Consider the following 109,546-nt stretch of genomic DNA (forward strand, 5'->3'; position numbering starts at 1 on the left):
ATCCGAGGTGATTACGATCAACGTTGAATAGCGCGCATCAGAAGCTGGCCGCCAGCCGGGTCCCCTGATCGATTGCGCGTTTGGCGTCCAGCTCGGCGGCCACATCGGCTCCGCCAATCACATGGGGCGTTATCCCGTGTTCGATCAACGCATCGGCCAGAGACCGATCCGAGACCTGACCAGCGCACAGGACAATCGTATCCGCAGGGATCACGGTTGGGTTTTCGCGGGTTTCGCCAAAGCTGACATGCAGGCCGTCCCCGTCGATGCGTTCGTAATTCACGCCGCCTACGAAATTGACGTCCTTCATCTTCAGCGTGGCTCGGTGAATCCAGCCCGTTGTCTTACCCAACCCCTTGCCATGACGCTGCGCCTTGCGTTGCAGCAGCGTGACCTGACGTGCGGGAGCTTCGGGCTGCGGACCTTCGGGTGCCAGACCTGAGCGATGCTCGGCGGGATCGGTCACACCCCATTCTTTCATCCACAATGGAAGGTCCGTCGTCGGGCTGTGGCCGTCTTCCAGCAGGAACTCAGAAACATCGAAGCCGATGCCCCCGGCTCCGATCACGGCGACGGATTTGCCAACCTCGGCCTTGCCGCGCAGCACGTCGATATAGCTGAGCACGTTGTCCCGATCCTGCCCCGGTATCTGCGGATCGCGTGGGATGACACCAGTGGCAATGACAACCTCATCAAACGCGGTCAGATCCTCGGCGCTGACCTCGCGGTTCAGTTCGACCGTCACACCCAGATCATCCATCATGGTGCGGTACCAGTCGACCAGCCCCCAGAACTCCTCTTTCCCAGGCACCTGTTTGGCCATGTTCAATTGCCCACCAATCTCATGCGCCCGGTCGAACAAGGTGACGTCATGGCCGCGCTGGGCTGCTGTCATCGCGGTGGACAGACCAGCGGGCCCTGCGCCTACGATCGCAACCGTCTTGTGCGTCTCAGCCTTGTCGATCACCAGTTCGGTCTCATGACACGCACGCGGATTGACCAGGCATGAGGTTAGCTTGCCACTGAACGTGTGGTCCAGACAGGCCTGATTGCAGGCGATGCAGGGCGCGATCTTTGCGGCCTCACCGGCAATCGCCTTGTTCACGAAATCCGCATCGGCCAGCATCGGGCGGGCCATCGACACCATGTCGGCGCAGCCGGTCGCCAAAACCTCTTCGGCAACTTCGGGCGTATTGATCCGGTTCGAGGTGATCACCGGGATGCCGACCTTGCCCATCAGCTTCTTGGTGACCCACGCAAAGGCCGCGCGCGGCACCGATGTTGCAATCGTGGGAATCCGCGCCTCGTGCCAGCCGATCCCTGTATTGATGATTGTGGCCCCGGCCTGCTCGATCCGCTGTGCCAATTCCACAACCTCGTCGTGGGTCGAGCCATTGGGCACCAGATCGATCATCGACAGGCGGTAGATGATGATGAAATCACTGCCTACAGCCTCGCGCGTGCGACGCACCACCTCGATGGGCAGACGCATCCGGTTCTCGTATGAGCCGCCCCAACGGTCGGTGCGCTTGTTGGTGTGGGTCACCAGAAACTGGTTCAGGAAATACCCTTCGGACCCCATTATCTCGACCCCGTCATAGCCCGCCTTTTGGGCCAGGACGGCGGCATTCACGATATCTGCGATCTGCTTTTGGATGCCTTCCTCGTCCAATTCATGCGGCGGGAACGGAGAGATTGGTGACTTCACCGGGCTGGGGGCCACGCATTTCGGCCCATAGGCATAGCGCCCTGCATGCAGGATTTGCATCGCGATCTTGCCACCGGCCTCATGCACGCGCTGGGTAACAATGGAATGGTTCGTCACCTCGGTGTCATTGGTCATCATCGAGGCACCCGGCAGCACCGATCCCTCAAGGTTCGGGCCAATCCCACCCGTCACCATCAAGGCCACACCGCCGCGCGCGCGATCCGCATAGAACTCGGCCACGCGGTTCCAATCGCCGGTCTCTTCCAGCCCGGTATGCATCGAGCCCATCAACACGCGGTTCTTCAGCGTGGTGAATCCCAGATCCAGCGGGGCCAGCATGTTTGGGTACGCAGTCATGGCAAACTCTCCCTCCCGTCATTGCCCGTCAGATTGACCTTCGCGTCAGCGTTGTCACGCGAAACCTAACGTCATTCTCTTTGCCTTTGGCGCACCGCTTGCTAGAGACGCAGCAAAGCATGTTCACGAGGCCCGTATGACACCTGATGAGATCGCCAAATTGCCCTACCGCCCTTGTGTCGGGCTGATGCTGATGAATGCCGAGGGCCAGATTTTCGTGGGCCAGCGCAACGACCGGCACAAAGACGCCTGGCAGATGCCTCAAGGCGGTGTGGACAAGGGTGAAGACCCTCGCGATGCGGCGCTGCGCGAACTGTGGGAAGAAACCGGGGTGACCGCAGATCTGGTCGAAATCATCGCCGAATCCGACAGCTGGCTGCCCTATGATCTGCCGCACGATATCGTACCCAAAATCTGGAAGGGCCGGTATCGCGGGCAGGAGCAGAAATGGTACCTGATGCGCTTTCTGGGCCGGGATGAGCAGATCAATATTCAGACGGACCACCCGGAATTCACCCGCTGGAAATGGCAGGAGCCGGGGCAATTGGTGGCCGAGATCGTGCCCTTCAAACGGGAAGTCTATGAACAGGTGGTTGCGGCATTCGCCGATCATTTCAACGGATCACCATAATCTCCGCTTCCGACACATAGACGTGAGGGGCGTGGCTCACGTGCCCATGCCCATCTAGGTCTGGATGTATGAAAGATACATCCGACGCTATTCCATCGATCACCCCTGCCGGACGCAAGTTCACCGGCACTGACCGAAAAGCACCGCTGCGAAGCGGGTTGCAAAGATGTGGCGAATACGGCTCCGGGCAAACCGCGGGTCGGTTCTATCCCATCGCTTGTGTGGCCTTGGAAGTGACGCAAAAGTGCAATCTGGATTGCACCCTGTGTTATCTCTCGGACCGGGCAGAGATGACCTATGATCCGCCGTTATCGGTTCTGTTTGCGCGGCTTAGAACGGTCCACAGCCATTATGGCCCCGGTGTCTCGGTTCAGTTGACGGGCGGCGATCCGACACTGCGCAAGATTCAGGATCTTGAGGCATTGTGCCGCGAGATACGGCGCTTGGGCATGCGTTCCTGCCTGATGACAAACGGCATTCGCGCCAGCCGCGCTGCATTGACGCGATTGGCGGCGGCGGGATTGGATGATGTGGCCTTCCACGTCGACCTCACGCAAGAGCGCAAAGGTTTCGAGACTGAGATAGAACTGAACAAAGTGCGCCGTGCCTATATCCGGCGCGTTCAGGGACTGGGTCTGCGGATTCTGTTCAATACGACCGTGTATGGTGGAAACTTCCACGAAATCCCGGCGCTGGCGCGATTCTTTCGTGATCAGCCCGAGGTTCACTTTGTCTCGTTCCAGATGCAAGCTGATACCGGGCGCGGTGTTCTACGAGCCCGCCCCGACGAGATCACACAAGCCAGTGTGATGCAGGCCGTTGAGGCGGGGTATGAAACACCGCTGCATTTCGACACGGCTGCGGTTGGGCACTCGAAATGCAACCGCTATGGCAGCGTGGTCGCTGCGGGTGGGCGGGCTGTTTCGGTCTTGTCGAATACCAAGCTTGTGCACCGCGTCATCGACGCTTTGGCACAGCAGGATCGTTCAGAAGACGGGCATCTGGATATCCAAGACGCCGTGTCACGCTTGGCGTTGCGTCGTCCGATGCTATCGGCGCAGGCCGCGCTCCACCTTGCAGGTTGCGTTCTGCGGCTGGGGTCCGGGTTGCTGCGCGGGCGTGTTCGAAGGCAGTCGGTGTTCATCCACAACTTCATGGCAGCGGATGCGCTTGACGAAGATCGCTGCGCCTCATGCGTCTTCATGGTGGCGACTGCGAACGGCCCATTGTCGATGTGCGTTCATAACGCGCAGCGCGATCTCCATTTAGCGGAACCGGATCAGATCGATGGCCCCACCGGCCCCAGCTGGTGGAATGCGGCCTCGCCCAAATTGGCGGCCAGCCCCAACTTGCCTGACCTCAGCGATCCATCCCTTGCGCCGCTCAAACGCCTGAAGGGGCAGATGCGGGCAGAACGATTGAACAGGAAAGATGCATCATGAGAAAGCTGTTGATCGTTCTGATATTGCCCCTGTTGGCAGCCTGCGCAAGTGTCGAGCGTTTGGCGTTGCCCAAGGTTGCCCCGCTGCCGGACACATCGCTCACCCGCACTGCGCCTCCGCCGGGCGAGCGGGTGGATCATCGCGATTGGTCAGTATTTTTAGACAGGTACGTGATGCGCGACGCCAAAGGTGTAAATCGCGTGGCCTATGGGCAGGTAACGCAGGCGGACCGGGCGCGTTTGGATAGGTATCTGACCGAATTGCAGGCGGTTGATCCGGCCGGGCTGACGCGGGATCGGCAACTGGCCTACTGGATCAATCTCTATAACGCGCTGACGGTGGATTTGATACTTGAGAACTATCCGGTTGCCTCGATCCGTGACATCACCGATGGGGCGTTTTCCTTTGGTCCCTGGGATCGCCCGCTGGCAGTGGTCGCCGGGCAGAGCCTGACGCTGAACGATATCGAACATCGCATCATTCGCCCTGCTTTTGATGAGCCGCGCATTCACTATGCACTGAATTGTGCGGCAGTGGGCTGCCCGAACCTGATGGCGCGTGCCTGGCAAGCCGACACGTTGGAACGCGACCTCGCCGCTGCGGAACGCGCCTATGTCAACGACCCGCGCGGAGTGCGGTTTGACGGGCGCGAACGGTTGATCCTGTCAAAGATTTACGTCTGGTTCCGGGAAGATTTCGGCCCGAATGAGAAGGCGGTGATTGCCTATCTCGAAACGGCGGCAGAGCCGGAGCTAAGGGCGCGGTTGCAGGATGCGCCAAGGGTCAATGCCTATGAATACAACTGGGCACTTAATGACGCGGCTGGGGGCTCCTAACCGCGCATAGAAAAGGCCGCAGGCCGCCAGGCGATCGCCGGACCGCGATCTGGCAATCGCGCGGCTTAGCGCTCTACAGTAACCCTTCGGCGCGTAGCAATTCCTGCATATTCGCCTCGGGCCGCGGGCCGATATGGCTGATCACCTCGCGGGCGCAAACGTTGCCGATGCGGGCACAGGTCGCATAATCGCGGCCTGTTGCCATGCCATAAAGGAACCCGGCGGCGAATTGATCGCCCGCGCCGGTCGCGTCCACGGGAACGACCTTTTCGACCGGGACATCGATGCGCGCGTCGCCGTTCAGAACGGTCACCCCGTCACCCGACCGGGTGCAAACAACCAGAGGGCAAATCTCGGCTGTCTTTGCCAATGCCTCTTCCAGATCGTCGGTTTCGAACAGCGATTTGATCTCGGCCTCGTTGCCGATCACAAAATCCAGTTCGTTCTCGATCAGCAGCAGGAAATCCACCCGGTGCCGTTCTACGCAGAACGGGTCAGAAATGGCGATACCCGCCTTGCCGCCACCCTTGTGGCAGTTGCGCGCGGCCTCCAAGAACGCTGCCTTGCCCTTTTCCTTGTCGAACAGATAGCCTTCGAGGAACATGATCTGGCTATTGCCCGCCACCTCTTCCGCAACGTCCTGAGACGACAGTTCGGACGAGATACCCAGATAGGTGTTCATCGACCGCTCGCCATCGGGCGAGACAAAGATCATTGAACGCGAGGTCGGCAGCTCTCCGCCCGGCACTGGCGGGTTGACGAAATCCACGCCATCCTCGTTCATCGCGTCCGCATAGAACCGGCCCAGCGCGTCATCATGCACCCGCCCGATGAAAGCGGAATCCAATCCCAAAGCGCCCGCCCCGGCGATGGTATTGGCGACCGAGCCACCCGGCGTCTGAACCCTACCCTCCATCGAGGCATAGAGTACCTCGCCGCGTTCCTGCTCGATCAGCTGCATAATGCCTTTTTCGATGCCCATCAGCTCAAGGAAACTGTCATCGGCCTGGGAAATCACGTCCACAACGGCGTTTCCGATGCCGGTCAGTTGGTAGGTTTTCATTCGGTTTTGTCCTCAAATTCGCAGAGATCGCGGATGATACAGGTCGGGCACTGCGGTTTGCGTGCCTTGCAATGATAGCGGCCATGCAGGATCAGCCAGTGATGCGCATGCAGCTGGAAGTCAGTAGGGATGTTGTCTTCGATGGCGCGCTCAACCGCGTCCACGTTCTTGCCCGGGCAGATGCCAGTACGATTGCCAACGCGGAAGATATGCGTATCCACCGCCTGCGCCGGATATCGCCACCACATGTTCAGCACCACATTGGCGGTCTTGCGCCCCACACCCGGTAGCGATTGCAGCGCAGCGCGGGAATTGGGCACTTCGCCACCATAATCTTCGACCAGAATACGGCTCAGCTTGATCACATTCTTGGCCTTCTGGCGGAACAGGCCGATGGTCTTGATATGCTCGATCAGACCGGCTTCGCCCAGATCCAGCATTTTCTGCGGCGTATCGGCGATCTTGAACAGCTCGCGGGTGGCCTTGTTGACCCCGGCATCGGTCGCCTGCGCCGACAGCGCCACAGCGACCACCAGTGTATAGACGTTCACATGATCCAATTCGCCCTTTGGCTCGGGATCAGCCTCCTGAAACCGGGTAAAGATCTCGCGGATCCGGTGATATCCAAGCTGTTTTGCCATTCCGGCCTTAATGCCGCCCGCCGGGCCGCGATACAAGCCCAAAGCCATTGCGCATGTTCCGGGTCGCGGGGGCGTGACCTGCACGCTATGATTTACCCAAGCGAATGAGGTGAGACCCATGAACATCCAGAACCCGGAAAGCGGATATCACTACAACGTCATGCGGCGCGCGATTGAACTGATTGATCAGGGCGGGGAAAGCCTCAGCCTTGATGAGCTGGCGCGCCAGATGGACATGAGCACGGCGCATTTCCAGCGCCTGTTCTCACGCTGGACTGGGGTATCGCCCAAGCGGTATCAGCAATACTTGACGCTGGGCCATGCCAAGGCCTTGTTGCGGGAACGGTTCACCACCTTGGAGACCGCACATAACGTGGGTCTGTCCGGCAGCGGGCGTTTGCACGATCTGTTTCTGAAATGGGAATCCATGAGCCCCGGCGAATACGCCCGCAAAGGTGCGGGTCTGACAATCTATTGGGGCTGGTTCGAAAGCCCCTTTGGCCCCGCGCTGGTTATGGGAACCGATAAAGGCATATGTGGCATGGCCTTCGGCGCTGAAACCGGCGAAGAAGACGCGATGGAAGACATGCTGTCTCGCTGGCCGCTGGCCGCATTTGTCGAGGACCCGATGCGCCTGCGCCCGTGGGTGCTTAGCGCCTTCGGTGCGGCTAGTGACCGGTTGGAACCGACCCCTTTGTACCTGATCGGCTCACCGCTGCAGATCAAAGTGTGGGAAGCGCTAATGCACATCCCCTCGGGCCAGGTCACCACCTATTCTGAGATCGCTCAGCGCGTGGGCTCCCCCCAAGCGGTACGTGCCGTGGGTACCGCCGTCGGTCGCAACCCGGTCAGCTGGCTGATCCCGTGCCACCGAGCCCTGCGCAAATCAGGTGGCTTGGGCGGCTATCACTGGGGACTGCCGGTCAAACGCGCCATGCTGGCCTTTGAGGCAGCCCAAGCCGACGCCTGATTGACATTCTGGCGCGTCGTTGCCATATGGCACGGCAGGTTCGGGTCCCCTGCCGTTCGCGGCCTTTTGGCTTTGGTGAAACCCGGTTGAATCACATCTGTTGCCCTTTCCAGGCGCGCGGATGGCAATGCGAACCCCGTCCAGATTTCGCGCCCGTTTCAGGAAACGAGGCACCTTATGACACATACTCAAAACATCGCTCCGGTTGCTGAGCTGAAAGAGCAGGCAAAACGCTTGCGCAAACGTCTGCAGGACACCGGAGTGAAGCTATCACATAGCGAAGCGCTGGAACTGCTGGCGCATCAACACGGTGCGCGGGATTGGAACACACTGCATGCCATAGCCGGTAATCGAATGCAGTTGCGCGTCGGCGACCGGGTCGAGGGCCGTTACCTCGGGCAGCCGTTCACTGCTGCAATCCGCGGCCTGACACTGTTGGGTGATGGATCGCATCGCCGGGTGACCCTTCAGTTCGACGCGTCCGTGGATGTGGTCCGGTTTGACAGCTTTTCGTCCCTTCGCCAGCGTGTGACCGGAGAAATTGGCTGGGATGGACGCTCCACCCGCCACACCTCGGACGGAGAGCCGCAGCTTATCGTCCGACCTGCCTAAAAACAAAGCGAGGCACCCTTGTGGTGCCTCGCATTTTGATACCACAAAAACCGGGTTATTCGGTGGCCCAGCCCCCGACGGCCTTGACCTCAAGGAAATCCTCCAGGCCCCAAACCCCGCCTTCGCGGCCGTTTCCGGACTGTTTCATCCCGCCAAACGGGGAGCCCGCGCTGCGCGACTGGCCATTCATTTCAACCATGCCCGAACGCAAGGCCCGCGCCATGCGATTGGCGCGCGCACCGTCTTGGGTTTGGACATAGTTGGTCAGGCCATAGGGTGTGTCATTGGCAATCTCGATGGCCTCTTCCTCGGTGTCGAAGGGGATCATGGTCAGAACAGGGCCAAAGATTTCCTCGCGCGCGACGGTCATCTGGTTGTTGGCATCGGCAAAAACCGTTGGGCGCACATAATAGCCCTTGTTCAGCCCCTCTGGCCGACCCGTGCCGCCTGCAACCAGACGTGCACCCTCATCAATACCCTTCTGGATCAGGTCCTGAATCTTGGTCCACTGCACCTCATTCACCACAGGTCCGATATGACGGCCTTCCTCGGATGCGCTGGCAACAGTCACCTTGCCCGCCACCTCGGCGGCCGTCTCAACCGCCTTGTCATAGACCGGGCGCTGCACCAGCATCCGGCTGGGCGCGTTACAGCTTTGGCCGGTGTTGTTCATCATATGCAGCACACCGCGCTTGACGGCCTTTTCATCCGCATCCGCGAAAACGACGTTGGCCCCTTTGCCGCCCAGTTCCAGATGCACTTTCTTCAACGTATCCGCTGCGTTCTTCGAGATCGCGGTGCCCGCGCGGGTCGAACCTGTGAAGCTTACCATATCCACATCCGCATGCCCCGAGAGCTGAGAGCCTACGCCCACGCCATCGCCATTGACCAGATTGAACACGCCAGCGGGGAATCCAGCCTCATCCATCATCTCGGCAAAGATCATCGCGTTCAGCGGGCTTTGCTCGGACGGTTTCAGAACCATCGTGCAGCCTGCAATCGCGGCGGCCCCGACCTTGAGCGTCACCTGATTCATCGGCCAGTTCCATGGGGTGATCAGGGCGGCCACACCCACCGCTTCATAAATGATCCGGTCATTCGGCGCATGATCGCCCAACGGGCGCTCGAATTGGAATGCCTTCGCGGCGCGGACAAAGTTTTTCAGGTGAAAGATACCCGCGCCCGATTGCTGGCTGCGCGCCATATCGATCGGTGCACCCATCTCCATCGACATCGCCTGTGCCAGGTCCTCGGAACGCGTGGCATAGATATCGACCAGTTTCTCGACCAACGCGATACGCTCTTCGACCGGGGTTGCCATCCATCCGGGCAGGGCGGCTTTGGCCGCAGCAACCGCGGCGTTTGTGTCCGCCTCTGACCCCAGCGAGATCACCGCGCAGGGCTCTTCGGTCGATGGGTCGATCACCTCGAAATCATTCGGTGCTGAAGGGGTGACCCATTTGCCGTTGATATAGAAGTTTCGTTTTTCGATCATGGCTCATCCTCCGGAACAGGAATCAATCGACCGGTCGGTCGGTTTTCATGTGCACTCTGTCACCCAGCCGGGTGTCGGGCAAGGGTAAATCATAATTTGATCAAATTATCTATCCACCGAATCTTCTGACAGAGCAACATGAATGGTTTAACCTTTGCGCAAAGTGATTAGGTTGGCAGCAACCGACTCGCGATTGTTCACAGGAGAGGAGTTTTCCAATGGGTTTGCGCATCAATGACACGGTCCCGAATTTCACCGCAGAAACAGATCAGGGCACCGTCCAGTTCCATGACTGGATCGGCGACAGCTGGGCCATCCTGTTCTCGCACCCCAAGGACTTTACCCCTGTCTGCACGACCGAGTTTTCGGCAGTTGCGCAGCTGAACGACGAATGGGCGGCGCGGAACACCAAAGTGATCGGCGTGTCCGTGGACGGTGTCGAAGATCACAAGAAGTGGAAGAAAGACATCGAGGCCTATGGCAACGCCAATCCCGGTTTCCCGATCATCGCCGATGATGGTCTGGCCGTGTCCAAAGCCTTCGACATGCTGCCGGCCGAGGCTTATCTGCCCGATGGCCGCACCCCTGCCGACAGCGCAACCGTACGCTCGGTCTTTATCATCGGACCGGACAAGCAGCTGAAACTGTCGATGACCTACCCGATGACCGTGGGCCGGAACTTTGCTGAAATCCTGCGTGCGCTGGATGGTCTGCAGATGAGCGCCAAGGGCGTCGCAACCCCCGCCAACTGGGTGCCGGGTGAGGATGTGATCATTCCACCGGCGGTGTCTAACGACGAAGCCAAAGAGAAGTTCGGCGAGTTCGAAACGATCTTCCCCTATCTGCGCAAAACCAAAGCGCCATCGTGATTGGATAATGGGCAGGGGGCGTAAGCCCCCGCCTTCTTAGTGCGCAAACGCTGCAGTAGCTCCACAAGGGGCACATAATTCCGGGCGCAGCATCTGCACCTCGAACGGCTTCAGAACCGGCAGCACAGTATCCCCATAGCCGCCTGCGCCAGACTGCAGCTCTGGGAACAGCTCGAGCAGTTCCTTTTGCACCGCTTTGCTCATCGCATCCAGCGTACAGCCGCCGGGGTAAAACGATTCCGACCACAAGCCTTCGACATTCACCAACTCATGCTGGTCGAACAGAATGTGAATATATTCGACACCTCCCTCGGGTGGCACTTGAGTGATGGTCCTGCCATTGATCAGAGATTTGGCCGTTGCCAGCATCATCTGGTGACTGTGAAGCAGCTCCATCGCAGGAGAAGACACCACTACCCGATGCTGTGGCGACAGCAGCATATCCCGCGACGGTGTCTGCGGCCCAAGGCTGCTCGCACTGATCCGGATCGGACAGTGTTTTGGGCTACGCCTCAACTCGGCTTCGCTCAGACGCCGCCTGCCAACCCAACGTACGGCCCGGCTGGTGCCATCCGCCGTGATCACATGATCCCCGGCCTTGATCTTCTCAATTAGACGACGCCCCGATGGCGTCAGAATATAAGACCCCGAGGTAAAGCAGACAAAGCTCGGCAGGCTGTCATAAGCCACTGGCGGCGCGGTGCCTTGCACCAACGCATTGCCCGACAATGTGCTGCCGACAGTCACATCGCCCGAGGTCACAACGATATACTGCGTGCCTGAAAAGTGGATCAGTGTATATGTGACTGGCGCGCCTGCAACTGTGGCGCTGTAGCCTTCAAAAATCTGGAAATTGGCCGAGTTGTTCAGGTTGGGCAGCGAACTGGTATCAAACTGCGGGTTTGTATCCGGGTCTTGCAGAAAGTTGTCATCATCGGTGATTTCGACTTGATATCCTTGTGTGACCGTCACACTCGGATTACCGAACGGGTCTCCGTCGATTTCGAAAATTGTGATTGAGGCCACTGCAGAGCAATTTCCTGGATGGTTTCGAATTCCTTAACTTCCGGCTAACTCAACTTATAAGTGTTAATAATTGGTTTACCATCCCGCGCTCGGCGCAGAGACCTGCGCCATACAAAAAAGGCCCCGGCAGATCACCGGGGCCTTCGCTTTCATAAAAGAGGGCAGATTACTCTGCGCTTTCCTCTTTCTTTTCTTTCTTCTCGGGAACGATCTCTTCGCCGGTTTCCTGATCGACCACTTTCATCGACAGGCGCACCTTGCCGCGATCGTCAAAGCCCAGCAGCTTGACCTTTACTTCCTGACCTTCCTTCAGAACATCCGACGGATGGTTCAGGCGGCGGTTTTCGATCTGGGACACGTGGACCAGACCGTCGCGCTTGCCAAAGAAGTTCACGAAGGCACCGAAGTCGACGATCTTGACCACTTTACCGGTGTAAACCTGACCTTCTTCCGGCTCGGCAACGATCGAGTGGATCATCTCATAGGCCTTCTTGATCGATTCACCATCGGGCGAGGCGATCTTGATGACGCCGTCGTCGTTGATGTCGACCTTGGCACCCGAAACCTCGACGATCTCGCGGATGACCTTACCGCCCGAACCGATCACTTCACGGATCTTGTCGGTCGGGATGTTCATGGTTTCGATGCGTGGAGCGTGGACCGAGAATTCGTTGGTCTCGGACAGGGCTTTGCCCATCTCACCTAGGATGTGCATCCGGCCGTCCTTGGCTTGCGCCAGGGCTTTCTCCATGATTTCGGGCGTGATGCCCGCAACCTTGATGTCCATCTGCAGCGAGGTGATGCCGTTTTCGGTGCCAGCCACCTTGAAGTCCATGTCGCCAAGGTGGTCTTCGTCACCCAGAATGTCCGACAGGATGGCATAGTTGCCGTCATCTTCCAGGATCAGGCCCATGGCCACACCAGCAACCGGTGCTTTGAGCGGAACGCCCGCATCCATCATCGAAAGCGAACCACCGCAAACCGACGCCATCGAGGACGAGCCGTTGGATTCGGTGATCTCCGACACGATGCGGATCGTGTAGGGGAAGTCGGTCGCCGCAGGCAGAACCGCCTGCAGGGCACGCCATGCCAGCTTGCCGTGGCCGATCTCACGACGGCCGGGGCCACCGACGCGGCCAACTTCGCCAACCGAGTAGGGAGGGAAGTTGTAGTGCAGCAGGAAGTTGGATTTGAAGTTGCCGTGTAGCGCGTCGATGAACTGTTCGTCGTCACCGGTGCCCAGCGTGGTCACGGCCAATGCCTGAGTCTCACCACGGGTGAACAGGGCAGAACCGTGGGTCCGCGGCAGCATCGAGGTTTCTGCGACGATCGAACGGATATCGGTGGTCGAACGACCGTCGATACGCTTGCCGCCTTTGACGACGTCACCGCGCAGAATGCCGGCTTCCAGCTTTTTCATCGCGGAACTGAGGTTGCCGTCTTCCAGCTGCTCTTCGGTCAGTGCTTCCTTGATCGCTTCACGCGCAGCGGCAACAGCGGCGGTGCGCTCTTGCTTGTCGGTGATCGCGAACGCGGCGCGCATCTGCTCTTCACCGGCAGCCGAAACAGCGGCAGACAGCTCTGAATAGTCGGGGGCGACGAATTCGAACGGCTCTTTCGCGGCTTCTTCGGCCAGCGAGATGATCAGGTCGATCACGGGCTGAATTTGCTCATGCGCGAAGTTTACCGCGCCCAGCATTTCCGCCTCGGACAGTTCGTACGCTTCCGATTCCACCATCATCACGGCGTCTTTGGTACCGGCAACAACCAGGTCCAGACGCTGTTCAGGGTTCAGGCGCAGGTCCTGCATGTCGTCGACGGTCGGGTTCAGAACGTATTCGCCATCCTCGAAACCAACGCGGGCACCGGCGATCGGACCCATGAACGGTGCGCCGGAAATGGTCAGAGCGGCGGAGGCCGCGATCATCGCAACGATGTCGGGATCGTTGACCAGATCGTGGCTCAGCACGGTGCACATCACCAGAACTTCGTTTTTGAAGCCGTCAACGAACAGCGGGCGGATCGGGCGGTCGATCAGACGCGCGGTCAGCGTCTCTTTCTCGGTCGGGCGCGCCTCGCGCTTGAAGAAGCCGCCCGGAACTTTACCGGCGGCATAGTATTTTTCTTGATAGTGCACGGTCAGCGGGAAAAAATCCTGACCGGGTTTTTGAGCACGGGCAAAGGTCACGTTTGCCATGACGCTGGTTTCGCCCAGCGTGGCAATCACGCTGCCGTCCGCCTGACGAGCAACCTTGCCGGTTTCCAGTGTCAGCGTTTCTTCGCCCCACTGAATCGATTTCTTTGTTACATCAAACATATGCGTATCCTAGAACGGAGCACTCCCGCCCCTGCGGGTCTCCGGTTTGCATGGCGGCCCCATTGCCGCCGACCCCACTTTATCTTCCATTCGAGTGCCGGGGTCAGGGCACAACGTCTCAGATGACTGGCCCATACATGAGTTTGCAGGCTTTGGAAAGTCGGGAGTTTTTGGGGGGCAGGGGATTGCCTAACCCCTGCCCAAGCAGGGCAGGGGTCGACATGTCAAAGGATCGCGTGCGCCAATATCATCACCACGCCGCAGCCCAGCGCATAGCCGGTGTCGACCGCGATGGCGAAGCCGCTTTTCTGCGCCCATGCCCCGACCGATGCGGCCTGCGCAGCCACCGCTAGGATCGCCAGCACCGCAACGCCAAGGCTGTTGGTGGTCTCGGTCACCGCGATCACGGCGGCCAGCAGGATTAGGAACACGATCTGGGCCGCCATCTGCGGCAGAGGAGGGGATGCAGGCGGGGTAGGGTCGATCCGTGTTCCCTCGGCCCAGCGTTTCTGAAAGCCGACGGGTCCATAGACCAGCCAGCCCAGCAGAAAGGCCGCGATCACACCCACGCCAAGGGCGAGCCAGTTGATCACAGCGCATCCTCCAGTGTCTCAATGATACGGGTCCAACCACCTTCGTGGTTATTGCGGCTTTCTTCTGAAGGGAAGCGGATGTGGTGCAGGCGCAATTCCGTACCCTGGTCGGTGGGTGTGAAATCCAGCGTCACAGTGGAATCGTCCTGACTGTAGGGTGAATTCCACGTGAATTGCAGCCGGTTGGGCCTGTCGATCACCTTGTATTCGCCCTCATGCGGTAGGTCTCCGGCTTCGGGCGCGCGCATGATGATCTTGAAACGACCGCCAACTTTGGCGTCGGATTTCGCCTCGGGCACGGTCATGTTGGGACCGGGCAGCATGAACTTGGCCAGCATTTCCGGGTTGAGCCACGCATCAAACACCTTTTCAGGCGGATGCGGGATGGCGCGGGTGATTTCAAGGGACAGTTCCGTCATCTTCTGGGTCCTCCAAAGCAGTTTCCAAGGCGTCCAGCCGAAGCGCCCAGATCGAACGCAGCCCGGCGAACCAGTCATCCACGGCTGACAAGGGGGCCATCTGCACCTCGATCAGATGCTCGCGCCATTCCGTCCGGCGCTGCACCAGCCCGGCATTCTCAAGCACCTTGATGTGCTTGGACACCGAGTTGAGGCTCATATCGAATTGCCGCGCGATATCCGTCACCCGCAATGGCCCCTGCTGCGCAAGCATCGTCAGGATCACGCGGCGGGTCGGGTCGGATGCGGCCTTCAATATTGCATTGAGGTCATAGCGACTCACTCGTTCAACCATTTGGATGAATTACCTGCCTTTTCTGCTTCAGTCAACCTTTTGGGTGAATAACAATTTATCCACGGTACTGAAAGCTGAATCTAAAGCTTTCCCGGCATAAGTATTCGTAAAATCGAATATATTTGGTGAAAATTTAGTATCCGTATAGGCTGAAACCACCATACCTGCGGTCGAGACGACGGAAACGCGCCAAGGGACTACGAATACCACCTCCGTCCGCCGGTCGAATACCTTGGCGTTTGCATGTAGCGAACAGAAGGGCAGACGCATGGCACAAACCAAGAAAATGCTGGATCCGGATCCCCGGATTTACGATTTTGAGACCGAATATGAGCTCGGGCAAGACAATGTCCGGCCCTTCGGTCTGGATATCCATAACCCGGTCTTTTTGATCTCAAGCATCCTGATCTTTGCGTTCGTCCTGATCGCGCTGGCAAATCAGGAGGCAGCGGCAACCTTCTTCGGCTGGCTCCGGCCCTGGCTGACCAGCACGTTTGACTGGTTCCTGGTGCTGTCAGTTGACGCAATCACCCTGTTCTGTCTGGTGCTGATCATCCTGCCTGTCGGCAAAGTTCGCATCGGCGGCAAGGACGCCAAGCCTGACTATTCCTATGCCGGTTGGATCGCGATGATGTTCGCCGCCGGTATCGGCATCGGGCTGCTGTTCTTCGGTGTGATGGAGCCGGTCTATTACAACTTCGCCGAAGGCGGTAATGCACGACCCTTAGGCATCGATATCGCGGTGCCTGGCAATGAGTATATTGGCATCGTTGGCACGATCCACCACTGGGGTCTTGAAGGCTGGGCAGTTTATGCCGCAGTTGGTTTGGCACTGGCGATCTTCAGCTACAATCTCGGTCTGCCGCTAACCCTGCGCTCGGCCTTCTACCCGATCTTGGGCGAACGAGTCTGGGGCTGGTGGGGCCATCTCATCGACACGCTGGCCGTGTTTGCGACGCTCTTTGGCCTGACCACCTCACTGGGACTAGGCGCTCAGCAGGTGGCTGCTGGCTTGAACGAGGTCTTTGGCATCGAACCCAGCCCCACTGTCACCGTCCTGTTGATCATTGGCATCACCTTGATCGCATTGGGATCGGTCCTGATGGGCATGGATGCAGGTGTCAAACGGCTGAGTGAGATCAACATGATCATGGCCGTGGGCCTGTTCATCTTCGTCATCGTTGTCACCGGTGTTGGCACCGCCATCGCGCGGTATTTCAACGTAATGGTGGATTACGTGACGCACCTGCCTGCTCTGTCCAATCCGTTCGGTCGGGAAGACACCAGTTACTTCCACGGTTGGACAACCTTCTATTGGGCTTGGTGGATCGCATGGTCGCCTTTTGTGGGCATGTTCATCGCCCGCATCTCCAAAGGTCGCACAGTGCGTGAATTCGTGATCTGTGCCTTGCTGGCTCCCACTGCGGTATGCGCCTTGTGGATGTCGACCTTTGGCGGCGCAGCCATCGACATGCTGAACGCAGGCGGCGCAGAAGGTGTCCGCGCCACAGTGATCGACAGCTACGCCCCAGAAGGCGCTCTGTTTGGGTTCCTGAAAGAACTGCCACTCTACGGCATCATCGCGCCCATCGCACTGATCCTGATTGTGGTGTTCTTTGTAACCTCGTCGGATTCGGGCTCGCTGGTGATCGATACGATTACGGCAGGTGGCAAGATGGATGCACCGGTTGTGCAACGCGTGTTCTGGTGCACGCTTGAAGGCCTTGTCGCAATTGCACTGCTGCTGGGCGGAGGGCTCTCAGCCTTACAAGGGGCCGCGGTGTCGACCGGCATTCCGTTCACCTTGGTGGTCCTGATTATGTGCTACTGCCTGTGGCTGGCGCTCAAGTCAGAGAAGGCCAAGATGTAACCAAAGCAACCCTGAGAAAGTTGAAGCGCCCGCCAATTTGGCGGGCGTTTTTTGAAATCTGTAGAAGTCAATGATACACTGCGAGCCCAAAAATACAGACCTTATGAGCGAGCGCACAGCGCCCTATTCCGCACAGTCGGAGAGGCTTCGCATTTATTGCAGTAGTGGCAACGCAAATCGGGGTAACTAAAGTAGCGTGCAGCTAGCGTTCCATGAAATTTATCAGGTAAGTGCTTCGAATGCCCGTCGGATCAATACTTGCGAATCTAGGCCATTTTCAGTTGTCGGTTTTGACTCGGATGGCGAAAGAAGGGGTTCAGAGACAAAGTTGACGATTTTGTCTTTGTTCGTAAGTGCACTCAGCGTTCCAACTTTAATCAAATGAGAGAAATATTTGGCGCCCATGTCAGACCAAACTGCTGTCTTCAGTCCCAAGTCCATCGACCGATACACGATTGTGGATGCGTCAGTAAGCAACAAATCCATCGGTGCCATGGCCTGATATTCTGTGCAATCGCTGAATTTTAAGATTTCTTCGGCGCTGATATCTAATACTTGCAGGGCTTCAGCCATACGGTCGCGCCCAGCGGGGTGTAGCCGAAAATACCATGCCACACTTGATTTAGTCGCTTCGTAGGCCTCTTTCACATGTGCGGGGATCAGTTCATTCTTTCCATATTGAAGCGCGACAAGAACCCGTGGTCTGCCATCTTCTGATTTTGGCGGCAAATCTGGTGCCGATGCTGGGTCCTGCAGGACTTCTTCTATCGCGCTCTTCGGGTTTCCTCCGACAGTCGCGCGGTGATAAGTTGAAATCGTCGATGAAATCCATCGCGCGTTTTCTTCAGACCAGCACCAGAATACATCTGGCAAAAACTCATAGCCTCCTTTGGGCGCGTTTGACCAATTTGCCGACAGAGCATGGTCAGGATACATTCCGCCATGTTGAATATCTACGACTGTCACCCCAAGACGACGCGCAGCCGCGCATACATAGTTTGCACCAGAGTAGCTGCTAAGAAATACGGTTTTTGGGCGAACTCTGTAGAATAATGCCGTGTAGTAGACCATCTCAAAGGCAGTACGTTCGAGGCGATCAAGGACCGAGAACTCATTCAATTGCAGGGCCGGCGCCGTTTGCTCTAGTATGCTGTTGATTTCCTTAAGTTTCGCCAAGACCTTCTGGCGCGCTCTATAGTCCCGCCTGATCTTGGGCTTCACCAAGGCAAAAGGACGGATGCGCTTAGTCTCAGGTTGAATCTGTGTTGGCACTAGGAATTTTTCACGGTGTTCTCGCGGGTCTTGCCTTGACAAAGTCAGTTGAGATTTTTCCGATTGGGTAATCCATCTCAGGCCATCGGTGAGTGGTTGCAAGGCTGTATCGCCGAACCTGCGGTATTGGGTTTTACGATTCAGGTACAGAATATCAGACTGAGGAATATCATTGAAAATATCGCTGGGAAACGCGTCAAGCGTTTCATCTAGCCAGCGCATTTCATCAGAATAGATCCATAGCTGTGACAGCCAATCCGACCAGAAACCTTTGAGATTCTTGGACTTAGGTTTTTTTACCTCCGGTAGATCACGCTCACCTGCGATAAATCCATTTCTTCGCTTGGCGTTGATCTGGAAACGGAGAATTGGCCAGTAATTGAAGCCCATGATCCTGCAGGTTGAGGGCTGAATCTCTTTCTCAATCTCTTTCAGCAGTTCAACGAATTCGGCCCCTTCGGGGATAAAACCATTGCTTTCAGGCGGCGCTTCGTGTTGCAGCTGTATTGACGTCATTAACTAGTTTACTTTTCGAGCAAGAACCATGTGATATTGTCCTGCGGAACCAACAGATCACGTTTGTAGAAAAAACCGTAATCCACCAATTTCAAATCAAAACCATCAATCAATTCACCCGCAAAATCGCGCTTGAACAGTCGGTCCGTGTGACCCCGATAGGGAATTGCGACAGGATTTGGATCAAAGTACTCGGCTACAAGCACGTATCGATTGCTGTTTCGAACCAAGTTCTCATAAACGATCTGAAGTTTGTCGGGGTTGATATGAATAAGAACACCGGCTGTGAAGGTCAGATCTGAGGGTGACAATTCCAAGGGATCGGTGATTGTGCCCACACACACCTCCGCCCCTTGTATCTTCTGAGCTTCCGCCGCCGCCGCCTCATTGATCTCAACACCATGCAATTTAATCCCAGCTCTCAGCTTGCTGAGTGCCATAAGGTTCAGTCCAATATTACACCCCAACTCAGTTGCCGAATTTAGCTGCGCGCAAGTTCTAAGCATCTGCGACCATGCGGCTATCTTGGGAACGAGCAGACGTTCGGCTTGGTTGCGTTGAATGTACGCATTTCCGAATTCACCGGCCCAAAACGCTTCTTGCGGTGTCGAATACTTGCTGCTCTTCGTCACGCGACTCTCCTTAGGCAGTGGTAATCCTCAGTACGTGCAGGCGAGATTGGTATGAGGCGCTGCCGAACTTTGCCACCGCATAGCGCGTTGTAACGGGGCTTAGCAAGGCAGTTCATGCGTTTCACTCGGCGCATAGGTCGCGACTATGACCTGAGGATTGTGCTTTCAGCCACAGCCAAACTGATACCCACACGCAGCCTGCCACTTCATGTGTCCTGACGCATTGCCGAACTAGAAGCCTTAAGTCGAGCACCGTATCTGATCATGGACCTGCCCATTATAGAATGGGTGTTTTACACTGAGGGCTTCGCAAACTTGTCGATCGTCCGCAAAATCCACACCGGCGAAGGTCTTTTGGAAGGCCAACAACGACTCCTTTTCGTTAAGCAAAACAGCTTCGTCCTCGAGCGAACCTGAAACCGCGCCGACAACATTGAGTTCCAGACCGGTCGGGAAAAATGAACGAAATATGAAATCTGTTCTTTCGACGTGATAGTCTGATGTCACGACCACCAATTCGCGAATACGCATGGGAATGATGACATTCCTTCGTAAAAAGTATGCATCACCAACTGTGTCGCGCGAATTTGTATCCACGACAATTTGGCGCGAGTCGATTGCATAGACTGCCTGCAGTTCGTCGGCCATAACGGTTCCGATCATTCGAGGGCAATCTTTCCGATAGTTCCACCCGGTAGTGAGAAACAAATCGAAAGGGTTTTCACGATGCAATGCGACAGCCCGCTCAAGCCGCGCCCTGGACTCTGAACCCAAATTTGCGTGCGCATCCATGTGATGCGCCAGAATTGCAACTGCTCTCATGTTCGTAATCGCTTCGGCGTCTTATGATTTGGCCAGTACATCTTCGGTGACGCGGTCACCTCGCTTGACGGCTTGGGATACACGTTGCCCAATTATCTGTTCGAAGAATTTCGGAGGCATTCCAAATCCAGGCCGTATCCGCCTGATATGTTTGCTCGAGATCATCTCACCTGCAGCCAGATCTTCAACAAAATACAAAGAACGCCGGAATATTTTGTTTTGATGTTCTGCGGGCGATCTGGAGAAGTTGCCATCTCCCAGCGCAGAGAATGCCGACCGCGTATCTTCCATCAATGAACTCATCTCATCTGGTTCAAGAGAAAATGCGCTGTCCACACCACCGTCTGCACGTGAGAGCGTGAAATGTTTCTCGATTAGTGTCGCGCCGATCGAGGTCGCTACGACGCTCGCGAGGTTGCCCATTGTGTGATCTGATAGGCCCACTTCGACGTCAAACTCGCGTTTGAGCAATCTGATGGCACTCACGTTGGCTTGATCTAGCGGTGCTGGATAACTGCTTATGCAATGGAACAACGCAATTTCATTACAACCATTTTGTCTGGCCGTTTCGATGGCCTCACCAACTTCAGATAGGGACGCCATGCCGGTCGACATCAGCATTGGTTTCCTTTGTTTGGCAATGTAGGCAATCAGCGGCAGGTCAACCAACTCGAATGACGCAACCTTGTAAGCAGGCGCATCCAGGTTTGCGAGCAAATCTACGGCCGTCTCATCAAACGGAGAAGAGAACAGGGTTAGGTTCAAAGATCGGGCATACTCGAAAATACGTGCATGCCATTCAAATGGCGTATGTGCCTCAGCGTAAAGATCATAAAGCGTGCGACCTTTCCACAATCCATCTTCAATCATGAAGTCCTTCGCCGTCGAGTTGATCGTCATGGTATCAGGCGTATAGGTTTGGATCTTGACAGCATCGACACCGGCTCTCTTCGCGGCTTGGATGGTTTCCAAAGCACGATCAATCGACCCATTGTGGTTCGCAGAGACTTCAGCGATCACATAAGGTGGATGTTCTGCACTGATCTGTCGATCATTGATTGAGATAGTGTTAGGCATTTTGAATTCCGGTAATCTGGCGCAATCGCTTTATTTCATCAACAATGATGGAATTCCAGCCAGCGAAGTCAGCAGGCAGGTCAGATAATTTGTGCTGAGTGCCAACGCCAACCTGTTCTAGCAAAGTCCAGTCGCCTGCTAAGATCTCAGGAAGTTTCCGAACAAAGAGCGTCTCAATTTCTTTAGTGAGCCTGTCATAAGTCTGAACGAACGTAATCTCAGTCTCGGCGAACAAAACACGTTCTTGAAAAAGGATTGGGCCGGTATCGATACCCTCGTCAATCAGATGGATCGTCACTCCCGCAGGAGTCTCATCGAAGAAAGACCAGAAATTGGGATGCGCACCTCTGTTATAGGGCAAGTAAGAGATATGCAGGTTGATAATTGGGCATCCGACGCTCTCAATCTGCGATTTTCGGATCAGGTGCCGGTAACCGAAGCTTATCACAAGATCATATTGTGTATCTGGTATCCCGTCCTCTGAGTGATGGACTTCGCAACCGGCAGAAAGCAAGGTATCGATGAGCGTCGTGTGGTGCCTGCCATAGCCCAAAAAAAGAATGGTCCGCTCGACGGCGCCGTTGGGTTTAAAGACGTTTGGGCTGGATGTTGGCTTCATGGATAATTTCATTGTGCTAGATATCACAGTGCATCGATTGACCTCAGGCGCTGCTTTGCCGCAGAACTCGCAGTTGGGATACTGCAGATGAAGAAGCTGGTGTAGGATTTTTTTTTGTCCTATCACGTCTCAGGCACTGGACTAGTCGCTGAAATTATCAATATGGGGCGCTTCATTGTGAGAAAGCGAGCAAGTTCATGTCTTTCAGAACCGTGCGGACGACGCTAAGCGAAATCGTAGAACGTGCTCGGTGACATTGGGTTGGTGATTTACCAGCGCGGGAAATGCAAAAAACGAAGTGATGCAGATGGTTAAAGGAATTGATTTATGTTGAACCAGTTCGACGGCAGCACCATTCTGGTTACCGGTGGTACTGGTTCCTTTGGCAACGCCTTTGTGCCGATGACCTTGGCAAAGACAGACGTCGCAAAGATAATAGTTTTCTCAAGAGATGAGATGAAGCAATGGGAGATGGCACGTAAATTCCAGGGTGATCCCCGTGTACGGTTTTTCATTGGCGATGTTAGGGATCGCGAGCGTTTGTATCGGGCCTTCGACTCGGTTGACTATGTCGTACATGCAGCAGCCACAAAAATCGTCCCAACTGCGGAATACAACCCGTTTGAATGCATCAAGACAAACGTTAACGGTGCAATGAATGTCATCGACGCGGCAATCGATAAGCGGGTCAAAGGTGTTGTTGCGCTGTCCACAGACAAGGCGTCCAGTCCGATAAATCTATATGGAGCGTCAAAACTGGCATCCGACAAATTGTTTGTCGCTGGAAATTCCTATTCCGGTAGCCACGTGACTCGGTTCTCAGTCGTGCGATACGGCAACGTTATGGGGTCTCGCGGATCAGTCATTCCATTCTTCATGAAATTGCGTAACGAAAACTCTCTGCCAATCACCGATACAAGGATGACGCGGTTTATGATCACTCTGGATCAAGGTGTAGAGCTGGTTTGGCATGCGTTCGAGGACATGGTGGGTGGCGAGATATACGTCAAAAAGATCCCATCGATGAAAGTGACAGACATCGCGAATGTGATCGCACCGCACGCAGATACGGAAGTTGTTGGGATACGACCCGGCGAGAAAATTCACGAGCAAATGGTTGGCGCTGAAGACGCTCCCTTCACCTATGAATATGACGAACATTTCAAGATCCTGCCGTCACTGCACAACTGGTCACAGAGCGCGGACCGCATCAAAGACGGTGTTCGGGTCGCAGAGGATTTTGTGTATTCCAGCGATTTGAATACCGAATGGATGGAAAAGTCCGAACTTGCTAGCTGGATTGAACAAAACCGCGCCGAGTTAGAGAAACCCTTATGATCCCCTATGGGCGGCAGAATATAGACGAGGACGACATAGATGCTGTCGTCGAGGTTCTCAGGTCTGATTTTCTGACTCAAGGACCAGCCATTCCCGCCTTTGAAGCGGCAGTGGCCAAGAAGGTTGATGCGCAATATGTGTCTGCTGTGAATTCGGCAACATCGGCCTTGCACATTTCTGTTGCTGCACTAGGGCTTGGGGCCGGTGATATTCTGTGGACCTCGCCTGTCACGTTTGTCGCTTCGGCCAATTGCGCACGTTATTGTGGTGCCGATGTGGATTTTGTCGATATCAACCCCGACACCTTCAATATGTGCCCAGATGCGCTTGAGCAGAAGCTTATTGAGGCCGAGAAATCTGGATCGCTCCCAAAGATTATCGTGCCTGTACACATGTGCGGTCAATCACCGGACATGAAGCAGATAAGTAAGCTTGCACGGGCTTATGGTATCAAGATCGTTGAAGACGCAAGCCACGCAATAGGTGCTTCCTATGATGCTGCTCCGGTTGGATCTTGCGTTTATTCCGACATCACCGTGTTCAGCTTTCATCCGGTAAAGATTGTTACTTCTGGCGAAGGCGGCGTCGCGGTTACAAATGATCCTGAGATTGCATCCCGGATTGAGTTGTTGCGTAGCCATGGGATCACGCGCAACCCTGAGCTGATGACCGGCCCATCCGATGGTCCGTGGTACTATCAGCAGATAGAACTGGGCTGGAACTATCGTATTACGGACATTCAGGCCGCGCTCGGGCGCAGCCAACTGACTCGTTTGGAACAATTTGTAGAAAGACGCAACGCGTTGGCAACTGCCTATGATCAACTATTGGAGAACTCCGAAGTTGTCCTGCCTGGCCGTGATCCGCTAGCCCGATCATCGTTTCATCTATACGTAGTCCGGCTGCCAGAGGCTAACCCCAAGCGCCACAGATCAGTGTTCGAATCTCTGCGGGGGTCGGGCATAGGTGTGAACCTTCACTATATCCCGGTACACCTTCAGCCCTATTACAAACGACTTGGATTTGCTTCTGGCGATTTTCCGGCCTCGGAAGACTATTACCATCGCGCAATCAGCATACCGCTCTACCCGGACCTGACTGAAAATCAGCAAGAACATGTGGTGAAGTCGTTGGAAGTCGCGCTAGCGCTCTGATAGGAAGCACCGCAGATAAAGGAGATCAGCATGCCTTCAGTCAAGCTTGGAAGTCGCCTCATTGGAGACGCACAGCCCATCTATTTGATGGCGGACTTGGGATTGACCAATGGCGGCGACATGGGTCGCGCAAAAGAGTTGATTCACATCGCTGCCGATAGTGGCGTTGAGGCCGTAAAGTTCCAAATGCTTGAGGCGGAAAAGCTACTAGGTGATCATAGCATTGAATACACCTATCCGACGATGAAGGACGGTCCGCGAACAGAGAACATGCTGGAAATGTTCAAGGGCCTTGAGTATTCGGATGATCAATGGGCAGAACTCAAAGATACGGCTGATGGCCGAGGCCTAGATATGATTGTGACCTGCCACTATGAGGGTGGTGTCGAACGCACAAACCGACTTGAACTAATCACCAACAAAATCTGCACTTGGAGCCTTAGCCACCGGCGAATGATCGAGCAATTGGCGGCAAACGGCAAACCCCTAATTTTTGACACGGGCACCATAACGCGGGCTGATCTTATTGCGCTTGAAGATGTCTACAAAAAAGCGGGTGGCGGAGAATTGATCGTTCTTCACGATTTCCACACCGACGTTGAAGCGGAGATGAATTTTCGGGCGATGGAGGTTTATCGCCAACTTGGAATGGTTGCAGGTTACACTCCACAAGGGCGCAGCGATTGGTTGGATTTCATGAGCGTTGGTATGGGGGCAGCCATACTAGAGAAGCGACTTACAACCTCACGTGACATCCCTGCCAATGGACATTGGAAAGCACATGAGCCTGAAGAGTTTTCCGAGTGGGTCGAATGCATCCGGCGGTGTGAGCGAGCAATGGGCAATCCGGTTGTCGAACCCACAGCCCGAGATCAACAAGATGCGAAGAAATACTATAAGTCCGCCTACTTAATTCGGGACGTAAAACAAGGTGATCCGATTCGACAGAGTGACCTTGTTTTCAAACGGCCTGGAACTGGCGTAAGCTCTTGGGCGTTGAGTGAGAGTTACCTTGGCCGCCCTTACCACCGTGACTACAATTCGGGTGAGATGCTCGATCAGTTCTAGGCGCTGAACAGATGCTGAGTAAACGCAAACCAGTTGCAATTATTCCTGCTCGTGGTGGTTCAAAAAGAATACCGCGAAAAAACATAGCGGATGTAAACGGAAAGCCTTTGTTGGCCTATCCTGTAGAGACTTGCTTGGCTTCTGGTCTGTTTTCAGAAGTGGTCGTGTCGACAGAAGATGACGAGATTGCCGAAGTCGCGCGCAGGTGTGGCGCGAACATCGAAGTTCGCCCGGCTGAGTTCTCCGAGGACACCGCACCTGCGTCGCTTGCATGCAGGGATTTGTTGTTGAATCGCTATGAAGACGATACCCGACCCGACCATTTCTGCATGGTTTATGCGATGGCCATATTTCTTGAGCCTGCTGATCTGGTTGAAAGCTTAGATAAGTTGGATGGTTGCGACGGGGTGTTGGGGGTGTCGGACTTTTTGATCCATCCGTATAAGGCATTGGTTGAAAAGGATGGTTACCTTAAGGCTTTGTGGCCCGAGCTAAACCTAAAGCAATCGCAACACTACCCCCGGGCACTAGGGTCTAACGGGACCTTCTACTGGGGAAGAACAAGCAGTTTTATCGAGTTTCCGGGCTTCTATCCCACGCACCTGAAACCTCATGTTATTCCACCCTGGAAGGCGATCGACATTGATACACCAAGCGATTTGGAACATGCTCGTAGAGTGAAGCGACGAGAGATGGAACAGTATTAATAGTGAGGTGGCTACTGCAGGGGCAAAGGGTTGACATTACTAAGCGATCTGATTGATTCCACCGTGGAAAAGACGGCCGCTGTCAAATCGACGTTTTGACAACTATTTGCGCGCCGAAATCAGCTTCTCGGGGTTAACCGAGTAGCGTGATCAACGCGTCATCGAACAAGTTAAGTCAAAGGAATAATAATGGCGTTAAACATATTTCGAAAACGGCCTAAGCTTGATCAGCGTGAACCCGGCACGACCATAACTTCAAAGGAACCACATGGCGCCAGTTCCGTCAGTGATCCGCTCGCCGATCGCGTGGTATCCAACGACAAAAGCGTCAATGATCAACCCGAAAATGTTGATCACAAAGGGGCTTCGATCGCCAGCAACGATGTTGAGCTTATGGCGGATATTACGTCCCGTATCGAACGCGCCAAATTGCTCGGCATGGACGAAGACGCATGTCTCGAAGCATTTACATTCAACGAACCCGTTTCCCAGGCGAAAGTACTGGAAAGCTTGCGGACTTACGGGCTCGCTATTTTCCCATCTATTTATGATGCTGGCAGGCTTTCTCGAATTGCCAAAGAATATGATGATCTGATCGAGAACGGTGAAGCCATGGCGAGTACGGTATCGGCGCGTGAGGATACTCCAGCCAACAGTTATGCTCTGTCGTTGGTACGGGACAATCTTGACCGTTATCGTTTTCCAGAAACAATGGCACTATTTGGCTCACCAACGATCAAACAAATATCCGAAAAGTATTTTGCAGGTCAGGAGTTTGAGTTCAACTCAGACCTATTTGTTCAATGGACTGATCACACCGACGTGCCGGCGTCCGGTAAACTGCATTGGGACAAACAATTGACGCTCAAATCGTGGCTGTATGTCACCGACGGCACCGAAGGACATGGCGCCATGCGCGCCGGTGCCGGTACTGCCGCTTGGATGCGCTATATCCGTGAAGACGCGATGTTCGACGGCGTGCCTTATGGAAAAATCGTCAATCAAGTCGAAGAAGACGGGTTTCCCGTTGTGTCAACGGGTGGTCCAGCAGGTACATTTTTCCTGTTTGTGACTGATGTCGCTCATGGTGCTTCTCCGGTGGCACCGGGTAAACGGCGCAACATCATGCGATCACGCTCGCGGCCTGTGCGCGTACGACAGTGGGCGAGTTGGGCGAGCAAGCTTTGAGTAGCCAGCCAGGCTGCCTGAAGTACCGCAGGTCGATACGATCATTGCTTTTGCTCTGGCCACGAAGCGCGACAAACAACGGCCAGAACGCGCAAGATTCGCAGTTGGTTGTTAGCTCTATTCGTCTAGCAATGCATGTAGGTATCGATCAAAAAGTCATAGACCGGCTTAGGCACAGTCTTACGGATGCCGTCAAAGTCCTTTTCCTTTAGCAACTTGCGAACGTAAGACGCGCTCACAATCCTGTCGTCGATACTGATCCGCTCTATCACATCCAGCTTGATGCCATAGGATGGCAATATTTCTGCCATCTGATCGTTGTACTGCTTCGTGATCATGCAGTGAGGTTCATTGCCTAAGAAACAAGTTTTGATATCAAGAACCGGGGCGATATATTCGCAGAAATAACTTGCCTCTTCTGCGGCATCTGCTTTGGCGTCGTTTTCCGTTTCTTTGGTATAGTATTCAGGATAAGTCAGTTCGGTGCAGATGAACCGACCACCTTTCAGTACCTTAACATTTGCAAGATGCGCGACAGATTGCGTGACCAGTTCCAACCTGTCTTCGAAGCTGAAGAATGATTTGTCCTCTTCGATCACAAAGACATAGAGTTGATCCACGGACCGAGCTGCGTATTCCAGTAAATGAAGGTGACCTAACGTTATGGGATTGCAGTTCACCGCCACACTGCCGACAGTGCCGTCTCGATGGACAGCGTTTTCCCTTAGATACTCTTCATAATTCTTGAGGTTCCCACATTCTGTTTTTGTGGCGGTGCGGAAATAGTGCAGATATTTTATTAACTCGACCACACCCAGTGCAGCTTCTGTTCCTGCCTGATCGGATGGCTGTTTTGGCTGCTTTTCGATATCAAAGGCACCTAATGCACGGGCGCGCGTCAGGATTTCGTGTGCGGCGAACTTGGTGCCGCGCCAGTTGAAATGATTTTCGTCCATATATATTTCACCAAGGTCATGTGGCCTTGGAAAGCCAATGACCTGAGGGTGAAGTCCCGGCACTTCGTTATCTTCCAGCCGATGTGTCCCGACAAGAACCACCACATCACCATGCTCAATAGTAGTGGCAAGTAAATTGAGAATTATGTCAGTTGTTGACGCACCCCGTATGCCGCAGTTTTCAACTCGGAAAACTCTACCAAAATCATCTGTGCTAACCAACTCCTGAGCGCGGCTCGACAGTGTATGGGCGTCTTCTACTCCGGTGCAAAAGACATCTGATGTACCGAAAGTATACAACCGATTGTCGAACTCATCCGGAGCATTTGGCGTGACGCGTCGGCCATTCTTGACGTTTACATATTCGCTTGAATAATTCTTGAGTGAAATCCGCGAATTTTTGATTACGTTTGTGGGTCCGAACAGGATTTCATTCCAATAACGCTTGTCGAATTGCGGCAGCTCTGAATACATCTCGGCAATGTAATCAGGACATGACGTAAGCCACTCTTTGTAGTCGAGCTCACCGTTTAAAGCGCGAAGATGAACATCCGCAAATTGCTTTTCGATTTCAGATTTTTCACCACCTTGTGCAAGGCGATCAAAGTGAACAAGAACAAACTTACCACCTTGAGATTCAACATAGTTTTTGGACAGCTCAATAAGCTCTGCATAAAGATAGTCTTCAAGAAACTCGGTTACTTCTCGCGTCGTGGCAGCATTTGCAGACAAAGATGGTACCAAAAAGAACTTGTTCAATTGGCCCCTGGAAACCTGCGCAATCGCACCCGAGATCGCCAGTGCAGTCACCAAATCCTTGCGCCTGGAAGCGTCGCTTAGTAATGCTGGCAACGCCTGTTCAAACTCTTCAGCGGCCCGTTGGGCCTCGTCGAGATCTGCAGATAACAATAGGCAATGAAGCAACTCAAACACGAAATCCGGACTTTCGGGGAAGTGATTGAGCGCATTTCTGGCGGCTGCAATGGCATCACTATACCGGCCAAGCTGCTTATATACTTCTATTAACTTTGCATGAGCTTCGCTGTCTTGTGGATCATGGGCGATGGTACTCGACAGAACTTGAAGAGCAGCGCGAGTTCCGAGTGAATGAGTTCCGTTCGCGTTCGGCGTAAGACCATATCTTTCAAGAACCTTATGGGGAAATGTGATAGCGCTTTGTCGGCTTTCTTTCTCCAGCGTCTGCGGTTTCGGCGTGCTTGCTGATTGGTCTTGCGGGCGATCCATTCTAGCCTTGGATTCGAAACTCGAAGCAAGTTTGCTGCCAATCGTTCTGGTCAGAGTTTGAGATGTTTTCATCAGGCCCAACTTTTCTGGTTTCGCCAAAGGCACAAACGGACCCCTGATGGGTAATTCTACGTTGGAAAAAAAGCAACCAATTCAAGCTTTTAATTGTGCCCTGCTGGTCGAGTGGTGTTGGACACCTAAGCTACCCGAATTTTGTTCGCGAATAGTTCCAGCGGAACTGAACAGAAATGTTCAGTCTCCTGCTGACGGTTAGTCTTGGCTTGACGGTCGAGTTGGGAAATTAATTTGCTCTTCTTTGAGAATGACGCGCAGGACAGCTGCAGTTCGGGCTTGTGAAATTGATTTCCTTACTTCAACCGGTTGGGACATTCTTGCCGATTTGCTGAACGCAATGGAGCCTTCCAAAGCTTTGGCCGCGCGCAGTCGGTTCAGAATTATCTTAAATGGCATCACTCCCCTCCAGCAATTTGTCGTCGTCAAATCTTTGCCGCTGCGGGCCAAGTCCGAACCACGTTTGAAAAGGGCTCAAAGACCTACTTCCGTGAGTGTGAACCCGCAGCGACACCGCCCATGTAAGAAAAAGCAGAACCAGAAATAGGGGGAAGAAATCGGTGTTTCGCGTCATTTTTTGACCGCCTGATCAAAAGTGAAGAGATTGCTTACGCTTACGTTAACTTTCCAAATCAGGGCTGCGTTGTCGTGACGCCACGTCACAGCCCAGGGCCCGATGGTTGTACGCATGCTCGAGGTTCTTGGGCTAAAAGAAAAACGGGCGCGCCCACCACAGGCACGCCCAGTCAACAGGGAGGACTATTAAAAACCTGACGCTCGAAAAAAAAGAAGCGCCTACTCAGTAACAAATACAGAATGACGCATTCCTGTGCTTCGTTCAGTGAAGTGGTTCACATGAGTTTAAGAAAATTTTCAGTTTTTTGAGTAACCGAAAAATTGCCAGCCAAGGGCAAGCGCCTGGTGGCTTTCAAAGTAGCTCATGGTTTCTTGCCGCGCCGCGAATAAGGAACTGGATCGGTACGCCCAAAACAAATACGCCCACCAAATGGCGGGCGTAAATGATGTACAATTTGTACAACAGGGCTTTCAGAGCCTGTACAACACGAACAATTCGCGTTTAGCGGCGGATGCCCAGCTTTTTGATCAGGTCCTGGTAACGCGCTTCTTCTTTGCCCTTAAGATAGTCCAGCAGCTTACGGCGCTGGGCAACCATCTTCAGCAGACCACGACGACCGTGGTTGTCTTTCTTGTGGGTCTTGAAGTGCTCGGTCAGGGTGGTGATGCGCGAGGTCAGGATTGCAACCTGAACTTCAGGCGAACCGGTGTCGCCTTCTTTGGTTGCGAATTCTTTCATGACGCGTGCTTTTTCAGCGGCAGTGATCGACATCGGGGTCTCCTTCGAAGGTTAGAGTTGATGGCGCAGGCCGGGATGTCGTCCAGCACAGGCCCATGGAGAAAACCGCAGCGATTCCGATGCGGATGGGCGCGTATAGGCGCATTTGGGGCAAATGGCAAAGGGATTCTGCCGGGTCAACCCGCGAAGGCAAATTGCTCTAGTTGCGCCTCGGTTACGAACTGAATGTCTTCGGCGGTTAGCCCTTCGGTCCTATAAAGCTGCGCGACGTCTTCGCCATTGACCCGAACATGGGTCAAGTCATTGTTTTCGCGATCCTGTTCGATCGTCAGGTCTGGCTCGTCAGGGCTGTCCCAGGTGATCAGAAGTTTGTCTTGGCCGATCTGGAAATCCATGATTGTCGTGGGTTCTTGCGTGGGTGCGGAGTGCACAACGATCTCGTCGTCGCCTTCCCCACCGGTAACGACGTCGCCGCCCTCTGCCAGAATGACGTCATCCCCCGCGCCCCCGTTCAGAAAATCGGGTGACGTCTCATCTGGGCCGTCATCACCGCTTAGGACGTCATCGCCGTCGCCGCCGAACAGGGCGTCCTCACCCGCACCCCCGACGAGGCAGTCATCGCCATTGCCCCCCTGAAGCGCATCGTCTCCGTCATCGCCGCTGAGAACGTCATCGCCCTGACCACCAAAGAGCTCGTCATCTCCTTCGCCCCCGTCCAGTTCGTCCGCGCCGTAATGGCCATAGAGGGCGTCATCGCCCGACATTCCGTCCAGACTGTCATCGCCATATTCGCCATGCAGCACATCATTCCCCAGATTGCCGAACAGCTGGTCGTCTCCATCACTGCCATAAAGGACGTCATTGCCAGCCCCGCCGTCGATGACGTCGTCGCCATCATACCCGTTGATCTGATCGTTTCCGTCTTGCCCGGTCAGAATATCCGCACCCTCATCGCCTGCGATGACGAGATGGCCATTATGTTCGGAAATAACTTCACCAGAACTGCTGTCATCGGGCGAAACGGGGTCTTCTACATTCTCGTCCGCGTCCAGGAGGTTGCCTTGCGTTGCCTCGTCTTCGGCGCTTTCCTCTATTCGCTCTTCTTCTTCATCATCGCTCGAGTCTTCTGGCACAAGAACATCGCTGAGCGCATAAGCGGCGCCACCCATGGCTGCCATTCCGAACAAGCCGATCAGAAACATGATTACCCTCCGCAAGCACATTGGCTCCGAGTGTAAAACATCTCATGCAATCAAGAGGTTGGTCAAAGCCAAGTTGAGAGCGTGGTTAACCCTTTGTCACCATGGTTCAGGCTGCTGTGTATAGGCGATATAAAGCGGGTGTTTCGGATGCCCGCCCTTGGTCAGCCCAAGATGGAACAAAGGCTGACCGGTATCCCGCAGCAGGGATTCAACGGCGGGGCCACGATCCAGATGCGCGCCATGGGTACCCCAGGCAGCGATGATCTGATCGGCCCATTGTACGCCATCCAAGATCGCCTGGTCATTCTCAGAACCCACCGGATCAGCGGCAGCGCGCATCTTGCGGGGGTCGGTATCGCGCCAGGCAAAGATGTTGGTGACCTGAAAAGCCCCGAACCCCAGCGCCCGTGCGCGACGTTCGCAACGCTCCACCGTGGGGTCGTTCTGCACAACTATGCCCTATCCAAAAGTGTTTTGTTTAAGTGGTTTTCTATTGTGCCAGCAGTTCATTCCACCGATAGTTCCACCCATGGGTGGAACTATCGGTGGAATGAATGTCGTTTTGACGGATGTTAGGCTCCCTGTCGCAGTAGTCGCTGACATTTCTGTTTCGAAATACGGCGTTACGACGACCATTCCGGTAGTCTTTTGTGCGATGGACGATGGAGATGTTTCCCCAGTGTTAGACGCGTTTGCGTATGCCAGGGCTCGAAGCGTTACACATTCACCGGCTTCAGTTGACACCGAGGTCAGAACACTCGCCCGCCTCGCCAACTTTACTGCTGTGGCTCTCGCGAGGAGGCCATTTGATATTGGGCAGCAAGATTACTTAGTTTACGCCTATTTGGCGACGAGGGCATCTGGAACGGCAGTTTTCGATCATTCAGACCCAATATCCGAGCTCGGTTGGGAACCCATCGGATCGGCGACTTTACGGAGGGAATACGCGGCGATCCTTCGGTATTTTGAGTTTTGCTCTACCAATTTCGGCCGGGCTGAGTTGGGACGAACTTGGACTATGGCGGAGCATCCGCAAATGCTCAAGCGCATGGTTAAAATGCGCAAGCTGAGTAATAGAGACTTCTTTGCTCATCTCTCCGCAGCCAGGTTGAGATGGCAAGAAGTCCGTTCTCCAGAAGAAGCAAATCGGCCTTTTATCGTTAGGTATTCGAAAAGAGTGAATCGCATTCGGGCATTCCCTCCTACGGAAGAGGTTTGGGCAATCATAAATGCCGAAAAAAATCCAACTTATAAGGCTCTATGGGTTACAGCAGCTTTCGCTGGCCTCAGGATAAGCGAACAACTTAATACTTGGTCGTGTGACATCCTCCCTGACGTGTACCGTTCATATTTCTTTCCTGAGTTTCGTGAAAAGGAGTTGTTGGAGAGAGTGTTTCTGAGAGCCCACCCGATCACATCAACTTATACGGGGGTCGTTGGCGCGGATTCCGTCGAGCGCCGTATCTACCTTCAGAATACATATGGCATCGCACCCAGGTGCAACCTATCGGCTGGGAATCCACTTAGAGCTGGTTGGAAAGGAACAATTGTATCTGGTGCGCATGATACCCATCAAGTGTTTTGGGCAGACCATCGAGCATGCCAGATTTTTGAAGAATGCCACGATGAAATTTCGACGTTTCACGATATTGAACGGACGTCGAGCAAGCACCCCTATTTATACGTCAACATGAGCGATCGTTCTGGGTATTGGCGAGGTGACCCCGTAAAGATCTCTGCTGTCCAGTCTGCTTTTGAGAGAGCATGTAGGAGAGTGGGGTTGGAGCCTCGAAGGTTCGGGCGAAATCTGCACGGCATGCGGCATCATTACAAGTGGTTCTTGCGAAACGAGATTGGGCTAAGCGAAGAACACGTCCAAGTCTGCCTCGGTCACGCGTCAATCGAAAGCCAAGAAAGCTACGGACGGTCATCGCGTACAATTCATGATGCGTTGTCTGCCCGAAAGATATGAACATTCAACTCAGGAGGCCTTCTTGTCTTACAAAGTTCTTTCGATTGACGAAGCAGATCTAAGTATACAACCGGACGGTAGCGGAATTGTTTCCCGAGAGGCCAAATCATTCGTTCTTCGGCGCGATTTGAGCATCGAGGAATTCAAGGGAATTCTTGAATCATTTCTAAATGAGTTCCGTAACGAACTTCTTGGGATCTTATCAATGACGCCCGCCGAGTTTAGGCAGTTCAATCCTAACCGCCGGTTTGTCTTTGATAAACTTACCTGTCCGACCAATTCAGTTGTTGGATTCAAAAGAAGCGGTGCAGAACAGCCAAGCTTGAACTGGTTGCGAAAGAAACCGGTCTTAGCCGCTTGCCTGGCAACTGACGTAGTTCCGATATCTGATACAAGGCTTTCGCTTGGCAAAGCACTCGCCAGGGGGAGGGGAAATTTAGTCGATCGAATATTCGAACTCGACACTGGTTCGCAGAGACGGATCATGGAACAGCTTTTTGCAGATGCTGATGGGCTTGACGATATCTTTGACACGCGTTTCCCAGCCGTAGGTGTCCGGTTTGGTCTAAATGAACTGAAGCATAGGCTCTGCAAATTTAGCAGTGCTCGCGATGCCTTGTCTCAGGTGGCTTACGACATTGGTGAGTATCTCGAGGCAAGAAAGAAAAAGAAACCTCGCAGGTGCGCGGACCTTCTGTTCGCGATCTTCCTTTCGAGGCAAGGTATCATCTTTTGGCCACACATCAGCGCTTCAGAAGGCTCATGGATTCTGCCTCAAAGTTTGGAGCCGCTCTTTTGGAGTTTTGCAGTACCTGAGCAATGGCGATCAGTTTGTGCGGGGGTATTTAAAGGTGACAAGCAATCTGCCTCGATTTTGCCATTTCACCGAGAACTTCTCCTCAGAACAAATTTCTTTCAACTTCCTGAATTCAATAGTTGGATACTCCCTCGTATTAAGGAAGATATTGAAATACAAAGGCGTCTCAATCCCGCCTCAGAGAAAGGACGTTTCAGCAGCCACGCAAACCGCTACTTTCGGCTTTTGGTCTCTGCTGCGGGGTTGGACATGGAACATCCCAATGTTCGGGATGCCGTACGATATTTTGGCTATGGCGTAAAACTCGGGGTAGGTAACTCAACCGAAGTTTATGCGTGGGTGGAGGATCCCAGGCGGATGCGAGCTGAGCTTGGCAAACAACTGCTCACCCGTGATGGAAAGGTTCCACAATACGTATCGGATTGGGCAGAGGCAATGCGTGATGGCGTTGCTCTTTTACCGATCAAGGTCAAGTATACGCGAACACACGAAATGGCCAATTGGTTGTTTTACGTATGGGAGATTGGAGAAGCGAATTCACCTAAGACCTGGTCCGACATTGGCAGAAATGAACATATTCGCCTCGGCGGCAATCTTTCATTTCCCACCTTTTCGGACTTTCTCGCCGCAAACCGCACGCCATTCGTTAAAACCAGAACCCTGCGGACCCTTAACCAAATCATTCGACTGGTGGCCACTCGTGAAAGCTGGGCTGACTTTGTTTCGCCGATAGATGTCGTTCAGGACTGCCCAACAAAGAGGGGAAAGCCGCGTGTAGGTCGGACACACCGAAAGTCCCTGCACGAAGAGCTCCTTGAAGTGATTATTGAGGAAAATCGTAGGAAGACTTCTGAAGGGGCGCCGTTTGCTTTTGCTCGCGGTTTGCCTTCACAGTTCCGATCCATTCAGGTGCGAGGAAGCACAGAAACCCGAGAAGTTTTTTTTCCCGCAGCCCCCATTGTTTTGGACATGATCTTGAACACCGGGATGAGATCACGGAGTGCTTTGTGGATGGACAGCGGTGAGCGTGACGAATTCTGGGTTGACCGCGAGAGGATTTGCGAAGTTCCAAATCCACTCCCCATTGCTGAGAAAGGATCCCAAAACGGCTACTTACGAATTACGCAGATTGGACACAACGAAAATACCGTCGGCATGTACTTGGCAATCAACAAGACTGAACCGTACGAGGTGCCTTGGGTCGATGCGGTGAACGCGAGCTACTTCGAAATGATGCGAGATTGGCAGATTGAGCACAATCCACGTAGAACACCGGTTGTGGCGACCCGCCATCGTCTTGAAGAGGACCTATCCACACCGGAAGAGATTGGCGAGGTTTTTCCTGTGTTCCGGGACCCTCGCCGCCCGCATGGAACCCCTCTAACTCGGTCTGCATTGTATGATTATTGGAATGCGCTTCTTCGACACTGCGAGCCAATTTATAACGGGCGACGTCGAGCTAATTTGGCCAAATTGGGAGCGGAATTCCGTTGGGAACCTCTGCTTCGGCCGGATGGAAAGCCGCGTTGGGACCTGCATAGTCTCCGCGTCACAGTTGTCACAACATTGATAGATGCAGGCGTTTCTCCGGACGTCGTTGCAATCCTTGTTGGCCATAAGAGCGTTGTCATGACTTGGCACTACAATGCGGTGCGAAATGATGTGACTCACAAAGAAATCCAAGCAGGTTTGGAGGCGCGCCGTGAAAGTGCTCTCAGAAAACTTGAGGCGGCTTCAACCGACGAAGAGGTGGACGATGTGCTTCGCTATTACCTCGGGGGCACAGATAGCGCAGGATCAGAAGGTACTGATCTGTTGAAGAGTAGGATTATCGATGGCGAACCAAATCCCTACGAGGTCTTTTCCCACGGAATTTGCCCAAGTGCTTCCTGTGATGTCGGGCTTGATGACGGAAGCAGTCGGATAAAACCAGTATTTCGACCACAAGCATGTTCAAGATGTCGTTTCCGGATTACTGGACCGGCATTTCTCAATGGGCTCGTGCTCCGGTTGAATGCTATAATGGTAGAAATCACGAATTCTTTTTGTGTAGACAAAGAGTTAGCCGACGAAGTCGCTCGATTGGAAGATGCAGGTCGGTCAGCTTCAAGGATTGAGGCCCGGATCCGGCGTCATCGACGCTTCCGGGATGAACTTTGGGCCGAATGGGCGGCCGAACTCGTTACTATAAGGAAAGCAGAGGCCGGTTTAAGCAAAAAAGCGACCGCGAATACACTGGTGGCTGTGAACTACAAAGAGTTGTCCGGAAAATTCAATGAGGTTCACGCATTGGAGTTGTTTCATGAAGTTGTCTCAACTGCTTCTTTGACAACTGGAGGTGCGATGGATGTGCCGGGAGGAACACGTGAAAAGCGCGATGAAATTCTCATGGAGATCGCGCGTCGAAATGATGCGGTTGAGTTTTTCTATCGCTTGGACCCCGATAAAAGACGAGTGGCTATGGACGCGTTTGGTGACTTGATTACCCGTCACGCGAGAAGTTGCGCAGGTAAGCAACCCGATTTCATTGAAGAACTCTTAAGTGGTGCATCGAAACTTCCCGAACTCAGGAAGGATGTATCAAATTACTCAGAGAACGGAGGTGGTGACAATGATGAGAGCGACAAGATATTGAGGAGTAAGGATACCTGATATGGTTGAATATACTCCAAAGGCTTCTGAAATCATCCTGGCCCGCCTTCGCGACGAAGCCAAAGCCATGGACAGACCAGAGATACGGTTGAGAACTCTCAATCGCCTCACGCAAGCCTGCGAGGATATTGCCAGTGGTCGAGCGGCAAACACTGTAAAAGCGGCATATGGCAAGGATTTCGGACTTGGGCTGAATCCGAAGATTACGCCGTCGTCAATTGATCGCTACGTTCGCGCACGCCGAGCAAAGGATGATTCTTGGTCTGGACCAACAAGGGCTTTTATACACAACGACCCAGGTATTTTGAGTTTCGTTAAGGCCTGTGAAGACGAGCGGCAAAAGCCCTTACTCCCGAGGCGGCCGTCTCCCCCACGACGCCGTTTAGAAGAAGCAATTGAGACAATCCCGAGTGCTGACGACCGGCAGTTCGTTCGACTTGAGGTGGAAAGGCTTCGCAAAACTCGAAACGAACTCGAACTTCTTAGGAAGGGTCTTCGCAAGATTGCGCCCATCGACATCGACAAGATTTTGGAGGGCGGTGTGGCGGATGCTCTTGGAAACAATGGTCCTTTAATTGAGATTCTGGCACCGCTTGTTGCCCGTTTCCTTGATGAAGAAGAGATGAGCCGCATTGGGTTGGTTTTAGTTAATGGACGGCTGGCGTGTCGGACAACACATCAAACATTGGTAAAGAAAACGGAGATGGAAGCATTAAAGGTGGCAACCGGACAACAACGGTGATCGCCCCTCGTATTCAACAAATCCTTTCAACCGTTTTAACTGTCGTCGTTCGCCTAACTGTCTGCCAGTCAATATATCTGAACTAATAAGGACTGCTCCGGTAGAGGCCAGGGCAACACTGGACATTGAAAGGGATTTGCCGCGCGTGAGTAGCAAACTAAGAAGCAAGCTGTCGCAGGAAAGCATCCTCAAAGTGTTTTTCGCCAATTGGGTTCGAGGGCGCGTTTGATTTTATTTGGTATATATCAAGATCGAGTTTCTGAAATTTGATTGGATCGAAAGGAGCGTGGTCAATGGCACGACCTATTTGAGAAGTGTAGTGGCCGCGACACTCGAATTGCGGCCATCGAAAAACGCAAAGCGTTTTTTTTGAAGCTCTTATTCTTTGCCGCCACCAGAATCTTTGCACCATTCAATACCGCCATCCCTGACCCAATAGTGGCTCCTGCACCCGGATGTCTGCCTAACCGAGGGAGAGATCGTCGGACGGTTCAGCCGGTCAATTGTGATCTGCCATCGTGGCCTCCTGGCCCGATTCAACGACAGCTTGGTGGTCTCTCCACACCCGCACGGGCAAGGAAAACATGCCCATTTGTCCTTCGGATCGCGCACTACGACCACCTCGCCGAAAACGAGCTGGTCGGGGGAGGGATGACGGGAAAAAATCCGACACGACAAATTGCTGCGTGGGATAAGCCGGAGAGTCTCGAGGACCCTCCGGAGCATATTTCGCATCATGACCATCACCCCACCCTGTCAAGGAAGGGGATGACGTCACCACGACCCCAGTTGTCAAGGTCTCCGCAGATCGAGCAATCCTCGCGGTGCTTCACACCCTGCCGGCGCTCTTCCGCCGTACTGAGGCGCCTGTAGCGGTTGTAGGCCCATTTGCCTTCGCCACGGTAGTCAACGAGGCCCTGGAGCAGTTCGTTGACCGCCATCGTGGCTGCCTCGGTCGTGAAAGTTACCACGGCCGGGGCGGGATTGCCGGCGCCCACCACGTAGGCCTCGGCCTTCTGACGCTCGAACTCTTCCGGGTTGCGACGTTTGAGATCTTCGTCGCGCGCCCGGACCGGATCAGCAATCCCACGGCAAATCATGCACGGCGCTCCAGGAAATAGGACTGTTGCTCGTGCAGCCATCTCTTGTAGGCCAGGCTTTCCATCGGACCTCGGTATGAGTGCGAGACCGACATCAATCACCGGGATCAGGTAAAAGTGTGAAAGGCGGTTCAGGAAGATCCGCCCGGAGTGATCATCTGTGCAACCGAAGATCACGTCGCACGATCTCAGCGCGTCACGTGCATCCTTCAAGTCCACCCAGCCTTTGATCGGGTGAATTCCAACATCAAGGCCTGATCTGAGCACCTCGTCGGCAACGACACGGACCTTTGCCACTTTCTTGAGAGCATCCTGCACGGTGGCTCCATGCAGTCGGTTAAGGTTGGAAACCTCGACAACGTCATCGTCGATCACAACCATCCGCCCTACGCCGAGCCGGTTCAGTAGCTGGACCACGGCGCTTCCGGTTCCACCGCAACCCACCACGCCGATGGCGAGCTGCCTGAGCAACCCGTTAACCTCATCACCGAAAGCCAAGGCTTGGCGATTGAAAGCAGGATCGCCCGGAGGGAGACTGCCCCCTTGGATCGTAATGCCGTTTTGTCCGACCACGCTTACACGCTCACAATTGGGAGGTTTCGCACTTTCAACCCAAACGCGGCCGCGATAGAGTGTTCCTCCAACCTCGACCATGCTCACGAGCTCAACGCCCTCTCTGTTCCGATTTCGAAGCAGGTTGAAGAGTTCCAGCTCGTTCTTGTCGTCCTGCTTGGAGAAGCCATCAAAGCCTCCTGGATGGCTGTGCACGATCCCAGGAATGAGCTGTTCCTCCTTGGCCCGGCGACAGAGGTTGACGAACGACTTTGTCCTCCAGGTAACGTGCCGATCGCTGGCGGAAACCCGGTCCTCGTCCGGGATCGGGATAACCTCAAACGACGTGTAGCGGCTGCGCGGCTCGCAAGTCAGCGGGTCCCGGCCAATCACGCTCCGGCCAAAGAGGACATAGGCGGCGCCTTCTGCGCCGTTCTCATCTGCAATCAGTTTCCGAAGCTCATCGCGGTGTCGCTCTTGGAGAATGATATCTGTGCGTTTCATGCTGCCACCTCCAGCGCTACTTCGATGCGCTTGATCATGGTCCATAGCCCATCGGCGCCCGGGCGCCACTGGTTGTTGTGGCGGGACCACCGCTGCCAGTTCTGTCCGTCGAAGTTCAGCTGCACCTGGGTTGCCCGAGGAGCGCGCTTTCCGGAAACCAGGAGCAGGTGCGGAACTGCATAGAACATGTCAGGCGGCGCGTCTGGATACCCTGGCGGCAACACGATGAGGATGTTGGCCTGCGAGACCTGGAACTTACCGTCAGGCAACGGGAAGTCCGTCAGGATCACTCCCTTCTGACCTCCATGCTCGACTTCGCGGTAGGCGATGCCCCGTACACTGAGGTAGCGGCGATCCTTGGAAGGCAAGATACTCATCACGCACTCCCTTCCGTGGTCTCGCAGATCCCGGTGAAGAAATGCTCGAGCCCTTCATCGTCGAGCCGGACGAGCTCGTTATCGGCGATCGGGCGGTCTTCCTCACCGCGGACCTCGAGCCAAACACCGAACTTTGCAGGGTCGACACCCGCGAGGCGTTTCAAGACCCGTCCGCTGATGACCTTGTGGCCCCAATCGAGACGCTTTCCGTCGATGTCGAAGCGGTAAGACTCAGCGCTGGGGAAGATCAGGAAACGCTCAACCTGTCCTGGGCGGAGGTCCGTGGTTTCCTCAAGACGAAGCTCTTCCAGCTCACCGTTTCGCAGGACCTGAAACACCAAGTGCTCTTCAGCTTTGCGGAGACCAGCACCTTCGATGACCTGACGGCCGGTGGGCGTCGGGTCATCGAGATGAACCTCACTGAAGGCAAGGTTGGGATCCCCAACCATTACCTTGTAAGGTCCGTGGTCCCGAGGTTTGCGCCCGGCCTGGAGTACGGCGAGGAGGTCTTCGGCTTCAATCAAATTGGTAGTCATGGCAGCGGTCCTTTGCTCGATATTGCCGCAGCGGCTGGTTTCACTTGCATCAAAGACATTTTAGACAGATAGTCGTAAAGAGTCCCGATGTGGACCAGTATGCATTTGGACTAATATCGGCGTCAAGTCTATTTTAGGACTGGGAGGATCTAAGTTGATGACACATTCAGAGCCCGGACTGGCAGCGGTCGCGGGAAAGGATAAGATTCCGGCCGCAATGGAAGCATTTTCGAGTTTGTCCGACGCGTGGGGTCTTTCCACAGAGGAACAAATTACTTTGCTTGGAACCCCAGGTCGCTCGACATTCTTCAAATGGAAAAAATCGGGTGGAAACCTTCCAAACGACACCGTTGAGCGAATTTCACACCTGCTGAGTATTTATAAAGCTCTACAAATCCTTTTGCCCGATCCCAATGCAGCTGATGGGTGGGTGAGGAAAGAAAATCAATTTTTTGGAAACCAATCCGCTTTGGAAGTGATGCTCGGTGGATTGGTTGCTGATATCTACAAGGTTCGGGAGTATGTGAATGCCCAACGAGGTGGATAACTATCCAATTATAGACGTAGATGCGGCTTTCTTTACATTGATACCGTCTCGCTTTCCACCTGTGGGTCTTTTTGAGCGGATAGCAGCAGGCAGAGATGATGAGGTTGCAGAAGTTGAGAACCTGACCAATCCTCGCATCCGCGCCAAAGAAAGACTGTCAAAGAGTTCTCTAAATGTCGTGGATGAAGAACCAGCTCGATTTCACAGCTGGAACCTTGCCCCTTTCACTTACCCAAACCCCGAAGGGAGCGCTCTTTTTTCGAACTCAGTTCCTTGCCTCGAGATGTCTGGAGATGTTCAAACTGCACTTGCTGTGTCAGTTGAAAAAAGAGAACTTTTTCTAAAGCGAACCAAAGAAGGTCCGATCGGCCTCGACATGAGAATGCTCCGACGAAAGGTAAAGGGGCGCTTTCTGAATGCGAGAAGCCCAACCTCACCACGGAATAGATGGGAACTCAGAGAGTTGGGAGAAAAAGTCATCCAAATGAACACGAATGTTCAGTTTGATGGCGTGCTATTTCACTCTTCTGAAAGGCCTACAGGTACGCGCATTGTGGTTCTAAATGGTGATGCCCTGGAACGGCCGATCCAGTGCGAGCATTACCGATTTCATTGGAACGGTGAAAGGATCGCAGGCATCTACAATTTCGACAACTCAGTGCCGACCTTGCAGAACTCGATTGATCCAGCTGCACTCAAGGACGAACGAGACTTATTCGCCGCCTGAATCTGCTTTGAAGCCGTTTCTTGGTTCTAAGGTGTCAAACTCCTTTCGGTGAGACGTACGACAAAAAAGCTCTTTCCGCAGCGCCTGACCGAACCTTTTGGGGACGGATCTCGAAGCTGTGCAGTCGATATCTAACGATGCTAATTGTGCAGGCGACTGCGATCGCAAAGCGAGCACTCAATGTGCTTCAAAAAGTGGTGCATTTAGATCCGGCCCCGAAATTTTCATGAGGAAAATTTAGTACCTTCACCGTGATCGTTGAGGGCTAATGAATTGAAAGCCGTCAGCACCCAACCATTGTCCGGATCGAACTTGCACAATCGTTCCGGCGATAAGCGTTCTTGCAAAAGGCAGTTGATCATCTCCTCATACTCCTGTGACTCTTCGAACAGCTCCAAGTGGGTGGTCTGTGAATACTCGAAGTCGACCTGCTCGATCATCGACATAAGTCCAGGCCGTCCTTGAGTGTCACTCCAGTCCCAGCGCGGAATCAGCGCACCGTTTACCGAGCAGGTTTCGGAATAGAGTTCAAAACGAACACGCCGATTGACTTCATTGAGGAGCAAGTTGCCATTTACGACCGCATCAATCAGAGTTTTGTTTAAACGTACGTGTGTGTTCATCGCTTTCCCTTAAGTTTTTGTTGCTGGCTTGAGGGACGTGTGTTCAATACAAGAAAATGCAAAAAAGTTTGTTTGTCAGGTCAGGGGCTCGCCGGAGAATGCAAGTAACCTTTCCGATTAGCGAAACGCTTTCTCTCTCAGCCAAATCCTGTCATCTGGCAATACCCAACGTAACAATTTTGCCGCCAAGTGAGCATGTCCAAAGAAGTGCAGGCGCGAAAAGGCCGTACCGCCACTTTCATCCTGAGAACGCACATCTGCACCATGGTCAATAAGGGTCTTAAGAAGCCATGAATTCCCGATTTCCGCCGCACATAGAAACGGTGTCAGGCCGGAGGATCTGGTTGGTGCGTTTACATCCGCGCCTGCATCCAGCAGAAGCTGCACTATCTTGCGCATATCAGGTGTGTCGCCTTTGACGTAGTGTTGAGCGATGTCGGGAAGAATGGCCAACTCATCGGGCGAATAGCGGATCGTCGCCTGCGCCTGAGTTTCCTCGTCAATAAAGGGAGAGCTTGTTTTGCGTAAAACAGCCGGAGTAGCTGCAACTGAGCTGTACCATTGCATCCCTGTCTCAACGTCGGCAAAGTGGCAGACTGCGATGAACAGGGGTGTTTGATGATCTGGCCCCTCTGTTTCTACGTCGGCGCCTTTTTCAAGAAGAGTTCGCACATAATCGGGGCGACCCGTACAAATCGCCTCACTCAATGCAGACATTCCGTCGAGCGCTGTAGTGTTGATGGCGGGTTGAGAAGTTTTCTGCATCAAAACCTTGATGCAGGCGTCATTCCCACCTTGCAGCGCCCTTGCCAACACTGAGCGGTTTTTCTTGTCTAAAGCATTGGGGTTGGCGCCAGCACTCAACAACTGTTCGACTTTTCCCACCTGTCCAAGATGGGCAAATACGGCAATTTGCGGTGCTGGAGTCAGGCCATAACCCTTAACGATACGGTCGACATTTCGCATATCTGGCTTTCGATCTTTCCATTCAGACAAGTCCAGAATGTATTTTCTGTAAGGACCGTCGCGGTCAACTTCGGTCGCCTCTGGATACTTGTTTGGAAAGTCTCTGACACATGCCAAATCAGCGTCTGGAATTTCAACATTCAATTCCAAGCCTTCACACCAACCTTCCCATTTCGCGAAAACACTCTTTTTTTTCAGCTTCTGCGCGATGTTGAGTATGTAATGCAGGCAGCATTTCATCTGTTCGGCACTGCGAAACTCGAACCACATGGCGGCCTCTTCAAATGCTTGGAGAGCGTCGTTGTATCGACCGAGCTGAGCATAGTAGCGCCCATGGTAAAACTTCAGGCCCGCCAAACGGGGCTGACCTTTTAGTGACCTTTCCAACGCAGAAAAATTCAAACTGGCCCTGTCTGCATCTCCATCTGTCTTTGGCTTGCGAGGATCCGTGAACTGCACGATTTCGTCCACCTCACGAAGCTGGCGCTCACTAAGCTCGCAGGTTTTCAGGTATTCCTGAGATCTCGCTACATCCACAATGGCCCTCTGGATGGCATTTGCATCAAATTGCAGCTCATATCCGCTGATATGGTTGCTGGGATCTACCAAGCTAAGCTCGCAATATTTCTGGTACATCCGAGCTACCAGCAGGGCCCTCGCAAATTTCCGGTCCCAGTTCTTCATCAAGGAAAGAACCGTATGGACCTGTGGGAGGTTTTCTCCTCTGGACCAACGTTTGATCGAAACTTCCCAATTTTCTTGACCTCGGTGCAAGCCGAGTTTGCTTTCGATCTCGGTCGCAAGGCGTGCAAAACCATGATCTTTCGCCCGCCATTGCCACAATAGCGCGCTCGCATAATCCGGTTTTCCCAAAATATCTTTTGGTTTCAACCCGGTGACAGCGAGCACGATTTGCAGAATTTCCTGAAAAAATCCGTACGCTATACGATCAAAAACGCCACGTATCGCTGCAGCGGGCAATGCCGCGCAGTCAAGAGAACGGCATAGAACAGCATAACCTTGCAATGCGCCCAAAAAATCAGTCGCACCCCAAACGTCATTACCGTTCGCCGCATAAAAGTCCGCAAGATGCCGCTTAAGCATATCGTTCGCAGCTTCTGCAGAAAGCGGTTTGCCCTTGCGCAGGCGCTGAAGTTCTTTCTTGAGCGCAGGTTCGTTCGCATCATCGATATGCGACATTGCGCGGATCAGGAATGCAACGATCTCGGATGGCTGCGGTATAGGGGAAGCAACGTTGTTCATGCCAGTATCTCCTGGGTGCGGCGCAGCCTGGCAAGTTCTGCTTTAACATTGCGGATTGCGCGGACGTCACTGGGTGTCTTGGCGATCACAATCAGCCCGCCATTCGGGAAAAACAGTTTTCCATGCTTCTTGCCGTGCACAAAACGCGCGCCTGTTTTTACAGTTTCGGAAATGATCTTGTTCAAATCTTTATCTCTGGAGTAGGGCATGTGGCACCTCGATAACCGGATGGCGGCATTGCCACCATCCCAACCAGCTTATTTCTTGGAACTGGCCTGGTTAGCGTTTTTCGCGGCAGCGCTTTGCGCGCGCGCAACGAAACTACCTTTGGCCGTCTTCCCGCCGGTCTTGGCTGAATTTGCGGCTTGAATCCGTGCGACTGCTTTGGAACTCATGGCTTTGGTTTTTGGCATCCTGTTTTCCTTTCGAGTTTGAGGATGCCTTGGTTGTGGCAGTTTCGGGCCGATCCTTCATCGGACAAGCTGGGGACACCTTTTTGAGATTTTGCAAAAGCAGCATTATGCACATCTTTACAGCCCTTGCCTTGATCTGATCCGCTACCTAACAATCGCTGCCAAGCAAGCAGTACCCGAATTCTTCGAGGTTGCATTCGTTTGGATTCTGTTTGACGGCGCCATTTAGCATGACAACGTCAGTAAAAGGAGCCTTTCGGCGACCTTGACTGACATGTCTGACGACGGACACACTGCGGATGCGGACATTCCAATGAGTATGATAGCGCCTCTCTTTGGAGCGCCATCTACATTTGCTTGCCCAATCTGGATGTCATCTTAAGGTTGCGTACGATCAAGGTTGTCGCCATCGTCCACTCATTGGATTCAACGTGGTGATTTGAAGATGAAGGATTTGGGATCGGGGTTCCCCGAATGGACTGAACTCGGCCAAGATGGTGGCCTTGACCCCCTTGGGATGCAACGGCCAATAGAGGTGATTTATCAATCCCTTCTTCCAGGCATCAGCACGATCACGTTGCGATTCAGGTACTATGCGTTCTTTGTCTGGATGCTCGAAGCCTACGCCAAGGAGAATGGAAACACCGATCCTGCGGTTTTCAGGCGATTTCAGCGTCGTTGTGAAGCCCTTTTTGCCCTAATAGCCGCCCGGGGCAGCACTGAGTTGGGGGTTGCTGGGATCGATTGGGCGCATAGGCAACTTTCCGGCGTCCCCGATAATTCAGCCGCGAACATCGACTTCTCGGTGGGGGCTGATCCGGAAGCGGACCTCGCCCAGCGTTACTTGCGGAACAAAGGTGGTGCCTTTGGTGGCATCTATGCGACGCAGATGTATGAGATGGGGCTCATCACGTTAGGTGACGATCAGAACCCAATCTCGGTCTGTACAGACCGTGCGCTCCCACTGGCAAACGCCTTTGCTGAGGAAATCGGTGACTTGGCTGTTCTGTTCTTGGGGCGCGTGGAAGCCGGGACGGTGTCTCTCCCAGACCTCGATAGGTTGGCGCCGATGAAGCCGTCTTCGGTCATTGCCGGCAGTAAGGAGCATTCGCTGTTGGTCGAGGTTCTTCTGGGCCGAGTCTCGTCTGCATCTGTATCGGACCAATTGAGACGGTCTACTGCGCGGATGCTACTCCAGCTCATCGCAGTGGCGAACGATGTTCCCCACGCTGAGGCGGTGAAATGGGAGTGGTTTGGTGCTGGAAAGCAGGAGGCGCGATATGACTCCGATACCGATGACGTGCGCGATATGTGGGCCCTGTATCAAGCCTGCGATCTGATGCGCCTTGCCTACGAAAACACCCTTGATCTTGCGTTGGACATTTTGCAAGGCGCTGAGATGCGACGAATGACGTTGGGAGCGCTCGTTGCTGAGCTACTCGATTTGGCCGACGTGCCCAACGGGATGACTTGGGTAGAGTATTCCACTGGCCTCGTGGAGAAGGGCGAGCCTGCCGCCTCCGCGAGATTTGCTGTTGATACTATGATGGAAGCGCGTGCGTCCGGTGATCGTTCTGAACGGATGCAAGCTGTCCTGGCGCTCATAGCGGCCCTCGCGAAAAAGGCGGCAACCTTCGGTGAGTTGTTAGATAATGCGTTGGATGCACCTGATCACTTCCATTCCCTGAGGACAGAAGTTCGCTTTCTGGAAGCAAGAGCACACGACGATGCCCAAAGCGTCGTGGATGCAATGATCCGCGAACGTGTCCTGAAACGCCACCTATGGGTGGCGTCACGCAAATTCCGCAACCAGAAAGCTTATACCTTCCTGATTGAGCCCGAAGAGGGATTATTGCGATACAGGGATAGATTTCGGGTTTCACCAAGCAGCCCCCGCCTGGAGCAGGCGATGAAGTTCCTCCGGGACGTGAAGCTGATCGATGACACTGGCCTGACTGCTCTTGGCCGCGCGGAACTGATGTCGAATGAAGTACTTTGACGTTTTTGCCGAAAGCGGATTTCACTCGGCATTCCTTACGACCTATGCCTTCGGCGCGCAGGCGTTCGAGGACGTGCCCTTTTCGAGACTACGGGGGGCGAAATGTCGGAACATCGTAATCCTCGCCGACCGGCAGATGGCCAATCAGAGCTTCGCGGAACTCGGGCCGCCGAAGTTCGCAGGTAGCAGCTACCACCTTATCAAGGCAGATGCCCCGGGCGCTTTCCACCCCAAGATCACGCTTCTCATCGGAGCAAAAAAGGGCAGACTTTTGGTCGGGTCCGCAAACCTCACTGCTCTGGGTCTTGGCGGCAACAAGGAACTGATCGCAAACCTAAACTACAACGAAGAGGCACCCGGCAATGCCGGCCATTTTGCCGATGCTTTGTCCTATATTCGCAGCAAGGTTCCCCCGGGCGACCTTTGGTTCGCGACCGCAATGCAGAGGGCGCTTCGCTCTGCGCCCTGGCTGCGAGACTCGATCGAAAACCCTCTGCCATCCGAAGATACAGAGCCGGAAGTTGCGCTGCTGACAGATCGTGCAAATGCTACAATAGTCGACCAAATCGCAGCGAACATTGGTGGTGATCCGATTGATCGGATGGTCATTATATCGCCCTATTGGGATATGAAGCTTGAGGGACTGTCACGCCTACGTGCGAATCTGGGAACGCCACCCGCGGATCTGTTGATTGATGCAGACAATACGTATTTTCCGAAGTCCGAATTGCCACGGTTGACCGACGTTGAGCTATTCCGGGTTGCTGCTTCTGACAACAAGCGTTTCGTCCATGCAAAACTGATCATTGCGCAGGGGCGATCCTGGGATCACGTGATATCCGGTAGCATGAATTGCACTTTGCCAGCTTTGCTTGGGCCAACAGTAGCCCGCGGCAATGCAGAGGCGGGAATATATAAACGCGTGCCGTCCGGTACTGCGCTTGCTGCACTCGGTCTTGAAACCTACCGCAATAGGCCTTTGCAGATGAAGGATTTGCACGACTTGGCATTCGCTGCCGTAAAAAGCCCTAATGAAGATAAGTTCGCCGATGGTGGAACCCTGATCTTGCAGTCGGGACGGATCGCTTGGACCCCCCCCACGAGCAAAACCATGCGAAAGCCTGTTGCCATCGCCCTATTGGATAGGGATGGCTCTGAGTTCGGCAAGCCAATCGACCTCACCCGGGGGGACAACATGGAATGGCATGTGGACGTTGAAACACGCCGACCCCGATCTGGTGTAGTCCGTTTCGCGGACGGCTTAGTTTCTGCGCCGGTCCAGATCATCGACCTCGACGTTCTTTCGGTACGCACATTGCCTCCGGCACAAGGCCGAAAGAAGTCGCTGACCGATAACTTGGCCGAGACCATGAACGAAGACCTGATCCTGATTGAGACCTTGAACCAGCTTGAAGCCCTCGAATTTGATGAGGCGAGCGTGAACGACGGCAATCTGCCCAAAGCCACGACTGCGCCGTCCCCGGTGTCCGAAGATCAGCAGCATGCCGTCCTGACCTATGAGGAGTTCGTTCGTGCGCGCAGCAGAGCGATTATGCAAGGCAGTGCATTTTCGGGATCTTTGTCTACACACCATGATAGCGCAGCCAACTCGCTGAGCGTTGCATTGAACCGGATCATCGGCCTTGTCAGTGTCGATTTGAATGCCGACGAAGACCGCGAGATGAATACCATCGCCGCCATGGATTTCCGCGTGACAGAACCTGAGGCTCCGGAAGAAAATATAAAACCTATGCAGCCAGAGATTGCCTCTAAGCCCGCGAACGCAACGAAACGGGCCGTGGCGACCGCAAAGAAGATGAAAGAGGCAGTCGACGCGTTCGAAGAAAGATGCCGGTCTCTGAAAGGCAGGCCAATCACTACCGCCGAGCTCGTCCGGCTGCGAGCACTACTGCAAATCCTGCTTTCGCACGCTCAGCCAATCCGAGGGGAAGCATTACCAAATCAAATCCTGCCGATTCACACCAAGGGCAGCTACGACTGGCCACGTCTGGTTGGAAGGTTGCTCAATCAGCATTTCGGAACCGCACGGGCGCTACAAACGTTGCAAGTTGCCCAAGACGAGGCAGAGCAGAAACGTGTCCTTGAATACCTTGCAGTGGCAGATTGGGCTGCGCGAGCGGCAGTCGCTGCGGCGGCATCGGATCCCAAAACCACAGAACTGCGTCGCCCTTTGGGTAATCTGGCGAAGGCGCTCGCGGCACAGGTCGCTGTGGCCATCAAAGACATTGAGGGAGACAAGGCCTACCTCAATGTACTCCTCTTGAAGCTTGATGAGCGCTTTGCCGACCGGCTCGCGCTGAGGCGGAGGCAGTTCCCAGAATTCGATTGATGTCAGGGATGGCGCTGGGAGTTCATTTTTTTTGACTGCAAAAGTACCGCGTGCGTCGCATTCCGAAAATCGATGTCTGCTTTCAGCTGCTGCCCCGCGGCAACTGAGTTCCCATTCCGGGTTCGGAGTGGGCCGGTTGGAACTTACGAATGAATTCAAGGTTGAAAGACTTACAGGTAGTAACTTGTATTTATTCGATACATGTTCGGTGTACACGAGATAGCGACCGGACAACACTATGATCAACTTGGCCGACAACGATCTACTCACGCTACAGCACGAAGTGCAGCAGTTGTTGGGGCGATGTCTGTTACGGCTCCAACAGTATGAGCGGCTGATCAAAGCTATGGTGGCGCATCATAGGTTCTCAGGGCCGATTCATGACTTGGAGCGTTCAAGGGTCGCGCAGGTTGACGCCACGGCGCGTAAGACGCTCGGCACCCTGGTAGGCGATCTTCTCGGATCGTATGTCGTTGCTGGTGAGATCGAACCTGCTGAGGGGTCGACGATCAATCCTCCTGAAGGAGCCAATTGGTTCGCGGTGCAGATGTCACTTGACCTATCAAGTGAAGATTTCGCTCGAGCAAAGAATGAACTCAGAGACATGGTACTTTTACGGAACAATCTGGTTCACCATTTCATCGAGCAGCACGATCTCCGGAGCCTGGATGGATGTCGTGGCGCGCAAGGTGCATTGTTCAGCGCATATAACCGCATCGACCAAAACCTTGAGCAACTTCGTGAATGGGCTGGTACGATGGAGGAAATGCGCCTGGTTCTCTCACGGGTCTTGCAGTCGGAGGAATTCAAAGACGTATTTGTCCACGGAATTGCCCCCGACGTGAAAGTAAACTGGGATACGTCAAGCATAGTGAGTGCCTTGCGAGAAGCATTCTGTGCGTTGGCTGTCGATGGATGGGCACCGGTGGCTGAGGCAGGCAGATGGATAGCCAAACGGTACCCTGAGCAACTGCCTGCCAAGTATGGATGTCAAAGTTGGCGACATGTTGTGCATAAGGCGCCCAACTTAGAAATCCGGTACCTTGAAATATATGAACAACGCACTGCTTGTTATCGTGAGAAGGATGTTACCGCGAAGTCGCGTTAAATTACATTGACATAGCATGAATGCTACGCGCCCTCTGTGGCCTTATTGGAAAGCTGCATTGCCGAATGTTCGGCCTAATGAATGGCGATCCTGGGCCGTTCGCCTACTTCGGAAGTTTCGATGGCAAAGGGTAGCTTCGCCGACCACGAACGCTCGAGACAGGCAAAATACTCCTGAAAACTGGAGTTCAAAATTATGGGCGAAACCGAGTGCAAAGTTTGTGAAAATAAACCCGAATATTCTCTGCATCGCTGTGCGCCGAAGTGCAAGGTTTCAATCAAAACTACACTGGCTACCTCATTAGTTTCGTATTAGTTGTGCGAAATGATTGAGAAAAACACTTTTTGAGGTGAGCCGATGGCAGTCGAGTGGGAAGAACGACGTAGTGGATGGAAAAAGCGAGATAGTGATGCTCGAAGCAATTGGGATGTCGACTATGCACGCGTGATTCACTCTGCGTCCTTTCGACGCCTTCAAGGGAAAACACAAATCCTAAACCTCGGAGACAGCGACTTTTACCGTACGCGGTTAACGCATTCTCTCGAAGTTGCCCAAATTGCAGCTGGTGTTACCAGGCAAATCGAACAGGACAACGAACACCATGGCGCTCTCAAGTTTCTTCCTAAGTTGCCTTTGATTCAGACGATCGCATGCTGCCATGATTTGGGGCACCCGCCTTTTGGGCACGGCGGTGAGGTGGCCTTAAATTACTGTATGCGTGGAAACGGAGGGTTTGAAGGGAACGGACAGACTCTGCGGATTTTATCGAAGTTAGAGAAGTTTTCTGAGGCCGATGGAGCAGATCTGACACGGAGGACTCTGCTGGGCACTCTCAAATACCCGGTGGGCTTTAACGAAGTTCACGGCGCTGGAATGCAGCCATTGTTGATGGAGGAAACCAGTACAGTTCAGCTTATTGATCGGAGTAGATCGAAGCCCCCCAAATGCTACATGCAAAGCGAAGCAGACGTAGTGGATTGGGTCTTATTCGGTGTGTCATCGACTGATCAGGAAAAGTTTCGCTCATTCACAGCAGATGAGGGCGGAAAGAAGCACGGGAAATCGCAACACAAATCTTTAGACTGTAGCATCATGGATTTGGCCGATGACATTTCCTACGGTATCCATGATTTTGAAGACGTTCTATCGCTCGGCTTGATCACCAGGGAAGACTTCGAGATTTTTGTCTCGCCAACAATTTGCGCATCATATCTTGACTACCTTAAAGATAGGTATCCTAAAGAATATGCAAACGACGTTTATTCAAAGTTCTTAGGGCAATTGTTTGGTGGGAGCCAAGAGCGCAAACACGCTATCAGTCGTCTGGTAGGTTTTTTTATCGGACGTTCTGAGATCTTGGAACTCTCTGAATTTGATGAACCACTATTGAAATATCGTGTGGGATTGGAAGAAGGAGCGAGTGTTTTCCTTGGTGCACTAAAAAGTCTTGTGCGTGAGGTTGTAATTTTAAGTCCCGAAGTTCAGCACCTTGAATTTAAGGGCCAACAAATGGTGGTGTCAGTCTTTGAAACACTGGCTTCAGAACCGAAGGCCTTTTTACCTAAAGATCGATACCAAGCATTCGAAGCCTCGGGCCGTGATCTCAGAGTGATTTGTGATTTTGTTGCTGGAATGACAGATAGCTTTCTTATGAAGACTTATGAACGCCTGTTCAGCCCACGGTTTGGTTCGGTGTTTGACAAACTATGACGCGTTTTGTCACCGTTCGAAATTCCGGGAAATCTATTGGGAAAAATGTAAATCGTCTTAGCAGGGCGGATTCTGTGGAGATTGGTGAACCGCTATCGATCAATAGTGGTGAATTCGGCCAGCTTTCAGATTGATACGAATGCGACCGAGATCCGTTCGGTTACGGACCTTTGACTTGGGGGATCAATTCGCTTCGCAGCTTCGACGGCTTCCATCATGGTGCTTCGGATTCTGGAGGCTTCGAGAAGATCATTTCCAAGATGCTCGACGATTTGATCAACAGCGATGTAGCTCTCAGGTGAGCCTCCGGATGCGAAACTCTCACGTACTTCCTGTTTGGCCTTGATCCAATAGGGGTCCAATACCCGCGCCCAAGTTTCTGTAAGGTACTCCAAGCCTCTCAAACTCAGTTTTCCAAACATGCTTTCGTCCAGCGAGACTTCCTCTTGAAGAGATGTGGCATTCTCGGTTTCTGGGGAAAGAAAAGTAGATAGGGAATCCAAGAGCGAGACCGTTCTTTCAGGCCGAAGGTCCCATTCCCTCAATTGGGAAATCCGATGGCTAAGGAGCTCAATGGCTCTTGAAAGACGACCGGGATTCGGGGAACTGCGGTGCAGTTCTGAGTCCACTGTTTCTTGATAGGCATTTCTCAGAATGCGGGCGCAGGCAATCTGGTTGCGGATGACGTAGCCGTCGGCGTTGACGGCCAAGATTCGCGGCGGTGCGAAAGCTTGCCCGGGGCTACATGAGGCGCCTTCACTTCCTTCCAATTGAAGAATGACGAGTTTCTCTTTTCCAGAAAGTAGGGCCAGTTCTGCCCCCCACATTCCTTCAATATTTGCTGTGCTGATCTCGTGGAATCGAACGGGATCAAGCTTGCCTTTAAGGTCCGACAGAACGTCATGAAAGTTGTTGTCGCGCAGAATGCGTGGCTCCCGCAAGTATTGAGCGACACCTTCCAGAATAGCCTCGGTGTCACCCTCTGCTTCTTCGGCACGCTCGATTTTTTGTCGGCCAGATAGGGCACGATAGTTTTCGAGCCGTTGAGCCGCCTTTTCATCGGATGCCAATTTCCCAACTGGTATGTCGATGAGAAAGTAATGTGTCTGACTGTGTGGGCTATCAATTCGATCAATTCGTCCCAAGCCCTGAATCAAGTCTTTCAGGTTTGATGTCACGCCAAGCAATACCAACGCATCTGCACTCTGCAGGTTGATACCTTCCGCCATCTGGTAGGTCATGAACGCAGACGCGGGGCCCGTAGGGCTCTTCTTGCCGCCATCCCGGAAATAGGCCTCGACATCGGATCCTTTCTTGATGGCCTTGTAGCTTGGCTTGGAAATGCCACAGACATCGGTCAGAGCTCGTTTGGCTTCGCCGCCATCAGAAGTACCTTGGTCAGCTGAGACCACGAAATTAGTGTGGCAAGTGCTTCCTTCGGAGCTGTTCTTACTGCGTCGAGTGAGCTCCTCTGCAAAGATCTGCAACGTGTCAACACGTTCGGCAACGAAGACGACGCGTCTGTGGCTCGCTTGAATCTTTTTAACTTCTTCGATTCTGCGTTCATCAAGCCGTTGAATTTCCGGGCGGCCAAGAAGCTTGATTAGTTCATCGCATTTGGGAGTAGAGATTTTAGTAACATCGTCCTCCTCAAATTCGAAAAGCGAGCCTTGCCGCGGGTTCGGTTCAGATTTCCGGACACGTTTTCGGGCTTCATCGAGCTCGAATTTCTTCAGGTTGCGCCCAATGGCACCATGTTCCATCTGCCAAAGAGCTTGGGCAGAGTTTGCCCGCAGGACATTGAGTAGGTTTCTCGCATAGAGGCTGTTTTGATTGTGCCTTCGTTCTGTCCGTGTCCCAAAGCGGCTGGTTTGGATGGATGACAGGCGCTTTCCTGGAGCAAGTTCTCTCGTGAGACGAACGATATCATTGATGATGGTTTCCTGCTTGTTCGATAACTCCAGTCGTTTTGGGCGGCCGTGTAACTTGAACGGCGGATAGGTGGCCCTCTCGCCGATTTCTCGCTTTCGGCTCTCTCCAAGGCATGACCGCTGTCTGTGGGCCAGGAACGGTGCCAACATGTCGGCCAGATCTTCTCTTGCTTCATTAGAAAGGGCGTCCGTTCGATCCTGATCTCGGAACAGCGCGGCATTCACGCCTTCGCGTTTGAACAACTGGCGCATCGCTTCGATGTACTCTGGCGACATGAAGATAGACGCGCGCTTCTCTTTGAGATGTGTTAGCCAATCGACGTCCTTGTTTCCCAAAAGTGTGGCACTCAGGCAGACATTCCAGGACGGAGGCGCATACTCAATCGCTTCTGCTTTTTTAGAGCTTTCCTCGAAGCCTGGTGTGACCGTGTGACTCTCGTCGATAATAATGACACCGGCGTGCTCTATCTGCCGTGAAGAATCTTGTTCATCTTCGGTTTTGATGGCTTTGCGCGAGACGACCTGAGTATTGGGAATGGCCTTCAGGGAGTTCAAGGATCCCTTCTCCCAATTACCGACAACTCTGGGCGGTGCGATTACAACTGCACCCCCTCGGGAAACCCGACTGGTGTGACCTGGACCGACAGCGCCACTAAAGGATTCTGACAGCGTCTGCCCAAGGAGTTTGCCAATATCGGTCTTGCCGGAACCGGTCGGGGACCCAAGGAAAGCAAACCCATGCTCGTAGACAATGGAGGAGGTCTCATAAGTAAGTTCTACTTGGTGTTTGAAGGGCAGGCGTCCTGTGATGTCCTTTTGCCCACCAACCATCCAAGGACGGAATCCGGTTTGTTCGGAAACTGTTCTGGCGATCGCGTCTTCGGTCGTGACTGGGCGTAAGAGCTGGCTCAGGATTTCCAGCGCCTGTTCATTCCAGTCCACGCTGGCCTGCCAGATTTTTTCCGCGGTGTCCTGCCTTTCTTGCGCAGCTCTTGTGCTCGGATCACAGCCTGCGCTGCCTTCTGCCTGTCCAAATTCGTCAACATATTCGATGTTGTGGTAGAGACCGGCTCTGGAGAAATTCGCACTTCCAGCAACTGCGCCGAGCTCGCTCACAAAAATTTTGGCATGAAGACGTCGATCTCCCGATACGCCGAGAACTTCCTTAGCCTTTTGGGGATCAAAAATGCGAAGGTCAATCTTACCAGATTTGATCGCTTCGGTTGCAAGGACAGCACGAAGATCCGCAGCATCCTCAACATTGAGGCCATGGCGTTCAAGATAGTAAAGGCGGGCTTCATCTTCGATAGACTTACCGAAGCCGGAAATGCCTGAAGCGTTTGAAGTATCCACGCCGTAAGCAATTCGAACCTTAACATCCTCTCTCCCGTTCAGGTTAGGGATTTCCTTGAGGATAATCGAAAGCGAGGAAAAGAAATCCTGATACCCCGTTACAACCAGGCATTTTCCGGTCGCAAGGTGTGGACGCACCAACTCTATGACCGGGCGAGTGGTGTTGTCGGCCGCAGAGAACCTGGGTCCATTTCCCGACGTGCGTAGACGTTGCAAATCGATGTCGGCCAGATCGGCTTCTTCACCAGAGGAATTAGAGAGCTTTCGAGATTTCGTGGTTAGCCAAGCAGGGAGTTGAAACAATGAAGGGCACTCTTGTTGCTATATTTGCTACAAATGAGGGAGTTTGTTTTTCTGAAGTGGGTTTCCGCGCACCCGAGCCAGCTGATTGTACGGTTTGTTCGTAGCGGAAAACGACCTGAACACCCAACACGAGACTTGCGCTGTTTGTCATTCAATTCTTGAAAGTTCAGGTCCGTCGGCATGTTCCTCATGAGGCGGCTCCCTCAAGAGGCCAGCGAGGCAAGGCGCACAGGGTATTTACCAGTCGCATTTGCTCCACAGTTGCGCAGGGTGTTGACGTAAGACGAGGCGAAGCGAAGACAAAGCTGAGAGCCTGGCCACGTGACACAGCAACATTCAACCTCTCCCTGGAGAGCAGAAACTCGAGGCCGCGAGTCGTTTCTTCGGCGGATGATGCCGTCATTGAGACCAGGGCTACCGGTGCCTCCTGTCCTTGGAAGCGATCAACGGTGCCCACGCGGATGCCCGGTAGGGCGTCGGACAAGGCGTTTACCTGCGCGTTATAGGGGGCAACGACGATGATGTCGTTGGGGCGTAAACCTCGCTCGTTCCCTTCCTTGTCGCGCCATGTTCCACTCAGCAATGTTTCGACAGTTTGAACGATCGCATCGACTTCCGCCGGGCATTCCTGAGTACAACCGTCATGTTCAACAGGGACCATCCATGCACCGGTCTTCGGAATGGCTGCCGCCACTATCTGTTGGTTCTCGGTGCATTCATGGGAATGAAGCCTGCCTTCATAGAACTGTTCAGAAATGTAGGCACACAGGTCTGGGTGCATCCGTCGTGTCGTGGATAGGAAAATTCCTCTGTCCAAGGGCACAATTGCATGTTCACCGAGCATCCAGTCCAGGCACGAAAGATCTGCTGGTGGAGGATGTGAGCCTTGAACAACCTGGGGAAGCTGGCGGGGGTCACCGATCAGAACCAAGTTTCGCGCGGCGTTTGACATGCCTATCAGGTTTGCCAAAGATACCTGGCCAGCTTCGTCGACAAACAAGTAGTCGAAAGTGTCGGCCAATTCCGAGCGAGAAAAGAGCCAGGCGGTTCCGCCAACCACATGCGAGCCAGTCAGGCGCCGATCCTGATTGCCCTTGATTGCAGCGATGGAATCGTACCCGTCGGGCAACGGGTCCATACCCTGACCTTCTTTGTGCGCAATTTCCACATCTTCTAAAGTGATGTCCAAATCGTCGTCCTCCAACGCATCGACACAGCCCATCAGAACATTTCGGATTGCTGCATGGCTGTTTGAGGCGACACCGACTCGCTTTCCGTCCCTGACAAGCGACAAGATGGCCCGGGCGGTCACATAGGTCTTGCCCGTACCAGGAGGGCCCTGGACCGGTAATACGGTCTCGTCCATGGCTCGTACCGCGTTTTTCAGGTTCTCCACGGGATCTCCGTCCGGTTCGTCTTGCAACGCAAAGCCGTTAAGAAATTGGGGTGGATTCCTGGACAGGAGGTCGTCCGCGGCGCGGTTTGCCCTGGCTCCGCACTGGTCGTTCGCCACTGCGGCGATTGCTTCGGGGATCGGTCGAGCGTTGATGGCAAAGTCCGGTAGGAGACTCAGCCGTTCAGGAAGGTCGACGCCTTTTGACTGGCCAAGCCGCAGTGTAATCCGGCGCCTTGTCCTGTCGATGCTCTTGATGGAAAGCGCGACGGTTTGGCCGTCGGCCAGCATCATAACCGCGCCCTTTCCTGCACGAAGTTTGGTTTCCTGAGGGGGATAGCTGTATTCACGGGCCCATGACCGCTTGTCGACTTCCTGTGGCCTGATGGCGCGCAGTCCTGCCAGGCAATCCAAGTCGTCGCAAAGCTCTTCAAATGATTTCTGAGCTGCGTCGAATACCGCCCATGCAGCGGGCTTCCCTTCACGCCAATGAAAAATACCAAGATCGTAGAGCAATTGACGACGTTCTTGAGGCAGGTCCGAGGCCTCCAGCATGTCTTTCAATTGCTGCGCGGCTTCTTCTTGGACCTGGACTTTCTCGGGGTCGGGCTCGACGAGATCATGCCAGGTTTCCAAATCATCCGGTCGAATTGAGAGGAGCCAGTCGCGCAGCCTTTCGGTCGAGACACAGTCGATGCGATTGTAAACCTCGATCTCGTCGAGGATTTCCTGTCCCCCGACTTCACGCCAGTTCTCGTAGGCCACAACAGATCCGCCGGCGGTGGTCACTTCTCCCTCGCGTTCAATATCATAGAAGGCTTCGAGATACTTGATCGAATAGGATCGTTCCGAAGCGACCACACCACCACGGACAACGCTGTAGAGATCAATGAATCTGTGTTCCCTAAGCCAACCGTCCAATTGAGCTTCCCCTACGCCATGCTGTGTCGTCAGGCGGCGAAGGGCCGTGATCTCGTAAGGTGCATAGTGATAGATGCGGGCATTCGGATTTCGACTGATGCGCTCTTCGAAGAAGGTAAACAGGTCTATAAGGGCCTGCTTTTCTTGGGCCCGATCATGAGACCAGAAAGCCGTGAAATTCTCCCCGTCCCAGATTCCGTGCAGGTACTCCAGACCATCCGCTCCGGCTTCTTCGTAGTGCGGATCCCCTTCAATATCGTAGAAAAGGTCTCCCTTGGCAGGACGCGGTAATAGGTCAAATCCTTTGCCCGTCTGATACGGGCGAATTTCATGGGTCGGTGGGCCGGACTTGCGAGCCTGCTGCAACCGCGCTTGCGCTTTCAGTTTGCCAAGAGTTTCCGGAGCCAAGCGAGGCACCGTCCCGTCGAACGCGGACAGGGCATGTAGGGTTGAAATCCCGCGCGCCTCGAGCTTTGCGACTTGAGCCTTGCTGATGCCAGCCACCTCGAAGAGGCTGTCTTCGTCGCGCCAGGTATCTGCACAATGCTCGCGCCAGCGGCATAGATCACAGGTCGCACAAGGGATCGGACGCGTTGCAGATGGGTCGGACACGAACTCTTCGAGACGAGCCCGCGCTCCTCGAGCATAGGCCGCGTATTCGGTCAGGCGAAAGGTGAACCTGTCACCGCTTCCCAGCACGACATGGGCGTGTTCAGGTGCCAGGCCTTGGATCTGTTCCAAAAGGTCGGAGTAGAGAACCAGCTGCAGCACATGCCCGGGGGCTGGTTTCCGCTTTAGTTTGGTATCAGCCACTTCGTATGAATAGGCACCGAGTTTTGACGGGCGTTCGACCTGCTCCAGAAAATCGGAATAGCCGCCCCACATACCTCCTTCGAGGGCCGCCTGAAAAATGATCTCGGGCCCTTCTTGAAGCGCCTCCAGGGTTTTGGCGACTGACTGGGCGAAAGAGACGCCGTCTGTGTCGATTTCGCCGACAGACTTTCCCCGATCCTTCAAAGTGGCCAGATAAGCCCTCTCATGGGCGTCGCCGCGTTTCTGCAGCAATGCGGCATCTTCGCTGTCCTCGACTTCCTTGGGGCCCATACCGTCCAGGCGCAGCAAATCCAGTTTCGTCGCGTGTGGGCAGGCCATGTACTGCATCAGATCCGAGGCCGAAAGCCGAAGAGCGCCGTTGTCACGTTTCATGCGTTGACCTCCGATGTTGTCTGCCGGATCGTGAGTGTTTGGCCGCCCAAGCCGCGGAACACTTTCTGGCGACACGACAGAACAATAATTTGCATGTCACCAGCTTGCTGGGTCAGGGCATTGAACATGCGCTCGATCCGGTCGTCATCGGTATAGACGATTGCATCATCCAAGATGATTGGAGCAGGTGTTCCGGATTTCGTCAGAAGACGCGCAAAGGCAAGTCGCACCAACAATGCGATCTGCTCCTGGGTGCCGCCGGACAACTGATCGTAACTATCCTCGCCCTCTGGACGAGACAGCCCGGTCGGCAGCACACTGTCGGCGTCCAGGGTCAATTCAGCGCCGGGCAAAACCATGCTCAAGAGCGGGCGCAGTTCATTGCGGATCGGGCCGATATAGGCGTCATGCGCCAGTTTCTGGGCCTCGGATAGTGCCGCATCGAGCCGTTGAAGTACCTTCACTTCGGCCTGTACCTGTTCGGCATGGGATCGGGCAGTTTCCAGTTTTCCTTCGACTTCCCGAAGTTTTTCCTCGACAGATAGATCCGCTTCGATCGAGATTTCAGTCTCGAGCTTTGCCAGTTGAATGTTGACCTCCCTCGAGCGTTTGTCGGCCTGATCGACCACATTTTGCGCGCGTGTCGCCCCGGCTTGGGCGAGCGAAAGATCTGGGGCATCTGCAGCGAGCTCCTGAACGCGTTGTTTGGTCTTCTCCAGGGTTTCCTCAAGCACAGGTGATTCTTCTCGCAGTGCCGCCAACTCACGGTCTGTTTTGACCGGATCTCCGACGGTGCTTGTCGCTCGATCGACCCGGCTTTGTGCTTCGTCTCGACGGGCCCTAAGTTCCCGGGCATCACCGTTTTTTGCTTCATGATCGGCGCGTACCCCTTCCAAATCAGCCAAGAGTTGGTTGTGGTTATCTCTTGCGGATCGAAAGGTTGCGTCTGCGTCCGATGCGGAGGGAATGGATGCATCTTCCGCCACGGTTTCTGGCAAGGTTGCAATCTCGTCCATCAGGGCCTGCATCCCATCAGGTGCTGCGATCTTCAGTTTCGCGTTTGCATCTCGCAAGGCGGTTTCAGCCGATTTTCGCTCTTTTTCAGACTTTCGGGCTGCCTGCAGTGTCGAGCATCCGGTCGCGTCGAGGGCCGCGTCGAACTCTGCCTGTGCCCCGTGCAGGGCGGCATTGTCACGTTGTTCAGCAGGGTGCACACGGATGGACCCAACTCCGGCGATAGCGATGTCGCCTCCGTCCGGTAGGGCCACGCGATGGCCGGGTTTCAATGGATCGCCGTCCAAGGTCACCCGATCCTGTTGATCTGCATCCGCGGTTAAAGTGATGGCAGCGGCCGAGGCTTCACGGGCACGCTTCAAAAGCTCGAGCTCCTGCCAAGCCTCTTCCAGCCGTTCCATCTGGCGTGCATCAGGCGAACTGCCGATTGTTTTTCTGGCTGCTGCGGCTTCAGAGGAATCACGTTGGGCGTCTTCCAGGCGCTTTGCCAACTCCTGGCGGCGTTCTGCCCCTTTTCGGTTGGCTTCTGCTGCGTGTGCTGCGTCACGGATTTCTTCTGCGGAGAGTTGGTTTTTCCGTGCCTCCTGCTCTGCGTTCTTGGCCTTTTCCAAGCCCCTTGTTGTCTCACCAAGCTGGTCCTCGGCGTCGGAAACGCCCTTCTGGAGTTCATCCAATGCCTTCTTCGCTTCGCGGAATTCTGACAACTGCTTTTCGGCCGTTCTGATCCGGCCCTGATGGGAATCCAGCACAAGCTGAGCTGTTTGGTGGGCTTCATCGGCCTTCGCCTGATTTTCCCGATAGGCCACGGCAGCTTGCAGTGATGCCCTGGCAGTATCCAACGCATCTACTCTTTCTTTTATGGCAACGGGATCAGCAAGCTCGGATTTGTCGTCCTGCAATTCGCGACGTTCCACCAGCTTGGCGCGCAGGTGTTCGACCTTGCCCCGCAAATCCGCCATCTGTTCATCCAGATTTGCGACGGTCTGCTCCGCTTCCCAAAGGGGGCCATTTTTTTTAGTGGCACCCGATTTTGTCAGATAGGCCTCAAGGTCGTTCTTCAACGTGGCACGAATCTTCTCCATCTGGCGACCACCGGTGATGTCTTCGATTTCGCCTGCAACGGAGGACAGCAGATCGCGCCGCGCAGCCAGGGTGTCATCGTCCTTGCCGGAATGGAGTGACGTTACCCCTTGGCGCACCCAAAGCAATCCCGCCGGGCCACCATCCTTGGGTGGTTTGATCAGGGTGCGGATCCACTCTTCAGCGTCTTCGGCCTGTTTGAACAGATGACCATCCCGATGAACCTTTACCTGTTGTTGACCCTTCTTCGACGAGAAAACCTTCGAAATGCGGTAGGCTTTCCCGTCTACATCGATGTCTGCAGCGATCTCAGGGTTTCCACCTGCATGTGGAGCAAGGCTGGCTGCCTCCTTCTGCTTCCAGGATTTTGCCTCGAAGAAAAACAAAGCGTGCAGGGCGTCGAAAAGGGTCGACTTACCCTGTTCATTTGGTGCGGTGAGCACATTAAGTCCCGGGCCAATGTCCAAAACTTCCACGGGCTTTGTGAAGCGGCGGACGTTATTCATGCGTATCGACAGGAGTTTCATTGCGCGGCCTCCTTCACAAGGCTGTACAGCCGCGTCAGTGCCGCGTCGGCGATGTCCCTGTCCGAACGGGCCAGATCGGCGTCGTCAGCTTCTTCCTTCAGGGCCTCTGCAGCGATGCGCAAAGCTCCGCCTCGGGCGATCTGGTCCAGATCATCGGGTTGGTATTCGGTGTGAAGCTGATGGTCATGCCATTCGAAATGGCAGAATTCCGGAGCGATCCTTCGGAGTTGCTCCATCAGAGCCATCCTCTGATCAAGGTGGACGTACCCCTGAAGGCGCAACTTGACGAGAGTGTTGCGCCATTTGCTGCCATCGTCAGGCAGGAGTGCCATGAGATTGGATACCGCATCAAGCCCGGGCGACAGAGGCAATTCCAGTTCCTGCCAGTCATATTTTCCCAAGGGAATTCTCACGGCCTCGGGAGCACTGCCTTTTGAGGCGATCGAGACCAAAAGGCAGGTGCCGGGTCCAGTGTGCTTGAAACGGTCCCGTTCCGGTGCTCCCGAATAATGTGTGCGAGGCGTGATCTCCAGGGCGCCATGCCAATCACCAAGTGCCAGGTAATCCAGTTTGGCCCGTTCCGCGCGGTTCGGGGGGATGGTTTCCGCGCTTGGCTCGTCAGGACGGAAATCAACGACACCGCCGTGGGCAAGGCCGATGCGGAAAGCTCCCTCTGGCGTGGTTTTGTGCTCCATGGCCTCAGTCAGGTCGTAACCCGGTGCAACGCGCGGGCAGGGGGCGGGCAAGAGATAGGCACAATCCGAAATGGCGACGGGCGCATCGTCGCGCAATACGTGCACGTTTTCCGGGGCATGTTCCCTGAAAGTTTGCCAGATCAGATCCGCAGTCAGACTGTCGTGGTTACCCGGAATAATCCACCAGTTCAGCTGTTTCGCCTCCGCCATAGCCGTAATGGTTTGGCGTATAAGGCGAGGCGAAGGGGTTTCCTGGTCGAATGTGTCCCCCGCAAGAAGGATGTGCTCTACGCCGTGTGCATCCGCTGCCTCGATCAATGCAGGAATGATCTCGGCGCGTGCTTGGCGTAGATCTGCGGCGACATCCTCATCAAACCGTCCGTAGGGCTTGCCCAGATGGAGGTCAGAGGTGTGGAGGAACCGAATTCCTGTCATCGTGCAAGCCTTTCATGGCGAACGGAAACCCAGCGAGGGCTGTTGAGGCCAACTTTTCATGCGTGGGTGTCAAAATCTGTCATGGTCTGTGGTGAGTGAGCGGAAAAAATTCTTGAGACTGGGAACGTAATGTGAACATGCTTAGGGTAGTGCGTTGAAATCGTCGCGTTGAAATCCCTTCACCAGATTGGCCAATTGCGGAGGGTGGAGGACTTCTACACTGTCTCCCCACTGGTATAGATGCCAAGCCATTTCCAACCAGCCAGAAGCAACAAATCGAACGTCAAGTGACCCATCTTCTTGGAACTCAGTCAGCTGGGCTGGATGGAAATGCCATTCCGCTGCACGTTGGGCGGCATAGGGAGTGAACCTCCAATGAACCGGGCCATATTCATCGACGCTCTGAAATGATCCGAATGCATGGGCTGCGTGGTCGTTGAGATCGAAATTCGGATCGCGTTCGAAAAACTCTTCGATGACTTCAACCGCGTAGATCAAGTCGAGGCGGAAATGCTTCATGGTTTGGTTGCCCGGGCTTTTCGCCACCAAGTATCGACGGGCACCGAGAAGGACGCCATGCGGTTCAACCAAGCGCACCGTGTCTTTGTAGGAAAAGCGCAACAGGTAGGGCCCTCGAATGGCATCTGAAATGGTTTTGCTAACCTCTTTGGAAATCTGCGTCGCCGGGCCTGGCCGGGCCGCCACACCGTAGGCTTCCAGCATCCACTCGGCATCAGCTTCCAGACGACGTGCCTCACGCGCCGGTAGCGCTGCCATCAATCGGTCTCGGAGCGCAGCAAGAGCATTCCTTTGGCGTAAATCACCGCTCTCTGACAACCTTTCCATTGCGTAGTCGAGAGCTTCCAGCTCTTCGTCCCCGTGCATCTTCAGCCGGGCCAATGGAGATTCAAGAAGAGCCCATCTCTTTGTACGGTCTGGATCGATCAAGATTTCAACAGCGAAGGGAAACGCTTGCTCTAAGGCACTCGTCATGCGTTGCGCAGTACGTCTTGTAACTTGAAACTCATCTTCAATTTCCAGAAGAGTAACGCCTCGGTGTCGGGCTGCAGCAAAGTCCGCAAGGCGCAACAAATCAGTAGCTTTCGAATAGGACATTGATTTTTGAAACTAATTAACCTCTCCAGAAGTATTAAATCGAGCCTTGAGGGTGTCAATCAATGAGCATGCAAAGTAGATAGCACACCTTATAGTTGTCGAACTGTGAGGTTTCACTGACACAGTTTGTGTATTTACGGTTCATGCCTGGTATTTCGGACAGTGTTTGCTCTGCTTCGACGTCTATGAATTCTCTTGAGTTTGAGCTATGTTACTGCGTATGAACAAAAAACTCGAAAACTCTGAGCGATCCCTCGCGGAGTCAAATTTAGACCCGATAGAACTCGGAAAAGCTGCGCGGACTATACTCCAAAACCGTCGTCAGACGCTCCTCAGCAAGCAAAGCTGAGAGAGGCTTACCGCCAGATGTATGACACCGCGAACGCGTTTACGTCACTTCTCAAAATCATTAAGAAAGTTTGCGTGCAGCAGCCCAAAGAAATTCGCGCTGATTGCCCAAAGAAATTTGCGATCCAATCTCGCTCGTGAGCTCCGAAGGGAGAAAACATAGTCGGTTTACGAAATTCACAAACGAACCCTTCTCCCTAATTTTCCATAAGAACGGCCTGAACATAGAAAGATGATTTTGTGCAACTTTTTGCGACCTCGGCGATCCATAACGCCTATACAATGCCGTCATCCCGAGCGCCCAAACTCTCGAGCCAAAACTTACGTACCCTCAGTTTGCGCGTGCACATGTAACAACAAACAGTGTCCTGCTTAGAAGGAACACGCGTTTCATGCGAGGCATGGAAAAACGGATCTGTTTTGGACAACTACCGGAAGAGGCGCGCGAGGCGCATCTGCAGCTTAAAAAGTGGGTACCGCCAGAGCAACCGACGACCAATCCTCTGCTCGAGCCCTGGCTTTTTCTCAAAGAGTTCTTTCATCATCTCATCGGGTGTCATAGCGACAGAGTAGCACAGTTTCACTGATACGGGAAACGGACGGGATTTTGACCTTTGACTTGGCCATTTGGGTTGAAGCCAATTGCTTTTTTACACAGTTTCACCCGCTTGCGAATTCCAACGATCAAAGGTACTCGAAACGATGCTCACGTAGCAGCAATTCTTGCTGCGGTCGAGTATCATCGTCGCGCAATTGCCGACGTATCGAGCGAAGATGAAGAAGGTGGCGTCAGAGACCGCGGCACTGAAAACACCCGAGCAGCTTTCAAGCAGCGCGTTAAAATCACGAAAACTCATCTTTCTGAACTCTGACGCGGTTCTCAGCAAGTGGATGCCCGTTTCGCTCATGCCATACTGACTGCGCAGAAAATGCAGCACGGTTTTCATCAAACCAGGCTTGCCGGTATCTTTCCAACAATGGCCCTTTTTCCTCCAGACGTCGGTGTTCATTTTCAACACCAGCCTGCGCTTCAAAGATCCATTTCTTATCTGTCATCGAACCAGACACCGCTTGCATCGGAAACTACAATCGAACCCTCGGTCGTACTGCGCCCAAATTTCGATCTAAGATTCTCGGGCAACCGGTTCAGCGCATCTTCGACAATATCGACAAGCTCGTTTCGATCAATTGCACTCCCAGGCAGTATTTTGAGATTGAGATACTCAATTACATCTCGCCCAGAAAAGCCCAACGGGCTAACAAAAATCAGATCCGGGTCAATGCTCTTGCTGCGGAGCTCAGCGAAAAACTCTTCGGCTTCAACTGTTGGAGTTGGCAACTTGCGCGCGAACGCATCGAACCAAACATCATATTCCTGTTCTGTCAGATCGCTGGGGGAGATTTGTCCATCGAAGGCAGCTTTGACCTGATCACCGAGATCTGACCCACGCACCAGGTTTCCATCTTCATCGAAACCGACGCCAAGGCCCTTCCGCCGCCGCTCTTCAAAAAAAACTCGCTCTCTCGGCCCAGGATTGGTCACCTTCTCCATGAAAAACGTATCCCAGGCCTCCTGCTCCTCTGCAGTGAGATCGTCTGGCGACAACTTTCCGTCAAGCGTAGCTTTCACTCGCTCATTGACGCCGTTGTTTCCCTTGTGTTCCCCTGTCATCTCACACGCCCTTTGCGGCAAATGATAGTACAATAGAGTTGGTAACACTACACAGGCATAGCGTTTCCGCGAACTGGCTCGCCCGCAAAAAAAACAGGGAGACTTCAAGTGAATGCGATCGAAACAGCATTCAACATCGCCGGTGCCAGCACAGTAGTCATAGGCGTCCTGTACGCACGGCATCTTCTCAATACTGCCGGTCGTGACCATTCGCATGATCCGGAACTCGTCAAGCAGTTCCGCGAAACAGCACCGTATCACCTTCTCGAAGATCTGGTAGCCGACTAAATGAATATTTTTATTGATTTCGAAGCATCGTCGCTCAGCCCCCAATCTTGGCCTATTGAGGTTGGGCTGGCATGGCTCGAAGGCAGCAAGGTCATTGTAAAGAGTCGACTCATACGCACGCGAGCAGGTTGGGATCCTGCTGATTGGGATCCGAAATCCGAGGCCATTCACGGTCTTCCGTACTTGAGCGTTCTCAGCGCCGGATTGGACGCTGACGCCGTCAGCCAGTGGCTTCTGGATATTGCACGGGAAAACAGCTTGATCTCAGATGCGCCCGAGTATGATCAACGTTGGCTTGACCGATTGCTCGAACGGCCCGGTCCGCAAATCATGGATTTCGACCAAGCTGTATGGAACGCATTTTCGGATGACGGCAATCCAGCCACCTCCTGCGTGGCCCGTGTTTACAAAACTAAAGCGAACCGACCCACGACGCACCGCGCTGGACCAGATGCGGCCGACTTGGCTTATGCGTGGCGTGCCGGGACAAAGAAATGAGACAGCTCCAACCAGCCTTTCTGGATGCCAAGTCTGCAATCTTCTGAGCGCTCATCTTCCTTGCATTCTGGGTTGAGCATTTTCGAGCTATCTGCAATGCAAAGACTGCGAGTAACAACAGCTTGGGCGCGGTATTGCGAACGTAGATATCCCAAGCTCGAAAGGCACACTTTCTCACGCCCTGCACCGTACAATACTATGGTGCAGTGTCAGAAATCGTCATCCACTTCCCTGTGTCGCACTTGAAATGCCCGCTGCAGTAGAAGAGCATTTTTCTGTCTCTGCTCATGCAGCCGCGGGCTGACAAATCGCGGATCATACTCTTCGGGCTCATACAATGGAACGCTTAGCATAGCGGCAACTGCAAATGTCTCGCCGATTGGTACGCACAAATCTCCGGCTTCTATCTGCTTTACTTGTAACGCCGACAATCCGGCTTTTTCGGCAAGCGTTTCGACTGACATCTTATGCTGAAGCCGTACTTCCTGTATCATCAAACCGAGTATCTCAGCTGCTTCAGCGGCCATTTCATTGTGTCTGCCTTCAATAGTGCCTTGGGTATCAATAAAGTCAGGAGGATTTCCAAGTTGTCCGTCAAGAATGCCAAGTTTGAGCTTCTTTTCGGTCTGATCTGGCATCTCAATCTCTGCTTCAGCTATTGGTCAAATCAAAAAACCTCATTCGCCCGGCTTAAGTCAAAAACGTCTACGCATGACCTCTTTTGCCCATCCGTGCTCCACCATGGGGACTGCTCCCGCCGAATCCCTTTGTCGGTTTGATTGGCACCGCTGCGGAAATGCGGAAACTGTTTAGTTCCGTTGTTAATTAAAACGACGCGTTCAAGCAAAGCCGGGTCTGGGATTTCAAGTGCTGTTTCGTAGAGCGCTCGAGACATACAGATCCCAGCTCCTTGATCGACACATACATACCCCTGAATGGCCTCTCTAAACAGATGCATCCAACGGTTCTCTTCCAATCCCACTTGCTCTGCTGCCAAGGTTGTCCAACCCAGTGGGGATATCTCCAAAGCCTCGCACTCTTCACCACGAAACTGCTGGCTTCGGCATCGGAATTTCGTGGCGTGAGCAAGCTCCTGCCCTACCAATAGAAGTGCTCCTTCAAAGCTGGTGCACCCATTGATTTCAAGTTCCAAAAGCGGGCGCAGGAACGGGCGATCGAGAAGGCTCGTTACGAAACGGCGCGCCAAAGGTTGCGGAATGCTCTTAACGATGACTTCGTCTCGGGCCTTTCTTGCCGCCAAATCCGCCAAGGCTATGAAATTCAACGAACCACCTTCAAGCACTCGTATCGCTCCAGATCATTTTATCTACTTTTTAGATAATCTAAAATCCAGATTAGGGATCGTCAAGCACACAAATGTTTGGCGGTCATGTCAAAAACTATAAGAAGCAGTGGGCACAAAGCTTTGTGCCAATCCATTGTAGACGCAAGGAAGCGTTCAGGATTGTCTCAGGAGCAATTGGCTGAAAGACTACATTGCCAGCAATCCTTAGTGGCCCGAATAGAAAGCGAAGAACGCCGTATAGACGTCGTTGAGCTTATTGTTATTTGCAGGGCTTTAGGCGTCGAGGCCGAAGAAGTTCTAAAAGCTACCGAAGCTGCCACGCAGCACGATCATTACCTTTAAAACTTATCCGCAAAAGACCAAAACAAGTTGGCTCCTTGTCTGGCACGGTGGATACACGTCTATCTCCAGCATTAAATGCAATAATAACGGTATTCAAGAAACTGAAATTGTCTCATTCAAAAAATGGCCCAATTCTAAAGACGCCGCCGTAGTAGTGCCCCGCGATATTTGGGCTGGGCCACCTGGCGACGATGGAGTGGATACCGCCGCCGGAGCCGTATCGAGGCCAAGATGAATTGTATCAAGCTTCTTGGCCGATCCATGATGCAAGATATTTTGATCGACAAGTTGCGGGAACCCAGATCTGCGTCGCCGTTCTCAAACGTTACACCGTTCTTCGTGTACCTGTCAGAGGGCCCGTCGGATAAATCCGCTTGGGAAATGTGAAGTTCGGTCACGCCCCGATTAGTGCAGCAAGGCCAGCCAGAGTTCCAAATCACTTTCGGCTTTTAGCCGTATTTGTACCCAAGGAGCCGCTAAAGGCCCGGAAATGGAAACCGTTCTGTTTTACTACTTATGTATAGCGGATGCCCGGCAGAACCGTCCTTATTCAGTTTTAAGCAGGAGAGAGGTTTTCCAGTTTTCCTAAGGGCGTTAAGCGTTCTATTGACGATATCTGCATACCGCTTGTGTAGTTTTCCATATGCCAATAAAATCTCCTCGGCATTCTCAGCTTCGCTGAGGATTGCTGTTAGATTGTCTGAACTGCATGCAATTTCAGGATCATTTGGTACGTTCTTGGGCTCGGTGGCTCGCCAATCCAGCATGTTGGTTTTCACGTAGCGCGAAAATCCCCACCTTCTGGCAAAACCAAGCTCTCTGTCACAGGTTGGGTCCGAGACATCTGCTGTGGCGACTGACGGATTTTGGCCGACGAACATTATGGTTCGGGGCTCAGCGCCATCTGGTGTCCAGTCGCGGATTAACGTTTGGCGATATCGCCCACAGGAGGAAAATGTCGCGCTTCCTATAACCCCGTCTGGGAGGCGAATTCGCACTTTTCCACCCGGATCGTGCAGCGTATGCGCTTCCTTTGGGAACTTTTTTGCCTGATCTGCCATCTCAACCTCCGGAAAAGAAAACATATGCGACTACACTGTAGTCTTTCTAACAATATGAAAAACAAATAATAAAACACTTTGTAGTGCATAATTTACGGTCTCGGTCGCAGTCGACGGATTCAGCATCACAAACAGCGCCTTGCGCCCACTCTCGCCCCACACACGCGTCAGGCTATAGCGATAGTTCTCGCAGTCCGAATAGACAGCGGTCGAGGGGGCATCGCCCTTTGTGTGAGTTCGGGTGATCATGCAGCCGGGTTTGGCCGGAATTGAGTAAGTTTACAAGGGGCGATGCCGTGATCCTTAACTTGTGCTATACCTGCCGTCATTTGATCGACATTTTCTTGGGGGGCAGGATATGACATTTGAAACATTGGATCCGGCAGATTGGGAACAGACCCGAAAACTGGCGCATGAGATGTTGGATATGGCGTTGGATCATACCCGCGACGTGCGTGATCGGCCGATCTGGCAGGATATGCCAGATGCGATACGAATCGGGTTTGAAGCCCCCGCACCTCAGCAGGGCATGCCGCTGGCTGATGTGATGGGTGATGTTCAATCTCAGGTCATGCAATATCCGATGGGCAATATTCATCCCCGGTTTTGGGGCTGGTATATGGGCGCGAGCAACTTCACAGGCGCGATGGCCGACTTTCTGGCGGCGGTGCAGGGGTCGAACTTAGGGGGCGGAAACCATGCGGCTGCCCTGATCGACCGGCAAGTCGTCGACTGGTTGCGCGAGATGATCGGATTGCCGGACGGAGCCAGTGGAACATTGGTCAGCGGCGGCAGTGTGGCCAACATGATCGGGCTGACGGTGGCCCGTAACGTGAAATCCGGCATCGATATGCGCGAAGAGGGTGTTGCCGCCATGGAAAAGCCGATGCGGTATTACGGATCGGACCAGATGCACAGCTGCCATCAAAAGTCGCTCGAAACGCTGGGTCTCGGCAACAAGGCGCTGCGGCGTGTTCCTACACGGGACGATCTGACCATGGACCTTGAGGCGCTTGCCCGCTTGGTCGCGCAGATGGCTTTGACCCCGCCTGTGTTATTGCCACTGCCGGGACCGTGAACACCGGTGCCATTGATGACCTGTCGGCGATTGCAGATTTCTGCCGAAACAAGGGTCTTTGGTTCCATGTCGATGGCTGTATAGGTGCGTTGATTGCAATCGCCCATGACAACAGTTGGCGCGTGTCCGGAATTGAGCGCGCAGATTCCGTTGCGCTTGACCCACATAAATGGTTGCATGCCCCGTTCGAAGTGGGCTGTGCCCTCGTGCGGAACCATGATGCCCATCACGCGACATTTACCCTGACCCCGGAATATCTGGAGCCGCAGTCCCGTGGTGTCGCGGGCGCGGCCTTCTTGCACGATTACGGTATTCAGACATCACGCGGTTTTCGAGCCCTGAAAGTTTGGATGTCATTGAGAGAACACGGCATTCAGAAATTCGGCAGGCTGATCGATCAGGATATCGAGAAGGCGCACTATCTCACGTCACTGATCGAAGCTGAGAATGACCTAACGCTGATGTTTCCGACCAACATCAACATCGTCTGTTTCCGCTATGATCCGGGTGGGCTAAACTCCGAAATCCTGCGTGCGATAAACTCAGAAATCATGTTGTGCCTGCAGGAAGAAGGCACAGCGGTTTTGTCTGACACCACAGTTCATGGTGCACATTGCCTGCGGGTCGCTGTCAATAATCACCGCACGCGAAAGCAGGACTTAGAGCTACTGGTTTCCGAGATACTTCGGCTGGGTCAAAAATTGCGGGCTGCTGCCTGAGTTGACATCAGGTGGCGACGAACACCCGGCTTGGGTGCAATTCGCCCGACTTGTAAATTCCCACGGCCACGGCCTTGCCGTCCAGCGAGGCCCAGGCCTCGTCGCCGTATTCCACGTCGGACACCAGCACCATGCCCGGATTTCCGTTACGAAGGCGGGTTGCTCCTTCGGGGGTGCACTTTAATTCTGGCAGGTCAGACAGGCCGGTTTCCAGCGGATGCAGATGGTCGTCCAACGCAGTGGTTTTCGCCATCTCGTCGATCTGTTCGATGCTCAGCCCGTCTTCGGCTTCGAACGGGCCAGACCAGATGCGGCGGAGTTCTTTGACGTGACCGTGGCAGCCTAGCGCCTCACCCAGATCGCGCGCGATGGAGCGGACATAGCCGCCTTTGCCGCAGGTCATTTCCAGCACGACATGGTCATCGTCGGGGCGATCGACAAGGATCAGTTCCTCAACCCACAAAGGCCGGGCAGACAGTTCAACCTCCTCGCCATCGCGGGCTAATTTATACGCGCGCTGGCCGTCGATTTTGACGGCGGAAAACTTGGGTGGGACCTGCATGATCTCACCCAGAAACGGACCCAACGCCTGTTTGATATCGTCATCTGAAGGGCGCGCATGGCTTTCTGCGATCACCTCGCCCTCGGCATCGTCGGTATTGGTCGCCTGACCCAGACGCACGGTGAAGGTGTAGGCCTTCAGCGCGTCGGTGATATAGGGAACGGTCTTGGTCGCCTCACCCAGCGCAACCGCCAGAACGCCAGTCGCTTCGGGGTCCAGCGTGCCCGCATGGCCCGCTTTCTTGGCGTCCATCGCCCAACGCACTTTGTTGACCACGGCAGTCGAGGTCATGCCCGCGGGCTTGTCCACTACCAGCCAGCCTGAAATGTCGCGGCCCTTGCGTTTGCGTCCCATTTTACATCCTGAATCTTATCGAGGCGCGCGAGTTAGCGGATCGCTTCGACGCTGTCAATTTGCCGGTACGTCCTCAACAACGCCCACGATGGGACCCAGCGAAAACCCGATATCCGACCGATTGCTGGCGCGTTCGTACATTCGCGAGATGTTGCCATCGAGAAATAGCGCATTTGGCGTCTCAAGCACATCGCGGAACAGCCTGCCGAATTCGTGGAATGTCACAAAGTCTTCGGAAATTGCAAATACCGCCCGCATGCCATCGGTGCTGGTACCGACACCGTTGCGGATATAGCGCGAGGTTGAATCGGGCAGAAAGCGCGGATGTAATTCGCCGTCGATCACCAACATGGGGCCGGATTGCGTGGCAAAGCGGCACTGGGGTGCCTGCTCGACGAACTCCAAAGTCTCAAACACATCTGCACGGGTTTCACGAATACAGAACACGCCATTGGGTAGCAGGCCGAAGTTGCCCGGCCCAGCATTCGGAATCACGCGCATCTGTTCCTGCCCGTCTTCGACATAATGGCCAACGGGCGCGCGGTTGTCATGGTACATCCCCGCGTTCATCGCAAAAGCAAGCCGCTTGCCCTGCGGCTCCAGCGCCTCGTTCACCGACGAAAAATGGCCCAGCAGATCGCCATTTTCGTCGTTCAGAAACAGGCGCAAATCTTCCGAGGCATCCACCTCGCAAACGGTATAGCGCTTATCCTCATGGGTCAGCTTCTCGCATGTGACTGCAGAGGCTTGTGCAGCCCACAGGACCGCACCCAGCGTCACGAACGTGCGGATCACTCGTCCAGATCGCGGCGCACCGCGTCCTGATTGAACATGCGACGGGTATCGTCCAGACGGTCGAACGTATCGTCCAGCCGGAACCGCAGATCGGGCGAGAATTTCAGGTTCAGCTTCTTGCCGATCACACGCCGCAGCTCACCCTTATTGCGGGCCAGCAGGTCGATCACGTCCTCCTGCCCTTTGCCGCCCAAAGGCAGCACATAGGCGGTGGCGATCTTCAGATCGGGCGAGGTGCGCACCTCACCCACGGTGATCGACATGCGGTTCAGGTCGGGGTCGTGGACATCTCCGCGCGCCAGAACTTCTGACAGGGTGCGACGGATCAGTTCGCCGACACGCAGCTGTCGTTGGGACGGGCCGGGGCCATCGTGGAATTTGTTCTTTGCCATAAACCTCGATCTAAGCGCAAAGCGGGGCTTTGCCAAGCGGGTGCGAACGGGGTAGGAGGCTTTGAGCCGACTGCAACAAGGGAACAAAGCAATGACCCATATTCCGGGGATCGTCATCACAGGGGCTTCGGGCCGTATGGGGCAGATGCTGATCAAGACCGTAACGGACAGCGATCAGGCGCGTCTGGTTGGGGTCGTTGAGCGCGCAGGACATGATTGGATCGGTCAGGATGTCGGCGAGGCAATGGGCGGGCAGGCACTGGGTGTGACCGTGACCGACGACCCGCTTGAAGCGTTTGCGCACGCGCAGGCGGTGATCGATTTCACCGCGCCCGAAGCGACGCTGGAGTTTGCTGCACTTGCCGCGCAGGCGCGCTGCGTTCATGTGATCGGCACCACAGGCATGAGCGATGAACAGATCGCCGCGCTGGAGCCCGCCTCACGTCATGCGGTGATTGTCCGGGCGGGTAACATGAGCCTTGGCGTGAATCTGCTGGTGCAGTTGACCAAGAAGGTTGCTGCGGCGCTGGACGAGGATTTCGATATCGAAGTGATCGAAGGCCACCACCACCACAAGGTCGATGCCCCATCGGGCACGGCGCTGATGCTGGGCGAGGCCGCCGCCGAGGGGCGCGGTGTCAAGCTGGCAGACGTAGCTGACCGGGGTCGCGATGGCATCACTGGCGCACGTAAACGCGGTGACATTGGTTTCCACGCCATTCGCGGTGGAGATATCGTGGGCGAACACGACGTTCTGTTCGCCGCGCCCGGTGAGCGTATCGTGTTGCGCCATCTGGCAACCGATCGCGCGATCTTTGCGCGTGGGGCTCTGAAAGCAGCACTTTGGGGGCAGGGCAAAGCACCCGGTCAGTATGATATGGTGGATGTTCTGGGGCTTTAGAGTTCAGCGGAATGCAGCCAAACCAGGGGCCTCTGCGCCGTCCTGATTGACCTTCGCAAACAGAGCGTCCAGCCGTTCATCCCATGTCGGGAACTGACCTGTCAGCGCATAGGTCAGCCGTTCGGCACCGATTGAAATCCCCAAGGGTGCCGCTTCGCCGCCAATGATGATCTCTCCGACCTCAGTCCAATTGGCGGATGGGGGATAGGCGGTAGGTGCTGGGGCGTCCTCATCGCCGATGCGATAATAGACACCCATCGTCACCAGATAATCCTCGCCAAACGGGTCGGGAAAGAAAAAGCCCGAGGCGTCGCGCGCGGCCAGCGCCTCAGCCTCGTCGCGCAGCAAGACCTTTTCCGCAAAGGGCAGGTCCATCGCATCCAGCACCGGGCGCATCTCATCTGCCTGTGGGACGCTGACAAAGGCGATGCGTCTGGGGTCGAGGCCAAATGCCTCGGTCAGAAGGCGCAGCATCAGCTGGGTTGTGTCCTGACCACTAACCGCTCCGCCCGGATGGCAACCGACCTCGTGAAACAAGGGCAGAACATCAGGGCGGGCTTTTTCCGCGACATCACCGACGCGGGCCAGAGGTTGCACGATAAACGCATTTGTCGGCAGCACAGACTGGTCGAAATCGTGCCGCAAGCCACCGTTGTAGTCGGCATTGCCAGTGACGATCGGCAGGGGCTGGCTTTCGGCAAAGCCCAGGTCCGTGAAGGCCGCGCGCAGCTGTGTTAGTGTGGTGTCGAACGCGGTTTCAAACCCTGAGTTCTGTGCCGAAACCAATCGAGGCATCAGCGTTCCCGCCGCGGCGGCGGACCCGAGTTGAACGGCTTTGCGTCGGCTTAGTCTCATCAGAACCCTCCCGATTGCGATTGATACTCTCGGAAACAGTATCTCAGAACTTTGCGCGAAGGGTTAAGAAATTCTGAATCTTGCCGCGCGTGGCCGTTCACCCAGAGACAAGGTGTCTGTCGACCATCCGCTGCACCATCGGGGCAAAGTGAGAGAAATCGGGTGTCTCCATATCGGAGCGCTTTCCTGCCTCGTCCAGATACCTGACCTGAATGATCTCCTTCAGATTGGGATTGGCTTCGAACGCGGCGACCTCATCGGTAGTCATCGGACCGCCTTGCAATTCAAGTGTATGGACGGAAGCGGCGGATAGACGATTGAAATAGTCCGGCTTGGTTGCGCAAAGATAGCGTTTTGCCGCCACATGATAGCGGCAGCAATCGGTGATGACCGACGGGAAAAATTGCTCCAGCACCTCGGCACCCGCATCCTCGTGATGGCGGTCTTCGGTGTCATCCGGATGATAGGTGCCGAATTCCGAGGTGAAGTGACCAATGTCATGCAACAGCGCGCCGACGATGATTTCTTCGGGCATCCCGTTCTGCTCGGCGATTGTCGCGCCTTGCAGCATGTGTTGGGCCATCGTGACGGGTTCCCCCAGATACTCCTCGTCCCCTCGACGGTCAAAGATATCACCGATGAAAGCCACGATATTGTCCCGGTTTAGGGTCGTGAAATCGGGTTTCATTCCGCGGCCTCCGGCTGTGTCATCTGCATCGCCGCCAAGGTGGACAGAAGACCATCCTTGTCGGCATAACACCCCTGCAACCAGCGCGAGCCTGCGCCGGAATAGCCAAGCCGGGCATGCAAGACGCGGGTGTTATCGACGATAAAGCTCTCGCCCGGTTCCAGCTTGAACGACACACCCATTGCAGGATTGTCGATGATTTCGCCCAGCTGACGATAGGCGGCGTAATAGGCCTCCATCTTGTCGAACGGCACATCCACGAACGGGGCGGATGAGCGGTTGTTGAAGCGGACGCCGATCAATTCACCATCCGGAGACAGCTCGATCATGGGCCGACGCGATTGGAGGCAGACGCCGTCCGAGCCCTTGAACTCGAACCGCGCCGGATAGCCTGCCAGCAACGCGAAGCCCTCGGGGTTCTGATCGCGCAGACGTTCTGCAGCGCGGAAACCGTCGACGACGATGGAATCCCCACCTTCGGCGGAATTCTCAAGGCAATATAGGATCTGCAACGTCGGCACCGGGTCGCGGTAGGGGTTGTCGGTGTGGGCCTGCAGACCCAGACCGGTATAGGCGAGGTTGGTTGGGTTCACTTCGGTCCGGACTTCGAAATAGGGGCCATAATTGGTCTCGCGCACATAGCCGAACAAATCCGCCACTTTCAGCAGCGATTCAGGCTCGGTGGGGCCGCCCGTCAGTTTGGCAAAGCCGTATTCGGCCACTGCAGCGAGCCAGTCGCGCTTGGCCGCAGGATTGGCATGCACGTCGCTCCAGTCGCCGCTGGGCGCAACGATGCCGCGTTCCCAGGTTGTGATGCCCGCTGCGACGCGACCAAGTTTTTGATCGTGGTTCCGGTCATAGATGTGTTCGGCCAACCAGTTGGCGGGAAAGGTCACGGATTTTCCTTCTGGCTGGAAGGTAATGCGCAGATCACCGCCCTCGACCTCTGCTGCGCTAATCGACACATCGGCAGGGATATCGCCAATTGTGATCAGCCGCTGGCCGTTGCCGGGCGCGCGGGTCTCGGGGTCCAGTGCGTTGTCGCGCAGCCAGATGGCATGAAAGCGGGCTTGGGTGCCGTTGGCAAATTCGACGGTGACGATCGACGGGTCATAGGTGGCAGAGCGCAGCATGGGGAAACTCCTGTTCAGCGCGGGCTTTGCTTGAGCAGATACGGGCTTTGTGGCATTACCACAATTAATCCTTATTTCTGCTGAGGCTTGGAAAATCTTATGGCTAAGAAAAAGGTCGGCCTACCACCACTGGATTGGCTGCGCGTGTTCGAGGCGGCCGGCCGGCTAGGTGGGTTTTCGGCCGCAGCGCGTGAGTTTGGGCTGACACAGGCGGCCGTCAGCCAGCGGATCGGGAACCTTGAGGCGTGGCTGGGCCGGTCGCTCTTTGTGCGCGAGGCACGAGGCGTGTCACTGACGATCGAGGGTGAAAGCTATCTGCCTTTGGTGCAGGACAGCCTGCAGGCGTTGGAGCGCAATACCGAGGATCTGTTTGGTAAGTCCCCGCGTGAGCTTCGCGTTGCCGGGCTTTCGTCACATATCCATGCGCTGGTTCTGCCCGCTTTGCCTGCGTTTCTAAAGATGCAACCCAAGGTGCGCATCATGACCGATTCCATGACGCGCCGCGCCTCGCTTGAGGAAGAACGCACATGGCTGCAAATCCGCTATGGCCGCGGTGTCTGGCCAGGCCGAAAAGCCAAACTCATCGCGTCTGAGGTGCTGGCACCGATAGCAGCCCCGGGCGTTGAATGGGGCGCGCCGCTGATCGATCTGCGAGGTGAGCGCCCGGGCTGGCAAGATTGGGCACAGATTGCGGGGATCAATGAGTTGCCAGTAGGCCGTATCAGTTTCGATTCTGTCGGTCACGCCATCACAGCAGCGCAGCAGGGGATGGGGATCGCGTTAGGGTCGCTCCCGCTGGCTGCGGGCAGCTTGGAGGCTGGCCAGCTGCGCAGACTGGATCTGCCCGAACTTGCAACAAAGGATGGCTACTGGCTGACATGGCCAGAGGAGCGAGTGCGTTCAAAACGACAGCGCGCTTTGGTCGATGATTTCCTGCAAGCGCTGCGCGGCTGATCAGAAATCGATGGCGATGCCTTTTTTCTCCCAATCGCCATAGCGGGCGGGATCGGGGCCGTCACGCCCGCCCAATTCTTTGGGGCGCGCTTCTGCCTCAGCCCCGGCCTTCTTTCGGCGTTCTTCGGCTTCGGCGAGGGCGCGCTGGGCGGCGGGGGGAAGGTCTTTGCGCTCGTCACTCATGACATCGGGTTCCTTTCCGTGCAGGGCCTTGATATACGCCCTCGTCCGCCCAAAGCAATGCGGGCAAAGGTCACGAAGGGCACTCAGCATCATGTCAAATTCCGCAACCGCCGCGCGCCGCAGCGCCATTTATCTGTTGGATCAGATATTGGGTGAAGGGCGGTTGTTGCCCGAATGTCTTGCGGGGGGCGCTTTGGATCGCTTGGCCCCCGAGGATCGCGCGCGTGCGCAACGGCTGACGATTGAGACCCTGCGCGGGCTGGAACGTGCGGACCGGCTGCTTGCCGATCACCTGCGGCAGACGCCTTCGCTGACCGTGCATAACGCGCTAAGGCTGGGCACGGTTGAGCTGTGTCAGGGCGAAGCTGCGCACGGTGTGGTCAATTCGATGGTCGAGATTGTGGGCCGTTCGCGCAAGCATGGTCGTCTCAAGGGGCTGGTGAATGCGGTCCTGCGCAAGATTGCCGCTGACGGGCCGGACGCTTGGCCTAAAATGCGTGTGCCCCGCCTGCCCGAATGGCTGCGCGACCCGCTGATCATGGCGTGGGGCGATGACGCGGTGAAGGGCATGGAGCAGGCCCATTTCAGTGGCGCACCGCTGGACGTGACGCTGAAACCGGGCGCTGAAGCGCCGGGTGGAGAAGCCCTGCCCACTGGCTCGATTCGGCTGCAGGATGCGGGGCAGGTGTCGGCGCTACCGGGGTATACGGACGGAAACTGGTGGGTTCAGGATGCGGCGGCGGCCTTGCCTGTGCGGGTGCTGGCCCCGAAACCCGGGGAAAAGGTGCTGGACCTTTGCGCCGCGCCCGGGGGCAAGACATTGCAATTGGCTGCGGCAGGGGCAGAGGTCACGGCGCTGGATGTCTCTGAGGCGCGGTTGGAGCGGGTGCGGGAAAACCTGAAACGGACAGGTCTTAAGGCAGAGGTCATCGTCGGCGACGCATTGGACCATCAAGGCCAATATGACGCGATCCTGCTGGATGCGCCCTGTTCGGCAACGGGCACGATTCGCCGCCATCCGGATTTACCTTTCGCCAAGGACGGCTCGGAATTCGGCGGGTTGATGGAGCTGCAGGCGCGCATGTTGGCCCATGCATGGTCTTTGCTGAAACCTGGTGGGCGTCTGGTCTATTGCACTTGCTCACTGTTGCCGGACGAGGGTGAAGTGCAGATCGAAGAGGCGCTGGATCAGATCCCGGATATGCAGGTGGACCGTGCTGCGCTTGACATAGCGGGCGTCGAGCCAAGTTGGATCACGGAAGAGGGCGGCTTGCGCCTGCGGCCCGATTACTGGCCGGATCGGGACGGTATGGACGGATTCTATATCGCTTGTCTGAACAAATCCGCCTGACGCGACGCTTTTCGATGACTTGACGCGCGGACCGGTCTATCGTGTGCTCAAGCGCCCGCAGAGCGCAAGGGGCAGAGTCGCAAGCGTCATGTCAAACTCGGACACAATGGCCAATCGCTGGACGCGGTTTCAGAACCGTCTTTATGCGCGCCTGAGCCAACGGCGAAAGGCGGTCTCAGGATTCGTCGGTCAGCCCGAACCCCGTACGGTCGGGTCTTTTGCCCGTGGGCGGCAACTGGTGGCGGGAAACCTGCTGTTCGCAGGGTATCTGGTCGAGGCGGATGATACCGACCTCTGGGATGTGGTCGCGCCAAGTCTGGATTTCGATGATGAGCGCCATGGTTTTGTCTGGCTGGACGATTTGGCGGCCGTGGGTGATATGCGAGCACGGGAAAAAGCGCAGCGCTGGGTCTGGGGTTGGATCGATGCCCATGGGCGCGGCAAAGGCCTGGGTTGGGTGCCGGACCTGACCGGACGTCGGATCATACGCTGGATCAATCACGCGGCATTCCTGTTGCGCGGCGTCGATGAGGCACAAAGCCGGGCGTTCTTTCGATCACTGTCGCAGCAGACCTGGTTTTTGTCCAAACGCTGGACAGCGGCAACCCCGGGATTGCCGAGGTTCGAAGCATTGGCGGGGCTGGTACAGGCCGGTCTGGCCCTGGAAGGGCTGGAACAGATGGCGGACCCCGCCTTGCGTGCGTTGGCGCGCGAGTGCGAGCGCCAGATTGATGCCGAAGGGGGCATTCCCACGCGCAACCCCGAGGAATTGCTTGAGGTGTTTACGATGCTGTCCTGGACCTCGGCCGCGCTGAGTGAAGTGGGCCGGGGTACGCCTGCGTCGCAGACCGAGGCGATCAAGCGCATCGCACCGACCCTGCGTAATCTACGCCATGCGGATGGGGCGCTTGCCCGGTTTCACGGCGGTGGGCGCGGCTTGGAAGGGCGATTGGATCAGGCCTTGGCACAAAGCGGAGTCAAACCGCAGCAGCATTCGGACCTGTCGATGGGGTATGCGCGTCTGGCGGCCTCACGCACCACGGTTCTGGTAGATGCCAGTGCGCCGCCGAAAGGTGCTGCGTCCTACAATGCGCATGCCTCGTCGCTTGCCTTTGAACTGACCTCGGGCCGTCGACCGCTGATTGTGAATTGCGGCTCGGGCGGCAGTTTCGGGCAAGACTGGCGGCGAGCAGGGCGGGCGACCCCGTCGCATTCGACCCTGTGCGTCGACGGCTATTCCAGTGCTCGACTTGCCGAAACGGCCAAGGGGTCATCGCAAGAAGCGCTGGTTGATGGTCCTCATCACGTGCCGGTGGATTTCGAAGATGCGTTTGAAGGCACCCGGTTCATGGTCGGTCATGATGGCTATGCCAAAGTGTTCGGCCTGACCCATGCCCGCACGCTGGAGCTGCGATTTGATGGGCGTGAGTTGATCGGCGAGGATATTCTGCTGACCGCAACCGACAAGGCCAAGCGGCAATTTGATCGAGCCATGGACGGGGCGGGCCTGAAAGGGATCGCCTTTGACATCCGGTTTCACCTGCATCCTGACGTTGATGCGGCATTGGATTTGGGCGGCGCGGCGGTGTCGATGGCGCTCAAAAGCGGTGAGATATGGGTTTTCCGCCATGATGGCGTTGGAAAGTTGTCAGTTGAACCAAGCGTTTATCTGGAAAAAGGCCGATTAAAGCCACGCGCGACAAAACAGATCGTTCTATCTGGCCGCGCAATGGAGTATGCGACGCGCACCCGGTGGACGCTCAGCAAGGCTCAGGATACAGCCTATGCCGTGCGGGATACGCACCGGGACGAGCCCGTTTTCGACTGACGCCAAAAGGATCTTTGGACCCATGACCGACCTTCACCCCGTGCGCCGCGCGTTGCTTTCTGTTTCCGACAAGACCGGGCTGATCGAGCTGGGCAAGGCACTGTCAGACCGCGGGGTTGAACTGCTTTCAACCGGTGGCACCGCAAAGGCGCTGCGCGATGCTGGACTGGATGTGAAGGATGTGAGCGAGGTCACCGGCTTTCCCGAAATGATGGATGGCCGGGTCAAGACGCTGCATCCGATGGTGCATGGCGGGTTGCTGGCCCTGCGAGACAATGACACACACGTGGCCGCAATGACCGAACATGGCATCGGCGCAATCGACCTGCTGGTTGTGAACCTCTACCCGTTCGAGGCGACCGTGGCGAAAGGCGCTGGCTATGAAGAGTGCGTCGAGAATATCGATATCGGCGGACCTGCGATGATCCGTGCAGCCTCAAAAAACCATGCTTTCGTGAATGTGGTTGTGGATGTTCAGGACTATGACGCCCTGCTGGCCGAATTGGCGGCAAACGACGGTAAGACCTCTTATGCCTTCCGCCAGAAACTGGCACAGACGGCTTATGCCCGGACCGCCGCTTACGACACAGCTGTGTCTAACTGGATGGCAGATGCTCTGGCCGCTGAGGCTCCGCGCCGTCGCGCTTTTGCGGGTGAGCTGAAACAGACCCTCCGCTATGGCGAGAACAGCCATCAGCAGGCGGCATTTTATACGGATGGAACGAACCGTCCTGGCGTTGCGACCGCTGTGCAACATCAGGGCAAGGAACTGAGCTATAACAATATCAACGACACCGACGCGGCGTTTGAGCTGGTCGCAGAGTTCGATCCATCCGAAGGTGCGGCCTGCGCGATCATCAAGCACGCCAACCCGTGTGGTGTCGCCAAAGGCGCGACTTTGCTTGAGGCTTACAAAGCCGCATTCGACTGCGACCGTACGTCTGCCTTTGGCGGGATCGTCGCCTTAAACCAGCCGTTGGATGCGGAAACCGCGCAGGAAATCACCGGCATCTTCACTGAGGTCGTGATCGCTCCGGGTGCATCGGATGAGGCCAAGGCGATCTTTGCTGCCAAGAAAAACCTGCGCTTGTTGACCACCGAAGCTCTGCCCGATGTGACCGCGGGTGGGAAAACCGTGCGTCAGGTCGCCGGTGGCCTGCTGGTGCAGGATAAAGATAACGGGTTTGTTGGGATGAATGACCTCAAGGTCGTCACCAAGAAGGCCCCGACTGATGAACAGATGCGCGACCTGCTGTTTGCGTGGAAAGTGGCGAAGCACGTGAAATCCAACGCCATTGTCTATGTTAAAGACGGCGCAACCGTTGGTGTTGGCGCGGGGCAGATGAGCCGCGTCGACTCGGCGCTGATTGCGGCCAAGAAAGCCGAACGTATGGCTGATGTGCTGGGGCTTCCGCAGCCACTGACCATCGGCTCGGCTGTGGCGTCGGATGCATTTTTCCCCTTCCCCGACGGTTTGATGGAAGCCGCTGAAGCAGGCGCAACCTGCGTTATCCAGCCCGGCGGGTCGATGCGCGATGATGAGGTGATCGCAGCGGCGGATGAGGCTGGGCTGGCGATGGTCTTCACCGGCATGCGCCACTTCCGTCACTGATGCGCAGCCCGCTTCTTCTCTGGGCCGGTCTGGCGGCGTTTCTGATCGACCAGATCAGCAAGTATCTGGTCGTTCACGTGCTGCGTGTTGCGCAAGGCAATATCGACGTGTTGCCGCCGCTGCTGGTGTTCAAATACGGCGAGAATCGCGGCATCAACTTTGGTCTGTTTCAGGGTGACAGTGACACAGCACGCTGGGTGCTGATCGGCATTTCGCTGGCGATTTGTCTGGGTGTTCTGATTTGGCTGACGCGCATCGCCCCTACAAAGTTCCAGCTGTTCTGCGGCGGTTTGCTGATTGGCGGGGCGCTTGGAAATGTCGTGGATCGTGTGCTTTATGGATATGTTCTCGATTTTTTGAACATGTCATGCTGCGGCATCAACAACCCGTTTGTGTTCAATCTGGCCGATGTTTTCATATTCGCAGGCGCGTTGGGGCTGGTTTTGTTCGATGGCAAAAAGCCCTCGTGACCTACCGGATGATATGCGATAAAAGCGCCTGAAACTGGTTGGAGACACTGATGCGTATGCCACGCGCCATTCTTGTTCTGACGCTCGCCGCTGCCGTCGCGGGCTGTTCCGATATCGGCTTGCGCAATCTCGAACCGCCTGGCGCGGGACCGGACGAGTTCTCGGTTCTGCCGGTCAAGCCGCTGACCCAGCCCAAAGACTATGCTTTTTTGCCAGCGCCCACGCCGGGTGGTGCCAATCTGACCGATCCCAACCCAAAGGCGGATGCGGTGGTTGCGTTAGGTGGCAGCGAAGCGGCACTGAACCCGAATACAGCCATTCCGTCTAGCGATGCGGCGCTTGTGACAGCCTCAAGCCGGTATGGTGTTCCGGCCAATACGCGTCAGGTAACAGCCGAAGAGGATGAGGCATTCCGCAAGAGACGTGGCCGTTGGACCCGCTTGCGTTTGTTTCCGGTTGACCGCTATGCGCAGGTTTATGATCGCGAGGCCATCGACGCGAACAGCGTAAACGAAGCCGCACGTCAACGTGGGATCGAAACACCTTCGGCTCCTCCGCTTGAATGAATTCTTCTTAACTTTCCGTCATTGACCTTGAACCCAGGCACCACCACCGTAGTTTGAATACCAGAAACGAAACGGAGGATGCCCCATGGTTCGGGCCCTGGCACTGTCGGCTGCCCTGATCGCCGCCACCCCCTTGTTCGCGAAAGAGGGGCACGAGGCGGTCACCACATTTACGCTCGACAACGGAATGGATGTCGTAGTGGTTGAAGATCACCGCGCGCCCGTTGTGCAGCACATGGTCTGGTATCGGGCCGGGTCTGCGGACGAGCCGATTGGATCCTCGGGCGTCGCGCATTTCCTGGAACATTTGCTGTTTAAGGCCACTGATACGATGGAAGCAGGTGAGCTGTCGGCCACCGTTGCGGCCAATGGCGGCAATGATAATGCGTTCACCTCTTACGATTACACCGCCTATTTCCAGCGTGTTGCAGCCGATCGGCTTGAGCTGATGATGCGGATGGAAGCGGATCGCATGCGCAACATCCGCCTGACCGAGAACGACATTCTGACCGAGCGCGACGTGATTTTGGAAGAACGCAATCAGCGCACCGAGAATAACCCACGTGCGCTGTTCGGCGAGCAGATGAATGCAGCGCAGTATCTGAACCACCGTTACGGAGTACCGATTATCGGCTGGCGTCACGAGATGGAAACGCTGGATATGGACGATGCGCTGTCCTTTTATCAGACGCACTATGCGCCCAATAACGCCATCCTGGTCGTGACCGGTGATGTTGATCCGGATGAGGTCAAGGTGCTGGCAGATCAGTATTACGGTGTTATTCCCGCAAATCCGGATTTGCCGGAACGGGTGCGCTCGCAAGAACCGCCGCAGACTGCCGAACGCCGTCTGACCTTTAAAGATGCCCGCGTTGCCCAGCCGTATGTGCAACGCAGCTATCTGGCCCCGGAACGCGACCCTGGTGAACAGGAGAAAGCTGCGGCTTTGTTCCTGTTGGCAGAATTGCTGGGGGGAAGCACGACCTCGTATCTGAACGAAAAGCTGCAGTTCGAGCAGCAGAAGGTGGTGTATACCGGCGCGTTCTACCGGGGCGTCTCGTTGGATGACACGACCTTTGATCTGCTTGTTGTGCCAGCCGAAGGTGTTTCGCTGCAGGAAGCAGAAGACGCGATGGATCAGGCTGTCGCAGATTTCATTGCTGAAGGTGTGAATGAAGAGGATCTTGAGCGAATCAAGATGCAACTGCGCGCGTCTCAGACCTATGCGCGCGACAATGTGGACGGTATCGGAAATCGCTATGGTCGCGCGTTGACCAGTGGGCTGACGGTCGAAGACGTGCAAGCCTGGCCAGACATTCTGCAGGCTGTCACCGGTGAAGAGATTATCGCCGCGGCCCGAGAGGTGCTGCAACCTGAGTCATCCGTAACCGGCTGGCTGATGCGCGACGATGAGGTGACGCAATGAAACGGATATTTGCACCGCTGATCGCGCTGATCATTGCGCTTCCGGCCTGGGCTGAGATCGAAATCAAAGAAGTGACATCCCCCGGGGGCATCACCGCTTGGCTGGTCGAGGATCACTCCATCCCGTTTACGGCGCTGGAACTGCGGTTTCGCGGGGGGACATCGCTGGATGATCCCGAAAAGCGCGGCGCAGTCTACCTAATGAGCGGTCTGATCGAAGAAGGCGCAGGCGATCTGGATGCGCGCGCCTACGCGCGAGAGCTCGAGGCGCTTGCCGCGTCGTTCAGCTATCGTGCAACCGACGATACGGTGTCGATTTCTGCACGGTTTCTGACCGAGAACCGCGATGACGTGATTGATCTTTTGCAGACCACAATCCACGAACCACGGTTCGATCAGGATGCGGTTGACCGGGTGCGCGCGCAGGTGATTTCGGGGCTGAAGACGGATCAGACTGACCCAAATGATATCGCCGGGCGCATTTTTGCTGAAATGGCGTACGGGGATCATCCCTATGCTTCGGACGGCAAAGGAACAATCGAAAGTGTGTCCAGCCTGACCCGCGATGATATCGTTACGGCCTATAACAATGTGTTTGCCAAAGATCGGCTGTATGTCGGCGCGGTGGGTGACATCACTGCCGAGGAACTGGGAGAGCTGTTGGACAAGTTGCTGGCAGATTTGCCGGACACCGGAAAGCCAATCCCCGAAAAGGCCGAGGTCACAATTGGCGGCGGTGTGAATGTTGTGGATTTCAACACGCCGCAATCGGTTGCTTTGTTCGGTCAGAAGGGCATTGATCGCGACGATCCAGATTTCTTTGCGGCCTTTATCCTGAACCACATTCTGGGTGGTGGCGGGTTTGAAAGCCGCCTGATGCAGGAAGTGCGCGAGAAGCGCGGCCTGACCTATGGCGTTGCGACCTATCTCGTGCCCAAGGATCTGGCTTCGGTCTATTTGGGCTCGGTCTCATCCGCCAATGACCGCATCGCAGAAGCAGTTGACGTGATCCGGCAGGAATGGGCGCGTGCGGCAGCAGAAGGTGTGACGCAGAAAGAGTTGGATGATGCCAAGACTTATCTGACCGGGGCCTACCCGCTGCGGTTTGATGGCAACGGCCAAATCGCAGGGATCATGGTCGGTATGCAGATGGAAGATCTGCCCATCGACTATATCGCCACCCGCAATGACAAGGTGAACGCGGTGACGCTGGAGGATGTGAACCGGGTGGCGGCGGAACTGCTTGATCCTGAAGGTCTGCATTTTACGGTGGTCGGGAAGCCCGAAGGTCTGGGCGGCTAACGCTCAGGCCGCAACCGACATGTTGCGCGATTTGACTGTATAATTGTTGCTGCTGAGCAGTTTCTGTCGCGCGTGTCGGAAATGCGCAGCTTTAAGGGCATCGTCGATCTGCCGGTTGCGGCGCAGCAGGCGTGCTAGGCGTTGGCTGTCGAAGACCAGACAAGTTGTTGGTTCATCGGCGCACACCGTGGCCGTTGCGGGTAGGCCGATACCGAAGGTAAGCTCACCAAGTATCTGATCGGGGCCACATTGGTTGATCACCTGACCGTTCTTGAAAATGGTAGTGCGGCCCGACAGGACATATGCCAAATAATCGCTCGTGATGCCCTCTTCGATCAGAGTGTCACCGGATTCGTATGTGGTTAGCTTTGCTGTATTCAGTAGCCTGCGTGCGTGATGCGGCTTGAGCGTTTCGAGGTAATTCGCCACGAATTGCCTCTCGGGCGCTGAAAATCGCACGAGGTGGTGCGAGAGATACCCGCGCAGCAAGCCCAGAACCGAGATCAAGATATAGGCAAGCTGAATGATCGAGCCCGCCAAATTGAACTCTTCCGCCATGCTGATCAGAACGCAACTGGCGGCGATGATCACCAAGACGGGATATAAAACGCCGGACCCGCGAACGATCCCCATTTGCAGCAAAAAATAGTTGAGGATGTACAGCCCGGCACCAAACACCCCGATCATCACGATCAGCTGCGCCATGTCCGTCATGTCGATCGGAAATGTCAGCATCTTCTGGCCCACCCTGGCAATCTGATGCGTACAAATTGATCGAGGGGCTGCCCAATGTATATGAACAGCTTCACATGCTATCGGGGTTTATGTTTAAGTCTTTGCCTGCACCCGCAGCATCTGCCCCATCATTTGACCGAACTTACCTGATCCGCGCTGATAAAGTGCTCCGTCAACCGCCAGAACAGTCCCGCTGATATAGCTCGCCATGTCCGAGCTGAGGAACAGACAGGCATTGGCCACGTCTTGCGGCTGGCCCCAACGCCCAAGCGGCACGTCCTTGCGCAAGGCCTCTCCTGCATCCGGTGTGGGGGCGAGACGTCTGGCCCCTTCGGTGCCTTCAATAAATCCCGGCACGACCGAGTTCACGCGGATGCCTTCGACGCCCCATTCCATCGACAGTGTCCGGGTGATCTGATCCACGCCAGCCTTCGCTGCGCAGACATGAGATTGCCCTTCGTAGGGAAGATAGGATTGCGGGGCCGAGATGTTGATGATGCTCGCGCCGGGGCGTTTGAGGTAAGGATACGCCCCTTTCATCACATGGATTGTGCCCATCAGATCGATGTCGATCACCGTCTTGAACGCGTTGACCGACATCTCAGCTGCCAGTGCCGGAAAGTTCCCGGCTGCGCCTGAAACCAATACATCGAAGTCTCCGAACGTTTCATGGAACTGCTTCAGAGCCGCTGCCACGGCATCAAGATCACGCACGTCGAACGCCTCTCCGATGGCGTCTTGCGCGCCCGCCGCCTTTAACGCTGCAACGGTATCATCCACCTTCTCCTGCGACCGGCTGGCCACAGCCAGTTTGGCACCCGAGGCCGCAAAAGCCTCGGCAATGCCCCGGTTGATCCCGCTGGTGCCGCCGATGACGATGACGGTTTTTCCTGAAAAGTTCATGTAGGCCTCCCTTGGCGGGGAGCCCTACTCTCCGTAGGGCACCCAGATGTTTTTCACTTCGGTTGCAGCCTGCAGGAAGCGGCGGGATTGGTCCACGCTCCAATCAAATGCCGTGGCGTTATTGACCCATGTGCGTTTGAGGTTCCCGGCCGATACCGCCTCGATCTCTTGCGACAAATCGGTGGACGAGAAGGACCAGACCGCATCCACGTTCAGATGTGAGGCCAGTGGTTTGGCCAGTTCTGCGTGGCTGCCGGTCAGGATGTTGACCACACCTGTCGGAACGTCCGAGGTCTCTAGGATCTGGTAGAAATCGGTTGCAGCCAACGGATAGGGTTCGCTTGCCGCCAACACCACCCGGTTGCCCATCGCGATTGCCGGGGCCATGGCCGAGACCAGACCCAGCAGCGGTGCTTCGTCTGCGCATAGTGCACCGATGACACCCACCGGTTCCTTCATCGCAATCGCAACGCCCCGGATCGGAACGCCATGCACCTGTCCGTCATATTTGTCGGCCCAGGCGGCAGCGGTGAATAGGCGCTGGATCGAGGCGTCTACCTCTTTCGCGCCGTCCTTCTTGCCGGTCATAGCATCGATACTGGCCGCGAATTCAGCCGCGCGTGCCGAGAGGTTTTCGCCGATATAGTACAGGATCTGCGCCCGCAAATGGCCGGTGTTCTTGGACCAGCCCTTGGCCCCCGCCGCGGCCTCAACCGCATTGCGGACGTCTTTGCGGTTCGCAAGGCCCACATGACCCAACAGGCCGGATTTGCCCCAGACGGGTTTCGAATACCCGCCATCGGGCCGTGCCTGTTTACCGCCAATATACATCTTGGCGGTGCGGTCAATCGGATCCACCGGGGCACCTTCGCCCATGGCAGCCTCGACCTTTGCCAGCGGTTTGGCCTTGCCCTTGGGTTTGGTATAGGCCGCCAGTCCTTCCCATCCACCTTCACGGCCAAAGCCGCTCTCACGTACGCCGCCGAACCCGGCGGCTGCGTCGAACAGGTTGGTGGCGTTCACCCACACAACCCCGGCAACCAGCTTGGGCGCGATATCCAGCGCGAGGTTCACATTCTCGGTCCAGACCGTTGCGGCCAGGCCGTAGCGGGTATTGTTGGCCAGTTCGACCGCCTCTTCCGGAGTGCGGAAGGTCGAGGATACAAGGACCGGGCCAAATATTTCCTCCTGCATCAGAGGGTCAGAGGTTTCGAGACCTGAGATCAGGGTCGGCGGGTAGAAGCAGCCGTTTTCGGGCAGCTCACACGCGGCCTGATGCACATGCCCAACCGTGTTGCTTTCGACCATGCCCTTAATGGTCTGCAATTGAACCGGGTCCACGACCGCGCCCACGTCGATGCACTTGTCCAGCGGGTTGCCGATACGCAAACCGTCCATCCGGGCGCGCAGTTTGTCGTGGAAACGATCGGCGATGCCTTCCTGCACCAGCAGGCGCGAGCCTGCACAACAGACCTGACCCTGATTGAACCAGATCGCGTCCACCAGACCTTCGATGGCTGAATCGATATCGGCGTCGTCGAATACGATATAGGCGGACTTACCACCCAGTTCCAACGTCAATTCCTTGCCCGATCCAGCCGTCGCTTCACGGATGCGCCGCCCCACAACGGTCGAGCCGGTAAAGGCGATCTTGTCCACGTCTGCGTTCACGATCATCTCGCCCACCGCACCGTCCCCGGTGACAATGTTGACCACGCCTTTGGGCAAACCGGCCTGCGAACAGATATCTGCAAACAGCAGTGCGGTCAGCGAGGTATACTCTGCCGGTTTCAGAACCACCGTATTGCCCATCGCTAGCGCCGGGGCGATCTTCCACGCCAGCATCAGCAGCGGGAAGTTCCAGGGGATGATCTGGCCGCAAACCCCCAGCGCCTGCGCGTCAGGCAACTCGCTTTCCATCAACTGCGCCATACCCGCGTGGTAATAGAAATGCCGTTGCGCCAGTGGGATGTCGATATCCCGAGACTCGCGGATCGGTTTGCCGTTGTCCATGCTTTCCAGCACCGCAAACAAGCGCGAATGCTTCTGCAACAGCCGCGCGATGGCATAGAGATACCGTGCACGACCCGCACCGCCCAGCTTTTCCCATTTTGGCTGCGACTTGCGGGCGGCGGCAACGGCAGCGTCCACATCAGCCTGTTTGGCTTGTGTCAGCTTGGCCAGAACCTCTCCGGTTGCCGGATTACGGCTCTCGAATCCCTTGCCCGGCTTGGTAAAGGCCCCATCGATGTAATGTCCGAATTTGTCGCCCTGATCCACCAGCCACGCCAACGCCTCGGCAGCGCTTTCAGGGGCGGGTCCATATTCCATGGTTTCGAAGATTTCTTTGACTGTCATAACTTCATCTTTTCCCAAATACTCACTGCCCAGACGTCTCCAGGGGGTCACCCCATCGAATGTCTGTACCCAGCCGAGTATGCCCCGGTGACATAATGTTCCAACTGCCGCTCGATATCGCCCAGCAGCGATGACGCGCCAAAGCGAAACAGATCGGGTTCCAGCCAGCGGTCGCCCAACTCGTCTTTGATGAGCGACAGGTATACCAGCGCATCTTTGGCCTTCGAGATCCCGCCCGCAGGCTTATACCCGACGCGGTATCCTGTGCGGTCATAATAGTCGCGGATAGCCCTGATCATCACCAGCGAGACGGGCAGGGTGGCGTTCACGCTCTCTTTCCCGGTGGAGGTTTTGATGAAATCCGCCCCAGCCATCATGCAGACCAGCGAGGCGCGGGCGACATTGCGCAGGCTACCCAGCTCTCCAGTTGCCAGAATGGCTTTGACGTGGGCTTCGCCGCAAGCCACGCGGAAGGCCTTCATCTCATCATAAAGCGCCTGCCAGTTACCAGACAGCACATGACGGCGAGAGATAACGATATCGATCTCTTCGGCACCAGCTTTCACGCTTTCTTCGATCTCGGCTACGCGCAAGTGGAACGGGGACAGACCTGCCGGAAAGCCGGTCGAAACGGCCGCGACCGGAATGCCGGTGCCTTTCAAAGCTTCGACCGCCGTTTCGATCATATCATGATAGACGCAAACGGCTCCGGTCGTGATCGGCGGCATGTCTAGCGCCTGCAGAACTGAAGACGCAACAGGCTGACGAGCCTTTGCGCACAGCCGACGCACCCGGCCAACCGTATCATCACCCGACAGGGTGGTCAGGTCGATCATTGTTATCGCCTTCAGCAACCACGCGGCCTGATAGTCCTTCTTCACCGATCGCCGACCCGGCAATGTCGCTGCGCGGCGTTCGATGGCCGATGTATTGGCCTGCACGGCGCGCACCCAATCCAGATCCAGATCCATTCCCGGGTTCCGGGGTTCGGTCACCTGCGGCAGATGCGGGGTGCGCACGGGGCTTTCTGAGCTCTGCGTTTCCATGTTTCCATCCTTTTGGAGGTTTGCGTCAAATTCGCATGGGTCGTAGCGAAATGGAAGGTGCGCCGGCGCCGTGATTGGTAAATTTTTGACCAAATGGACAAAATAAGCGTTTTCTTGCGAGTAATTCGCATTTGCATTGACTTAGTTGCGAATGGTTCTCATATTTAAGCTAAGAAAGATAACCGTTCGGAGCCCGACATGATTCGTCGCACACTTATTGCAGTATTGGCCGTTATGCTTGCGTGGCCCTTTGCTGTAATGGCCCAAGTACCGCTGAAAGTGGTCGCGACCACAGGCATGATTGCTGACGCAGCCCGTCAGGTCGGTGGTGATCAGGTTGAGGTGAAAGGCCTTATGGGTCCGGGCGTCGATCCGCATGCATATCGGCAGACCCGTAGTGATATCGTGGCAATGACCCGCGCCGATCTCGTGTTATGGCACGGTCTTTATCTCGAGGCCCAGATGGAAGGCTTCTTTGAAGACCTGGGTCGCAAGAAGACCGTTGTCGCGGTGGCTGAGGGGATCGATAAGGCTAAACTGCGTGCCCATGACGATTATGCCGACAAATATGACCCGCATGTCTGGATGAGCCCGGTTCTGTGGCGCGACGTGGTGCTTGAGGTGCAAGAGGCGCTAACCCAAGCCCGTCCCGAGGCTGCTGATATCTTTGCCGCCAACACGCAGGCTTTTCTGGCCGAGATTGATGCGCTGAGCGCTTATGGCGAACAGATGCTGACCGCTGTTCCTGAAGACAATCGTTTGCTGCTGACCGCGCATGACGCCTTTGGCTATTTCGGCGCTGAATATGGCTATGAGGTGCTGGGCGTTCAGGGTATCTCGACCCAGTCCGAGGCGGGTCTGAGCCGGATCGGCGAACTGGTGAACACTCTGGTGGATCGCCAACTGAAAGCCGTGTTTGTCGAAAGCTCGGTCTCGGACCGCTCCATGCGTGCCCTGATCGAGGGTGCTGCAGCCAAGGGCCATAAAGTGGGCGTTGGCGGAGAGCTATTCTCTGACGCCATGGGTGAGCCGGGCACATATGAGGGCACTTATATCGGGATGCTCGATCACAACATCACTGTGATTGCCGGGGCGCTGGGTGCAGAGGTGCCTCAGCGTGGCATGAACGGCAAATTGTCGGCGGGGTTTTGAGTGATGCTGGAACTCGCCACAGTGCAAGGCATTTCCGTAGAAGGGCAGGATATTGATCGCTGCCCTCTCGCCATTCGTGGGCTGACTGTTTCGTACGGTCAAAAGCCTGCCGTTTTCTCAGTAGATATGACGGTGCAGCCCGGAGCAATGACAGCGATTATCGGGCCGAACGGGGCCGGGAAATCGACCTTGCTTAAGGCCGCATTGGGGATCGTGTCACCGCTGTCGGGTCAAGTGACCGTGTTTGGCCAACCGCTTGAGGATCAGCGCGCGCGCATCGCTTATGTGCCGCAGCGTGCCAGCGTGGATTGGGATTTCCCGACGCGCGTGATTGATGTGGTGCTGATGGGACTTTCCCGCCAGTTGGGCCTGCTGGGCCGCGTACGCGCCCGCCATAAGGCGCGCGCCATGGACTGTCTGAACCGGGTCGGAATGCGAGAGTTTGCTGATCGCCAGATCGGACAGCTTTCCGGTGGTCAGCAACAGAGGGTCTTTCTGGCCCGTGCACTGGCGCAGGATGCCGATCTTTACCTGCTTGATGAGCCCTTTGCTGGTGTCGACGCCGCGACAGAGAAGGCCATCATCGCCGTGCTGAAATCGTTGAAAGAGGCAGGCAAGACCGTTGTTGTGGTGCATCATGATCTGGCCACGGTTACCGACTATTTCGACCATGTGTTCCTGATCAATACCCGCAAAGTGGCCGAAGGCCCGGTGGCGCAGGCCTTTACCGCTGAAACGCTACAAGCCGCTTATGGCGGGCGTTTGGCCACCGCCCAAATCGATCAGATTTCGCGCGCGCTGGGATAATCATGCTTTGGGAAGCTCTGACGCTGCAGCTTGGCTATAACGCCACGCTGGTCGCCATTGGTGCAACGTTGCTTGGTATCTCTGCAGGGGTGACGGGGACGTTCCTGTTTCTGCGCAAACGCGCGCTGGTCAGCGATGCCATCAGCCATGCGACCTTACCGGGCGTTTGCCTCGCCTTCATGGTGTTGGTGGCGCTTGGCGGGGATGGGCGAAACCTGATCGGCCTGCTTGCGGGCTCGGCCATATCCGCGTGGGTTGGTCTGCTGTGTATGAACTGGCTGACGCGCCATACTCGGTTGGCAGAAGATGCCGCAATTGGCGCGGTTCTCTCGGTGTTCTTCGGGTTTGGTGTGGTCCTGTTGACCGTGATTCAAACAATGGGCGTTGGGCGGCAAGCCGGGCTGGAAGGGTTCTTGCTGGGCTCGACTGCAGGCATGTTGTGGGCGGACGCTCTGATCATAGCGATTGGAGGTGCGGCGACGCTGGTGCTGGTCATGATCATCCGCCGCTCGATGACTATGGTGGCCTTTGATCCTGAATATGCCGCCGCACGCGGGTTGCCGGTGCAGCAGATCGATCTGGCGATGATGGGGCTGGTGCTGGCGGTCACGGTGGTTGGGCTTAAGATCGTTGGACTGATCCTGATCGTTGCCCTGCTGATCATACCGCCGGTGACGGCAAGGTTCTGGACTGAACGGTCTGATCGCGTCGTGTTGCTGGCCGGTTTGGTCGGGGGTCTGGCGGGGTATCTGGGGGCCGGGCTGTCAGCCTCGGCACCAAATCTGCCAACCGGCCCGATCATCGTTCTGGTCAGCTTTGGATTCTTTGCGCTGTCGCTTTTGTTTGCGCCGGTTCGGGGCGTGTTGGCAGCTGTTCTGCGTCATCTGCGGTTTCAGCGTCGGGTGCATATCCGGCAAGGATTGCTGGCCTTGGCGCAGGGGCAGCAGATTTATGAACCGCTGACCATTCGCCTGTTGCGCCGCGCGGGTGTCGTGCGAGCGGACGGTGTTGCGACGGGCGAGGGGAAAGCCCGCGCCGCCAAAGCTCTGCGGGATGAAAAGCGTTGGGAAATCGTACGCGCGGATCAAGCGCATGAGGCGACCGCAGCACTGTATGACGGGCTGCGCGATATCGAGACCGTTCTGACCCGCGACCAGATTGCCGAAATTGACCGGCGAATTGGTGCCCCGCAGGAGGTCACGCTATGAGCGGTGAAGAATTCGTCCCCCTGTCGCTGACGCCATTGCTGATCGGAACATTCGCGGCCATCGCATGTGCGCTGCCCGGCAACTTTCTGGTGCTGCGGAAGCAGGCCCTGATCGGGGATGCGATCAGCCATGTGGTGCTGCCGGGTATTGTCGTCGCCTTTCTTCTGACCGGCGCGATTTCAACATGGCCGATGATGCTGGGTGCGGCTGGGGCCGCGATCGTGGCTGTGGTGATGATCGAGGCCATCCGGCGCTTGGGTCAGATTGAGCCTGGCGCTGCCATGGGTGTTGTCTTCACTACTATGTTCGCAGGTGGCGTTCTTCTGTTGGAGCAGACCGACACCTCGACCGTGCATCTGGACGTGGAGCATGCGCTTTACGGCAATCTGGAGAGCCTGATCTGGCTGGATGCGACGGGCTGGTCCTCACTGCTGGATATGCGGGCGTTGGCCGGGTTGCCACCCGAGCTGCCACGCATCGCGTTGACACTGGTGGGTGTCAAGTTATTCACCTGGCTGTTCTGGCGACCGCTCAAGATCTCAACCTTTGATGAAGGCTTTGCGCGCACGATCGGTATACGCACTGGCGCGTTGGGGATGGCACTGGTGATTACGGCCGCGATCGCCGCTGTGGCAGCCTTTGATGCGGTGGGGTCGATCATTGTAATCGCCATGTTCATCTGCCCGCCTGCCGCCGCACGCATGATGACCAATCGGCTGGAAACTCAGATCATCTGGAGTGTTCTGTTTGCCGCCATCTCTGCCGTGTCCGGTTACGTCGTGGCGGGGTATGGCCCGTTATGGCTTGGCGGCGCGGATGCCGTCAGCGCTGCTGGCATGATCGCGACGATATCGGGCTTGATCCTAGCGCTGACCGCTGCCTTTGGTCCTTGCCGCACCCGCAGCGGAGCACCCAGCCAAGCTTGACTTGGCGCTTTCATGCCAATGGTTTCCGCGGGGTTTCGGCTGAACTTCGCCAAGTGGAAACAATAAATGATTATTAACAGGATTTATTCCATTTGCGGTGATACCAGAGTTTCAACCGAATACCACAAGACCACCACTCACTCTGGTATGTCCGGCCAGCTTTGACCCTAGTCGCTACCCCCTTATCGGCGCGGTCAAGCTGGCCGGACACCTCATTTCCAACCCCTTATTTGCCATTCAAACCGGTGGTAGAATCGCGCCGATCTATGCTAGGTCTAGGGGTATGGTATACGCAGACCCCAATATCAGCGATGATCGGCCCGTAATTCGGCAGCTCGATGATGCAGCGATCAACCGCATTGCGGCGGGTGAGGTTGTGGAGCGGCCGGCCTCAGCGGTCAAGGAACTGGTCGAAAACGCCATTGATGCCGGCGCCACACGCATTGCCATTGATATTGCGGATGGCGGAAAGACCCTGATTCGAGTCACCGATGACGGATGCGGCATTGCCGCCGAAGATCTGCCTCTGGCTCTGTCGCGCCATGCAACGTCAAAGATTGACGGGTCGGATTTGCTGAATATCCACACTTTTGGCTTCCGTGGTGAGGCGCTGCCCTCCTTGGGGGCGGTCGGGCGTCTGACCATTACCAGCCGTATTCCGGGCTCTGATGCAGCCTCGATCCAGGTATCGGGTGGCAAGATGGAAGCGGTGAAGCCTGCAGCGCTGCGCTCAGGAACGGTAGTTGAACTGCGAGATCTGTTCTATGCCACCCCGGCGCGGCTAAAGTTCATGCGCACCGACCGGGCTGAGGCTCAGGCAATCTCGGACATTGTGAAACGTCTGGCCATGGCGGAACCTGCGGTCGCCTTCACCTTGCGTGACGTCTCAGGCGGGGGCGAGGGGCGCGTCACCTTCCGCGCATACCGCGAGAATGGCGATCTATTCGATGCGCTGCATGCCCGTTTAGCGCGCGTGTTGGGACCTGAGTTCGCCGAGAACGCGCTGCAGATTGATGCCACACGCGAAGGGCTCAGGCTTTATGGCTATGCCGCGCTGCCGACCTATTCCCGCGGTGCCGCCGTGGCGCAGTATTTGTTCGTGAACGGGCGACCGGTACGAGACAAGATGCTGACCGGTGCCTTGCGTGCGGCCTATTTCGATTTCCTCAGCCGCGACCGCCATCCAGCTGCTGCGCTGTTCATCGACTGCGATCCGACGCTGGTGGATGTGAACGTGCATCCGGCAAAATCCGAGGTCCGGTTTCGCGATCCGGGCCTGGCGCGCGGTTTGATCGTATCCAGCTTGCGCCATGCGCTGGCTGAGGCCGGGCATCGTGCATCTTCGACCGTGGCCAACGCGACCCTGGGCGCGATGCGGCCCGAGTCTGCACCTGCAGCCCCGGCGCAGGTGTACCAGATGGATCGACCTTCATCTGCGGCCCGTCAGGCGGCCTATCGGGCGCAGTCTCCGGGTTTTGCAGAACTGTCGCAGGACTATAGCGGTCGCATCGTTGAAACGGTGCCCGAAGCCCCGCCGGTGGAAGAGCCGAAGGACCTGCCCTTGGGCGCGGCACGTGGGCAGGTGCACGAGAATTACATCATCGCCCAGACCGCCGACGGCATGGTGATCGTGGATCAGCACGCGGCGCATGAGCGGCTGGTTTACGAAAAGCTCAAGGCTCAGATCGCGGAAAATTGCGTTGCCGCACAAGCGCTCCTGATCCCCGAAATCGTCGAACTGACAGACGGCGACTGCGCGCGACTAATGGCCGTTGCGGATGATCTGGCGCGTTTCGGGCTGACCATCGAAGCCTTCGGTGGTGGGGCCATCGCGGTGCGTGAAACGCCGGCCATTCTGGGCAAGGTCGATGCCCGCGCGATGATCCTTGATATCCTTGATGAGCTTGTGGATCAGGGCGAAAGCCAGACGGTGCAGGCGCGGATCGAAGCGATCCTAAGCCGCGTGGCCTGCCATGGCTCGGTCCGGTCGGGCCGTCGGATGCGGGCCGAAGAGATGAATGCCCTGCTGCGTGAGATGGAGGCGACGCCCCATTCCGGGCAGTGCAACCACGGGCGGCCAACTTATGTGGAACTGAAGCTGAGCGATATCGAACGCCTGTTCGGCCGCGGTTGATCCGCTGGCCCGCTCGGGCTATGAAGAATAAAACAAGAACATCCGAGGCGACATGATCGAGATTGCTGGCACCCAATATGCGCTGAATGACCCCGTGATCCTGGTTGCGGGAAGTGTGGTCGCGTTGATTCTGCTGCTCTTGTTTCTATCGCTGCGGGCGTCACAACGCTCAGCCCGGATGGCGGAACCGCTGGCGCGGCAAATGGCGCATCTTGGGCAGCATGTGCAGCAGCTGGGGCAGGGGCAGGAGCAATTGCGGGGTGGCCTGCAGCACGTTTCAGACACCCAGGCCAATGCGCAGGTGCAGGTGATCCAGACGGTCGAGTCCCGCTTGTCATCAGTGCAGCAGCAGATGAATGACCGGCTGGCGGATAACGCGATGAAATCCGCGCGCGCGCTGGCTGAAATGCAGGAGCGGATGAAGGAATCGCTGCATGGTTCGTCCAAACAGACAGCCACTTCGCTAACGCAGCTTCAGGAGCGTCTGGCTGCCATCGACAAGGCGCAGGACAACATCACCAAATTGTCTGGCGATGTGCTGAGCTTGCAGGATATCCTGTCGAACAAGCAGACGCGCGGGGCGTTCGGGGAAATCCAGCTGAACGATATCGTCTCGAAGGCGTTGCCATCGGACAGTTTCCAGTTGCAGGCCACTTTATCGAACGGAAGGCGCGCTGATTGCCTGATCAACCTGCCAAACCCTCCGGGGCCGATTGTGATCGACAGTAAGTTCCCGCTGGAAGCCTATGAGGCGCTGATCAATTCGACCAATGATATGGAGCTGAAAGCTGCCGTTCAGATGTTTCGTTCCACGGTACGCAAGCACATCAACGATATTGCCGAGAAGTACATTCTGGATGGTGAAACGGCCGATGGCGCGCTGATGTTCCTGCCATCCGAGGCGGTCTATGCCGAGCTACACGCCAAGTTCCCCGAGCTGGTGCAAGAGAGCTTTGCGAAGCGCGTTTGGATCGTGTCACCCACCACGTGTATGGCGACTCTGAATACGATGCGAGCAATCCTGAAAGATGCCCGCATGCGTGAACAGGCCGGAGCGATCCGCAAGGAACTTGGGATGCTGCACAAAGACGTGGAACGTCTGGGTGACCGGGTCTCGAACCTTGACCGCCATTTTGGGCAGGCCGCCAAGGACATTTCGGAAATCAAGATCAGCGCTGAAAAAGCAGGTCGCCGGGCGCAACGGCTGGATAACTTCGATTTCGAAGAGATTGCGCCTGACGATCAGTCCAAGGTAGTCCCCTTGGGCAAGTCCGAGGGCTGAATTCTACTGGATCGAAAGATCCAGATTATAGCCAACTGTCTTGCCGGTATCGCGATCATTTCCCATCAAATAGACGCGGATCGTATAGTTCCCGTCTTCGGGTAGATCGATCCGCGCAGTGTTGCCATCGATAGAGCCGTTGTAGATCGCGACGCCGTCACTGTCTGGCGGCAGGATATTGAAATATATTACGCCATTTCCGTTGGTATCGCTGAACTGAAGCTCTGCGAACATTTCCTGTCCAGCCTTTGCGCCCAAGCTATAGTCGAAATACGCATCACCGGTGATCGTACCACTGACCATGGTGCCAAAATTACCCGGTTCGAATTTTACGTCGGCTGATTGCTGTGCCCAAGCTCCAGTCGAGAGAGTTGCCAATAGGGTGCTTAAGATCAAACGATGTTGCATAGCTTACTCCATACAAGCCATTGGATCAGTATAGCACGATTGGCTCAACTGCCTCAGATGCGCAGAAACGGTTGGAACAGGCGCGGCATCAGCTTGCTGAACTTCAACGGGGCATCAGTGACCGCCAAACAGATGCAGTCCTCGGATATGTCTGCCGTCGGCGTGTGGTGAATGTCCTGATCCGCGATTTCGACATCGCCACGGGCGAAATGATCAAATTCGTCCGAGAAGGCACCTTGCAAGACCATTGTCAGTTCGATTCCGCGATGGCTGTGATCGGGGACTGCCGCGCCTGCGGGGATGAACAGCAACCGGGCGGTGGCTTCGCTGGTGGTGGGCAGGATGGCCTGCTTGACACCCATGCCGATCGGTTTCCATTTGATGTCGCTCACATCTCCACCGACATAGTCTTGCAGCGGCGCAGGCAGCACCGAACAGGACGGTCGCGCAGGTCTGGGCATCGGCGCACCCTGAGCGATCAGGGCCATCGTCGCAGCCAAGGACCCGTCGCTCATACCGGCGGTGGTGTCTTGTTCCTGCAGCACACAACCGCCCACGGCATCAAAGCTTTCGGCGCGTGCGCGGCAGTGATCGCACAGCGACAGATGTGTCGCGACCATCAAGTCGAACGCCTCGGGCAGGCTGCCCGCCGCATAAGCCATCAGGATCTCGTCCGTCAGATGATGTTTGATCTTGTTACTCATAATGGTCATCTCAGTTCATCGAGTGGCGCAAGCGGTCCAGCGCCAATCTTATTCGTGATTTGATCGTTCCCAAGGGCAGCCCGGTCTGAGATGCGATTTCTCGATGGCTCAGATCACCAAAATAGGCCTTTTCGATCAGCTGTCTTTGCGCCTCGGGTAACGCCGCCATGGCGTCACGCAGCTGCGCGGTTTCTTGTTGCAGCGCCAGAACGTCTTCCTGTTCGGGCTCTGCTTCGGGGCCCCAACCCAGATCTTCAGGCTCGGGGCGGCGTTGTTTGCGCAATACATCGATGCGCTTATTTCTTGCGATCGTGAACACCCAGGTCGCAACCGTCGCCCGTGTCGGGTCGAACAGATGTGCCTTGTGCCACAGCGTCGCCATCACCTCTTGCGCACATTCCTCGGCCAGCGCAGCGTCCGATCCGGATTTGATCAGGAACGCTTTGATGCGCGGTGCGAAATGTTGGAACAATTCGGCAAAGGCACTCTGATCCTGAGATTCACGAATCCTGAGTACATGACCGACCCATTCCTGTCTGGCGTCACAAGTATTGTTTTGTCCGTTCACCGACTTACCCTTAAAGCGTCTGCGACCGCTCAATGCACCAATAGCAGCCGTTTGGGCCGCCGGTTCGTCCAAGGTCGCGGTATCAGTCTCGGTAAACATAACCACAATACGCGGCGTGACCCAAGGTGGATCAGTTTAGGACATAGATTTCATCCAATTCGAGCTAGGTTGCGTATTATATTGAGAAGAGGCAGGCGGAAAAGCATGCCATTTGAACAGTTTGCGGGCAGTACGGACAATCTGCGACATGAGCACAGTTGATTACATTGCAGGCCATACCTTTCATGGGCGCAAAGGTGCCATTGAGAACGCGTTTCGCTATTCTGTCGACTATATTTTGTTCGACCCCGAAGAGCGCCCCGAGACGCCTTCGCTATTCTCGATCAATCGGCCAAACCTGACCAACTGGCGCGACCGCGATCATGGGGGTGAACCCGGGCAGGGACGTGGTGCAATCTGGCTGCGGGAGTGCTTTGAGGCGCAGTCTGTTCCCCAACCGGATCGCGTCATGCTGCTGACTCAGCCCCGCGTGTTTGGGCATGTATTCAACCCAGTGAGCTTTTGGTTTTGTTTTGACGGCCAGAACCAGCTTTATGCCGTGGTGGCCGAAGTGACCAACACATATGGCACGCGGCATAGCTATCTGTGCCACAAAGCCGATTATTCACCGATCTTGCCCAACGATCGGATTCTGGCTGACAAGTTGATGCATGTTTCTCCGTTCCAGAAGATCGAGGGCACATATACATTCCGATTTGACTATCGCGAGGATCGTGTCGGTGTCTGGATTGACTATGGGCGCGCAAATGGCGGTTTGATTGCAACACTGACCGGCCCGCGGCAACCGCTGAGCAACCGGATCATCCTGAGGTCATTCTGGCGGCGACCGTTCGGGGCGCGACGGGCGGTGTTTCTGATCCACTGGCAGGCGGTCAAGCTCTGGTTCAAGAGTGCGCGCTTCAGCCCTTTCCGCACCGCGCCGGTCCCGGATCAACCGGTTTCGCGGTCGCGTCAGTAAAGCCCCGCGCTTTGCGCAAGATCAAAGACGCTGGCGTGTGAGATCGTTCAGATATGTCTGAACCGCGAACACGAGGAGTTGGGACATGCTGGAAATCTCGGCAAGGAAAATCGCCCAGGTCGCCATGATGGGGCGAGAGCTGGACCGGGCCGAGGGCGAATTGCGCGCCTTCATTGAACGCATGAGCGAGGACGAGCAAGCAGAGCTGGTGGCCGTCATGTGGGTTGGGCGCGAAAGCTTTTTCGCCGAAGATTTGGCTGAGGCAATCGCGACCGCGAAATCCGAAGCCTCGACACCTTGTGCGGATTATCTGATCGGAACGCCGCATTTGTCTGATCATTTAGAGAATGGGTTGGACGCGCTGGGCATATCCGCCGAAGATGTCGAAAACGATCTGATGTAGCCTAGAAATACGCAACCTGGTGGTCCGATATGTGCGATAGATCAACAGGATGCCGGGCATTAAGTAACATTAATGCGGCCTTTCTCCAGGCTTAATGTCGAGTTCTTTTATCAGGTTCATCAGAGGCAACGATGAATACCGGAGGAACTCGACATGGCACATATCAATGCAACCGCAGCTGATCATCGGAATCTGTTCTTCGGCCAGTTTGCGAACCAGCCTGAGGCGTCATCCCCATGGCAACGCCGTAGGGCCTATAACAAGACGATCCGAGCGCTTGAGAAGCTCAGCGATCATCAGCTTTGCGATATCGGTATCCCACGATCTGAGATACGGCACCGCGTTTATCAAAGCGTGTATCACAACATGCCTTACCAGGCCGTTACCTAAGCTTTACGGGTACGTTCCGCAAAGCATTGTTTAGATATCAGTAAGGTGACGAGTATGCTGGATACCAACCCAATCCCAAACCTGAAGACATCCAATAGCACGTTGTTGCTGTTCGATCGGGCAATGAGAATGCGTGCGATCAGCGCAGATATCGTTCGCGCTGCCCAGGATTTGAATCGGCTGTCAGATGTTGAGCTGTCAGAACTGGGCATCAACCGCTGCGATGTTGAAGCAGTGATCGCGCAATACATCTGATAACGGGCTGTCGTTTCAAGATGAGTTGGCCGCCCCGACACGTTCGGAGCGGCCGATTTATACTTACGCGGTGTGATCCACGATTTGCAGATGCTGCGCCAGCGTGTCGATCTCGCCCATCCAACCCAGCACCAGTTTCGGGTCGCTCGGTGCGGCGTGAACACCTGCAGGTATTGCACGATTCAGGACGGCCTCGACCGCCAAAGACACAGGAATCGACACAAGCCGCGCCATCGCCGTACCACGCGCATCGCCCCAGGCATCCATGACATATGTTTTGTGCCAAACTTCGATGCCATCCTTCTCGGCCTTGAGGCCGACGCAAAGAACCACGCGATCAGGCTCGCCCTCGTCATAGGCATTCTCGGCCCAGAACTGATCTGACATTTCTTTCAGACGCGCGTCACCTTCCGGACCCGACAAGGTTTCGATTTCCGAGAACACGTCTGACCATGCATCGGCCCAGCCGTTCAGGCGCAGAGTGCCGCGTACGAATTCCTTGACGGGCCAATGATCCTCGAACTGGTACTCGGCCTTGAAGGGGATCGAGTCACGGTTCGGGTAGACCTCAAAGCTCTCCGGTGTCGGCAGCGGCGCGATGTAACTAGTGATCGCATCCCAAGGGCGGGCAACGTCCAGTGGCGCATAGTCGCGGATTGATTTGGACGGCGACCGCAGGGCTTTCAGCACGCCCAATGGTGACCAGCTGAATTTATAGCGGAACGGGTTGGGGTTCTTGGGAACGCCACCGCAATAGGAAATAAAGCTCAGGTGGTTTTGCGGATCAAATGCATCCGAGGCGCGGTAATCGGCAACCAACGCATGCGCCATCAGGTGATCGATGCCCGGGTCCAGCCCGACCTCATTGACCAGCGCAACCCCGGCCTCGCGCGCCTTGTCATCCAGTGCGCGCATCTCGGGCGCGATGTAAGAGGATGAGACAAAGTTGGCTTCTTTCGAGATTGCGAGTTCCGCGAGAGGCACATGCCAATCCCCCGGCAGCATCGAGACGATGACGTCGCCCTTCTCCAGCACCGACCCAAGCGCGTCGATGTCGAAGGCGCGAATGTCATCAGTCAGGTCTCCGACCTCGGCCCTGGCCTTTTCAATCGTTCGGTTCCAGACGGTGACTTTATGCCCGCCTTCGATCAGGCGGCGCAGGCCGGGGATGGCTGAAAGGCCGGTGCCGCACCAGTGAATCGTCATCTCTCAGATCCCTTCGATATGAGTTTTAAAAGTTGCTTCTGCTCGACCCCAGACGCCACTGTCCAGATCGGTCAAGGTCAGCAGTGAGGGCAGCAATTGCGCTGCGTAATCTTCCGAGCTTTCGACCGGCAGCATCGACGGCAGGTTGTCGATCGCCATCACGTCCATTACCGGGTCGTCGGCGACACGCAAGGCAGGCGCGTCCCAAGTGGTGGCGCGATCATAGACCGGTACCGGGTTGTAGTCGCTATCCGGGTCGCAGGCCACGTCGCCGATGGCGGTCAGCATGCGCGGGGCATTTAATGCCTCGCGCGGGACAAAGACCGGTGTGCCGGGGCGTGCAAAGATGCAATTGAGAAACAGGTCGTGGCCGAGGATTTCGGGGAATGGCCCGCCACTGGCGGTTTCCGCCATATCCCATTTGGTGACCTTTACGCCCATGGCCTCGCAGAGGTCAGCAGCGCCCGTACCGACGCGACCCAGAGCACCGATTACGATCGCATCAGGACGCTCCGCACCCGCCGCATCCAATTCGGTAAGTAGCTCGGCGTTCAGCGTGTCTTTGCTGGCATAGACACCCACGGGTGGGCATTCCTCGCCCCGTTGTTGCGCGGCCCATGTTTTCAGAGTGACAGCCGCCCCGGCATAACCGGCCCAATAGCCGAAGGCGGCAACTCGGCGACCATCCTCGTCCACAAGATATTCCAGATCATAAAGCGTACCACCGCCGGCCTTGAACCGCTGCAACAGCGCGCGGCCCGAATGCTGACCTTTGTAGGCGTGGCCGAACATGATGTGATGATGGGGCAGGGCTGTTCCGTCTTCGGGCAATTCCTTGAGGCCAAAGATAATCGCGTCGAGCGGAGCTTTGGGCCAGGAATTCTCGGTCGCGATCTCACAGCCTGCGTTCTTGTAGCCTTCAATCGGGATGGCTCGGACAGAGCTTTCCTCGACCGTCACGCGGATACCTGCGGAGATCAGCGCAGCCGCACCTTCGGGGGTCAGCCCGACCCGTTCCTCGTTCGGGCGCTGTTCTGCCCGGACCCAGAGATGTGTCATTCCTATTCCTTTTGTCAGAGCATTCCGGCGGCGCGGACCGCTTGTACCGAAGGACGCGCCTCCATCGCTTCGCGGAAGGCGATGATCTTTGGAAAGGCCGAGGCCTCAACGCCGTCGCCTTCCAACCAGCTGCACACCACGTACAGGTACGCGTCGGCCAGCGAGAACGCCTCGCCCAAAACAAACGGCCCACGCAGCCCGTTCGACGAGATATACGCACAGGACTCGGTCATATTTTGCGCGACTTTGTCCTTCATGTCTTTCCAGCTGGATTTCTTGTCTGCCCAACGGGGGCCGCGCAATTTGTGGGCATGGTTCACATGCATGGTCGAGGCGAGATAAAACATCACCTCTCGCATCCGCGCCGCCATAACCGGATCAGATGGCACCAATCCCGCCTCGGGCGCTTTGGCGGCGACGTATTCCAGCAACGCCCCGGTTTCGGTCAGGATTCCACCATCCACAACCAGCGCCGGAACCCGACCTTTGGGATTGATCTGCTTATAGGCGGGTTTGGTCTGCTCACCTCCGGCAAAGTCCAGTCGGATGGCTTCATACTTAAGCCCGGCCTCTTCCAGCGCAATCGCCACGGCGACCGAGATTGTGCGGGGGGCATAATAAAGTTGCATCGGGGCCTCCTTACAGGTGGGTCTGCGCGTATTGCCGGTCTGGCGCTTCCAGATGGGGCACTGCGTTGAACAGAACCGGGCTCAGATGTGCGCCAATCGGGTGCAGACGATGCATCGACGTGTTCATGATGGCAAGCGCCACCCGTGCCATCGATGGAATATCCAAGCCCATCGCCTGCCGCACAACCATCGAAATCAGTCCGCCTGATGTTACGATGATTGCAGGACCACCTTCGGTGCCAATTTCATGCAGAGCGCCAGAGACGCGCGTTTCAAACTCTTCGAAGCTTTCCGGAGTGTCCTCGATTTCGCCCCGGGACCATGCGGCGAAGGTGCGGGGCAGATGTTCGACAAAACCTTCTCGGTCGGTTGGAACTTTGACCCCATGCTGCTGCTCGAACAACTGGGCGAGTGTGAAATACTCGATTTCATTTAGGCGCGCGTCCCGGATTGGCTCGGGCAGCCCCATGCTGGTTGCGGTCTCCACATGCCTGTTCAACGTACCACAGTAGACGCGGGGATAGTGCGTGCGCGTGTCGCGCAGATGCGCGCCCAACCAGCGCGCTTGCTGATGGCCCAAATCGCTCAGCTTGTCGTAGCTCTGCTCGTCCCGCGCGGTTGTATTGGCCTGCCCGTGGCGCACCAGTGTTATATGTGACATGACGATCCCTCTTGGCCTGACGTCTTAGGGCAGGTTCGGGGCCGGGACCAGAGGGGTTTCGCAGGTGTCTGAAAAAACTCCTATGTCTGGCTTGGTTTACCGATATGGTTACGCGAACAGGAGAACCCATGGCTGTTGATCACACCCGGTTTCTGGCCGATCTGCACAAGCTGCGCTCGTTCGGCGCCTCGGGCGTTGGCAAGGGCGTTATCCGCCCCGCCTATTCTGAAGCTGACATCGCAGCGCGCAAATGGCTAGCCAAACGTATGGCTGAGGCGGGTCTGACTCCGCAGTTCGACCCGGTCGGGAACTTATTTGGATTGGCGGACGGGCCATCGCTATTGATGGGCTCGCATTCCGACAGCCAGCCAGAAGGCGGCTGGCTGGATGGCGCGCTTGGTGTTATTGCTGCGCTCGAGATCGCGCGCTCCAGTGACCGACCCATCTCGGTTGTCAGCTTTCAGGACGAAGAAGGGCGGTTCGGTGTCACCACCGGGTCGGCCGTCTGGTCAGGCGGGTTGCCTTTGGAAAAGGCCGACGTGCTGACGGATGGCACAGGCATCTGCTTTGGCACTGCGCGGGCTGAAATGGCAGAGATGTCGCAAGGCTTTGTCGATCCTGCTCGGTTCAGCGGTTTCATCGAAATGCACATCGAACAAGGCCCCGCCTTGGATGCCGCTGGCGAACAGATTGGGGTAGTCACCGATATCGTCGGCATTCGAGACGTGGTGATCACCTTTAAGGGCCAACAAAACCATGCGGGTACCACACCGATGCACCTGCGGCGCGATGCGTTTCAAGCGCTGTCGCTGTTCAACGCGCGTCTCAACGACCGGTTCCGAAATGTCGTCACACCGCAAACCGTCTGGACCATTGGGCGGGTCGATCTGCAACCTAACGCATCATCTATCGTGCCGGGGCGCGTGCGCTTTTCGATGCAATGGCGCGATGGGGATGCTGATCGGCTCGTGCGCATGGAAGAGATAATCCGCACAACCGTGCAACAGGTGGCCCAAGAGATGGCAGTTGAGCTGAGCTATGGCCCGATGCTGGGTTTGGAACCCGTCCGCATGGACCCGACTCTGCGCGAGGCGCTGGAAACGGGCGCTCAGGCTATCGCGCCCGGTAAATGGCGCAGAATGCCGTCCGGTGCACTTCACGATGCCACCAATGTCTCGCGCCTGATGCCGGTTGCAATGCTGTTCGTTCCCTCGATCAACGGAATCAGCCATGACTTTGCCGAGGATACGGACGAAAACGACCTGATCGCAGGTCTTCACGTGCTGGATCACGCCGTTAGGTCAATGGATCGAAGCTAGGATAGACGCAGGTAAAACACATGTTTCCCAGTGGCTTGTCCACAGATCTGCTAGGCAACAACGGCTGAATTGCTTATTGCGCAGTTCAGTCCATCTGGCACAGCACAAGATGAGTTGCCTAACGGAAAAAAGTTTCCTATAGGAACATTATCGATGCATGCACCCGTATACATAGCGCTCACGATATAGGCGAATTGCCGAAATCCCAGGCTGAATCGTTGCAATCTATGCAGCTTGGGTCAGACTGACGGGAACGCTTTAGGGTAACTGACACAAGGCAGGTGGCCACTATGACGTCTTCTTTAAAACGCACGCCACTCCATTCTTTGCATGTTGAGTTGGGTGGTAAGTTGGTTGATTTTGCGGGTTGGGAGATGCCTGTTCAGTATCCATT

At 55.5% G+C, this 109,546-nt stretch carries 98 protein-coding genes and 4 pseudogenes (1 of these 102 only partly in view); 46 read left to right on the forward strand and 56 right to left on the reverse strand.

All coding sequences use genetic code 11. The features are described from left to right. Positions 1 to 31 carry the final stretch of a DUF4399 domain-containing protein gene (locus tag ACR0B3_RS15775; protein WP_480809926.1) on the forward strand. It extends 410 nt beyond the left edge of the window, so 31 of the gene's 441 nt are visible here — the last part of the coding sequence; its start codon lies beyond the left edge, outside the window; its stop codon occupies positions 29 to 31. A 6-nt stretch (positions 32 to 37) separates the two neighbouring features. Here ACR0B3_RS15775 and ACR0B3_RS15780 read toward each other — a convergent pair whose 3' ends face one another. Further along, the gene (locus tag ACR0B3_RS15780; protein WP_480809927.1) at positions 38 to 2,065 is read right to left on the reverse strand and encodes a 2,4-dienoyl-CoA reductase FMN-binding domain-containing protein; all 2,028 of its coding nucleotides are present in this window, start codon (positions 2,063 to 2,065) and stop codon (positions 38 to 40) included. 136 nt (positions 2,066 to 2,201) lie between these two features. Here ACR0B3_RS15780 and ACR0B3_RS15785 point away from each other — a divergent pair, with 136 nt between their 5' ends. The 3 genes from ACR0B3_RS15785 (at position 2,202) to ACR0B3_RS15795 (ending at position 4,974) form a co-directional block, all read left to right on the forward strand. Beyond that, positions 2,202 to 2,696 (forward strand): RNA pyrophosphohydrolase, encoded by a 495-nt coding sequence (locus tag ACR0B3_RS15785; RefSeq protein ID WP_480809928.1) that lies wholly within the window; start codon positions 2,202 to 2,204, stop codon positions 2,694 to 2,696. A gap of 68 nt (positions 2,697 to 2,764) precedes the next feature. After that, positions 2,765 to 4,138, forward strand: a complete 1,374-nt coding sequence (locus ACR0B3_RS15790; protein ID WP_480809929.1) for a radical SAM protein — start codon at positions 2,765 to 2,767, stop codon at positions 4,136 to 4,138. Further along, complete coding sequence (locus ACR0B3_RS15795) at positions 4,135 to 4,974, forward strand: DUF547 domain-containing protein (protein ID WP_480809930.1); 840 nt, start codon at positions 4,135 to 4,137, stop codon at positions 4,972 to 4,974. The genes ACR0B3_RS15790 and ACR0B3_RS15795 overlap by 4 nt, the downstream gene beginning before the upstream one ends. 73 nt (positions 4,975 to 5,047) lie before the next feature. Here the strand turns inward: ACR0B3_RS15795 and ACR0B3_RS15800 are convergent, their stop codons facing one another. Further along, the gene (locus tag ACR0B3_RS15800; RefSeq protein ID WP_480809931.1) at positions 5,048 to 6,037 is read right to left on the reverse strand and encodes an adenosine kinase; all 990 of its coding nucleotides are present in this window, start codon (positions 6,035 to 6,037) and stop codon (positions 5,048 to 5,050) included. Then, complete coding sequence (gene nth, locus ACR0B3_RS15805) at positions 6,034 to 6,678, reverse strand: endonuclease III (RefSeq protein ID WP_480809992.1); 645 nt, start codon at positions 6,676 to 6,678, stop codon at positions 6,034 to 6,036. Before nth ends, ACR0B3_RS15800 begins: the two co-directional genes overlap by 4 nt. A 118-nt stretch (positions 6,679 to 6,796) precedes the next feature. On the opposite strand from nth, the gene ACR0B3_RS15810 reads away from it, so the two are divergent. Then, complete coding sequence (locus ACR0B3_RS15810; protein ID WP_480809932.1) at positions 6,797 to 7,648, forward strand: methylated-DNA--[protein]-cysteine S-methyltransferase; 852 nt, start codon at positions 6,797 to 6,799, stop codon at positions 7,646 to 7,648. Positions 7,649 to 7,825: 177 nt separating this feature from the next. Continuing rightward, positions 7,826 to 8,260: a glyoxalase superfamily protein gene (locus ACR0B3_RS15815; protein ID WP_480809933.1), complete on the forward strand. Its 435-nt coding sequence runs from the start codon at positions 7,826 to 7,828 to the stop codon at positions 8,258 to 8,260. A gap of 55 nt (positions 8,261 to 8,315) precedes the next feature. Here the strand turns inward: ACR0B3_RS15815 and ACR0B3_RS15820 are convergent, their stop codons facing one another. Then, positions 8,316 to 9,755, reverse strand: coding sequence for an aldehyde dehydrogenase family protein (locus tag ACR0B3_RS15820; protein WP_480809934.1), 1,440 nt, complete (start codon positions 9,753 to 9,755; stop codon positions 8,316 to 8,318). 218 nt (positions 9,756 to 9,973) lie between these two features. Here ACR0B3_RS15820 and ACR0B3_RS15825 point away from each other — a divergent pair, with 218 nt between their 5' ends. Then, positions 9,974 to 10,624, forward strand: coding sequence for a peroxiredoxin (locus ACR0B3_RS15825; RefSeq protein WP_170408508.1), 651 nt, complete (start codon positions 9,974 to 9,976; stop codon positions 10,622 to 10,624). 36 nt (positions 10,625 to 10,660) lie between these two features. On the opposite strand, the gene ACR0B3_RS15830 is transcribed toward ACR0B3_RS15825, so the two are convergent. The 5 genes from ACR0B3_RS15830 to ACR0B3_RS15850 form a co-directional block, all read right to left on the reverse strand. Next, entirely contained in the window at positions 10,661 to 11,650 is a 990-nt protein-coding gene (locus ACR0B3_RS15830; protein ID WP_480809935.1) for a Hint domain-containing protein, read from the reverse strand. Positions 11,651 to 11,816: 166 nt separating this feature from the next. Then, complete coding sequence (gene pnp, locus ACR0B3_RS15835) at positions 11,817 to 13,967, reverse strand: polyribonucleotide nucleotidyltransferase (RefSeq protein WP_480809936.1); 2,151 nt, start codon at positions 13,965 to 13,967, stop codon at positions 11,817 to 11,819. A gap of 224 nt (positions 13,968 to 14,191) precedes the next feature. After that, complete coding sequence (locus ACR0B3_RS15840; protein ID WP_480809937.1) at positions 14,192 to 14,560, reverse strand: DUF1761 family protein; 369 nt, start codon at positions 14,558 to 14,560, stop codon at positions 14,192 to 14,194. Then, on the reverse strand, positions 14,557 to 14,979 hold the full coding sequence (locus ACR0B3_RS15845; RefSeq protein WP_480809938.1) for an SRPBCC family protein: 423 nt from the start codon (positions 14,977 to 14,979) through the stop codon (positions 14,557 to 14,559). The genes ACR0B3_RS15840 and ACR0B3_RS15845 overlap by 4 nt, the downstream gene beginning before the upstream one ends. Further along, entirely contained in the window at positions 14,960 to 15,301 is a 342-nt protein-coding gene (locus ACR0B3_RS15850) for an ArsR/SmtB family transcription factor (protein WP_480809939.1), read from the reverse strand. The genes ACR0B3_RS15845 and ACR0B3_RS15850 overlap by 20 nt, the downstream gene beginning before the upstream one ends. A gap of 280 nt (positions 15,302 to 15,581) precedes the next feature. Here ACR0B3_RS15850 and ACR0B3_RS15855 point away from each other — a divergent pair, with 280 nt between their 5' ends. Then, complete coding sequence (locus tag ACR0B3_RS15855) at positions 15,582 to 17,183, forward strand: BCCT family transporter (RefSeq protein ID WP_170684275.1); 1,602 nt, start codon at positions 15,582 to 15,584, stop codon at positions 17,181 to 17,183. A gap of 222 nt (positions 17,184 to 17,405) precedes the next feature. On the opposite strand, the gene ACR0B3_RS15860 is transcribed toward ACR0B3_RS15855, so the two are convergent. The 5 genes from ACR0B3_RS15860 to ACR0B3_RS15880 form a co-directional block, all read right to left on the reverse strand. After that, complete coding sequence (locus tag ACR0B3_RS15860) at positions 17,406 to 18,971, reverse strand: hypothetical protein (RefSeq protein ID WP_480809940.1); 1,566 nt, start codon at positions 18,969 to 18,971, stop codon at positions 17,406 to 17,408. Positions 18,972 to 18,979: 8 nt separating this feature from the next. Further along, on the reverse strand, positions 18,980 to 19,603 hold the full coding sequence (locus tag ACR0B3_RS15865; protein WP_480809941.1) for a pseudaminic acid biosynthesis-associated methylase: 624 nt from the start codon (positions 19,601 to 19,603) through the stop codon (positions 18,980 to 18,982). A gap of 240 nt (positions 19,604 to 19,843) precedes the next feature. Then, on the reverse strand, positions 19,844 to 20,425 hold the full coding sequence (locus tag ACR0B3_RS15870; protein ID WP_480809942.1) for a YdcF family protein: 582 nt from the start codon (positions 20,423 to 20,425) through the stop codon (positions 19,844 to 19,846). A 21-nt stretch (positions 20,426 to 20,446) separates the two neighbouring features. After that, the gene (gene pseI, locus ACR0B3_RS15875; protein WP_480809943.1) at positions 20,447 to 21,502 is read right to left on the reverse strand and encodes a pseudaminic acid synthase; all 1,056 of its coding nucleotides are present in this window, start codon (positions 21,500 to 21,502) and stop codon (positions 20,447 to 20,449) included. Next, positions 21,495 to 22,121 (reverse strand): formyltransferase family protein, encoded by a 627-nt coding sequence (locus ACR0B3_RS15880; protein WP_480809944.1) that lies wholly within the window; start codon positions 22,119 to 22,121, stop codon positions 21,495 to 21,497. Before ACR0B3_RS15880 ends, pseI begins: the two co-directional genes overlap by 8 nt. A 327-nt stretch (positions 22,122 to 22,448) precedes the next feature. Between ACR0B3_RS15880 and pseB the strand changes: the two genes are divergently transcribed. The 5 genes from pseB to ACR0B3_RS15905 all read left to right on the forward strand — a co-directional run bounded on the left by pseB (position 22,449) and on the right by ACR0B3_RS15905 (position 27,576). After that, positions 22,449 to 23,459 carry a UDP-N-acetylglucosamine 4,6-dehydratase (inverting) gene (gene pseB / locus ACR0B3_RS15885; protein ID WP_480809945.1) on the forward strand — a complete coding sequence of 337 codons (1,011 nt, stop codon included), beginning with the start codon at positions 22,449 to 22,451 and terminating at the stop codon, positions 23,457 to 23,459. Then, entirely contained in the window at positions 23,456 to 24,613 is a 1,158-nt protein-coding gene (pseC, locus tag ACR0B3_RS15890; RefSeq protein WP_480809946.1) for a UDP-4-amino-4,6-dideoxy-N-acetyl-beta-L-altrosamine transaminase, read from the forward strand. The genes pseB and pseC overlap by 4 nt, the downstream gene beginning before the upstream one ends. Positions 24,614 to 24,643: 30 nt before the next feature. Next, positions 24,644 to 25,681, forward strand: coding sequence for an N-acetylneuraminate synthase family protein (locus ACR0B3_RS15895; protein WP_480809947.1), 1,038 nt, complete (start codon positions 24,644 to 24,646; stop codon positions 25,679 to 25,681). Positions 25,682 to 25,692: 11 nt separating this feature from the next. Then, entirely contained in the window at positions 25,693 to 26,388 is a 696-nt protein-coding gene (locus ACR0B3_RS15900; RefSeq protein ID WP_480809948.1) for an acylneuraminate cytidylyltransferase family protein, read from the forward strand. Positions 26,389 to 26,577: 189 nt separating this feature from the next. Next, on the forward strand, positions 26,578 to 27,576 hold the full coding sequence (locus tag ACR0B3_RS15905; RefSeq protein WP_480809949.1) for a phytanoyl-CoA dioxygenase family protein: 999 nt from the start codon (positions 26,578 to 26,580) through the stop codon (positions 27,574 to 27,576). A 125-nt stretch (positions 27,577 to 27,701) separates the two neighbouring features. Here the strand turns inward: ACR0B3_RS15905 and ACR0B3_RS15910 are convergent, their stop codons facing one another. From ACR0B3_RS15910 to ACR0B3_RS15930, 5 genes and pseudogenes are all read right to left on the reverse strand, one after another. Further along, positions 27,702 to 29,882, reverse strand: a complete 2,181-nt coding sequence (locus ACR0B3_RS15910; RefSeq protein ID WP_480809950.1) for a hypothetical protein — start codon at positions 29,880 to 29,882, stop codon at positions 27,702 to 27,704. Between the two features lie 165 nt (positions 29,883 to 30,047). Further along, positions 30,048 to 30,248 (reverse strand): hypothetical protein, encoded by a 201-nt coding sequence (locus ACR0B3_RS15915; RefSeq protein WP_480809951.1) that lies wholly within the window; start codon positions 30,246 to 30,248, stop codon positions 30,048 to 30,050. A 679-nt stretch (positions 30,249 to 30,927) separates the two neighbouring features. Next, positions 30,928 to 31,197 carry a 30S ribosomal protein S15 gene (gene rpsO / locus ACR0B3_RS15920; protein WP_039528663.1) on the reverse strand — a complete coding sequence of 90 codons (270 nt, stop codon included), beginning with the start codon at positions 31,195 to 31,197 and terminating at the stop codon, positions 30,928 to 30,930. Between the two features lie 143 nt (positions 31,198 to 31,340). Next, positions 31,341 to 32,366, reverse strand: a complete 1,026-nt coding sequence (locus ACR0B3_RS15925) for a calcium-binding protein (protein WP_480809952.1) — start codon at positions 32,364 to 32,366, stop codon at positions 31,341 to 31,343. A gap of 96 nt (positions 32,367 to 32,462) precedes the next feature. Continuing rightward, positions 32,463 to 32,816: pseudogene (locus ACR0B3_RS15930) on the reverse strand (DUF1643 domain-containing protein); the annotation flags it as partial. A gap of 1,544 nt (positions 32,817 to 34,360) precedes the next feature. On the opposite strand from ACR0B3_RS15930, the gene ACR0B3_RS15935 reads away from it, so the two are divergent. Both ACR0B3_RS15935 and ACR0B3_RS15940 read left to right on the forward strand, forming a co-directional pair. Next, complete coding sequence (locus ACR0B3_RS15935; protein WP_480768436.1) at positions 34,361 to 37,807, forward strand: VPA1269 family protein; 3,447 nt, start codon at positions 34,361 to 34,363, stop codon at positions 37,805 to 37,807. Position 37,808: 1 nt separating this feature from the next. After that, the gene (locus ACR0B3_RS15940) at positions 37,809 to 38,549 is read left to right on the forward strand and encodes a hypothetical protein (RefSeq protein WP_480672916.1); all 741 of its coding nucleotides are present in this window, start codon (positions 37,809 to 37,811) and stop codon (positions 38,547 to 38,549) included. Positions 38,550 to 38,927: 378 nt separating this feature from the next. On the opposite strand, the gene ACR0B3_RS15945 is transcribed toward ACR0B3_RS15940, so the two are convergent. From ACR0B3_RS15945 to ACR0B3_RS15960, 4 genes are read right to left on the reverse strand one after another with little or no spacing between them, the layout of a single operon-like run. Next, complete coding sequence (locus ACR0B3_RS15945) at positions 38,928 to 39,293, reverse strand: ubiquitination-like system serine protease family protein (protein WP_480768437.1); 366 nt, start codon at positions 39,291 to 39,293, stop codon at positions 38,928 to 38,930. Next, on the reverse strand, positions 39,293 to 40,705 hold the full coding sequence (locus tag ACR0B3_RS15950) for a ThiF family adenylyltransferase (protein WP_480768438.1): 1,413 nt from the start codon (positions 40,703 to 40,705) through the stop codon (positions 39,293 to 39,295). The genes ACR0B3_RS15945 and ACR0B3_RS15950 overlap by 1 nt, the downstream gene beginning before the upstream one ends. Continuing rightward, positions 40,702 to 41,082 carry an E2/UBC family protein gene (locus ACR0B3_RS15955; RefSeq protein ID WP_480768439.1) on the reverse strand — a complete coding sequence of 127 codons (381 nt, stop codon included), beginning with the start codon at positions 41,080 to 41,082 and terminating at the stop codon, positions 40,702 to 40,704. Before ACR0B3_RS15955 ends, ACR0B3_RS15950 begins: the two co-directional genes overlap by 4 nt. Then, positions 41,082 to 41,618: a multiubiquitin domain-containing protein gene (locus ACR0B3_RS15960; RefSeq protein ID WP_480768440.1), complete on the reverse strand. Its 537-nt coding sequence runs from the start codon at positions 41,616 to 41,618 to the stop codon at positions 41,082 to 41,084. The genes ACR0B3_RS15955 and ACR0B3_RS15960 overlap by 1 nt, the downstream gene beginning before the upstream one ends. Positions 41,619 to 41,775: 157 nt before the next feature. On the opposite strand from ACR0B3_RS15960, the gene ACR0B3_RS15965 reads away from it, so the two are divergent. Both ACR0B3_RS15965 and ACR0B3_RS15970 read left to right on the forward strand, forming a co-directional pair. Then, entirely contained in the window at positions 41,776 to 42,165 is a 390-nt protein-coding gene (locus ACR0B3_RS15965; RefSeq protein ID WP_480672910.1) for an MbcA/ParS/Xre antitoxin family protein, read from the forward strand. Further along, complete coding sequence (locus ACR0B3_RS15970; protein WP_480768441.1) at positions 42,146 to 42,892, forward strand: RES family NAD+ phosphorylase; 747 nt, start codon at positions 42,146 to 42,148, stop codon at positions 42,890 to 42,892. Before ACR0B3_RS15965 ends, ACR0B3_RS15970 begins: the two co-directional genes overlap by 20 nt. Positions 42,893 to 43,116: 224 nt before the next feature. Here ACR0B3_RS15970 and ACR0B3_RS15975 read toward each other — a convergent pair whose 3' ends face one another. From ACR0B3_RS15975 to ACR0B3_RS15990, 4 genes are all read right to left on the reverse strand, one after another. Next, positions 43,117 to 43,515, reverse strand: a complete 399-nt coding sequence (locus ACR0B3_RS15975; protein WP_480768442.1) for a hypothetical protein — start codon at positions 43,513 to 43,515, stop codon at positions 43,117 to 43,119. Positions 43,516 to 43,632: 117 nt separating this feature from the next. Beyond that, entirely contained in the window at positions 43,633 to 45,744 is a 2,112-nt protein-coding gene (locus ACR0B3_RS15980) for an ankyrin repeat domain-containing protein (protein WP_480768443.1), read from the reverse strand. Continuing rightward, complete coding sequence (locus ACR0B3_RS15985; RefSeq protein ID WP_480672903.1) at positions 45,741 to 45,929, reverse strand: hypothetical protein; 189 nt, start codon at positions 45,927 to 45,929, stop codon at positions 45,741 to 45,743. The genes ACR0B3_RS15980 and ACR0B3_RS15985 overlap by 4 nt, the downstream gene beginning before the upstream one ends. A 72-nt stretch (positions 45,930 to 46,001) precedes the next feature. Further along, positions 46,002 to 46,157, reverse strand: coding sequence for a hypothetical protein (locus ACR0B3_RS15990; RefSeq protein WP_480809953.1), 156 nt, complete (start codon positions 46,155 to 46,157; stop codon positions 46,002 to 46,004). 445 nt (positions 46,158 to 46,602) lie between these two features. On the opposite strand from ACR0B3_RS15990, the gene ACR0B3_RS15995 reads away from it, so the two are divergent. From ACR0B3_RS15995 to ACR0B3_RS16010, 4 genes are all read left to right on the forward strand, one after another. Beyond that, a complete protein-coding gene (locus ACR0B3_RS15995; RefSeq protein ID WP_480768445.1) occupies positions 46,603 to 48,156 on the forward strand; it encodes a hypothetical protein in 1,554 nt (517 codons plus the stop codon). Beyond that, positions 48,143 to 50,506: a hypothetical protein gene (locus ACR0B3_RS16000; protein ID WP_480809954.1), complete on the forward strand. Its 2,364-nt coding sequence runs from the start codon at positions 48,143 to 48,145 to the stop codon at positions 50,504 to 50,506. The genes ACR0B3_RS15995 and ACR0B3_RS16000 overlap by 14 nt, the downstream gene beginning before the upstream one ends. A gap of 238 nt (positions 50,507 to 50,744) precedes the next feature. Then, a complete protein-coding gene (locus ACR0B3_RS16005; protein WP_480768447.1) occupies positions 50,745 to 51,614 on the forward strand; it encodes an OST-HTH/LOTUS domain-containing protein in 870 nt (289 codons plus the stop codon). Positions 51,615 to 51,971: 357 nt separating this feature from the next. After that, entirely contained in the window at positions 51,972 to 53,324 is a 1,353-nt protein-coding gene (locus ACR0B3_RS16010) for an anti-phage deoxyguanosine triphosphatase (protein ID WP_480672895.1), read from the forward strand. A gap of 125 nt (positions 53,325 to 53,449) precedes the next feature. Here ACR0B3_RS16010 and ACR0B3_RS16015 read toward each other — a convergent pair whose 3' ends face one another. From ACR0B3_RS16015 to ACR0B3_RS16045, 7 genes are all read right to left on the reverse strand, one after another. Then, entirely contained in the window at positions 53,450 to 56,911 is a 3,462-nt protein-coding gene (locus tag ACR0B3_RS16015; RefSeq protein WP_480768448.1) for a phospholipase D family protein, read from the reverse strand. Between the two features lie 187 nt (positions 56,912 to 57,098). Further along, positions 57,099 to 60,431 carry a TM0106 family RecB-like putative nuclease gene (locus ACR0B3_RS16020; RefSeq protein WP_480768449.1) on the reverse strand — a complete coding sequence of 1,111 codons (3,333 nt, stop codon included), beginning with the start codon at positions 60,429 to 60,431 and terminating at the stop codon, positions 57,099 to 57,101. Further along, positions 60,428 to 63,052: an AAA family ATPase gene (locus ACR0B3_RS16025; RefSeq protein ID WP_480672889.1), complete on the reverse strand. Its 2,625-nt coding sequence runs from the start codon at positions 63,050 to 63,052 to the stop codon at positions 60,428 to 60,430. The genes ACR0B3_RS16020 and ACR0B3_RS16025 overlap by 4 nt, the downstream gene beginning before the upstream one ends. Next, entirely contained in the window at positions 63,049 to 64,182 is a 1,134-nt protein-coding gene (locus ACR0B3_RS16030) for a metallophosphoesterase family protein (protein WP_480768450.1), read from the reverse strand. The genes ACR0B3_RS16025 and ACR0B3_RS16030 overlap by 4 nt, the downstream gene beginning before the upstream one ends. Before the next feature lie 141 nt (positions 64,183 to 64,323). Continuing rightward, entirely contained in the window at positions 64,324 to 64,959 is a 636-nt protein-coding gene (locus ACR0B3_RS16035; RefSeq protein WP_480809955.1) for a helix-turn-helix transcriptional regulator, read from the reverse strand. Between the two features lie 1,337 nt (positions 64,960 to 66,296). Continuing rightward, positions 66,297 to 66,656 carry a hypothetical protein gene (locus tag ACR0B3_RS16040; RefSeq protein WP_480809956.1) on the reverse strand — a complete coding sequence of 120 codons (360 nt, stop codon included), beginning with the start codon at positions 66,654 to 66,656 and terminating at the stop codon, positions 66,297 to 66,299. Between the two features lie 35 nt (positions 66,657 to 66,691). Further along, positions 66,692 to 67,318: a hypothetical protein gene (locus ACR0B3_RS16045; RefSeq protein ID WP_480672883.1), complete on the reverse strand. Its 627-nt coding sequence runs from the start codon at positions 67,316 to 67,318 to the stop codon at positions 66,692 to 66,694. A 108-nt stretch (positions 67,319 to 67,426) separates the two neighbouring features. Here ACR0B3_RS16045 and ACR0B3_RS16050 point away from each other — a divergent pair, with 108 nt between their 5' ends. Together ACR0B3_RS16050 and ACR0B3_RS16055 are read left to right on the forward strand one after the other, a co-directional pair. After that, positions 67,427 to 67,606, forward strand: a complete 180-nt coding sequence (locus ACR0B3_RS16050) for a hypothetical protein (RefSeq protein WP_480768452.1) — start codon at positions 67,427 to 67,429, stop codon at positions 67,604 to 67,606. Beyond that, positions 67,607 to 68,104 carry a hypothetical protein gene (locus tag ACR0B3_RS16055; protein ID WP_480809957.1) on the forward strand — a complete coding sequence of 166 codons (498 nt, stop codon included), beginning with the start codon at positions 67,607 to 67,609 and terminating at the stop codon, positions 68,102 to 68,104. 209 nt (positions 68,105 to 68,313) lie between these two features. Here the strand turns inward: ACR0B3_RS16055 and ACR0B3_RS16060 are convergent, their stop codons facing one another. Then, entirely contained in the window at positions 68,314 to 68,742 is a 429-nt protein-coding gene (locus tag ACR0B3_RS16060; protein WP_480672877.1) for a helix-turn-helix domain-containing protein, read from the reverse strand. Between the two features lie 29 nt (positions 68,743 to 68,771). After that, positions 68,772 to 69,407, reverse strand: a complete 636-nt coding sequence (locus ACR0B3_RS16065) for a hypothetical protein (protein WP_480672875.1) — start codon at positions 69,405 to 69,407, stop codon at positions 68,772 to 68,774. 87 nt (positions 69,408 to 69,494) lie between these two features. Here ACR0B3_RS16065 and ACR0B3_RS16070 point away from each other — a divergent pair, with 87 nt between their 5' ends. Together ACR0B3_RS16070 and ACR0B3_RS16075 are read left to right on the forward strand one after the other, a co-directional pair. Then, positions 69,495 to 69,752, forward strand: a complete 258-nt coding sequence (locus ACR0B3_RS16070) for a helix-turn-helix domain-containing protein (protein ID WP_480672873.1) — start codon at positions 69,495 to 69,497, stop codon at positions 69,750 to 69,752. 156 nt (positions 69,753 to 69,908) lie between these two features. Beyond that, positions 69,909 to 70,120, forward strand: a pseudogene (locus tag ACR0B3_RS16075) (IS5/IS1182 family transposase); the annotation flags it as partial. 108 nt (positions 70,121 to 70,228) lie between these two features. On the opposite strand, the gene ACR0B3_RS16080 reads toward ACR0B3_RS16075, so the two are convergent. Continuing rightward, the gene (locus ACR0B3_RS16080; RefSeq protein ID WP_480672871.1) at positions 70,229 to 70,813 is read right to left on the reverse strand and encodes a DUF1643 domain-containing protein; all 585 of its coding nucleotides are present in this window, start codon (positions 70,811 to 70,813) and stop codon (positions 70,229 to 70,231) included. Positions 70,814 to 70,903: 90 nt separating this feature from the next. Beyond that, positions 70,904 to 71,062, reverse strand: a pseudogene (locus ACR0B3_RS16085) (DUF1643 domain-containing protein); the annotation flags it as partial. Positions 71,063 to 71,360: 298 nt separating this feature from the next. On the opposite strand from ACR0B3_RS16085, the pseudogene ACR0B3_RS16090 reads away from it, so the two are divergent. After that, a pseudogene (locus ACR0B3_RS16090) lies at positions 71,361 to 72,610 on the forward strand (pyridoxal phosphate-dependent decarboxylase family protein). Positions 72,611 to 72,617: 7 nt separating this feature from the next. On the opposite strand, the gene truB reads toward ACR0B3_RS16090, so the two are convergent. From truB to rbfA, 3 genes are read right to left on the reverse strand one after another with little or no spacing between them, the layout of a single operon-like run. Then, positions 72,618 to 73,526 (reverse strand): tRNA pseudouridine(55) synthase TruB, encoded by a 909-nt coding sequence (gene truB / locus ACR0B3_RS16095; protein WP_480809958.1) that lies wholly within the window; start codon positions 73,524 to 73,526, stop codon positions 72,618 to 72,620. Between the two features lie 54 nt (positions 73,527 to 73,580). After that, the gene (locus tag ACR0B3_RS16100; protein WP_480809959.1) at positions 73,581 to 74,321 is read right to left on the reverse strand and encodes a phosphodiester glycosidase family protein; all 741 of its coding nucleotides are present in this window, start codon (positions 74,319 to 74,321) and stop codon (positions 73,581 to 73,583) included. Further along, positions 74,318 to 74,713, reverse strand: coding sequence for a 30S ribosome-binding factor RbfA (rbfA, locus tag ACR0B3_RS16105; protein WP_170394676.1), 396 nt, complete (start codon positions 74,711 to 74,713; stop codon positions 74,318 to 74,320). The genes ACR0B3_RS16100 and rbfA overlap by 4 nt, the downstream gene beginning before the upstream one ends. A 91-nt stretch (positions 74,714 to 74,804) precedes the next feature. Here rbfA and dapB point away from each other — a divergent pair, with 91 nt between their 5' ends. After that, positions 74,805 to 75,614 (forward strand): 4-hydroxy-tetrahydrodipicolinate reductase, encoded by an 810-nt coding sequence (gene dapB, locus ACR0B3_RS16110; RefSeq protein ID WP_480809960.1) that lies wholly within the window; start codon positions 74,805 to 74,807, stop codon positions 75,612 to 75,614. A 3-nt stretch (positions 75,615 to 75,617) separates the two neighbouring features. Here dapB and ACR0B3_RS16115 read toward each other — a convergent pair whose 3' ends face one another. From ACR0B3_RS16115 to tmpA, 3 genes are all read right to left on the reverse strand, one after another. Further along, positions 75,618 to 76,469 (reverse strand): hypothetical protein, encoded by an 852-nt coding sequence (locus ACR0B3_RS16115; protein ID WP_480809961.1) that lies wholly within the window; start codon positions 76,467 to 76,469, stop codon positions 75,618 to 75,620. A gap of 97 nt (positions 76,470 to 76,566) precedes the next feature. Beyond that, a complete protein-coding gene (gene tmpB, locus ACR0B3_RS16120; RefSeq protein ID WP_480809962.1) occupies positions 76,567 to 77,157 on the reverse strand; it encodes a (R)-1-hydroxy-2-trimethylaminoethylphosphonate oxygenase in 591 nt (196 codons plus the stop codon). Beyond that, a complete protein-coding gene (gene tmpA, locus ACR0B3_RS16125; protein ID WP_480809963.1) occupies positions 77,154 to 78,290 on the reverse strand; it encodes a 2-trimethylaminoethylphosphonate dioxygenase in 1,137 nt (378 codons plus the stop codon). The genes tmpB and tmpA overlap by 4 nt, the downstream gene beginning before the upstream one ends. Positions 78,291 to 78,389: 99 nt before the next feature. Here tmpA and ACR0B3_RS16130 point away from each other — a divergent pair, with 99 nt between their 5' ends. Next, positions 78,390 to 79,244 (forward strand): LysR family transcriptional regulator, encoded by an 855-nt coding sequence (locus ACR0B3_RS16130; protein ID WP_480809964.1) that lies wholly within the window; start codon positions 78,390 to 78,392, stop codon positions 79,242 to 79,244. Here the strand turns inward: ACR0B3_RS16130 and ACR0B3_RS16135 are convergent, their stop codons facing one another. Continuing rightward, positions 79,245 to 79,427, reverse strand: coding sequence for a DUF1674 domain-containing protein (locus ACR0B3_RS16135; protein WP_480809993.1), 183 nt, complete (start codon positions 79,425 to 79,427; stop codon positions 79,245 to 79,247). 91 nt (positions 79,428 to 79,518) lie between these two features. Here ACR0B3_RS16135 and ACR0B3_RS16140 point away from each other — a divergent pair, with 91 nt between their 5' ends. From ACR0B3_RS16140 to ACR0B3_RS16170, 7 genes are all read left to right on the forward strand, one after another. After that, positions 79,519 to 80,778, forward strand: coding sequence for an RsmB/NOP family class I SAM-dependent RNA methyltransferase (locus ACR0B3_RS16140; protein WP_480809965.1), 1,260 nt, complete (start codon positions 79,519 to 79,521; stop codon positions 80,776 to 80,778). Positions 80,779 to 80,866: 88 nt separating this feature from the next. Continuing rightward, on the forward strand, positions 80,867 to 82,606 hold the full coding sequence (locus ACR0B3_RS16145; protein WP_480809966.1) for a heparinase II/III family protein: 1,740 nt from the start codon (positions 80,867 to 80,869) through the stop codon (positions 82,604 to 82,606). A 22-nt stretch (positions 82,607 to 82,628) separates the two neighbouring features. Next, complete coding sequence (gene purH, locus ACR0B3_RS16150; RefSeq protein WP_480809967.1) at positions 82,629 to 84,218, forward strand: bifunctional phosphoribosylaminoimidazolecarboxamide formyltransferase/IMP cyclohydrolase; 1,590 nt, start codon at positions 82,629 to 82,631, stop codon at positions 84,216 to 84,218. Beyond that, entirely contained in the window at positions 84,218 to 84,688 is a 471-nt protein-coding gene (gene lspA, locus ACR0B3_RS16155) for a signal peptidase II (protein ID WP_480809968.1), read from the forward strand. The genes purH and lspA overlap by 1 nt, the downstream gene beginning before the upstream one ends. A gap of 50 nt (positions 84,689 to 84,738) precedes the next feature. Next, positions 84,739 to 85,254 carry a DUF3035 domain-containing protein gene (locus ACR0B3_RS16160; protein ID WP_170684258.1) on the forward strand — a complete coding sequence of 172 codons (516 nt, stop codon included), beginning with the start codon at positions 84,739 to 84,741 and terminating at the stop codon, positions 85,252 to 85,254. A gap of 85 nt (positions 85,255 to 85,339) precedes the next feature. After that, entirely contained in the window at positions 85,340 to 86,680 is a 1,341-nt protein-coding gene (locus ACR0B3_RS16165) for a M16 family metallopeptidase (protein ID WP_480809969.1), read from the forward strand. Then, positions 86,677 to 87,981 carry a M16 family metallopeptidase gene (locus ACR0B3_RS16170; protein WP_480809970.1) on the forward strand — a complete coding sequence of 435 codons (1,305 nt, stop codon included), beginning with the start codon at positions 86,677 to 86,679 and terminating at the stop codon, positions 87,979 to 87,981. The genes ACR0B3_RS16165 and ACR0B3_RS16170 overlap by 4 nt, the downstream gene beginning before the upstream one ends. A gap of 3 nt (positions 87,982 to 87,984) precedes the next feature. On the opposite strand, the gene ACR0B3_RS16175 is transcribed toward ACR0B3_RS16170, so the two are convergent. The 4 genes from ACR0B3_RS16175 to deoC form a co-directional block, all read right to left on the reverse strand. Then, positions 87,985 to 88,716 (reverse strand): Crp/Fnr family transcriptional regulator, encoded by a 732-nt coding sequence (locus ACR0B3_RS16175; RefSeq protein WP_480809971.1) that lies wholly within the window; start codon positions 88,714 to 88,716, stop codon positions 87,985 to 87,987. A 93-nt stretch (positions 88,717 to 88,809) separates the two neighbouring features. After that, a complete protein-coding gene (locus tag ACR0B3_RS16180) occupies positions 88,810 to 89,619 on the reverse strand; it encodes an SDR family oxidoreductase (RefSeq protein ID WP_480809972.1) in 810 nt (269 codons plus the stop codon). A gap of 24 nt (positions 89,620 to 89,643) precedes the next feature. After that, positions 89,644 to 91,977: an aldehyde dehydrogenase family protein gene (locus tag ACR0B3_RS16185; protein WP_480809973.1), complete on the reverse strand. Its 2,334-nt coding sequence runs from the start codon at positions 91,975 to 91,977 to the stop codon at positions 89,644 to 89,646. 47 nt (positions 91,978 to 92,024) lie between these two features. After that, positions 92,025 to 93,023: a deoxyribose-phosphate aldolase gene (gene deoC, locus ACR0B3_RS16190; RefSeq protein WP_170725248.1), complete on the reverse strand. Its 999-nt coding sequence runs from the start codon at positions 93,021 to 93,023 to the stop codon at positions 92,025 to 92,027. A 198-nt stretch (positions 93,024 to 93,221) separates the two neighbouring features. On the opposite strand from deoC, the gene ACR0B3_RS16195 reads away from it, so the two are divergent. The 6 genes from ACR0B3_RS16195 to ACR0B3_RS16220 all read left to right on the forward strand — a co-directional run bounded on the left by ACR0B3_RS16195 (position 93,222) and on the right by ACR0B3_RS16220 (position 100,532). Next, complete coding sequence (locus ACR0B3_RS16195) at positions 93,222 to 94,175, forward strand: metal ABC transporter solute-binding protein, Zn/Mn family (RefSeq protein WP_480809974.1); 954 nt, start codon at positions 93,222 to 93,224, stop codon at positions 94,173 to 94,175. A gap of 3 nt (positions 94,176 to 94,178) precedes the next feature. After that, a complete protein-coding gene (locus tag ACR0B3_RS16200; RefSeq protein WP_170761610.1) occupies positions 94,179 to 94,982 on the forward strand; it encodes a metal ABC transporter ATP-binding protein in 804 nt (267 codons plus the stop codon). Positions 94,983 to 94,984: 2 nt separating this feature from the next. Next, positions 94,985 to 96,190 (forward strand): metal ABC transporter permease, encoded by a 1,206-nt coding sequence (locus ACR0B3_RS16205; protein WP_480809975.1) that lies wholly within the window; start codon positions 94,985 to 94,987, stop codon positions 96,188 to 96,190. Further along, on the forward strand, positions 96,187 to 97,116 hold the full coding sequence (locus ACR0B3_RS16210; RefSeq protein ID WP_480809976.1) for a metal ABC transporter permease: 930 nt from the start codon (positions 96,187 to 96,189) through the stop codon (positions 97,114 to 97,116). The genes ACR0B3_RS16205 and ACR0B3_RS16210 overlap by 4 nt, the downstream gene beginning before the upstream one ends. A gap of 283 nt (positions 97,117 to 97,399) precedes the next feature. Continuing rightward, positions 97,400 to 99,250, forward strand: a complete 1,851-nt coding sequence (mutL, locus tag ACR0B3_RS16215) for a DNA mismatch repair endonuclease MutL (RefSeq protein ID WP_480809977.1) — start codon at positions 97,400 to 97,402, stop codon at positions 99,248 to 99,250. Between the two features lie 52 nt (positions 99,251 to 99,302). Beyond that, complete coding sequence (locus ACR0B3_RS16220) at positions 99,303 to 100,532, forward strand: DNA recombination protein RmuC (protein WP_480809978.1); 1,230 nt, start codon at positions 99,303 to 99,305, stop codon at positions 100,530 to 100,532. Positions 100,533 to 100,535: 3 nt separating this feature from the next. On the opposite strand, the gene ACR0B3_RS16225 is transcribed toward ACR0B3_RS16220, so the two are convergent. The 3 genes from ACR0B3_RS16225 to ACR0B3_RS16235 are packed head-to-tail and all read right to left on the reverse strand — an operon-like array spanning position 100,536 to position 102,311. Further along, a complete protein-coding gene (locus ACR0B3_RS16225; protein ID WP_480809979.1) occupies positions 100,536 to 100,940 on the reverse strand; it encodes a hypothetical protein in 405 nt (134 codons plus the stop codon). Positions 100,941 to 100,993: 53 nt separating this feature from the next. After that, on the reverse strand, positions 100,994 to 101,644 hold the full coding sequence (locus ACR0B3_RS16230; protein WP_480809980.1) for a ChrR family anti-sigma-E factor: 651 nt from the start codon (positions 101,642 to 101,644) through the stop codon (positions 100,994 to 100,996). Between the two features lie 10 nt (positions 101,645 to 101,654). Continuing rightward, positions 101,655 to 102,311 carry a sigma-70 family RNA polymerase sigma factor gene (locus ACR0B3_RS16235; protein ID WP_480809981.1) on the reverse strand — a complete coding sequence of 219 codons (657 nt, stop codon included), beginning with the start codon at positions 102,309 to 102,311 and terminating at the stop codon, positions 101,655 to 101,657. A gap of 148 nt (positions 102,312 to 102,459) precedes the next feature. On the opposite strand from ACR0B3_RS16235, the gene ACR0B3_RS16240 reads away from it, so the two are divergent. From ACR0B3_RS16240 to ACR0B3_RS16255, 4 genes are all read left to right on the forward strand, one after another. After that, complete coding sequence (locus tag ACR0B3_RS16240) at positions 102,460 to 103,230, forward strand: DUF1365 domain-containing protein (RefSeq protein ID WP_480809982.1); 771 nt, start codon at positions 102,460 to 102,462, stop codon at positions 103,228 to 103,230. Between the two features lie 85 nt (positions 103,231 to 103,315). After that, positions 103,316 to 103,633: a DUF3775 domain-containing protein gene (locus ACR0B3_RS16245; protein ID WP_170684241.1), complete on the forward strand. Its 318-nt coding sequence runs from the start codon at positions 103,316 to 103,318 to the stop codon at positions 103,631 to 103,633. Between the two features lie 153 nt (positions 103,634 to 103,786). Beyond that, positions 103,787 to 104,023, forward strand: a complete 237-nt coding sequence (locus ACR0B3_RS16250) for a DUF1127 domain-containing protein (protein ID WP_480809983.1) — start codon at positions 103,787 to 103,789, stop codon at positions 104,021 to 104,023. A 54-nt stretch (positions 104,024 to 104,077) separates the two neighbouring features. Continuing rightward, a complete protein-coding gene (locus ACR0B3_RS16255; protein ID WP_170725260.1) occupies positions 104,078 to 104,278 on the forward strand; it encodes a DUF1127 domain-containing protein in 201 nt (66 codons plus the stop codon). Positions 104,279 to 104,341: 63 nt separating this feature from the next. Here ACR0B3_RS16255 and ACR0B3_RS16260 read toward each other — a convergent pair whose 3' ends face one another. Genes ACR0B3_RS16260 through ACR0B3_RS16275 form a run of 4 tightly spaced genes read right to left on the reverse strand, consistent with a single transcriptional unit; the run spans position 104,342 to position 107,833 of the window. Beyond that, positions 104,342 to 105,484, reverse strand: a complete 1,143-nt coding sequence (locus tag ACR0B3_RS16260) for a saccharopine dehydrogenase family protein (protein ID WP_480809984.1) — start codon at positions 105,482 to 105,484, stop codon at positions 104,342 to 104,344. 3 nt (positions 105,485 to 105,487) lie between these two features. Further along, positions 105,488 to 106,543: a saccharopine dehydrogenase gene (locus ACR0B3_RS16265; RefSeq protein WP_480809985.1), complete on the reverse strand. Its 1,056-nt coding sequence runs from the start codon at positions 106,541 to 106,543 to the stop codon at positions 105,488 to 105,490. A gap of 14 nt (positions 106,544 to 106,557) precedes the next feature. Continuing rightward, positions 106,558 to 107,172, reverse strand: a complete 615-nt coding sequence (locus ACR0B3_RS16270) for a glutathione S-transferase family protein (RefSeq protein ID WP_480809986.1) — start codon at positions 107,170 to 107,172, stop codon at positions 106,558 to 106,560. Positions 107,173 to 107,182: 10 nt separating this feature from the next. After that, positions 107,183 to 107,833, reverse strand: coding sequence for a histidine phosphatase family protein (locus ACR0B3_RS16275; protein ID WP_480809987.1), 651 nt, complete (start codon positions 107,831 to 107,833; stop codon positions 107,183 to 107,185). A gap of 128 nt (positions 107,834 to 107,961) precedes the next feature. Between ACR0B3_RS16275 and ACR0B3_RS16280 the strand changes: the two genes are divergently transcribed. Beyond that, positions 107,962 to 109,152, forward strand: a complete 1,191-nt coding sequence (locus ACR0B3_RS16280; protein WP_480809988.1) for a Zn-dependent hydrolase — start codon at positions 107,962 to 107,964, stop codon at positions 109,150 to 109,152. The last annotated feature ends 394 nt before the right edge of the window (positions 109,153 to 109,546 follow it).

The sequence above is a fragment of the Ruegeria sp. CE9 genome (assembly GCF_056537425.1).

Coding starts and splice junctions, on each gene's coding strand:
- ACR0B3_RS16280 (WP_480809988.1), top strand. CDS start 107,962: ATGGCTGTTGATCACACCCGGTTTCTGGCCGATCTGCACAAGCTGCGC.
- ACR0B3_RS16115 (WP_480809961.1), bottom strand. CDS start 76,469: ATGAGACTAAGCCGACGCAAAGCCGTTCAACTCGGGTCCGCCGCCGCG.
- ACR0B3_RS15975 (WP_480768442.1), bottom strand. CDS start 43,515: ATGAACACACACGTACGTTTAAACAAAACTCTGATTGATGCGGTCGTA.
- ACR0B3_RS16035 (WP_480809955.1), bottom strand. CDS start 64,959: ATGGCAGCGCTACCGGCGCGTGAGGCACGTCGTCTGGAAGCTGATGCC.
- ACR0B3_RS16255 (WP_170725260.1), top strand. CDS start 104,078: ATGCTGGATACCAACCCAATCCCAAACCTGAAGACATCCAATAGCACG.
- ACR0B3_RS15825 (WP_170408508.1), top strand. CDS start 9,974: ATGGGTTTGCGCATCAATGACACGGTCCCGAATTTCACCGCAGAAACA.
- ACR0B3_RS16080 (WP_480672871.1), bottom strand. CDS start 70,813: ATGGCAGATCAGGCAAAAAAGTTCCCAAAGGAAGCGCATACGCTGCAC.
- mutL (WP_480809977.1), top strand. CDS start 97,400: ATGGTATACGCAGACCCCAATATCAGCGATGATCGGCCCGTAATTCGG.
- ACR0B3_RS16245 (WP_170684241.1), top strand. CDS start 103,316: ATGCTGGAAATCTCGGCAAGGAAAATCGCCCAGGTCGCCATGATGGGG.
- pseI (WP_480809943.1), bottom strand. CDS start 21,502: ATGCCTAACACTATCTCAATCAATGATCGACAGATCAGTGCAGAACAT.
- ACR0B3_RS16135 (WP_480809993.1), bottom strand. CDS start 79,427: ATGAGTGACGAGCGCAAAGACCTTCCCCCCGCCGCCCAGCGCGCCCTC.
- ACR0B3_RS16270 (WP_480809986.1), bottom strand. CDS start 107,172: ATGCAACTTTATTATGCCCCCCGCACAATCTCGGTCGCCGTGGCGATT.
- ACR0B3_RS15965 (WP_480672910.1), top strand. CDS start 41,776: ATGACACATTCAGAGCCCGGACTGGCAGCGGTCGCGGGAAAGGATAAG.
- ACR0B3_RS16265 (WP_480809985.1), bottom strand. CDS start 106,543: ATGACACATCTCTGGGTCCGGGCAGAACAGCGCCCGAACGAGGAACGG.
- ACR0B3_RS16185 (WP_480809973.1), bottom strand. CDS start 91,977: ATGACAGTCAAAGAAATCTTCGAAACCATGGAATATGGACCCGCCCCT.
- ACR0B3_RS15790 (WP_480809929.1), top strand. CDS start 2,765: ATGAAAGATACATCCGACGCTATTCCATCGATCACCCCTGCCGGACGC.
- ACR0B3_RS16060 (WP_480672877.1), bottom strand. CDS start 68,742: ATGCCAGATCAGACCGAAAAGAAGCTCAAACTTGGCATTCTTGACGGA.
- ACR0B3_RS16000 (WP_480809954.1), top strand. CDS start 48,143: ATGAAGTACTTTGACGTTTTTGCCGAAAGCGGATTTCACTCGGCATTC.
- pnp (WP_480809936.1), bottom strand. CDS start 13,967: ATGTTTGATGTAACAAAGAAATCGATTCAGTGGGGCGAAGAAACGCTG.
- truB (WP_480809958.1), bottom strand. CDS start 73,526: ATGGGACGCAAACGCAAGGGCCGCGACATTTCAGGCTGGCTGGTAGTG.
- deoC (WP_170725248.1), bottom strand. CDS start 93,023: ATGGAAACGCAGAGCTCAGAAAGCCCCGTGCGCACCCCGCATCTGCCG.
- ACR0B3_RS15970 (WP_480768441.1), top strand. CDS start 42,146: ATGCCCAACGAGGTGGATAACTATCCAATTATAGACGTAGATGCGGCT.
- ACR0B3_RS15880 (WP_480809944.1), bottom strand. CDS start 22,121: ATGAAGCCAACATCCAGCCCAAACGTCTTTAAACCCAACGGCGCCGTC.
- ACR0B3_RS15810 (WP_480809932.1), top strand. CDS start 6,797: ATGAACATCCAGAACCCGGAAAGCGGATATCACTACAACGTCATGCGG.
- ACR0B3_RS16210 (WP_480809976.1), top strand. CDS start 96,187: ATGAGCGGTGAAGAATTCGTCCCCCTGTCGCTGACGCCATTGCTGATC.
- ACR0B3_RS16205 (WP_480809975.1), top strand. CDS start 94,985: ATGCTTTGGGAAGCTCTGACGCTGCAGCTTGGCTATAACGCCACGCTG.
- ACR0B3_RS16175 (WP_480809971.1), bottom strand. CDS start 88,716: ATGCTGACATTTCCGATCGACATGACGGACATGGCGCAGCTGATCGTG.
- ACR0B3_RS15895 (WP_480809947.1), top strand. CDS start 24,644: ATGCCTTCAGTCAAGCTTGGAAGTCGCCTCATTGGAGACGCACAGCCC.
- ACR0B3_RS15950 (WP_480768438.1), bottom strand. CDS start 40,705: ATGAAACGCACAGATATCATTCTCCAAGAGCGACACCGCGATGAGCTT.
- tmpA (WP_480809963.1), bottom strand. CDS start 78,290: ATGCTGCGCTCTGCCACCTATGACCCGTCGATCGTCACCGTCGAATTT.
- tmpB (WP_480809962.1), bottom strand. CDS start 77,157: ATGAAACCCGATTTCACGACCCTAAACCGGGACAATATCGTGGCTTTC.
- ACR0B3_RS16045 (WP_480672883.1), bottom strand. CDS start 67,318: ATGACAGGGGAACACAAGGGAAACAACGGCGTCAATGAGCGAGTGAAA.
- ACR0B3_RS16275 (WP_480809987.1), bottom strand. CDS start 107,833: ATGTCACATATAACACTGGTGCGCCACGGGCAGGCCAATACAACCGCG.
- pseB (WP_480809945.1), top strand. CDS start 22,449: ATGTTGAACCAGTTCGACGGCAGCACCATTCTGGTTACCGGTGGTACT.
- ACR0B3_RS16055 (WP_480809957.1), top strand. CDS start 67,607: ATGAATATTTTTATTGATTTCGAAGCATCGTCGCTCAGCCCCCAATCT.
- ACR0B3_RS15870 (WP_480809942.1), bottom strand. CDS start 20,425: ATGAGAGCAGTTGCAATTCTGGCGCATCACATGGATGCGCACGCAAAT.
- ACR0B3_RS16040 (WP_480809956.1), bottom strand. CDS start 66,656: ATGAACACCGACGTCTGGAGGAAAAAGGGCCATTGTTGGAAAGATACC.
- ACR0B3_RS16005 (WP_480768447.1), top strand. CDS start 50,745: ATGATCAACTTGGCCGACAACGATCTACTCACGCTACAGCACGAAGTG.
- ACR0B3_RS15860 (WP_480809940.1), bottom strand. CDS start 18,971: ATGACGTCAATACAGCTGCAACACGAAGCGCCGCCTGAAAGCAATGGT.
- lspA (WP_480809968.1), top strand. CDS start 84,218: ATGCGCAGCCCGCTTCTTCTCTGGGCCGGTCTGGCGGCGTTTCTGATC.
- ACR0B3_RS16235 (WP_480809981.1), bottom strand. CDS start 102,311: ATGTTTACCGAGACTGATACCGCGACCTTGGACGAACCGGCGGCCCAA.
- ACR0B3_RS15995 (WP_480768445.1), top strand. CDS start 46,603: ATGAAGGATTTGGGATCGGGGTTCCCCGAATGGACTGAACTCGGCCAA.
- ACR0B3_RS15900 (WP_480809948.1), top strand. CDS start 25,693: ATGCTGAGTAAACGCAAACCAGTTGCAATTATTCCTGCTCGTGGTGGT.
- ACR0B3_RS16195 (WP_480809974.1), top strand. CDS start 93,222: ATGATTCGTCGCACACTTATTGCAGTATTGGCCGTTATGCTTGCGTGG.
- ACR0B3_RS16170 (WP_480809970.1), top strand. CDS start 86,677: ATGAAACGGATATTTGCACCGCTGATCGCGCTGATCATTGCGCTTCCG.
- ACR0B3_RS16220 (WP_480809978.1), top strand. CDS start 99,303: ATGATCGAGATTGCTGGCACCCAATATGCGCTGAATGACCCCGTGATC.
- ACR0B3_RS15780 (WP_480809927.1), bottom strand. CDS start 2,065: ATGACTGCGTACCCAAACATGCTGGCCCCGCTGGATCTGGGATTCACC.
- ACR0B3_RS16070 (WP_480672873.1), top strand. CDS start 69,495: ATGTCAAAAACTATAAGAAGCAGTGGGCACAAAGCTTTGTGCCAATCC.
- ACR0B3_RS16180 (WP_480809972.1), bottom strand. CDS start 89,619: ATGAACTTTTCAGGAAAAACCGTCATCGTCATCGGCGGCACCAGCGGG.
- ACR0B3_RS16250 (WP_480809983.1), top strand. CDS start 103,787: ATGGCACATATCAATGCAACCGCAGCTGATCATCGGAATCTGTTCTTC.
- ACR0B3_RS16010 (WP_480672895.1), top strand. CDS start 51,972: ATGGCAGTCGAGTGGGAAGAACGACGTAGTGGATGGAAAAAGCGAGAT.
- ACR0B3_RS16200 (WP_170761610.1), top strand. CDS start 94,179: ATGCTGGAACTCGCCACAGTGCAAGGCATTTCCGTAGAAGGGCAGGAT.
- ACR0B3_RS16130 (WP_480809964.1), top strand. CDS start 78,390: ATGGCTAAGAAAAAGGTCGGCCTACCACCACTGGATTGGCTGCGCGTG.
- ACR0B3_RS16140 (WP_480809965.1), top strand. CDS start 79,519: ATGTCAAATTCCGCAACCGCCGCGCGCCGCAGCGCCATTTATCTGTTG.
- ACR0B3_RS15905 (WP_480809949.1), top strand. CDS start 26,578: ATGGCGTTAAACATATTTCGAAAACGGCCTAAGCTTGATCAGCGTGAA.
- rbfA (WP_170394676.1), bottom strand. CDS start 74,713: ATGGCAAAGAACAAATTCCACGATGGCCCCGGCCCGTCCCAACGACAG.
- ACR0B3_RS15990 (WP_480809953.1), bottom strand. CDS start 46,157: ATGCCAAAAACCAAAGCCATGAGTTCCAAAGCAGTCGCACGGATTCAA.
- ACR0B3_RS16230 (WP_480809980.1), bottom strand. CDS start 101,644: ATGAGTAACAAGATCAAACATCATCTGACGGACGAGATCCTGATGGCT.
- ACR0B3_RS15815 (WP_480809933.1), top strand. CDS start 7,826: ATGACACATACTCAAAACATCGCTCCGGTTGCTGAGCTGAAAGAGCAG.
- ACR0B3_RS16260 (WP_480809984.1), bottom strand. CDS start 105,484: ATGACGATTCACTGGTGCGGCACCGGCCTTTCAGCCATCCCCGGCCTG.
- ACR0B3_RS16240 (WP_480809982.1), top strand. CDS start 102,460: ATGAGCACAGTTGATTACATTGCAGGCCATACCTTTCATGGGCGCAAA.
- nth (WP_480809992.1), bottom strand. CDS start 6,678: ATGGCAAAACAGCTTGGATATCACCGGATCCGCGAGATCTTTACCCGG.
- ACR0B3_RS15915 (WP_480809951.1), bottom strand. CDS start 30,248: ATGCCATTTAAGATAATTCTGAACCGACTGCGCGCGGCCAAAGCTTTG.
- ACR0B3_RS15845 (WP_480809938.1), bottom strand. CDS start 14,979: ATGACGGAACTGTCCCTTGAAATCACCCGCGCCATCCCGCATCCGCCT.
- pseC (WP_480809946.1), top strand. CDS start 23,456: ATGATCCCCTATGGGCGGCAGAATATAGACGAGGACGACATAGATGCT.
- ACR0B3_RS15980 (WP_480768443.1), bottom strand. CDS start 45,744: ATGAACAACGTTGCTTCCCCTATACCGCAGCCATCCGAGATCGTTGCA.
- ACR0B3_RS16025 (WP_480672889.1), bottom strand. CDS start 63,052: ATGAAACTCCTGTCGATACGCATGAATAACGTCCGCCGCTTCACAAAG.
- ACR0B3_RS16160 (WP_170684258.1), top strand. CDS start 84,739: ATGCGTATGCCACGCGCCATTCTTGTTCTGACGCTCGCCGCTGCCGTC.
- ACR0B3_RS16030 (WP_480768450.1), bottom strand. CDS start 64,182: ATGACAGGAATTCGGTTCCTCCACACCTCTGACCTCCATCTGGGCAAG.
- ACR0B3_RS15785 (WP_480809928.1), top strand. CDS start 2,202: ATGACACCTGATGAGATCGCCAAATTGCCCTACCGCCCTTGTGTCGGG.
- ACR0B3_RS15800 (WP_480809931.1), bottom strand. CDS start 6,037: ATGAAAACCTACCAACTGACCGGCATCGGAAACGCCGTTGTGGACGTG.
- ACR0B3_RS16225 (WP_480809979.1), bottom strand. CDS start 100,940: ATGCAACATCGTTTGATCTTAAGCACCCTATTGGCAACTCTCTCGACT.
- ACR0B3_RS16145 (WP_480809966.1), top strand. CDS start 80,867: ATGTCAAACTCGGACACAATGGCCAATCGCTGGACGCGGTTTCAGAAC.
- purH (WP_480809967.1), top strand. CDS start 82,629: ATGACCGACCTTCACCCCGTGCGCCGCGCGTTGCTTTCTGTTTCCGAC.
- ACR0B3_RS15795 (WP_480809930.1), top strand. CDS start 4,135: ATGAGAAAGCTGTTGATCGTTCTGATATTGCCCCTGTTGGCAGCCTGC.
- ACR0B3_RS16165 (WP_480809969.1), top strand. CDS start 85,340: ATGGTTCGGGCCCTGGCACTGTCGGCTGCCCTGATCGCCGCCACCCCC.
- rpsO (WP_039528663.1), bottom strand. CDS start 31,197: ATGTCGATCACTGCCGCTGAAAAAGCACGCGTCATGAAAGAATTCGCA.
- ACR0B3_RS15820 (WP_480809934.1), bottom strand. CDS start 9,755: ATGATCGAAAAACGAAACTTCTATATCAACGGCAAATGGGTCACCCCT.
- ACR0B3_RS15955 (WP_480768439.1), bottom strand. CDS start 41,082: ATGAGTATCTTGCCTTCCAAGGATCGCCGCTACCTCAGTGTACGGGGC.
- ACR0B3_RS15855 (WP_170684275.1), top strand. CDS start 15,582: ATGGCACAAACCAAGAAAATGCTGGATCCGGATCCCCGGATTTACGAT.
- ACR0B3_RS15925 (WP_480809952.1), bottom strand. CDS start 32,366: ATGTTTCTGATCGGCTTGTTCGGAATGGCAGCCATGGGTGGCGCCGCT.
- dapB (WP_480809960.1), top strand. CDS start 74,805: ATGACCCATATTCCGGGGATCGTCATCACAGGGGCTTCGGGCCGTATG.
- ACR0B3_RS16020 (WP_480768449.1), bottom strand. CDS start 60,431: ATGAAACGTGACAACGGCGCTCTTCGGCTTTCGGCCTCGGATCTGATG.
- ACR0B3_RS15960 (WP_480768440.1), bottom strand. CDS start 41,618: ATGACTACCAATTTGATTGAAGCCGAAGACCTCCTCGCCGTACTCCAG.
- ACR0B3_RS15940 (WP_480672916.1), top strand. CDS start 37,809: ATGGTTGAATATACTCCAAAGGCTTCTGAAATCATCCTGGCCCGCCTT.
- ACR0B3_RS15945 (WP_480768437.1), bottom strand. CDS start 39,293: ATGGTCATGATGCGAAATATGCTCCGGAGGGTCCTCGAGACTCTCCGG.